Here is a 113,083-nt window from a genome sequence, read left to right as displayed (position 1 = left end):
GACTCCGGCGTCCTCGGTGGCCACTCCGCTGGTCGCGAGGCTCATGGCCGGGGCCATGATCAGGCCGATGCCGAGGCCGGAGACCAGGAGCGGCGGCAGGACGTTGGCGGCGTACGAGCTGTCCAGGCCCAGGGCCGTCAGCCAGAACATGCCGCCGGCCGCGAGCGCCATGCCCACGGGGACGACGATCTTCGGTCCGACGAACGACAGGATGAAGGTGGTGGACAGCGTCGCCGACAGCATCAGCGTCGCCACCATGGGCAGGAACGCCAGTCCGGTCTGGATCGCGGAGAAGCCCAGGGTGAGCTGGAGGTAGTAGGTGAGGAACAGGAACACGCCGAACATTCCGGCGCTGGCGACCAGCATGGACACGAAGGACGCGCCGCGGTCGCGGTCCAGGAGCACGCGCAGCGGCAGCAGCGGGTGCGCGGCCCTGGTCTGCCACCAGGCGAACACGGCCAGCAGTACGGCACCGGCGGCCAGGAAGCCCCAGGACAGCGGCGAGCTCCAGTCGTGCGACTCGGCGTTGGAGAACCCGTAGACGATGCCGAACAGGCCCGCGGTGACCAGCACGGTGCCGGGGACGTCGAGCTTGGCGCCGCGCTCGCGCTCGGTGTTCTGGAGCAGCAGCCAGCCGCCGACGATCGCGGCCGCCGCGATGAAGAGGTTGACGTACAGGGTCCAGCGCCAGTTCAGGTACTCGGTGAGCACGCCGCCCAGCAGCAGGCCGACGGCCGCGCCGGAGCCCGCGATGGCACCGAAGATGCCGAAGGCCTTCGCCCGTTCCCTGGCGTCCGTGAACGTGGTGGTGAGGAGGGAGAGCGCGGCCGGGGCCAGCAGGGCGCCGAACAGGCCTTGCAGCGCGCGGCCGGTGACGAGCACCTCGAAGTTCGTGGCGGCGCCGGCTATCGCGGAGGCCACCGCGAATCCGGCGACGCCCACCAGGAAGGCCGGCTTGCGGCCGAACAGGTCGGCGATCCGGCCGCCCAGCAGCAGGAGGCTGCCGAAGGCCAGGGAGTAGGCGGTGACGATCCAGGTGCGGTTGCCGTCGGAGAAGCCGAGGTCGGCCTGGGCGGACGGCAGGGCGATGTTCACGATGGTCGCGTCCAGTACGACCATGAGCTGGGCGAGCCCGATCATGGCGAGGATCCACCAGCGGCGCCCTGACGAGGCTCCGTCTGCCGGGGCGCCGGGCTTGCGGGCCGGGGGCGCGGCCGACTCTGCTGTCACTTGGGACATGGGGACGTACTCCAGTCCTTGGTTCGGGAGACGTTCAAGTCGAAACGAAACCGTTTCGTATCGCTATCCAGCTTACGCCCGCCGTAACGGAACGGCAGCGTTTCGATGGCCCATTTCGGTGTGAGAGGGACCACACGGGAGCGATCCGAGCAGAAGCGGTGAGATGTCCTCGCGTCGCCGTCGCGTCCGGCGCCCGCGGGCCGGCCGCCGATGTGTTCCGCTCCGTCCGCGGAGTGTTTCCCCGCCGCACCCCTGCTGTTCGCCGTGCCTGGCTACCTTCGCGTGGCCCGGTCCGGCCGCAGGAGAGGTATGTCCATGAGCGCCCCTGTCCACCGCACCTCCGAACGGTCCTCCGCAGCCGCCCTCGCATCGGCCCGGGAGCGTCGGGAGGAAGGCCGGACGGGACGTTCTTCCGGGTCCCGGACCTCGGCGGAGCAGGCCTTCCTCGGCCTCCAGTCCAGCGCCGGCAACCAGGCGGCGGCCGCCACGGTGCAGCGCGCCCGGGGCAGGAGCCTGGAACGGGCCCCTGGAGCCGACGCGGCCCGCCCCGGTTCGGCGCCCGGCGACCGGCGCGACCCCGCCGGCCGCACCCGGCGCGGCTCCGACTCCGGCACCCAGGGCATGGAGGTCGACCCGGCCCTGCGGGAGCAGGCCACCACCGCGCGGCGCACCGCCCTCGCGGCCCGGTTCCCTCCCTCGGGCCGCACCCGGCGCGGCTCCGACACCGACACCCGGCCCGGCCCCGCCGGTCCCGCCCGGCGCGGCTCCGAGGCCGGCACCCGGGGCATGGAGGCCGACCCCGCCCTGCGGGAGCAGGCCGCCGCCGCGCGGCGCGCCGCCGAGGAGAAGGCGGCAGCCGAGGAAGCGGCGGAGACCCGGCGGCGCGTGCGCGCGGGGGCGGAAGCGACCGCGGCGACCGCGCGGAACCGCACCACGGCGAAGAAGGTGGCAGGGGAAGCCGCGGCCAAAGCGGCGCGGCTGCGTGAAGAGGCGGAAGCAGTCGCGGCGGAAGCGGCGGAGATCGAGCGACGCCGGCGCGCGGGAGCGGAAGCGGCGGCGGCCAAGGCCCGGGAGCGTATCGCGGCGGCCGAAGCGGCAGCGGCCGAGGAAGACCGGCTGCGCCGCGCGGCGGAAGCGGCAGCCGCCGAAGAGGAGCGGCGCCGCCGTCTCGAGGAAGAAGCCGCGGCGGCGCACACCGCCGTCGAAGAGGAGGAAGAGGCACACTCCGCCGTCGAGGCGGTGACGCTCACCCCCGAGGAACGCGCGGCCAGGGACGCACGCCTCGCCGAACTCGCGGCCCGCTTCGCCCCGTCGGGCCGCACGCGTCGCGGCTCGGACCTCGACATCCGGCCCGAGCCCGCCGACCTCACCCGACGCGGCTCCGAATCCGGCCTCCGACACGTGGAGGTCGGCACCGGTCCCTGGGAACGCATCGGCACGACCGCCACCGAGGAAGCGGCACCGCCCGCCGAGACGGGTGCGCCTCCCTCCGAGACGGTGGCTCCTCCCTCCGAGACGGTGGCGCCTCCCGCCGAGGAGGAGGAAGCACGCCGCTCCGAGGAACGCGCCGCCGCCGACACCAGAGCGGAGGTCAGGAGTGATCGCCTGAAGGCGGTCGCCGAGAACGCGGACCAGGGGAAGCGGCTCCTCGATCCCACGGACGCCCTGGCCAAGGGTGTCCAGGCCCCGACCGCCGCGGGCCTCGGCCAGGAGGCCACCGAGATGACCGCCAACGCCCCGAAGCCGGACACCGGCGGCGGGACGGGCGCCGAAGCCCTGAAGCACGACGCCTCCGCGACGGGGGTCTCCGGCGCATCGCTGAGCGCTGTCACGGAACTCCTGTCCTTCGGAGCCAGCGTCGCGGATTCGTTCAGGAACCTGAGGACGGCCCTGAGCAAGGGCAGCGGGGCCGGCTACCACAACGCGCACAAGAAGGGGAAGACCAAGGCGACCGACGCGGGCATGAGCGTCGCCAGTACGGGCGCCAACGCCGGCACCATCGCCAAGGAAGCGGTCAAGTTGCAGGGGGTGGCAAGCACCGCGGCCTCCGCCGAGGCGAGCGGTGTGCTCAGCGGCGTCGCCGGTGTGGCCAAGAGCGTCCGGGCCGCTTTCAAGTCCAAGGGTGCGCTCGAGAAGATCCACGGTCTGAGCCGGCTCAAGAAGGCCAACGCAGCCCACTCCCAGCGGCTGCTCCGACTGGAGGCCGAGGCCAACACCGCCGAGCTCAACGCCCGTTTCGCCCGCGAGGCCGTGGAGCGGGCGAGGAACGACCGCGAGGGCCGTACGGAGGATCAGTGGGCGGCGGGCATCAGGGCCGCCGGGGCCGCGTACGAGCAGGTGGCCCTGGTCGAGGCCCGGGCCAAGGCCGACTTCCTCAGTCACGCGCGGGACCTGGAGGACCTGAACTTCGCCACGAATCTCGCGAAGAGCAGGAAGGTCAGCCAGGCGGTCAAGGAAATGGGGGGCGGCGTCATGGGCGAGGGCCTCAAGGGCGCGGGCGGCATCGCCACCGTGGCCATCGTCGCCACCGGGGCCCTGGCGTCCAACCCCGCGGGCTGGATCACTGCCGCGGTAGGGGCGGGCCTCGTCCTCACCACCGCCGCCTACAAGGGAGGCAGTGCGGCCTACGGACGCTTCCAGGAGGCCCACCACCCCGAGCTGTACACGCCGGAGGGCGAGCCGATACCGACGGCCAAGGACGCCGGGGACTCGCTGCTGCACGCCATGAAGTTCTGGAAGAAGATCACGAGGTACAAGCGCCAGCTGGCGGCGCACAAGATCTACAACATGGTCTCGCGTGAGAACACCGATCCCGCCCTGCGCGCCTCCGCCCTGCAATTGCTGACCCTGATCAAGGCCGGTCACACGGACCACAAGATGGAACGGGACGAGTGGGAGGAAAGCCTCAGGCAACCGGCGAAGAAAGCCGACTGGATCAAGGAGATCACGGACCAGCTCGCCTCCAGTTGAGGACGCGGCGGGGCGGGAGCAGGGGGAAAGCAGGCGATGCGGGCCCCCTGCCCCCGGCCCGCTCGGCCGCCCCGCTCGGCCGCCCCGCTCGGCTGCCCCGGTCAGCCGGGCCAGTCAGCCGGGCAGCCCGGTCAGCCGCCCCGGTCAGCCGGGTCGCCGGCCCGCTCAGCCGTCGGACGGCTGCTCGCCCGGCGCCTCCCGCAGCGCCTCGCCCAGCACCTCCCGCATGCCGGCCGGCTCCCGGCCCAGCAGCGCGGCGAGCGCCGGGTCGGCCGTGGCGAACTCGCCGGCGCGGGCGGCGGCGAAGATGCCCAGGAACTGGTCGGCGTAGGGCGCGGGAACGCCCTGGGCCACCAACCGGTCGCGGAAGGCGGCCTCGGGGGCGGTGCTCCTCGTGAACCGCCGGCCCGTCACCTCGGACGCCAGGGCCGCGATGTCGTCGAAGGTCAGGGCCCGCGAGGCGGTGAGGGGCGGGGTGGGACCCTCGAAGCGGCCCTCGTCGGCCAGGACGGCGGCGGCCGCCTCGGCGAGGTCGGCGTGCGTGGTCCAGGCGACCGGGCCGTCCGCGGGGAGCAGGATCTCGCCGGTCTCCCGGGCGTGGTCGAGGAAGCGCGTCGCGCTGGCGGCGTAGAAGCCGTTGCGCAGCGACGTGAAGGGGACTCCGCAGCCGCGCAGGATCTCCTCGGTGGCGGCGTGGTCGCGGCAGGCCTGGAAGTGGGAGGCCGCACCGGCGCCCATCTGGCTGGTGTAGAGGACGCGGCGGGCACCCGCCGTGACGGCCGCCTCGATCGCGGTGCGGTGCTGCTTGACGCACTCCTCGCCGAGTTTGTCCACGGAGACGACGAGGACCTGGGAGGCGCCCTCGAAGGCGTGGGCGAGGCTCTCGGCGTCCGCGAAGTCGCCCCCGCGCACCCGCACCCCCTGGCCGGCGAAGGTCCGCGCCCGCGGACTGCCGGGGTCGCGGACGCTGACGCCGACCTGTTCCGCGGGCACGCGGGTGAGCAGGTGTCCGACGATCCGACGGCCCAGCTGTCCGGTGGCTCCGGTCACGATGATCATGGCTCGCTCCAGTGCTCGGGCGCTTGCGCACACGGGTGCTCATGGGTGTGTTTCCGTTGCTCCGCCGGAAGTGTTTCCAGTGGAAGCACTTTCACGGTAACACCGATAATTCCGATGAGTACACGGCTGCGATATCGTTGATACATGTCCTCTCGTTCCGACCGGACCCGGCAGCGGGTCATCGAGGCCGCCATCGGTCTGCTGACGCGCGGCGGCCGCGACGCCGTCACCACCCGCGCGGTCGCCGAGGCGGCGGGACTGCAACCGCCGGCCATCTACCGGCTGTTCGGCGACAAGGACGGGCTGCTCGACGCGGTCGCCGAGCACGGCTTCGCGAGCTTCCTCGCCGCCAAGCACGTCGATCCCGACCCGCGGGACCCCATCGAGGACCTGCGGGACGGCTGGGACCTGGCGGTCGAGTTCGGTCTGGCCAATCCCGCGCTGTACACGCTGATGTACACCGAACCCGCGCGGACGGGTTCGGCCGCCTTCAAGACCGGCATGGAGATCCTGATGGGCCGCATGCGGCGGCTCGCGGCCGGCGGATGGCTCCGCGTGGATGAGGAGCTGGCGGCCCAGATCATCCACGCCACGGCCCGCGGCGCGGTGCTCACCTGGCTGTCCCTGCCCGAGGACCGGCGCGACCCGGCCCTGTTCACCACCCTGCGCGAGTCCATGGTCGCCGCCGTCACCCACGAGCGCCCGGCCGTGCGGGACGCCGGTCCTGCGGGCGCCGCCCGCGCGCTGCGCGCCACCCTCCCCGAGCAGACGGCGCTCAGCGAGGCGGAGCAGCGGCTGCTGGGCGAGTGGCTGAAGCGCCTCGCCGACGGCGGCTGAGTCCCCGCCGGAGCCCGTGACCGGCCTCTACCAGTGCGCCGCCCGGCAGACCAACTACCTTTTCGGCCAAAGGAGTTCGGGCGTCATCGGCGCATTTTTCGCGTCAAACCCCCGACGCTTCCCGGTCGTCGTCACGAGACCGACACAACGCGTGAGCACGACCTGAGCACAAGCGGTAGGGTCCCTTCCCGAACGTCGAACGCCGGTCGTGGATACGGGAGTTCGAGGCGCCTCGGGATACGCGGTCCCGTGCCGTTTCGAGTCCGCGTCACCGGCGCGCCCCCTGCTTCGTACCGGCCCTCGCGTGTTCCCGGGAGATCCATGTCGTGCGCCTTCGCCGTCCTCCGCAGCGCTGCTGACTCCGCAGCACGGGGTGGCCGCGGAAGACACCGGTCCGCTCCGGCCCGCTGAGAGCCCGATCGACGGCTTCCGATCCGTGAGGACCAGATGACTGAACTGATAGTGACCGCCACCGCCGTGCTGGCGGTGGCCGCAGTCGGGGCCGCGTGGTACTTCCGGCGCAAGGGGGAGCAGGCCCGGCGCCGGGCCGAGCAGCTGCGCGAGCACGCCGACCGGCTCACCCTGCAACTCGTCGCGGCCGAGCAGTGCGTGGGACACCTCGCGGCCACCGTGATCCCGGCGGCGGCGAAGAGCGGGCAGGACGACGCGGGCCCCGCGGGCGGGCTGCCCGTACCGGCGCAGCTCGACGGGACGCCGCTCGCCGAGCGGCTGCGTGCCGTACCCGGCGCGGTGGCCGCGGCGGTGGGGGACGCGAGGGCGCAGGAGCGGGCGGCCGCCGAGCGGGCCACGGCGCACGCCGCCGACCTGGTGCGGCAGGACACGGAGCGGCAGATCGCCCAGGTGCGGCGCGAGTCCGTCGGCGTGGCCCGGGCCGCCGTGCGCGGCTTCGCCAACAACGTCGTGGCCCGGTCGGCGCGGCTGGGCCGGGCCGTCAGCCAGGGCGTACGGCGGCACATCTCGGACGAGGCGTACGCCACGCTCGTGGAGATCGACCACCTCGCGCAGCAGATGCTGCTCACCGCGTCGGGGTACTCCGTACTCGCCGGGGACAAGCTGTCCCGGCGCTGGCCCGCCACCACGTTGACCGACATCGTGCGGGCGGCCATGGGCCGGATCGAGGGGTACGAGCGGATCAAGCACCCCGAGATGGGGTCGGTGGTGGTCGAGGGCCGCGCCGTGGAGGCCGTCGTGCACGCGCTCGCCGTGCTGCTGGACAACGCGCTGCGCTACTCGCCGCCCGCCGCCAGTGTCCACGTCTCGCTGGAGCAGGGGCACCACGCCTGCTTCCTGATCGTGGACGACGCCGGACTGCGCATGGACGACGAGCGGCTGCTGTGGGCCAGCGACGTGATGTCCGGCGAACAGCGCGACGACATCACGCGGCTGGGCGCCCACCCCCAGACCGGGTTGCGCGTGGCGTCCCTGCTGGCGGAGAGCTACGGCTTCCGCGTCGAACTGACCGCGCCCAACATCTACCAGGGGACCCGGGCCATGGTCGTCCTGCCGAAGAACCTGATCGTCGACCCGGGGTCGGCCCAGCCGGTGCCGCAGGCGGTGTCCCGGGCGGCGGCGCCGACGACCGCCGCGCAGGGGACGGACCGGATCATGGAACGGGCCGAAGGGCGGGGCGAGGAGCGGGCCGACGAGCAGGGCGCGTCCACGCCCTCCCCGGCGCCCGCGACGCCCGCGATGCCCGCGATGCCCGCGACGCCAACGGCGCCCCCCGCGCCCGCCGCGTCCCTCACGCCCGCCGTCGAGCCGGTGCCCGAGCCCCTCGCCCCGCCCGCCGCGGCCGCCCCCTCGGCCACCACCGCCAGCGGCCTGACCGTCCGCCGGCGCTCCACCGCGCCCGCCCCCGCGCGCCGTCCCGCCGCCCCCGACGACACCGAGCCCGGCCGTCCCGCCGTCGCCGCCGCCTGGGCGGCCGGCACCCGCCGCGGCCGGGAAGGGGAGCAGCCCTCGCCGGCCGCCGCCGACGCCACCCGTACCGCCGGCCACAGCGCCGCCCGCACCACCCCCCACGACGCCGCTGACGACGAAGGACTCTGATCGTGCAAGACACACACACCAACAGCCTGGGCTGGCTGCTGGACCAGGAACTCGGCAGCGTCGAGGGCGTCCGGTACGCCGTGCTGATGAGCAGCGACGGGCTGCTGAAGGCCCGTACGCAGACGATCGGCCAGGACGACGGGGAGAAGTTCGCCGCGCTGACGGCGGCGCTGCGCGCGGCGGGCAAGGCCTGGGACGAGTTCACCGGCGGCGCGGGGATGCGGCAGCTGCTGATCGAGTCGGTCGGCTGCATCGGCCTGACGACGACCGCCGCGAAGAACACCATGCTGTCGGTGTGCACGACCGGCCCCGACGCCGACGTCGGGCTGATCTCGCACCACATGGTGCGGCTCGCCACCCGGGTGGGGCACGAGCTGGCCACGGAGGAGCGCGTGCCCGTAGCGGACGGCGGCTCACCGGTATGAGCGGGCCGCGGCGCGATCCCGACATGGTCCGGCCCTACGTCCGCACCCAGGGCCGGATCCGCGCGCGCGAGGACGTGCGCCTGGAGAGCGTGGTCATCGCCGCGACCGGTCCCACCGACACCCTCGGCCCGGACGCCCGCCGGGTGATGCGGCTGTTCGCCGGCGCGGACGGCGGCCTGGCCGTCGCCGACATCGCCGCCGCGCTGGAGCTGCCGCCCTCCACGGTGCGCATCCTCGTCTCCTCGCTGATGGACTCCGGCCACCTCTCCAGCCCGGTCGCCGCGATCGACGACCAGCCCGACTTCGACCTGCTGCAGGAGGTACTCCGTGGACTTCGCTCCCTCGTCTGACCGGGCCGTCACCTACGTCCCCGCCACGGTGACCCGGTCGGCCAAGATCGTGGTCGCGGGCGGCTTCGGCGTCGGCAAGACGACGCTGATCGGCAGCGTCTCGGAGGTGCGGCCGCTGCGGATGGAGGAGCCGATCACGCAGGCCAGCGCCGGCGTGGACGACCTGCGCGGCACCCCGCACAAGACGACGACCACCGTGGCGATGGACTTCGGCCGCATCCACATGGCGGGCGGGCGGATCGCGCTGTACCTGTTCGGGCTGCCCGGGCAGTCCCGCTTCCAGCCGCTGTGGGAGGACCTGGCCGAGGGCGCCCTCGGCTGCCTGGTCCTGGCCGACACCCGCGACCTCGACGCCTCCCACGACGCCCTCGGTCTGCTGGACGGCGCGGGCATCCCGTACGCCGTCGCCATCAACACCTTCCCCGGCGCGCCCGCCTACCCGGAGGCCGAGCTGCGCGAGGCGCTGGCCCTGGACCCGGCCACCCCGCTGACGCACTGCGACGCCCGCGACCGCACCTCCTCCCTGCACGCCCTGATCACGCTCACGGAGTACCTCTCCGAGCACCGTTCAGCCGCCCTCCTGGAGACCCGCCGATGACGCTGCCCTCCGCCGAGACCGCACCGGCCGGTCCGTCGGGCCGGATCGCCCTGTACGCCCCGGAGTTCGCCGCCGACCCGCACGCCGCCTACCGGCGCATGCGCCGCACCCACGGTCCGCTGGTCCCGGTGGACCTGGCGCCCGGCGTGCCCGCGACCCTGGTGATCGGCTACTACCAGGCCCGCCGCATCCTGAACGACCCGCTGCACTTCCCGGCCGACCCGCGGGCCTGGGAGAAGCTGATCCCGGCGACCTGCCCGGTGCGGCCGATGATGGAGTGGCGGCCCAACGCGCTGCGCTCGGGCGGCGCCGAGCACGCCCGCTACCGGGCGGCGAACACCCACGCCATCGACCAGGTCGACCAGCACGGGCTGCGCGCCCTGGTCGAGCAGGTCGCCGACGGCGCCATCGACGGGTTCCGCGCCACCGGCTCGGCGGACCTGCTCACCCAGTACTCCTTCCCCATCGCCTTCCGGGTGCTGAGCGCGCTGCTGGGCTGCCCGGACGAGATCGGGCAGCGCATCGCCGACGGCATGGCGAAGATCTTCGACACCACCAACGCCGATCAGGGCAACGTGATCCTCGCGCAGGCCGTGTCCGACCTCGTGACCCTGCGCCGGACCCACCCGGGCGACGACATCACCTCCCGGCTGGCCCTGCACCCCGTCGAGCTGAGCGACGAGGAGATGAGCCATCAGCTCGTCACGCTCTACGGCGCCGGGATCGAACCCATGACCAACCTGATCAGCAACACGATCCTGAAGATCCTCACCGACGAGGAGTTCTCCGCGGACCTGCACGCCGGTCTGTCCACGGTGCGCGACGCGCTCGACGCCGTCCTCTACACCGACCCGCCGATGGCCAACTACTGCATCTCCTATCCCCCGTACCCCGTCGACGTGGAGGGCGTGCTGCTGCCGGCCGACCAGCCGGTGGTGATCTCGATGGCGGCCGCGAACAACGACCCGGCCCTCACCGAGGGCGTGCCCCAGGGACAGAGCGCCGGCAACCGCGCCCACCTGGCCTGGAGCATCGGCCCGCACACCTGCCCCGCCCGCTCGCACGCCTACCTCATCGCCGAGACCGCGGTCACCCACCTGCTGGACGCGCTGCCGGAGACGGACCTGGCCCGCCCCCTCGACGAACTGACCTGGCGCCCGGGCCCGTTCCACCGCGCCCTCGAATCCCTGCCCGTCACCTTCCCCGCCGCGCAACCCGCCGCACACTAAGGAGCCAGGTCATGGCGACCCAGCAGCCCGTCCTCGTCCTCGACCCCACCGGCGCCGATCACCACGCCGAGCACCGCGCCCTGCGGGAGGGCGGCCCGGCCACCCGGGTGGACGTCCTCGGGGTCCAGGCCTGGTCGGTCAGCGACCCCGTCCTCCTGAAACAGCTCCTGACCAGCCCCGCCGTCTCCAAGGACGCCCGGGCGCACTGGCCCGCCTTCGGCGAGGTGGTCGGCACCTGGCCGCTGGCCCTGTGGGTGGCGGTGGAGAACATGTTCACCGCGTACGGGCCGGACCACCGCAAGCTGCGCCGGCTGGTGGCGCCCGCCTTCAGCGCCCGCCGTGTCGACGCGATGCGGCCGGCCGTCGAGGGCATGGTGACCGGGCTCGTCGACCGGCTCGCGCAGCTGCCCGCCGGCGAGCCGGTGGATCTGCGCCAGGAGCTGGCCTATCCGCTGCCCATCGCGGTGATCGGTCATCTGATGGGCGTGCCCGAGGACCGGCGCGACGGCTTCCGCGCCCTGGTGGACGGCGTCTTCGACACCACCCTGGACCAGGCCGAGGCGCAGGCCAACACCGCGCGCCTGTACGAGGTCCTCGACCAGCTCATCGCGGCCAAGCGCGCCACCCCGGGCGACGACATGACGTCCCTGCTCATCGCCGCGCGGGACGACGAGGGGGACGGCGACCGCCTCTCCCCCGAGGAGCTGCGCGACACCCTGCTGCTGATGATCAGCGCCGGGTACGAGACCACCGTCAACGTCATCGACCAGGCCGTGCACACCCTGCTGACCCGCCCCGACCAGCTCGCGCTGGTCCGCAAGGGCGAAGTCACCTGGGGGGACGTGGTGGAGGAGACGCTGCGCCACGAACCGGCGGTCAAGCACCTGCCGCTGCGGTACGCGGTCACGGACGTCGCCCTGCCGGACGGGCGGACCATCGCCCGCGGGGAGGCGATCCTCGCCTCGTACGCCGCCGCCAACCGCCACCCCGGCTGGCACGAGGACGCCGACACCTTCGACGCGACCCGCACGCTCAAGGAGCACCTCGCCTTCGGTCACGGCGTCCACTTCTGCCTGGGCGCACCGCTGGCCCGCATGGAGGTGACCCTCGCGCTGGAGAGCCTCTTCGGCCGCTTCCCGGACATCCGCCTCGCCGATCCGGCCGAGGAGCTGCCGCCGGTGCCCTCGCTGATCAGCAACGGCCACCAGCGGCTCCCGGTCCTGCTGCACGCCGGCTGAGCGGCGGGCGACGGGACCGGGCGGCCGGGCACGACGGCGCGGGGGGGGGCCGGCGCGGGGGTGCAGGCGTCAGCCGAACATCCCCGGCCGGTAGTCCCCGGCCGGCTGCTGGGTGATCACGTTCAGGCGGTTGTAGGTGTTGATGACGGCGATCAGTCCGACGAGGGCGATGAGCTGCTCCTCGTCGTAGTGCTTCGCCGCGTTCGCCCAGGCCTCGTCGGTGACGCCGCCGGAGGCGTCCGCGATGCGGGTGCCCTGCTCGGTGAGTTCCAGGGCGGCGCGCTCGGCGTCGGTGAACACCTTGGCCTCCCGCCAGGCGGCGATCAGGTTCAGGCGCAGCGAGGTCTCCCCGGCCTCCGCGGCGTCCTTGGTGTGCATGTCGAGGCAGAAGCCGCAGCCGTTGATCTGGCTGGCGCGGATCTTGACCAGTTCCTGGGTCGCGGCCGGCAGCGCCGAGTCGCCGACGGCCTTGCCGGCGGAGTTGATGTGCCGCAGCAGCTTGCCGGCGAGCGGGTTGCTGAAGAGGTTGAGACGCGCTTCCATGGTGGGTCCTCCGTCGTCGCTTGTCCGGCCCCTTGGCCGTACACCGCTACGACGGATGCCGGCGGCGCGATGTGACAGGCCGGTGCGCGACCCGCTTGTGACCTGCGTCTCACCCGCCGGCGGTCGTGCGTTCCAGCAGCCGGCCCAGTGCCCGGGTCACGGCGTCGGGGCGTTCGTCCATCACCCAGTGGCCGGCGTCGTCCAGCATCGTCAGCTCGGCGCGGGGCACGGTCCCGGCCAGCTCGGTGGCGATCGCCGGGCTCAGGTAGGGGTCCGCGCGGCCCCAGACGACCGCCGTCGGGCAGGTGATGTCGCGCAGGCGGCGGCGCAGTCCGGGGCGGGCCGGGGTGCGGTACTGGCCGAAGTAGTGGAGCAGCCAGCGGCGGCCCTCGGGCGTGGCCATCCAGTCGACGTAGCCGTCCAGGAGGTGCGGGTCGAGGTGCCCGGCGCGCACCAGCGGCGCGAAGGACCGGCGGTGCAGGGCGGCGTACGGCAGGTGCAGCGCCGGGCGGCGGAGCAGGGGCCTGCTTCCGAGGAGGCCGAGCAGGCTGAAGACGGCGTACCAGCGGGGGGTGAAGGTGGCGTGCGCGCGGCTGTTGAGGAGCGCCAGCCTGCGGACCCGGCCGGGGTGGTCCTCGGTGAAGCCGACGGCGAGGAAGCCGCCGTAGTCGTGGCCGGCCAGGTTCACCGAGTCCAGCTCCAGCGCGTCGAGGAGCCGGCCGAGCCGGGCGACCTCCGTGTCGTAGTCGAAGGACAGGTGCAGGGGGCGGTCGGAGGCGCCCCAGCCGAGGAGGTCCGGCGTGATGACCCGGTACCGGACCGACAGCGGCGGCACCTGGTGGCGCCAGCTGCGGTGGTCGGCGGGGTAGCCGTGCAGGAGCAGTACGGGCTCGGCGTCCGGTGGTCCCGACTCCCAGCAGGCGAGGCGGGCGCCGTCCACCGTGACCGTCCGGGGGCGGGCCGGGCCGTAGGTGCCGGGGCGCTGGGTGGTCATCGGTCTCCTCCGGGGGTGGCTCGTCTCCCTGCTCGTCTCCCCAACGGAGCGCATACCCGCAAGTGTCACGATCAGGGCTCGGTGTTCGGCCGAAAGAGGCGGGGATTAGCCTCGGTCCCGACAAGTCGGTACGGCCGGAGCCGGTCCGGCCGGGCGCGGAGCAGGAGGCACAGATGGCGAAGGTTCCCAGCGCGGTGGTCGCCGCGAGCGGTCTCGTCGGCGGGTACGGAGTGGCCCGCTGGACGAAGAAGCGGCAGCTCGGCGGGGCCGTGCTGGCCGTCGCCGGGGCCGCCGCGGCACAGCAGTGGCGGGCCCGGGCCGGCGGGCGGGCCGCGGGCGCGCTGACGGCGGCGTACGTCGCCGGGTTCGCCGGGTCGCACCCGCTGGCCAAGAAGGTGGGCGCCTGGCCCGCCGTGTTCGGTACGGCGGGCGCGGTGGCCCTGGTCTCGTGGGCGGTCGCCGACCGGCGCGCCTGACCGCCGGCGGTGCGGGTCAGGAGTGGTGGGTGAGCACGTTGATCACCCGGCCGTTCGGGTCGCGCACGAAGAAGCGCCGTACGCCCCAGTCCTCGTCCCGCGGCTCCCGTACGATCTCGGCGCCCGAGGCGACCACCTGGTCGTAGACCGCGTCGACGTCCTCGACCTCGACGCTCAGGTCGGGGACGACGGGCGCGGTGCGCTCCTCGGTGAAGAGGCTGATCTGGGCGGTGGGGTTGGACGGGGAGGCCAGGGTCGTCACCCAGCCCATGTCCATCACCTCCTCGAAGCCGAGCAGGCCGTAGAACTCGCGGCTGGTGTTCCACTGCTCCTCGGCCTCGACGTGGATGTTGGGGACGATCCTGCGGATGCTCATCGGGGCTCCTCGACGTCTGGCGCCCGTACCGGTCGGGTCGGGTCGACGTGTGCGACGCTACGCGGTCCCGGCGCCCGGACCCGCCGTTCCGGGCGCATCGGGTGCCGCCGTCGACAGCGGTTCCGCGATGTCCTCCAGCGAGCGGCGTTCCGCCTTCACCGCGAGGAACGCGGCGACCAGACCGGCCGCGCACATCAGCCCGGCGCCGATCTGGAAGGCCAGGACCGTGTCGCCGACCACGCCGGACTCGGTCAGGTCGGCGAAGAGCAGCGGGCCGCTGATACCGCCGGCGGCGGTGCCGAGGGCGTAGAAGAAGGCGATGGCCATGGCGCGGGTCTCCATCGGGAAGATCTCGGAGACGGTCAGGTACGCGCTGGAGGCGCCCGCCGAGGCGAAGAACAGCACCACGCACCAGCAGGCCGTCATGGTCGTCGCCGTGAGCGAGCCCCGGTCGAAGAGCCAGGCCGTGCCGAAGAGCAGGATGCCGGAGATCAGATAGGTGCTGGAGATCATGATCCGGCGGCCGACGGTGTCGAAGAGGTGGCCGAGGAGCAGCGGGCCGCAGAAGTTGCCCGCGGCGATCACGGCGAAGTAGTAGCCGGTGCTGCCGGTCGGCACGTCGAAGAAGGTGATGAGGATGGTGCCGAAGCCGAAGGTGATCGCGTTGTAGAGGAAGGCCTGGCCGATGAAGAGGGACAGGCCGAGGACCGCGCGGCGCGGGTAGCGGCGGAAGACGGTCTTGGCGATCAGGCCGAAGCCGATGGACTTGCGCTGGTGGATGGTGATCTCGCCGGCCGGCGGCGGCAGCTTCTCGCCCTTCTCCTGCTCGATCTCCCGTTCGACGGAGGAGACGAGGGCGTCCGCCTTCTCGCCCTGGCCGTGGATGAACTGCCAGCGTGGGCTCTCCGGCACGTGCCGCCGCACCAGCAGCACCACCAGGCCCAGGACCACACCCAGGGCGAAGCTGAGCCGCCAGCCGAGGTCCTTGGCGAAGATGTCGGTGTCCAGCATCACGATCGACAGCAGGGCGCCGCCGATCGCGCCCAGCCAGTAGCTGCCGTTGATGATGAGGTCGACCCGGCCCCGGTAGGTGGAGGGGATCAGCTCGTCGATCGCCGAGTTGATCGCCGCGTACTCGCCGCCGATGCCGAAACCGGTGAGGAAGCGGAAGAGGAAGAACCACCAGGACTCGAAGGAGACCGCGGTCAGCGCGGTCGCCGCCAGATAGACCACCAGCGTGATCATGAACAGCTTCTTGCGGCCGTGCCGGTCGGTCAGCCAGCCGAAGAACAGCGCCCCGGAGCAGGCACCCGCCACGTACAGGGCGGCGGCCAGGCCGGTGATCTGGGCGGAGCTGATGTCCAGGCCGCTGCCGTCCTCGGCGATGCGCCCGGCGACGTTGCCGACGATCGTCACTTCCAGGCCGTCCAGGATCCAGACGGTGCCCAGTCCGATCACGATCATCCAGTGCCAGCGCGACCACGGCAGCCGGTCCAGGCGGGCGGGGACGGCCGTGGTGACCGTCCCGGTGGAGGCGGGCACCGAGCCCGACGACGACGCTTCTGCTGTCATGGCACCCCTCCGGCGGCTCTCCGTCGAGCGAACGCCTCACGTGTGCCCGACGCCGGAGAGAACACGCCCGCCGCGCCGGGAGGCTACGCCCCCAGGATGCGGGAGATCGTGTAGATCAGCAGCCCGGCCAGCGAGCCGACCACCGTGCCGTTGATGCGGATGAACTGGAGGTCGCGGCCGATGTTCGCCTCGATCTTCTTCGTGGTGTGCTCGGCGTCCCAGCCCGCCACCGTGTCGGTGATCAGGGAGGTGATCTCCTTGCGGTAGGTGGTCACCACGTACACCGCGGCGCCCTCCACCCAGCCGTCGACCTTGGCCTGAAGCTTGGCGTCGGAGGCCATCCGGGAACCCAGGGACAGCAGCGAGGCGCGGACCCTGAGGCGCAGTTCGCTGCGCTCGTCCTCCGCCGCCGAGACGATCATGGACCGTACGGCCGTCCAGGCGGACGCGATCAGGTCCTGGACCTCGCCGCGCCCCAGCACCTCGGTCTTCAGCCGCTCCACCCGCGCCCGGGTCTCCGTGTCGGACTGGAGGTCGGCGGCGAAGTCGGTGAGGAAGCGGTCCAGGGCGCCGCGCGCCGGGTGGGCGGGCATGTCGCGCATCTCGGTGACGAAGCGCAGCAGCTCCTTGTAGACCCGGTCGCCGATCTTCCGGTCCACGAACCGGGGGGTCCAGCCGGGCGCCCCGCCCTGGACGGCGTCCATCACGGAGTCGCCGTGCAGGATCAGCCAGTCGTGGGCGCGGGAGACGATCAGGTCCACGGCGCGCTTGTGACCGCCGTCGGAGACGACCCGGTCCAGCATCTTGCCGATGCCGGGCGCGATCTCCTGGGCGTCGGCCCGGCGCGTGATCGCCTCGCCGACCACCGCCTGGACGTCGGAGTCCCGCAGCACGGTGAGGGCCCCGCGCAGCGCGGCGGACAGCTCGGCCGTCACCCGGTCGGCGTGTTCGGGCACGGCGAGCCAGGCACCGAGGCGGCTGCCGATGCCGACGGCGCGCAGCCGCTGGCGCACGACGGCCTCGGAGAGGAAGTTCTCCCCGACGAACTCGCCCAGCGAGACGCCGAGCTGGTCCTTCTTCTTCGGGATGATCGCGGTGTGCGGGATGGGGATGCCGAGCGGGTGGCGGAAGAGCGCGGTGACCGCGAACCAGTCCGCGAGCGCGCCGACCATACCGGCCTCGGCGGCGGCCGACACATAGCCCGCCCAGGCGCCCGCGCCCCGGTGCGAGGCCCACTCGGCCAGGACGTAGACCACGGCGACGAAGAGCAGCAGACCGGTGGCGGTCAGCTTCATCCGGCGCACGCCGCGGCGCTTCTCCTCGTCGGCGGGGCTGAAGGACGTCATCGCGCGGTCGCGGACCGCACCCGCGGCCCCGCCACCGGCAGCCGCCGCCGCGCCCTCCCCGGCACCCCCGGAACCACCCGTACCCCCCGCACCTTCAGGAAGTTCCGCCTTCGTGCGTTCCATCCACTCCACCGTTCGCTGATACGTCCCTCACACATTGTCCCTTCCTGACCGACTCCCGGAACGGAACACAAGTTCCCGGCGTCTGTCCCCGGAGGGGGAACGCCCGGGGCTTCTGCGGCCTTTCCTCCGCCCATGACGCATCATGGGGTCATCGGACCGGAGCCTCGGGGCTCCCCTCGCCCGAGGAGAACAGAACAGCATGACCCGGGGTCGTGACGGAGGTGCGGGGGCGCCTCCCACCAAGCACCGTGCCCTGCTCGCGGCGATCGTCACCCTGATAGTGGCGATCTCCGCGGCCATATACGCCGGAGCGTCCGCGGACGACGGCATCAGGGGGCACACTCTTCAGGCCGGAGGCCGTCTCCCGCGCGGTGACGCCGCCCCCGCCTCCACGGGCGCCTGGGTGGGCGCCTGGGCCACCGCACCGGCCGCGGCCGAACCGGGCACCGAGACGACCGGCATGGCGGGCCGCTCCGTGCGCAACGTCGTGCACACCTCGGTCGGCGGCACCAGCGCGCGGATCACCCTGTCCAACCTGTACGGGCAGTCGCCGCTGACCGTCACGCACGCCTCGATCGCCCTGGCCGCCGGGCCCGACACGGCCGCCGCGATCGCCGACACCATGCGCCGGCTGACCTTCGGCGGCAGCACCCGGGTGATCATCCCGGCGGGCGGCCAGGTGATGAGCGACATCGCCCGCATCGCCATCCCGTACGGGGCGAACGTCCTGGTCACCACGTACTCCCCGGTCCCCTCCGGGCCGGTGACCTACCACCCGCAGGCCCGGCAGACCAGCTACCTCGCCGACGGCGACCGCACGGCCGACGTCACCGCCGTCGCGTACACCACCCCCACGCCGTACTGGCGCTACCTGACCGCGCTGGACGTGCTGAGCCACGAGGCCGACGGCACCCTGGTGGCGTTCGGCGACTCGATCACCGACGGCCTCGGTTCCGAGACCGACGCCAACCACCGCTGGACCGACATCCTCGCCGCCCGCCTGCACGGGGCGGCCGGCACCGACCGGGACGCGCCCCGCTACAGCGTCGTGAACGAGGGCATCAGCGGCAACCGGATCCTGACCAGCAGGTCGGGCCGCCCGGCCGACAACCCGAGCGGACTGAGCCGCTTCGAACGCGACGTGCTGGAGCGCACCAACGTCAAGGCCGTCGTCATCGTCCTCGGCGTCAACGACATCCTGAACAGCCCGGAACTGGCCGACCGCGACGGCATCCTCACCGGCCTGCGCACCCTCGTCGACCGGGCGCACGCCCGGGGGCTGCGGGTCGTGGGCGCGACGATCATGCCGTTCGGCGGCCACCGCGGTCACACCAAGGCCCGCGAGACGATGCGGCAGGAGATCAACGAGGAGATCCGCTCCGGCCGGGTCTTCGACGCGGTCGTCGACTTCGACAAGGCGCTGCGCGACCCCTACGACCCGCGCAGCCTGCGCTCCGACTACGACAGCGGCGACCACCTGCACCCCAGCGACAAGGGGTACGCGCGCATGGGCCAGGTCCTCGACCTGGACCTGCTGAAGGGCGCGGCGCCGGTGGCGGCGTAGCCGGACCACCCGGGAAGCCGGGGGCGCCGACCGGGAAGCCACGGGTCACCGCCCGGGACGCCGGGAGGCGCTGCCCGCACCCCGTTCAGTCCTCGCGCCGCCCGCGCTCCGTTCAGTCCTCGCCCCGCCTGCGGCGGTCGCGGTCCTCGCGGCGCAGCTCGCGGTCCTCGCGGCGGGCGTCGCGGTGCTCGCGCACCATGTCCCGGTGGTCGTCCAGCATCCTGCGGTGCGCGGCCGCCGCGTCGTCCCGGTCCGAGGAGCTCAGCTCCCGCTGCGCGGCCCTGCGCTCCAGCTTCTCCTGCCGGCGCTCCTCCTTCAGCCGCTGCCGCTCCGCCCGCGTCACCTTGCGCTCGACGCCGACGCCGCCCCAGAAGGCGAAGCCCGTCACGATCACGCGCGGGGCGCCCGGGTCACCGGGGACGCCCTCCTCGCGGTGGTCGAAGCCGCCCATGATGCCGATGCCGCGGACGATCACCTCGACACCCGGCGGCACGATCACGTTCATCCCGCCCATGATCGCGACGCAGTTGATCACGACCTCGCCGGCCGCGAAGTCGGCCTCGCGCAGGTCGATGTCGCCGCCGCCCCAGAACGCGAAGGAGTTGAACCGCCTCGGCACCGTCCAGCGCCCCTTGCGCTGGAAGCCGGACATCACGGCGACCGCCCAGGTCGACGAGCCCTCGCCGCCGGTGATCCGGCCCGCCCAGCCGCCGCTGCGCTCGGGCTCCTTGGTCATCGACACCCGCGGCGCCGCGGCCACCTCGCCGACCGGCAGGTCCCGGGTGATCGGCGCCAGCTCCCCGTAGGTGCGGGCCTTGTAGGTGGCGTCCAGCCGCTCCTCGAACTCGGTCATGTCCAGCCGGCCCTCGGCGAGGGCGTCGCGCAGGACCTCGGCGACTCGTTCACGGTCGGCGTCGGAGGCGCGGAGTTCCGGGGCGTCGTCGGTCATGTACAGCAGCCTACGAGGTCGCCGCGCCCGGCACTACGCGCCCGCGCGTTCCGCGTACATCTTCGCGATCACCGACTCGATGTCCGGCTCCCGCACCGACAGGTCCACCAGCGGGTACTCCGCCGCGATCCGCGCCACCAGCCCGGCCGCCGACGCCGACGCGGGGAACGCCAGCCACTGCCGCGGCCCCTCCACCCGCACCACCCGCGCCGGCTCCGGCGCCCGGATCGGCGGCAACTCCCGTTCCAGGTCCACCACCAGGGTGCGTTCGCTCTCCCCCGCCTCGTGCAGACCGTCCAGGGGGCCGTCGTACATCAGCCGTCCGTGGTCGATGACCATCACGCGCGAGCACAGCTGCTCGATGTCCTGGAGGTCGTGCGTGGTCAGCAGCACCGTCGTGCCGCGCTCGGCGTTCAAGTCCCGCAAAAATCCCCGCACCTTGGCCTTGGAGACCACGTCCAGGCCGATCGTCGGCTCGTCCAGGTACAGCACCTCCGGATCGTGCAGCAGCGCCGCCGCGATGTCGCCGCGCATCCGCTGGCCGAGCGAGAGTTGCCGCACCGGCACGTCCAGCAGCTCCTGAAGCCGCAGGAGTTCCACGCAGCGGTCCAGGTTCTCGCGGTAACGGGCGTCCGGGATGCGGTACATGCGGTGCATCAGCCGGTAGGAGTCGATCAGCGGCAGGTCCCACCACAGCGTCGTCCGCTGCCCGAAGACCACCCCGATGCGGTGCGCCAGCCGGGTCCGCTCCCGGGACGGGTCGATGCCGGCCACCCGCAGCCGGCCGCCGCTGGGCGTCAGGATGCCGGTGAGCATCTTGATCGTCGTCGACTTCCCGGCGCCGTTCGGGCCGATGTAGCCGACCATCTCGCCGCGCGCCACCGTGAACGACAGCCCGTCCACGGCGCGCACCTGCCGCCGCTCCCGCTTCAGGAAGCCGGTCTTCTTGCGCACGTCGAAGACCTTCTCGACGCCGTCCAGCTCGATGAAGGGCGAGGTCCGAGCCCCGGCCGCGCTGTCCGACCGCGTCGTCTCCGCCGTCTCCGCCATCTCCGCCCTCTCCGTCAGCTCCGTCGGTTCCGCCATCTCCGTCGGCTCCGCCATCTCCGTCAGCTCCCCGTACTCCGGTACGAACGCAGGCCCGCCCGCCAGGCCAGCCCCGCCAGCGCGCAGCAGGCCGCGGCCACCAGCGGCGGCGTGAACGCCACCCACCCGGGCAGGTCCAGCGGGTACGGCCGCTCCAGCACGAAGCTCGCCGGCAGCCAGTTCACGAACGCCAGCGGCACCACGAACGTCGCCCCGCGCACCAGGTCGAGCGCGAACACCGCAGGCGGGTACTGAAGCATCGTCGTACCGCCGTAGGTGAAGGCGTTGGACACCTCCGAGGCGTCCTGCGCCACGAACTGGAACGCCGCCGCCGCCACGAACACCGCGCAGAAGATCCCCGCCCCGCTGACCAGCGCCACCGGCACCAGCAGCAGCTTCGCCGCCGTCCAGTCGACGTCGACGACCGTCAGCGCGTACCCGAGCACCAGCAGCCCCTGCACCACCCGGCCGAGACGGCGCAGCCCGAACCGGTCCGCCGCCACCTGCGCCAGCACCGGCACCGGACGCACCAGCAGCGTGTCCAGCGTGCCGTCCCGCACCCGGCGGCCCAGCCGCTCCATCGAGCCGATCGCCAGGTCGGCCAGCCCGAAGGACACCGCCGACAGCCCGTACAGGAACGCCACCTCGGGCAGCGGCCAGCCGCCCAGCGCGTCGACCCGGGAGAACATCAGCAGGATCGCCACGAAGTCCAGCGCGGTCATCGCGAAGTTCCCGAACGTCGTCAGCGCGAACGACGTCCGGTACGCCATCGTCGACCTGATCCACATCCCGGCGATCAGCCCGTACGCGCGCACCCCCTCGACGACCCGCCCGCGCCGCACCCCCGCCCCAGCCATCCCGGCCGCCTCGGTCGCCTCGGTCACCTCGGACGCTTCGGTCGTCTCAGCCACCCTGGACCACCACCCGCCGCGTCGCCGCCGACTGCACCAGCCGGCCCAGCGCCAGCAGCGCCACCGCCCAGGACGCCTGGAAGAGATACGTCCCCAGCGGATCCGCCTCGCCGAGCAGCACGTCCGCCGGCGCCTGGAGCAGCGACGACCACGGCAGCGCCCGCACCACCTCGCCGAGCGCCCCCGGGAAGACGTTCAGCGGCAGCAGCATCCCCGAGCAGAACAGCCCCGCCAGCCACGCCATCTGCGTCACCCCCGTGCCGTCGAGCAGCCAGAACGCCGAGAGCGCCACCAGATAGCGCAGCGCGAAACCCACCAGCATCGCCAGCAGCAGCGTCACCAGGAACGCCGCCCACACGGACACCTCCCGCGGCAGCGCCACCGGGAAGAACAGCGCCCCGAACACGAACGGCACCACGCCCCGGCCCAGCAACTGGAACAGCGCCCGGCCCACGTCCGCCGCCAGCCACCACAGCTGGAGATCGGCCGGGCGGTACAGGTCGACGGCGACATCACCCGAACGGATGCGCTCCATCAACTCGTCCTCGAACCCGCCGCCGCCGATCGCCAGCGCCGCCAGCAGCGCCTGCCCCAGCCACACGAAGGTCACGGCCTGCGCCTGGTCGTACCCGCCGAGCTGCGGTTTCTCGTCCCACAGGGCCAGATAGGTGTACACCAGGATCAGCCCGAAGACCGTGTTGGTGAACACCCCGGCGGCGGTCGCCGCCCGATACGTCGCGTACCGTCGGAATCCACCCGCCGCGACGGCCACGTACAACCGCCCCGAGCCCACACGCACTGCCCTCCCCGTCCGACCGGCACCAAAGCGCAGGAGCCTAGTGCGACCGCGGGGACCCGTGCCACGGAATTTCACCGGTGTGCCGTCGAGTGGGAACGGAACGCCCGGTGCGAGAGTCTTGTTCAGAAGAAACTCAGACGTTCTGAAAACCGTACGAAGCGAAGCAGAAGCGAAACAGGAGTCCGTGCACGAGATGAGCGACGAGCCGCAGCCGCAGCAGCCGCACCCGGGCTGGGCCAAGAGGGAGCCACAGGCGGCCGGCGACGGGCAGACCGGACAGCCGGGAGCACCCGGCACACCCGGCACGTCCGGGAAGGCGAAGAAGCCCAAGCGGCCCAAGCGCACCGGATGGCGCCGCCTGATCCCGACCTGGCGCATCGCGCTGAGCACCGTCGTCGTCGGCCTCCTGCTGATCGTCGGCGGCTTCTTCCTCGGCTACCACCTCGTGCAGATCCCCGCCGCCAACGCGCTCGCCACCAAGCAGTCCAACGTCTACCTGTACGCCGACGGCAGCGTCCTCGCCCGCGACGGCGAGGTCAACCGCGAGAGCGTCTCACTCGCCCGCATCTCCAAGGACGCCCAGCACGCCGTCCTCGCCGCCGAGGACCGCGACTTCTACACCGAGTCCGCCATCGACCCCGGGGCGATGGTCCGGGCCGGCTGGAACACCGCCACCGGCAAGGGCAAGCAGTCCGGCTCCACGATCACCCAGCAGTACGTCAAGAACTACTACCTGGCCCAGGAGCAGACCGTCACCCGCAAGGTGAAGGAGTTCTTCATCTCGATCAAGCTCGACCGGGAGAAGAGCAAGAACGAGATCCTCGAGGGCTACCTCAACACCAGCTTCTTCGGCCGCGGCGCCTACGGCATCCAGGCCGCCGCCCAGGCCTACTTCGGCGTCGACGCCAAGGACCTCACCGCCGCCCAGGGCGCCTACCTCGCCTCCCTGCTCAACGCCCCCAGCCAGTACGACGTCGTCGCCCACCCCGAGAACCGGCCCGCCGCCGAGGCCCGCTGGAACTACGTCATGAACGGCATGGTCGACAAGGGCTGGCTCAGCGCCTCCGACCGGGCCGCCGCGAAGTTCCCCAAGCCCAAGCAGTCCACCGTCTCCACCGGCATGTCCGGACAGCGCGGCTACGTCGTCAACATCGTCAAGAAGTACCTGATCGAGAACGGCATCGTCGACGAGGAGGAACTGGGCCGCGGCGGCTACCGCATCACCACCACCCTCCAGAAGGACAAGCAGGACGCCTTCGTCAAGGCCGTCGACGACAAGCTGATGTCCCAGCTGGACAAGAAGGAACGCAAGGTCGACACCTACGTCCGCGCGGGCGGCGCCTCCGTCGAACCGAAGACCGGCAAGGTCGTCGCGATGTACAACGGCATCGACTACGTCAAGCAGTACACACCCAACGCCGTCCGCCGCGACTTCCAGGTCGGCTCCACCTTCAAGCCCTTCGTGTTCACCTCCGCCGTCGAGAACCACTCCGAGACGCAGAGCGGCCAGACGATCAACCCGAACACGCGCTACGACGGCACCAGCGAACGCCCCGTCCAGGGCTGGAGCGGCGGCCGCTACGCCCCCGAGAACGAGGACCACCGCGACTACGGCCACGTCACCGTCCGCGAGGCCACCGACAAGTCCATCAACGCCGTCTACGCCCAGATGGCCGTCGACGTCGGCTCGGACAAGGTCCAGCAGACCGCGATCGACCTCGGCCTCTCCAAGAACACCCCCGAGCTGACCCCCTCCCCCTCCATCGCCCTCGGCGTCGCCACCGCCAGCCCCCTCGACATGGCGGAGGCCTACGCCACCCTCGCCAACCACGGCAGGCACGGCACGTACACCTTCGTCGAGAAGGTCGTGAAGGACGGCAAGCAGGAGGTCGAGCTGCCCGAACGGCGCGAGCACCAGGCCGTCAGCCGGGAGGCCGCCGACACCACCACGTCCGTCCTGCGCAGCGTCGTCCAGAACGGCACCGCCACCGCCGCCCAGGCCGCCGGCCGCCCCGCCGCCGGCAAGACCGGCACCGCCGAGGAGGACACGGCCGCCTGGTTCGCCGGCTACACCCCCGACCTGGCCACCGTCGTCGCGGTCATGGGCCAGGACCCGAAGACCGCCGCCCACAAGCCCCTGTACGGCGCCATGGGCCTGGCCCGTATCAACGGCGGCGGCGCCCCCGCCGAGATCTGGAGCCAGTACACCCGCAACGCCCTGGAGGGCGAACCGGTCAGCGACTTCGACCTCCGGCTCCAGGACGGCGCCGACGTCACCGCGCCCCCGTCCAGCGACGCCTCGGACGTACCGGGCGACGGCGAGGAGAGCGGCAGCGGCGAGGCGGACGAGGACTCCACCGGCGACGAGGACGGCTCCGGCTCCGCGACCCCCGGCGACTCCGGCGGCAGCAGCACGGCGCCCGGCGACGGCGGCGGCACCGAGTCCGACCCCCCGTCGACCGGCGGCGGCACCCCGTCCACCGGCGGCCCCAGCACCGAGCCCGGCCCCACGGGCGGCGGCGACTCGGGCGGCGACGACTCCTCGAACGGCGGCACGGGGCCGGGCGGCGGGGACACCGACGGCGCGAGCGGCGGGGACTCGAACACCGGCTTCCCCGGCATCCCCGTCACCCCCGGGCGTCAGTGACCGGAGGTCGCCTTAAGACCCACGACGGCGACCAGCAGCAGACAGATGAAGAAGATCCGGGCGGCGGTCGCCGGCTCGCCCAGCACCACCATGCCGAGCACCGCCGCCCCGGCCGCGCCGATCCCCACCCACACGCCGTAGGCGGTACCGATGGGCAGCGTCCGCGCGGCGTACGACAGCAGCATCATGCTCGCGACGATCCCGGCACCGGTGAACACGCTCGGCCACAGCCGCGTGAAACCGTCGGTGTACTTCATCCCGATCGACCAGCCGACCTCGAGCAGACCGGCGACGAACAACAGAACCCACGCCATGACAGGCACCTCCGTGAACGAACTGAACGGTGGTGCGTCGTCTTTGCCTTCAGCCCGGTACGGCGCGTCTCGTCGGGGTGCTTCCCAAGGTAGCAAAGACAGGGGAAAGGGGCTGGTGACCTTGATCACCAGCCCCTGAAGTCCGACCCTGACCCGCGATTCAGAGGTACAGCCCGGTGGAGTCCTCCGACCCCTCGAACCGGTCCGCCGCCACGGCGTGCAGATCGCGCTCGCGCATGAGCACGTAGCCCACACCCCGCACCTCGACCTCGGCACGGTCCTCCGGGTCGTACAGCACCCGGTCGCCCGGCTCCACGGTCCGTACGTTCTGCCCGACCGCGACCACCTCGGCCCAGGCCAGCCGCTTGCCGACGGCCGCCGTCGCGGGGATCAGGATGCCGCCCCCGGAACGCCGCTCGCCCTCACCGGTGTCCTGCCGCACGAGCACACGGTCGTGCAGCATCCGGATGGGCAGCTTGTCGTCCTGGGGGCCCTGCTCGTTTCTCTTGGCGCTCACGCCCTGAACCTACCTGCCCCCGCTCAGCGCTTCCGCCGCCGGGTGCCGCCCAGGGCGAGCAGCCCCACGACCCCGACCGCCACCAGCGCGACCGGCACCACCCGCTCCAGCCGCGGGGCGCCCGTCTCGTCCACGAACCGCGCCTTCACGTCGCTCACCACCCGATTGACCTGGACGTACGCCCGGCCGAGGGTGTGATCGACGCTGGAGGCGACCTTGGCCTTCGCATCGTCGACGATCGTCTTCGGGTGCACCCGCATCCCGAGCTCGTCGAGCGTCTCGGCCAGCACCTCGCGACGGCGCTTGATGTCCGCCTCGATCTGCGCCGGGGTCCTGATGTCCGACGTGTCCGCCACCGTACGCCTCCGAAGTCCGCTCTGAGCTGTCCCGGACAGTCTGTCAGCTACTTGCTTCTCCGCACTGTCAGGACCCCCGTTACGCTGGATCGATGAGCGAGCGACTCCAGCCCGGGGACACGGCCCCCGCCTTCACCCTCCCGGACGCCGACGGCAACGAGGTGTCCCTGTCCGACCACCAGGGCCGCAAGGTCATCGTCTACTTCTACCCTGCCGCGCTTACCCCCGGCTGCACGAAGCAGGCCTGCGACTTCACGGACAACCTGGAGCTGCTGACCGGCGCCGGGTACGACGTCATCGGCATCTCCCCCGACAAGCCGGAGAAGCTGGCCAAGTTCCGCGAGGCCGAGTCCCTGAAGGTCACCCTCCTCGCCGACCCGGACAAGAAGGTCCTCGACGCGTACGGCGCCTTCGGCGAGAAGAAGAACTACGGCAAGACCTACATGGGCGTCATCCGCTCCACGATCGTCGTCGACGAACAGGGCAAGGTCGAACGCGCCCTGTACAACGTCCGCGCGACGGGCCACGTGGCCAAGATCATCAAGGACCTGGGCATCTGAGTCCCTTCCGGCGGGGCCCGTGCCGACATCGACGAGATCCGGTACGGGCCCTTCCGCATGCCGTACGTGACTGTCCGATAACCGGTTCGTTACTCCGTACGAGGCTGCGAACGCGCGGCCGGAAACGGAGGGGATCCGATGGTGGCAAGCGCGTACAGCCGGGAGCGGCTGGAGGAGGCCGTTGGCGCGGCCCGGAACTGGACAGATCTGATGCGGCGACTCGGCCTCAAGGTGAGCGGCGGTCAGCGAAGGGTGCTCCAGGAAAAGGTCAACGGATACGGGCTGGACACGAGCCACTTCGTCAAACGCAGCCCTTCGTACCGCGGCGGCAACGGCGACCAGCGTGCGGGCCGTCGCACGTGAGCTGGGCGTACCGGATGACAGTCGCTCGCGAGCCGCACTGCGTCGCATGATGAGCGCCCAGGGCATCGACACGAGTCACTTCTCTCACCAGCGGCTACATGTTCCCGAAGATCAGCTCCGGGAGCTCGTTCCGCGTTGCACGAGCTACGCCGAGGTCATGCGCAGCCTCGGTCTGGAGGTCAGTGACGTCAACCATCGCCGAGTCCGACGGGCGGTCGGGCGCCTGAGTATCGACACCAGTCATTTCGAGCGCAGGTCCTGGGGACGAGCAGAGCCACCCGCCCCAGCTCCTGTCGCTGACCGAGTGCTGATCGTTCTCCCGTCTCATGCCGGCCGAACCAACAGGGCCCAACTGCACAGAGCCCTGGGCGAGATCGGCATTCCGCACTCCTGCGAGACCTGCGGCAACACCGGCGAATGGCTCGATCGACCGATCACCCTTCAGATCGACCACGTCAATGGCAACTGGCGGGACAACCGTCGGGAGAACCTGCGGTACCTCTGCCCCAACTGCCACGCCCTGACAGAGACCTGGTGTCGCCGGAAAGACAGGGCGCCCCTCGCAGGGTGACCCGTTCTCCCCGTACACTGAATGCCGCTCGTCGAGCATGATGACCGTTTTTGAGCGGCCGTGATGGAATTGGCAGTCATGCTGGGTTTAGGTCCCAGTGGGTTCACACCCGTGTGGGTTCGAGTCCCACCGGCCGCACACATGAGGAGGGGGCCGCCCCACAGGCGGTCCCCTCCGTGGCTCTCAGCCCAGCAGCTCCCGCACCACCGGCACCAGCGCCCGGAACGCCTTGCCGCGGTGGCTGATCGCGTTCTTTTCCGCCGCCGTCAGTTCCGCGCACGTTCGCGTCTCGCCGTCCGGCTGGAGGATCGGGTCGTAGCCGAAGCCGCCCGTGCCGGCGGGGGCGTGGCGGAGGGTGCCGCGCAGCTGGCCCTCGACCACTCGCTCCGTGCCGTCGGGCAGGGCCAGGGCCGCTGCGCAGGCGAAGTACGCGCCCCGGTGTTCGTCGGCGATGTCGCCGATCTGGGCGAGGAGGAGGTCGAGGTTGGCCTTGTCGTCGCCGTGGCGGCCGGCCCAGCGGGCGGAGAAGATGCCGGGGGCGCCGTTCAGGACGTCGACGCAGAGGCCGGAGTCGTCGGCGACGGCGGGCAGGCCGGTGGCCTGTGCGAGGGAGTGGGCCTTGAGGAGGGCGTTCTCGGCGAAGGTGACGCCGGTTTCCTTGACGTCGGGGATGTGCGGGTAGGCGTCCGCGCCGACGAGGTCGTGGGGCAGGCCCGCGTCGGCGAGGATGGCCCTCAGTTCGGTGATCTTCCCGGCGTTGCGGGTGGCGAGGATGAGGCGGGTCATGGGGTCAGTATTCCGGACCTCCGTGTCCTTCCCCGCCCTTCCCCCTACGGCGTGCAGACCTTCGTCAGTTCGCCCGCCGCGTCGGTGACGGGGCTGAGGTCGGGGGTCTCGTCGCCGTTCTCGACCGAGGTGCGGACGTTGTCGACGGCCTTGCCGAGGTCGTCGACGGCCTTGTTGACGTCGGTATTGTCGGTCTGGTCGCCGATCTTGTCGAGGTTCTTGTCGATGGAGTTCAGGGACTCCTCCCACTGGGTGGGGTCGTCCGCGTTCTCCACGGCCTGCTGGAGTTCGGTGACGCTGTCGGCTATCGCGTCGGCCGTGCGTACGCAGTCGAGGGCCTTGTCGACGGCGTCGCAGCCGGTGGTGAGGCCGGCCGTCAGGGCGATGGTCGCCGCGGTGGCGACGGCGGTGGCGGTGCGGCGAAGGCTGCGGTGGCGGCTCGCGGCCATGGGTCTCGGTCCTCCCCTTGGGACAGGGCCGGGCGGCCCGTGTGCGGTGCGGCGTCGGGCGTACGGCAAGGACTGCTGCCGTACGCCCGTGGTGCTGTACTGCTAGGGACGCGCCGTCGAGCGGCCGAGTTGCGTGTGCGGCCGCCTTTCCTTGAGGCGTTTTTGGTTCTCCCTTTGCCTTGCGCGGGTCTTCAGCGTTCGAGGACCGTCTCGAGTGCCTTGCGCTGGAGTTCGGCCAGTTCCGTGCAGCCGGCGGCGGCGAGGTCGAGCAGGGTGTTGAGTTCGTCGCGGGCGAAGGGCTCGGCCTCGGCGGTGCCCTGGACCTCGACGAAGCGGCCGTCGCCGGTGCAGACGACGTTCATGTCGGTGTCGGCGCGGACGTCCTCCTCGTAGCGGAGGTCGAGGAGCGGGGTGCCGCCGACGATGCCGACGGAGACGGCGGAGACGGTGCCGGTGAGCGGCTTGCGGTTGGCCTTGATCAGCTTGCGGCCCTGGGCCCAGCCGATGGCGTCGGCGAGGGCGACGTAGGCGCCGGTGATGGCGGCGGTGCGGGTGCCGCCGTCGGCCTGGAGGACGTCGCAGTCCAGGACGACGGTGTTCTCGCCGAGCGCCTTGTAGTCGATGACGGCGCGCAGGGACCGGCCGATGAGGCGGCTGATCTCGTGGGTGCGGCCGCCGATGCGGCCCTTGACGGACTCGCGGTCGCCGCGGGTGTTGGTGGCGCGGGGGAGCATGGCGTACTCGGCGGTGACCCAGCCTTCGCCGCTGCCCTTGCGCCAGCGCGGGACGCCTTCGGTGACCGAGGCGTTGCAGAGGACCTTGGTGTCGCCGAAGGAGACGAGGACGGAGCCTTCGGCGTGCTTGCTCCAGCCGCGTTCGATGGTGACGGGGCGGAGCTGCTGGGGGGTGCGGCCGTCGATTCGTGACATGCGGGTGAGCCTAGCGGCCCATGGGGAAGGGGCCTGTCCCGGAGTGGGAAAGGCCCCTTGCCGGTGAGCCGGTGGCTCACATCATGTCTTCGATCTCCGCCGCGATCGGGTCGGCGTCGGTGCCGATGACGACCTGGATGGCGGTGCCCATCTTGACGACGCCGTGGGCGCCGGCGGCCTTGAGGGCGGCTTCGTTGACCAGCGCGGGGTCGTTGACCTCGGTGCGGAGTCGGGTGATGCAGCCTTCGATCTCGTCGATGTTCTCGATGCCGCCGAGGCCGGCGACGATCTTCTCAGCCTTGCTGGCCATGTTCGTTCTCCCTGATCCGGACCGCTTTGTCGCAGTAACCCACAGTTGGCCCAGCTTCGCGAGCGGTCATGCGGTGTGTACCGAATGATGGCGTCACGACGGCGGTGCCGTCTGTCAACTGGTCTACACCAGTGTACCGGCGACCGGATGGAGACCGGATGAGTGCCGACAACGCGGTCAGTCCCGCTCGCGCCCGCTGGAACACGGCGTTCCAAGGGTTGCAGAAGATGGGTCGCTCTCTTCAGTTGCCCATCGCGGTCCTGCCCGCCGCCGGCATTCTCAACCGGCTGGGGCAGCCGGACGTGTTCGGGGACGACGGTCTCGGCTGGACGAACGTCTCGAAGGTGATGACGGGCGCGGGCGGCGCGCTGCTCGACGGGTCGTTGGGGCTGCCGCTGCTGTTCTGTGTGGGCGTGGCCATCGGGATGGCGAAGAAGGCGGACGGTTCGACGGCGCTCGCCGCGGTGGCGGGGTTCCTCGTCTACTACAACGTGCTGCGGCAGTTTCCGGAGGACTGTCCGGAGGGGTCGAAGGTGGTCCCGCAGATCGGTTGCCAGGTGACCGACGGGTCGGGCGAGGTGACGGCGTTCGTCTTCCAGAACCCCGGTGTCTTCGGCGGCATCGTGATGGGGTTGCTGACGGCGTACTTCTGGCGGCGCTTCCACCGTACGAAGCTGGTGGACTGGCTGGGCTTCTTCAACGGCCGCCGGCTGGTGCCGATCATCATGGCGTTCGTGGCGATCGTGTTCGCGGCGCTGTGCCTGTGGGTGTGGCCGCCGATCGGTGACGCGCTGGAGAGCTTCAGCGACTGGATGACCGGGATCGGCGCGTGGGGCGCGGGTGTGTTCGGTCTGGCGAACCGGGCGTTGCTGGTGATCGGTCTGCATCAGTTCCTGAACGTGCCGATGTGGTTCCAGTTCGGCTCGTACACGAAGCCGGACGGCACGGTGGTGCACGGTGACATCAACATGTTCCTGGCGGGCGATCCGGACGCGGGTCAGTTCACGACCGGCTTCTTCCCGATCATGATGTTCGCGCTGCCGGCGGCGGCGCTGGCGATCACGCACTGCGCCAAGCCGCACCGGCGCAAGGAGGTCGGCGGCCTGATGCTGTCGGTGGGGCTGACCTCGTTCGTGACGGGGATCACCGAGCCGCTGGAGTACTCGTTCCTGTTCATCGCTCCGCTGCTGTACGCGGCGCACGCGGTGCTGACGGGGGTGTCGATGGCGGTGACGTGGGCGCTGGGGGTGAAGGACGGGTTCAGCTTCTCGGCGGGGCTGATCGACTACGTCATCAACTGGAACCTGGCGACGAAGCCGTGGCTGATCATTCCGATCGGGCTGTGCTTCGCGGTGGTGTACTACGCGGTCTTCCGGTTCGCGATCACGAAGTTCGATCTGAAGACGCCGGGCCGGGAGCCCGAGGAAGACGTGGAGGACGTCACCAAGGTGTAGGACCGCACGCGTCCTCACGTACCCTTTGAGGGTGGTCTCGCGAAGGCCCCCGGACCCTTGGTCCGGGGGCCTTTCGCTGCGCCCTCTCGCGTGTGTGAGCAGGGGACTTGACCCGGTACTGCGCGTAGCGGTCCGGTCGCGGAATCACGGGTTCCTTACGCCGCCTTCATCGTGCTACAACAGGTCTACACCACTGAGTGGTGTAGACCACCACCCGATGGAGGAAGCATGAGCACCGCCACCGACACGGCGGCCCCCGCAAAGAAGCGGGGATCCGGTCTTTTCCAGGGGCTGCAAAAGGTAGGACGCAGCCTCCAGCTCCCGATCGCCGTTCTTCCGGCGGCGGGCATCATGGTCCGTCTCGGTCAGCCGGACATCTTCGGCGCGGACGGCCTCGGCTGGGACAAGGTCGCCGCCGTCTTCAACAACGCGGGCGGTGCCCTCACCGGCTCGCTGCCGATCCTGTTCTGCATAGGCGTGGCCATCGGCTTCGCCAAGAAGGCCGACGGCTCGACCGCGCTGGCCGCGGTGGTCGGCTTCCTCGTCTACAGCAAGGTGCTCGAGGCCTTCCCGGTCACCGAGGCGGTGGTCAAGGACGGCGCGGACGTCGCCGCGACCTACAACGACCCGGGGGTGCTCGGCGGCATCATCATGGGTCTGCTCGCCGCCGTGCTGTGGCAGCGGTACCACCGCAAGAAGCTGGTGGACTGGCTCGGCTTCTTCAACGGCCGTCGCCTGGTGCCGATCATCATGGCCTTCGTCGGCATCGTCGTGGGTGTCTTCTTCGGTCTGGTCTGGGAGCCCATCGGCGACGGCATCTCGAACTTCGGCGAGTGGATGACCGGCCTCGGCTCCGGCGGCGCGGCCCTCTTCGGTGGTGTGAACCGCGCGCTGATCCCGGTCGGCATGCACCAGTTCGTGAACACGGTGGCCTGGTTCCAGCTCGGTGACTTCACCAACTCCGCCGGCGACGTCGTGCACGGTGACATCACCCGCTTCCTGGCCGGTGACCCCTCCGCCGGCATCTTCCAGGCGGGCTTCTTCCCGATCATGATGTTCGGTCTGCCGGCCGCCGCCCTGGCCATGGCGCACACCGCCCGCCCGGAGCGCCGCAAGGCCGTCCTCGGCATGATGGTCTCCCTGGCCGCGACCTCGTTCGTGACCGGTGTGACCGAGCCGATCGAGTTCTCGTTCATGTTCATCGCGCCGGTCCTGTACGTGCTGCACGCGGTGCTCACCGCGATCTCGATGGCGATCACGTGGGGCCTGGGTGTGCACGCCGGGTTCAACTTCTCGGCCGGTTTCATCGACTACGCGCTGAACTGGCACCTCGCCACCAAGCCATGGCTGATCATCCCGATCGGTCTGGTGTTCGCGGCGATCTACTACGTGACGTTCCGCTTCGCGATCGTCAAGTTCAACCTGAAGACCCCGGGCCGCGAGCCCGAGGAGGAGGTCGAGGACCTCACCAAGGCGTGAGCCCCGGCCGTACGGCGTGACGAAGGCCCCGGAACCGCGAAGGTTCCGGGGCCTTCCTGCCGTGTCGGGGCTCTCGCGGCTGTCGTGGCTGTCGTGGCTGCCGGGGCTGCCGCGGGCTCAGATCTCGTACACCGCGCCCGCCGTGGCGACCCCCACCGCCCCGTCGTACGCCTCGCGGGCGTCGGCCAGGTTGACCGCGGGGTCGGTCCACGGGGGGATGTGGGTGAGCACCAGGCGCCGGGCACCGGCCCGCGCCGCGCTCTCGCCCGCCTCGCGTCCGTTGAGGTGGAGGTCGGGGATGTCCTCCTTGCCGTGCGTGAAGGCGGCCTCGCACAGGAACAGGTCGGTGTCGCGGGCGAGTTCGTCCAGCACCGGGGTGACGCCCGTGTCGCCGGAGTACGTCAGTGAGCGGCCGCCGTGCTCGACGCGGATGGCGTAGGCCTCCACGGGGTGGGCGACGCGCTCGGTGTGCACGGTGAACGGGCCGACCTCGAAGGTGGACGGCTTGACCGTGTGGAAGTCGAACACCTCGCTCATGGAGGAGGCCGAGGGGGTGTCGGCGTAGGCGGTGGTCAGCCGGTGCTCGGTGCCCTCGGGTCCGTAGACCGGGAGCGGGGCGCAGCGGCCGCCGTCGTGCCGGTAGTAGCGCGCCACGAAATAGGCGCACATGTCGATGCAGTGGTCGGCGTGCAGATGGCTGAGGAAGATCGCGTCGAGGTCGTAGAGACCGCAGTGGCGCTGCAACTCGCCGAGGGCACCGTTGCCCATGTCGAGAAGCAGCCGGAAGCCGTCGGCCTCGACGAGGTAGCTCGAGCAGGCCGATTCCGCGGACGGGAACGACCCCGAGCAGCCGACGACGGTGAGCTTCATGAAGCAGAAACCTCCGCTGGCGCGTGTGGAGAGACGGGGGTCGTGCGGTCCGTCGAGCGTAAGGCGCAAAACCTGCGGTCGCTCCTCCGCCAGGGGCCGTTGTGGGCGAACTCACCTGCGGGATCACCGGTTCGGCTGGAAGCGGGGCGTGCGGGGACCTGGAAGGGGCGCGCGGTCGCGGCGCGCGCCGGTACCGTCGTCGGTATGGACACGTCCTGGTGGCTCGTCTTCGCGGCGGTGGTGCTGCTCGCGCTCGTCGCCACGGTCGTCGACGGCTGGGGCCGGGGCCGGCGGCCTCGTCGCCGCGGGCGGCGTCCCCCGGACGGGCCGGACCGGCCGGACGGGCGGGACGGGCCGGGCGGACGAGGTCCCGAGAACTGAAGCGCCCCGCGACGCGTACGTCGCGGGGCGGTTCGCCGGGTGGGGCCGTCAGGCCCAGAGCTGGCCGTGGAGGGTCTCGATGGCCGCCTCGGTCGTCTCGGCGGTGTAGACGCCGGTGGACAGGTACTTCCAGCCGCCGTCGGCGACGACGAACACGATGTCGGCGCTCTCCCCCGCCGTGACCGCCTTCTTCCCGACGCCGATCGCGGCGTGCAGGGCGGCGCCGGTGGAGACGCCCGCGAAGATGCCCTCCTGCTGGAGCAGCTCGCGGGTGCGGGTGACGGCGTCGGCGGAGCCCACCGAGAAGCGGGTGGTGAGGACGGAGGCGTCGTACAGCTCGGGCACGAAGCCCTCGTCGAGGTTGCGCAGGCCGTAGACCAGGTCGTCGTAGCGCGGCTCGGCGGCGACGATCCTCACGTCCGGCTTGTGCTCGCGCAGGTAGCGGCCGACGCCCATCAGGGTGCCGGTGGTGCCGAGTCCGGCCACGAAGTGGGTGATGGAGGGCAGGTCGGCGAGGATCTCCGGGCCGGTGCCGGCGTAGTGGGCGCCCGCGTTGTCGGGGTTGCCGTACTGGTAGAGCATCACCCAGTCCGGGTGCTCGGCGGAGAGCTCCTTGGCGACCCGTACGGCGGTGTTCGAGCCGCCGGCGGCCGGGGAGGAGATGATCTCCGCGCCCCACATGGTGAGCAGGTCCCGGCGCTCCTGGGAGGTGTTCTCGGGCATCACGCAGACGATGCGGTAGCCCTTGAGCCGGGCGGCCATGGCCAAGGAGATGCCGGTGTTGCCGCTGGTCGGCTCCAGGATGGTGCAGCCCTTGGTGAGGCGGCCGTCCTTCTCCGCCTGCTCGATCATGTGGAGCGCGGGGCGGTCCTTGATCGAGCCGGTCGGGTTGCGGTCCTCCAGCTTGGCCCAGATGCGGACGTCGTCGGACGGCGACAGCCGCGGCAGGCGCACCAGGGGGGTGTTGCCCACCGCGGCCAGCGGGGAGTCGTAGCGCATCGGCGATCAGGCCATGCCGCCGGCCACGGCCGGCAGGATCGTGATGCTGTCGCCGTCGGACAGCTTGGTGTCGATGCCGTCGAGGAAGCGGACATCCTCGTCGTTCAGGTAGACGTTGACGAAGCGGCGCAGCTGCTCACCCTCGACGATGCGGGCCTGGATGCCCGTGTGCCGGGTCTCGAGGTCGGAGAAGAGCTCGGCGAGGGTGTTCCCGGCGCCCTCCACCGCCTTCTGGCCGTCGGTGTACTGGCGGAGGATGGTCGGGATGCGGACCTCGATGGCCATGGCTGAGTGCTCCTGTCGGAAGTTTGTCGTGGGTTCGTGGGGCGCGCGGCGGCACACGTCAGCACGCCGCGGCTCACGGCCGTACGGCGGCAAGGAAGATCAACAGATGGCGCTTTTCAGCCTGCACAGGTCGACGTGCAGCCGCGCCACGAGCAGCGTGCCCGGCGCCTTGTCGCTCACGTCGAGAAGAACCATGGGCTCATCGTATCGATTCCCGGTCCGGCTTCCGGAGTGTGATCTCACCTGATGGACCCTTTTCGTCCGAGGTGCGAGATCAGTACGCCTCTACGACCTTGACCTCCTCCTCCGTGACCTCGCCTTCCACGATGCGGAACGACCGGAACTGGAACTCGCCGGCGCCGTCGGTGTCCGCGGTGGAGACGAGAACGTAGTGGGCCCCGGGCTCGTTGGCGTAGCTGATGTCGGTGCGGGAGGGGTGGGCCTCGGTGGCGGTGTGGGAGTGGTAGATGACCACCGGCTCCTCGTCGCGGTCGTCCATCTCGCGGTACAGCTTGAGGAGGTCCTGCGAGTCGAACTCGTAGAAGGTGGGCGAGCGGGCGGCGTTGAGCATGGGGACGAACCGCTCGGGGCGGCCCTCGCCGACGGGACCGGCCACCACGCCGCACGCCTCGTCGGGGTGGTCCTCGCGTGCGTGGGCGACGATCTGGTCGTACAGGGCCTGGGTGATGGTCAGCATGCGGCCAGGATAAGCAGACGGGCTCCCCCGTACCGGTGGGTGGTACGGAGGAGCCCACATGCCGGACATCCTGAGCGGTGGCCATAGGGGAGGCCACGAGCGTCCCCGTTGGCCGGATGTCCTGGGGTGCGCCCGAAGGCGCTGGTCAGCGGCGTTCGGTGGGGCCGTCAGCCGATCTTCTCGAACTCCGGCTCGCCGGGCCGCTCGGTGATCTGTGGGTTGCGGCTCTTGAGCACCGCCCAGCCGATGCCGAGGGCGGCGGCCCAGCCGGCCATCACGTACAGGCAGACGCGGGCGTCGGCGTCGTAGGCGATGAGGCAGGTCACGAAGAGCAGGAAGGCGATGGCGATGTAGGAGCAGACCGAGCCGCCCGGCGCCGGGAAGGAGGAGGCGGGCAGGCGGCCCGCGACGACCTTGCGGCGGTACAGCACGTGGCTGATCAGGATCATCAGCCAGGTCCAGATGCCGGCGGCGGTGGCGACGGAGGTGACGTAGCCGAAGGCCTTCTCCGGGACGAGGTAGTTCAGGACGACGCCGATGGCCATGAAGACGACGGAGACGGCGATGCCGATGGCCGGGGTCTTCGTCGAGGACAGCTTGTTGAAGATCCTGGGCGCCTCGCCGTTGTCCGCGAGGGTGCGCAGCATCCGGCCCGTGGAATACATGCCGGAGTTGCAGGAGGACAGGGCGGCGGTGAGCACGACGAAGTTGACGATGCCGGCGCCGGCCGGGATGCCGATGACCGCGAAGGCCTCCACGAAGGGGCTGACGCCCTCGGCGAACTCGGTCCACTTGACCACCGCCAGGATGACGGTGAGGGCGCCGACGTAGAAGAGGGCGATGCGCCAGGGCAGGGTGTTGATCGCCTTGGGGAGGGTCTTCTCCGGGTTCTCGGACTCACCGGCGGTGACGCCGACCAGCTCGACGGCGAGGTAGGCGAACATGACGCCCTGGAGGGTCATCAGGGACGAGCCGATGCCCTTGGGGAAGAAGCCGTCGAACTCCCACAGGTTGGAGACGGCGGCGGTGTCGCCGGCCTGGCTGAAGCCGAGGGTGAGCACACCGATGCCGATCACGATCATGCCGATGATGGCGGTGACCTTGACCATCGAGAACCAGAACTCGATCTCGCCGAACAGCTTCACCGAGATCAGGTTGGCCACGAACAGCAGCACCAGGAAGACCAGGGCCGAGACCCATTGCGGGATGTCCGGGAACCAGTAGTGGATGTAGATGGCGGCGGCGGTGAGTTCCGCCATGCCGGTGACCACCCACATCAGCCAGTACGTCCAGCCGGTGAAGTAACCGAAGAAGGGACCGAGGAACTCGCGCGAGTACTCGGCGAAGGAGCCGGAGACGGGTCGGTAGAGGAGCAGCTCGCCGAGCGCCCGCATGATGAAGAAGATGATCACGCCCGCGAGGGCGTACATGAGGATGATGCTGGGGCCGGCCTTGGCGATGTTGGCCCCGGCGCCCAGGAAGAGACCGACGCCGATGGCGCCGCCGATCGCGATCATCTGGACCTGGCGGCTGTTGAGACCGCGCTCGTAGCCCTCTTCGGGGGCCTTGTCCGTGTCGACCTGCGCAGAGGTCATGTGTGGTGCGCCTTTCTCCATGCCGATCCGGACCTTCTGTCGGCCTCGGATCGGGTCTCGATCCCCCCGGATGATGGAGCTGAGCGGGCCTCACATCCCGCTCGGTGCCTGGCCGGCGGTCTGCCGGCTCGGTGGCGCACCCGGCCGAACATTCGGGTGGTGTTCGCCGGGCGGTCGTGAAGATTTACCACGGCGGCGGCGCTGATCACAGGGGCGGCCTGTGACGTGTCACACAGGGAGAAGCGGACGAAAGCCGCACCTCCGGGACAAAGGAGGCGCGGCTTTGACGGGATCGTTATCCGGATTTGAGGTCCCGCTGAGCGGACACGGAGAGTGACCAAACGGTATCGGTCAGGGCATAAGGGTCGCGACGAGCGACTCCTGGAGCCCGCCGAGCCACAGGTAGGCCATCACCATCGGCTTGCGCGGGTCCTCGTCCGGGAGCCGGTAGAGCAGGTCGGTGTCGTCCTCGTCGGCGATCTCCAGGCGGGAGCCGATCGCCAGGCGCAGGTCGTTCAGGGCGCGCAGCCACTGCTGGGACTCCTCGGGCGACAGCTTCAGCACCGCGCCCTCCTCGCCCGCCGACGCGGAGGAGAGGGCGTCCAGGGTGCGCACCACGGCCAGCGCGTTGTCCCGCTTGCCGGCCCGCAGGTCGTTCTCGGTGTAGCGGCGGAACTCCGCGGAGTGCGCCCGCTGCTCCTCGGCCTCCTGGGCCTGCGGGGCGCCCTCGGGGTCGCCGTAGGCGTCCGGGAACAGGCGGCGCAGCACCGGGTCGGAGGGCGGCTCGCTCGGGCCCTCGGCGAACAGCTCGGCGAGCGGGTCGTCGGAGGCGTCCTCGGCGGGCCCCGGGCCGATCAGCTCCAGGAGCTGCACGGCCAGCGAGCGGATGATGGAGATCTCGACGTCGTCGAGCGCGACGGCCGCGCCGCCGCCGGGGAGCGGTTCGAATTGTCCGGGCATGAAGGCGATTCAGCTGCTTCCGTCCTGCGGGCGGGCATGGGTCGTTTCCGGGCTCATTTCCGGTCCTGCTGGAGGGTGGCCCACAGGCCGTAGCCGTGCATGGCCTGTACGTCCCGTTCCATCTCCTCCCGGCTGCCGCTGGAGACGACCGCCCGGCCCTTGTGGTGGACATCCATCATGAGCTTGGTGGCCTTGTCCTTGGAGTAGCCGAAGTACGACTGGAAGACGTACGTCACGTAGCTCATGAGGTTGACGGGATCGTTGTGGACGATCGTCACCCAGGGCACGTCGGGCTCGGGTACGGCGAAGACCTCCTCCGTCGGCTCGGTCTTCTCGATCTCCATGGGTGCGGCTGCCGTCACACAGCCCATGCTGCCACCACAGGGGGGCACCCGCACAAACGGGCCTGTGGCGGGTGTCACCAGGGCCGGACGGACATCGAAATCGTCAGAGTGACGAAATGGGGGTACGATCCAGCCTATGAACACAGCGGACCTTGGGCTGCCGGTGGACGTCCCCTCGACGGCGCTCTTCACGGACCAGTACGAGCTGACCATGCTGCGGGCCGCCCTGAAGGCCGGTACGGCCGGGCGGCGCAGCGTGTTCGAGGTCTTCACCCGGCGGCTGCCGGACGGCCGCCGCTACGGCGTGGTGGCGGGCACCGGGCGAGTGCTGGACGCGGTGGAAAACTTCCGCTTCGACGCGGACGTGCTGCGCTTCCTGCGCGAGCAGGACATCGTCGACGAGGAGACCCTGGACTGGCTAGCCCAGTACCGGTTCAGCGGCGACATCTGGGGCTACCCCGAGGGCGAGGTGTACTTCCCCGGCTCGCCGATCATGCGGGTCGAGGGCACCTTCGGCGAGTGCGTGCTGCTGGAGACGGTGATCCTCTCCATCCTCAACCACGACTCGGCGATCGCCGCCGCCGCCTCCCGCATGTCCTCCGCCGCCGGGGACCGGCCGCTGATCGAGATGGGCGCCCGCCGCACCCACGAGCTGGCCGCCGTGGCCGCCGCCCGCTCGGCCTACGTCGGCGGTTTCGCCACCACCTCGGACCTGGCCGCGGGCTTCCGCTACCACATCCCCACCGTCGGCACCTCCGCCCACGCCTTCACCCTGCTGCACGACAACGAGCGGGACGCCTTCCGCGCCCAGGTCGACGCGCTGGGCCGGGACACCACGCTCCTGGTGGACACCTACGACGTCGCCGAGGCCGTCCGCACGGCCGTGGAGGTCGCCGGGCCCGAGCTGGGCGCGGTACGCATCGACTCCGGCGACCTGCTGCTCGTCGCCCACCGGGTGCGCCAGCAGCTCGACGAGCTGGGCGCGACGGACACGAAGATCGTGGTGACCTCGGACCTGGACGAGTACGCCATCGCCTCGCTGGCGGCGGCGCCCGTGGACGCCTACGGCGTCGGCACCCAGCTGGTCACCGGCTCCGGGCACCCGACGGCCTCGATGGTCTACAAGCTGGTCGCCCGCGCCGAGTCCGGCGCGCAGGGGGCGCCGCTGGTGCCGGTGGCCAAGAAGTCCAGCGGCGGCAAGACCTCCGTCGGCGGCCGCAAGTGGGCCGCGCGGCGCCTGGACGCGGACGGGCACGCCGAGGCCGAGGTGGTGGGCACCGGGCCGGTGCCCGACGCGCTGGCCGACCGGCAGCTCCTGGTCGAGCTGGTCAAGGGCGGCGAGGTCGTCGCCCGCGAGCCGCTGGACGCCGCCCGGGACCGGCACGCCGCCGCCCGCGCCAACCTCCCGCTGTCCGCCACCCAGCTCTCCCGTGGGGAACCCGTCATTCCGACGGAGTACGCACAGTGAGGCTCGGGTAGCTAAAGCTGGTGCGGCCCCACAAGGGCCGAATCAGCCCCGTCCGTCCGGCCACACCCGCTCCCGCCGACCCTCCCGACCCACAGCCGACCAAGCCGAAGGACACCGACCATGCGCCGCGCCTTGATCGTCGTAGACGTGCAGAACGACTTCTGCGAAGGGGGCAGCCTCGCCGTGTCCGGCGGTGCCGACGTGGCCGCCGCCATCACCGAGCTGATCGGGCAGGCGCCCGCCGGCTACCGCCACGTGGTGGCCACCCGGGACCACCACGTCGCACCGGGCGGCCACTTCGCCGACAACCCGGACTACGTCCACTCCTGGCCGGCGCACTGCGTCGCCGGTACCGAGGGGGTCGGCTTCCACCCGAACTTCGCCCCCGCCGTCGCCTCCGGCGCGATAGACGCCGTCTTCGACAAGGGGGCGTACGCGGCCGCCTACAGCGGCTTCGAGGGCGCCGACGAGAACGGCACGGGCCTCGCCGAGTGGCTGCGCACCCGCGAGATCGACGAGGTCGACGTGGTGGGCATCGCCACCGACCACTGCGTGCGGGCCACCGCCCTGGACGCCGCCCGCGAGGGCTTCCGTACGCAGGTGCTGCTCGACCTGACCGCCGGCGTGGCCGTGGAGACCACGGAGCGGGCGCTGGAGGAGCTGCGGGAGGCGGGCGTGGAGCTGTCCGGGAAGCCGGTCGTGCAGTAGCCCCCGGGGGCTCCTACGTCTGAGCGGTCGGGCGTCTGAGCAGGGCGCGGATCGGGTGCCACAGCTCCTGGACCAGGTCGGGGCCGCCGACCGTGCCCGCCACCGGTGCCGTGCGCCATATCAGCCCGTCCGGGTGGTGCAGGACCGCGGTGACCTCGTCCGGCGTCGGCGGGGCCGCGTTGCCCCGCAGGTAGACGCTGCGCAGCCCCAGGTTGCGCAGCCTGGTCAGGGCGCGCGCCCGGTTCTGGGCGTGGACGAGAAAACGCACGCTGCCGCCGCTCGACGGGGCGGGGCTGGGCAGGTTCAGTGCCACCACCACCGTGCCGTTCGGCAGCTTGCAGAAGCCTCCTGCGGCCATGCGGTCATACCCCCGAGTCAGCCTGGGTCGGTCCGGGTACCGGGCCCGGTGTCAATAAGAGAACCACAGGACGCACCTAAACACGGATCGGCGGCGACCCGCCAGGGGGTCACCGCCGATCATGCTCTGACCTGGGCAGATGCTATTTACCTGCCTGCGGGGCCAACCTCGAGCTCGATCGTCGAGCCGTTCTTGGCCTCCTCCAGGATCTTGATCTTCGTGTTGGTGTCAGTGATCTTGACACCGCCGGTCGGGTTCGCCGGGTCGTAGTAGTCGTTCGTGCGGTCGTTGAAGACCGAGACGCCCTTCGAGCCCGGGACGTACTTCGCGACGTCCGCCTTGTGCAGTGTCATGCCGTCCGTGCGGTAGAGGCTGAACGGCGAGTCGTACGCCTGGAAGCGGTTGCGCATGACCGTGCCGTCCTTCCACTTCAGCGCGGTCGGGTGCGAGTCGATCGGCAGGACCAGGCCCTTGCCCGGGTGCTGGCTGGTGTTGTTGTCAGCCTGGGAGGTGTCCCACTTCCAGATCAGCAGGCCGTTCTGGTACGCGTAGTGCTCGACCCAGTTCGGGCGCTCCGAGAAGCCGAAGTTGTACGGGCCGGTCTTCAGCGTCTTGTCGTACGACACGTACTGCCGGTTCTCGGCGATGTAGTACTGCGCGTACTCCTTGGTGAAGGACGCGCCCTTGCGGGTGAAGCCGTTCGCCGTCCACGCGGCGTCCTCGGTCTCCGCGTTGTCGGAGAAGAGGGTCTCGCCGTCGGCCGTCACCGCGATCTCGTCGGCGGTGAAGCCCTTCATGGCCAGGCCGCCGTCGGTCTGGTAGCGGAAGCGCAGGTCGATCTTCTTGCCGGCGTAGGCGTCCAGCGGGTAGACCAGCTTGCCGTAGGCGTCCACGGTGGCGCTCAGGGCGGGCTTGTCACTGCCGTCGCGCTGGATCGGCTGCCCGTCGAAGGTGCCGTCGATCGCGGTCCAGTTGGCGCCGCCGTCGGTGGACACCTCGGTGTAGAGGAAGTCGTAGTCGGCCTCGATGTCGTACCAGCCGTCCAGGGTGAGGGAGGCTGCCGACTTGCCGGTGAGGTCGACGCTGCGGCTCAGGGTGTTCTTGAGGTCGTTGCCGCTGCCGCTCCACCACTGGGTCTCGCCCTCGGCGGGGGTCACGATCTCGGTGGTGACCTTCTCCTTCGGCAGCTCGACGACCAGGCCCTGCTTGTGCTTGGTGTTGTACTCGGCCAGGCCCAGCTTGTGCCAGGAGTTGACGCCCGCCTTGGCGGTGTCGTAGTTCAGCCAGCCCAGCTGGAGCTTGTCCCAGGCGTTCATGTCGCCGGGCAGGTCGCCGATCTCGTTGCGGCCGGTGCCCAGCCAGGAGCCGGACGACATCAGCGTCCAGAAGCCGGTGGAGTTGTCGCCGCCGGCCGTGTCGTAGTGGTCCGGCAGGCCGAGGTCGTGGCCGTACTCGTGCGCGTAGACGCCGAGTCCGCCGTTCTCCGGCTGGATGGTGTAGTCGCCGACCCAGATGCCGGAGTCGCCGATCTGGGTGCCGCCGAGCTTGTTGTCGGCGGGGCCGGTGGCGCCGGCGTCGGTGCCGAAGGCGTACCAGCGGTGGGCCCAGATCGCGTCCTCGCCCTGCGCGCCGCCGCCCGCGGACTCGTCCTCGCCGGCGTGCACGATCTGGAAGTGGTCGATGTAGCCGTCGGGCTCGTTGAAGTCGCCGTCGCCGTCGAAGTCGTAGCGGTCCCACTGGTCGTACTGGGTCAGCTGGGACTTGATCTGGGCGTCGGTGCGGCCGGCCGCCTTCTGGTCGGCGACCCAGGCGGTGACGCCGTCCTGCACCGCGTACCAGGCGCAGTTGTCGGGGTCGCACTTGTTGGAGCCGTAGCGGGCCTCGTTGTAGGGGACCTTGACCCAGTCGGAGACCTCGCCGTCGACCGAGTAGCGGCCGGAGGACTGCTTCTCGTAGTAGGTCTTGACCGAGTTGACGCCCTTGCCGGAACCGAAGTACAGGTCCTGGAAGTGCTCCTGGTCGTAGTCCTCCTGCCAGGCCGTGGAGTTGTCCGTCTTGCGGTTCGGCTTGGCTATCTGGTTGTGCAGCGGACCGGGGGTGCCGCCGTAGCGGCTGTCGACCTTGTCGCCGAACTCGACCAGGATGGTGAAGATCTTGTCGGTCTTCTCCCGGCCCAGCTCGACGTACTTGGCGTCGCCCTTCTTGCTCTTCAGCTGGACGACGTTGGAGCCGTCCTTCTTCTTCACCGACGCGTTGCCGGATATGACCTGCTTGAGCGCCTCCTCCCGCTGGGCGGCCTGAGTGTCGCTCAGGGGGCCCTTGAGGTCGTGGGAGCGCGCGGTCTTGTCCGGGCTGGGGTCGTGGCGGTTCACGGCCTCGGGCCGGGACGGCGAGTCCGCCTGCGCCACACCGGCCGCCGAGAGCGTGGCGGTCGCGGCGGCGAGTGCGACGGTGGTCGCCGCCGTTCTGAACGTCCAGGATCTTCTGGTCACTTGAGTTCCTCCCCCGCGTGCACGCGCGCGGATGGGGGACCTAGGACAGTGCATAGTCCGCGCACACGTGATCAACGCGTGTAGTCAAGTGACGACATTTGACTAGAGGTTCGACGGAAAAGACAGACCTTGACTTGAGCAGAACAAGTGCACTATGCGGAGTCGCCGTTCGCTTTGCGGACACCGGATCGTGACCTTCGCCCGGTACGGCGGGCTCCGCACGGCCCGACGGGCGCGCGGGACCGTCCACTTCCCGGACGTCATGAATCCGTGCGCCCCCCGTGCATCGGCCGTGCCGGTTAGGTCGGGCTTAGTACTGGTTCCGCTCGGGCACACAGCGGGTTAGAGTCGCTTGGCGGAACGCCCGGAGACCGGCGGAAAGCCAGGCCGACAGCCTGTCTAGCCCCCATGATTGCCTTCCGAGGACACGATGGCCATGCCCCGTCCGACTGCCGCACAGTTCGCCTACGGTACGTGCACCGTGATCTTCTCGACACTCGCCATGCTGCTGCTGTCGCAGACGAGTTCGGGCCCCGGAGTCGCCCTCATCGCCGTCGCGGCCCTCGCCCTCGGGCTGCTGGTCGCCATGACGGTCCCCCAGCCCAGGACGCGCGCGGTGACCGCCGTGCCGGCCCAGCGCCTCACCGCGCACCGGGAGCCGGTGCGGGTGCCCACGGGGGCCCGGGTCTCCGCGGGTGCGGGCGAGGCGACGCGCGGGAGGGCCGCCTGAGCGCCCGCGTCCGTCAACGGGTGCTGACCACGACCGTCTTGGCCGCCTTGTCGTGCAGGCCCTGCTTGTAGGGCTTGTCGAAGAAGCTCCAGCCACCCGCGATGATCGTCCACACGCAGGCACAGCAGAACGCGAACGGGATCCACAGCACCAGGGCACGGATCAGCGACGTCTGCACCGCGGGCGTCGCCCCGTTGTCCAGGTTGGCCACCCGCATCCCGAGCCACTTCTTGCCCAGGGTCTGGCCCGTCCTCGTGATCATGTAGGTGTCGTACGCGATGTAGAGCACGGCGGCGATCACGGACTGCCCGAAGGACTTGCCGACGGAGACGTCGTCGCCGTCCACCGTGTACTCCTGGACGTTGAAGGCCCAGCTGAGCAACCAGACCACGATGCCCACCAGGATCATGTCGATGATCCGCGCGAGCGTGCGGCGTCCGCTGTCGGCGAGCGGGGGCATCCCGGCCAGCGGGTCGCCGGGGCGGCCGCCACCGCCGTACGGGTCACCGCCGTAGGGACCGCCGCCGGGAGGAGGCCCACCGTAGGGACCTCCGCCGCCGGGGGGCGGGGGGCTGCCGTGAGGGCCACCTCCGCCGGGGGGCGGGGGCGGAGGCGGGTTGTCGTAGGGGTTCTTCCTCAGCGGGTCGTCGTCCGGCGGCTGCTGCCCGCCGGAGCCGGGGGGCGGTTCGCTGCTCATGTCCCGAGTCGAACCCGGAGTCCATCTCCTCGCATCCGGCGAGCGGCCGTCCGGAGTAGTGCGGGTGCGTGGTCCGACGCCGTCCGGGCGGGGTATGACGGTGCGTCGGCGAGTGCGGATGCGTGGGGGCTGGTCGCGCAGTTCCCCGCGCCCCTTGAGGTACGTGCACTGAACGCCCCTGAAAGGGGGCGCGGGGAACTGCGCGAGCAACCACAACGCACCCGCAGCCGAAAACGAACCCCCCGCTCCCCGCCCCCTGCCCAGCTAGCCCGCGACAAACGTGCCGGCGGCCTTGTCGTGCCAGCACTGGTGCCACGGGCGGTCGAACAGGCACCAGGCGACGCCGACCACGCCGACGGCCAGGAGGCCCGGGACGCTGTAGACCAGCCAGCGGCGCAGGGCCGCGCCGAAGGACGGCGGCTCGTGCGCCTCGATGTCCCGTACCTCCAGGCCGAGCAGCTTCTTGCCCAGCGTGCGGCCCCACTTGGCGGTGGGCAGCGCCTCGTAGGCCACGCCGAAGAGCAGCAGGACGGCGAGCACGATGCCCAGGTACGTGGACGTCGTGCCGTCCAGCAGCCAGACCGTGACGGTCTCGCCGGAGAGCTTGGCCTCGTCGATCTTGTCGTTGACGTGGTCGACCGCCTTGAGGCCGAGCGGTACGGCGGCGACGGCGGTGACGCCCGCGAGGACGACCGTGTCGATCAGCCGGGCGGCCAGCCGCCTGCCGAGACCGGCGGGCCGGGCCGCCGCCTGGCGCCGGGCGGCGGCCTGGAACACGTCCTCGACCGGCGGCTTCCACGGTGCGACGGGCTGCTCGTCCCCGCCCGCCCCGGCCAGCCGGTGCACCTGCTGCGCCCAGGAGGTCTGGCCGCCGCCGGGACCGCCCGCCGCGACCGGCGCGGAGGCGGAGGGCTGCGGCGGGGGTGCCTGGTGGGGCACCGCCGGGGCGGCGGGCGTCGGGGGAGCCTGCGCGGCGGCGGCCCGGGCGGCGGCGGCCTTGCCGGCACCGAAACCGGGTCCGGAACCGGCACCGGAACCGGCACCGGGGCCGGCGCCATGACCAGAGCCGGGAGCAGGACCGGAGCCCGAACCCGAGCCGGGAACAGGACCGGACCCGGAACCCGAGCCGGGAAGAGGACCGGGACCGGACGAACCGGCACCGGAAGCACCAGGACCCCCGGGGCGCGTGCCCGTGCGAGGGGTGACCGCGCGGAAGGTCATCGTGCCCTCGTCCTCCGCGGCGGCGGGGGCGTCCGGCCGGCCCGCCGCGGGCCGGCGGAAGACGAAGGTGTTGCCTGCCTGGGCCTCCGCCTCGCCGGACGCGGCGCCCGCCGAGGCGTCCTGCCGCGCCGCACCGGACGCGGCCGCGGCGTCCGGCGCGGGCCCGTCACCGCCCGCCGGCCCCGCCTGTCCCGCCGGCCCCGCTGAGCCCGCCCCCGTGCCCGGCGCCGCGGTGGACCCCGCTGCCGTGCCGGAGCCCGCGGCCCCGTCGGCCGGGGGCGCCGCCTGCCGGGCGTGCGGGACGCGCGGGTCCGCGCCCCGCGCCGGGCCGGGCCAGGCGACGCGCTGCTCCGGGGCGTCGGCGGGACCGCCGGGCCGGCCGGCCCGGTCGGCGCCCCAGGCGGTGGCGGACTCGGGGCGGCTGCCGTGCTGGGACGCGGCGGCGGGCGGCGGGTCTTCCTCGACCGGGTCCTCGTCGAAGAAGTGCGGCCCGGTCTCCTCGACGGAGGGCCGTGCGCCGGGCGGAGGTGCGAGCGGCTCGCCGTCCTTGGGGGCGGGGCGGCTGGTGCCCGCCACCCAGGAGGCGCCGTTCCAGTACCGGACGTATCCGGGAATGGACGGGTCCGGGTAATACCCTTCGCGGGGCCTGTCGTCGCCGGGGGCCGGGGTTGGGGCGCTCATGTCCGTCGTCCCGTATCTGCTCGGGGGTTGATAGGGGGGCCTCAACATCTATCAGACGGGCGCAATCCGCACCGCCGGTCCCGCCGTACCCACCCCTTTCCGGGCAACCTCGTGCCGGGACCTTCACATCCGGGCCGCGCCCCGGCCCGGCGCGCGCGAAAAATATTTCCCCGAACGCGCGTAATGCTCCGGCCCCCGGCCGGTCTCCCCGGGAAAGGACCGCACGAGATCCGGGAGAGGAACCCGCCATGTACACCAACCCCGCCGGCCCCACCGTCGTGGAACGCGAACTGGAGCTGCGGCTCATCCTGTCGCCCGAGCACGGCATCCCGGTGCCGGCCCGGCTCGTCTACCACACCGACGACCCCTACGCCGTGCACATCACCTTCCACATCGACTCCGGCCACCCGGTGCACTGGACGTTCGCCCGCGACCTCCTGGTGGAGGGCGTCTTCCGGCCGTCCGGGCACGGGGACGTGCGGGTGTGGCCGTCGAAGGCGGAGGGCCGCAGCGTCGTGCTGATCGCGCTGAGCAGCCCGGACGGCGACGCCCTCCTGGAGGCGCCCACGCCGCAGGTGTCGGCCTGGCTGGAGCGGACCCTGCGGACGGTGCCGCCCGGGACCGAGGGCGCGCAGCTCGGGATCGACGACGGGCTGGCCGAGCTGCTCGCCCGGTGAGGAGCGGCGGCGGTCAGAAGAGCTTGCCCGGGTTGAGGATGCCCAGCGGGTCGAAGACCTGTTTGACGGCCCGCTGCATCTCCAGGCCCACCGGGCCGATCTCCCGCGCCAGCCACTCCTTCTTCAGGACGCCCACACCGTGCTCGCCGGTGATGGTGCCGCCGAGCTCCAGTCCGAGCGCCATGATCTCGTCGAAGGACTCGCGGGCCCGCCGGGACTCGTCGGGGTCCTGGGCGTCGAAGCAGACGGTGGGGTGGGTGTTGCCGTCGCCCGCGTGGGCGCAGACCCCGATGGTGAGGCCGTACTTCGCGGCGACGCGATCGATGCCCTCCAGCATCTCGCCGAGCCGGGAGCGGGGCACGCACACGTCGTCGATCATCGTGGTGCCCTTGACGGCTTCGAGGGCGGTGAGGGCCAGGCGCCTGGCCTGGAGGAGGAGTTCGGACTCGGCCGCGTCCTCGGCCGGGACCACCTGGGTGGCGCCCGCGGCCTCGCACAGCGCGCCGACGGCGGCGAGGTCGGCGGCCGGGTCGGTGGTGTCGAAGGCGGCGAGCAGGAGTGCCTCGGTGGTCTCCGGCAGGCCCATGTGGGCGAGGTCGTTGACCGCCTTGACGGTCGTACGGTCCATCAGTTCGAGGAGGGAGGGGACGTGGCCCCCTTCCATGATCCGGCAGATCGCGTCGCAGGCGGCGGACGCGGAGGCGAACTCGGCGGCCAGCACCAGCTGCTCGGGCGGCTGGGGACGCAGTCCGAGGACCGCCTTCACGACGATGCCGAGGGAGCCCTCGGAGCCCACGAAGAGCCGGGTGAGGTCGTACCCGGCGACGCCCTTGGCGGTGCGGCGCCCGGTGGACATCAGGCGGCCGTCGGCGAGGACGACGTCCAGGCCGAGGACGTACTCGGCGGTCACCCCGTACTTGACGCAGCACAGGCCGCCCGAGGCGGTGCCGATGTTGCCGCCGATGGTGCACATCTCCCAGCTGGAGGGGTCCGGCGGGTAGTAGAGGCCGTGTTCGTTCACCGCGCGGGAAAGCACGGCGTTGACGACGCCCGGTTCGACGACGGCGACGCGGTCGACCGGGTTGATCTCCAGGATGCGGTCCATCTTCGTCAGGGAGAGGACCACGCAGCCGTCGGTGGCGTTGGCCGCGCCGGACAGGCCGGTGCGGGCGCCCTGCGGGACCACCGGGACGCGCAGCTCGGTGGCGGTGCGCATGACGTGCTGGACGTCCTCCACGGTGCGCGGCAGGACGACCGCGGCGGGGGCGCCGGCCGGGCAGAAGCTCGCCATGTCGTTGGCGTAGGAGGCCGTGACGTCGGGGTCGGTGAGGACGGACCCGGCGGGCAGACCGGCCAGCAGCCGGTCGACGAGAGTGCTCCGATCGCCGGCGGGGCTGCCTGGAGTGCTGCCGGGGGTGCTGTCGACCGCCGCGGCTGCGTCGTCTTCGTCGCGAGGCGCTTCGATACGGCTCATGATCACAGGCTCGCATCCACGGCCATCGGTGTGAACCCCGCGGGCGGCACCCGTCACCTGCCCGGTGTGATCGTCGTATGGGCGCACAGTGAGCGCCATGGAGGTCATGGAGAGGCTCACCCGGCGGGGACAGGGCGAGGCACCGGCACCCGGGCGGCGGCCGCGCCGCGGGCGCCGGGTGCTGATCGCGTCCGTCGCCGGGGCCGCCGTGCTCGGCGGGGTCCTGGTGCTGCTCCCCTGGGAGGCCGGTGACGCTCCCCCGCCCGCGCCGGGTCCGGCGGCGCTGGCGCGCGGGGCGGTCACCAGCGGTGTGCCCGCGGCGCTGCCGGACCTGGCCGCGCTGATCGGCGACCGGGAGACCCATCTGCGGGCGCACCCGCTGGACGGGGCGTCGTGGGCGGTGCTCGGCGCGGCCTACGTCGAGCAGGGCCGCCGTACGGCGGACGGCGCGAACTGGCCGAAGGCCGAGAAGGCGCTGCGCACCTCGCTGAGGACGGGACCGGAGCGCAACCCGCAGGCCCTGGAGGGGCTCGCGGCGCTGGCGGTGGCCCGCCGGGACTTCCCCACGGCGAAGAAGTGGGGCGAGAGCGCGGTGCGGGCGGCGCCGAAGCGGTGGACCGCGCACGCGGTGCTGATCGGCGCGTACTCCGGGCTCGGCGACGACAAGGGCGTCGGCCGGGCCCTGGACAAGGTGATGGAGCTGCGCCCGGACGCTGCGGCGGCGGGGGCGCTGGCGGCGGGCGTCTACCGGGACCGGGGCTGGCGGGAGGACGCGGCGGCCCGGATCTCGGACGCCGCGGCGGCGGCCGAGGCACCGGCGGAGCGGGCGGCGTACCTGGAGCAGGCCGGGCGGCTGGCGTTCGAGCGCGGGGAGCGGGCGGAGGCGCTGCGCTTCTTCCAGGAGGCGCTGCGCACCGATCCCGACCAGCGGGCCGCGCAGGCCGGGCAGGGCCGGGCGCTGGCGGCGCTGGGCCGGACGACGGAGGCGCTGTCCGCGTACCAGGCGGCGCTGGCCAAGCGGCCCAGCCCCGAGTACGCGCTGGAGCTGGGCGAGCTGTACGAGTCGCTGGGCCTCGGGCAGGCGGCGCGGGTGGAGTACGACCTGCTGCGGGAGCGGGCGCGGGAGGCCGAGGCGGCCGGGGCCGACGAGCAGCTGGTGCTGGGGCGGCTCGACGCCGACCACGGGGATCCGGCGGCGGCGGTGGAGCGGCTGCGGGCGGAGTGGGGCCGGCAGCCGGGGACGGCGGTCGCCGACGCGCTGGGCTGGGCGCTGCACCGCACCGGTGCGGACGAGGAGGCGCTGGAGTTCGCGACGCTCGCGACCGACGGCGACAAGGGCGGCGGGGTGCGCAGCGCGCTGTACGTGTTCCACCGGGGGGTGATCGAGAAGGAGCTGGGGCGGCACGGGCCCGCGCGGCGGCACCTCGGGGAGGCGCTGACGATCAACCCGTACTTCTCGCCGCTGCGGGTGCCGGAGGCGAAGCGGGCGCTGGCGGAGCTGGGCGAGCCCCCGGTGGAGGGCCCGCCCGCCTAGGGGGTGGGTCAGAGGTTGCCGCGCTTCTCCTGCTCGCGCTCGATCGCCTCGAACAGGGCCTTGAAGTTGCCCTTGCCGAAGCCCATGGAGCCGTGGCGCTCGATCATCTCGAAGAAGACGGTCGGCCGGTCCTGGACCGGCTTGGTGAAGATTTGCAGCAGGTAGCCGTCCTCGTCGCGGTCGACGAGGATCTTCAGCTCGCGCAGGATGTCGACCGGCACCCGGGTCTCGCCGGCCCACTCGCCGAGCGTGTCGTAGTACGAGTCGGGGGTGTCCAGGAACTCGACGCCGGCCGCCTTCATCGCGCGGACGGTCGCCACGATGTCGTTGGTGTTCAGCGCGATGTGCTGGACGCCGGCGCCGCCGTAGAACTCCAGGTACTCGTCGATCTGGGACTTCTTCTTGGCGACGGCGGGCTCGTTGATCGGGAACTTGACCTTGAGGGTGCCGTCGGCCACGACCTTCGACATCAGCGCGCTGTACTCGGTGGCGATGTCGTCGCCCACGAACTCCTTCATGTTCGTGAAGCCCATGACCTTGTTGTAGAAGCCGACCCACTCGTTCATGCGGCCGAGTTCGACGTTGCCGACGCAGTGGTCCACGGCCTGGAAGACGCGCTGCTCGGGCGGGGCGACCATCGGCTTGGCGGCGACGTACCCGGGCAGGTACGGGCCGTCGTAGCCGGTGCGCTCGACGAGGGTGTGCCGGGTCTCGCCGTAGGTGGCGATGGCGGCGAGGACGACGGTGCCGTGCTCGTCCTTGACCTCGTGCGGCTCGGCGAGCGAGCGGGCGCCGTGCTCGACGGCGTAGGCGTGGGCGGCGCGCGCGTCCGGCACCTCGATGGCGAGGTCGACGACGCCGTCGCCGTGCTCGGCGACGTGCTGGGCGAGGAAGGTGCCCCAGTCGGTCGAGGGCTTGATCACCGAGGTGAACACGAAGCGGGCGGAGCCGCTCTCCAGGACGTAGCTCGCGGTCTCCCGGCTGCCGTTCTCCGGTCCGGAGTAGGCGACCAGCTTCATGCCGAAGGCGGTGGAGTAGTAGTGCGCGGCCTGCTTGGCGTTGCCCACGGCGAAGACGACCGCGTCCATTCCCTTGACCGGGAAGGGGTCGGCCTGCCGGGCGGTGTCGGGAGTGTGGTGTGTGGTCTGCGTCATAGCCGCAGGTTCTCCCCTGTCCGCAAGGTGCGCAATAGTTTGCGTCTTCACTGGGCAACCTGCCCAGTGATACGCCGGTCGGTGCAGGCGATCTGTACAGGATGACCAGCGGGGAGGGTGTGGCTGTGGCGGGCAAGGGGATCGACCGGCTGGACGGGCGGATCATCGGGCTGCTGGCGCGGGAGCCGCGGATCGGGGTGCTGGAGATGTCCCGGCGGCTCGGCGTGGCGCGCGGCACGGCGCAGGCGCGGCTCGACCGGCTTCAGTCGAACGGAGTCATCCGCGGATTCGGTCCGGAGGTGGACCCGGCGGCCCTCGGCTACCCGGTCACCGCGTTCGCCACGCTGGAGATCCGGCAGGGCCAAGGAGCCGATGTACGGGCGCACTTGGCGACCGTGCCGGAGGTGCTGGAGCTGCACACCACGACCGGTACCGGGGACATGCTGTGCCGTCTGGTGGCCCGCTCGAACGCCGATCTCCAGCGGGTGATCGACCGGGTTGTCGGTTTTGATGGCATCGTCCGGGCCGCCACGGCGATCGTCATGGAGAACCCCGTTCCGCTGCGGATCATCCCGCTGGTGGAGCAGGCGGCCGAGGACAGCGGCGGACACGACTGAGGCGGGCCCGATCCCGGAGGTGAGCGGACGTGAACTTCTGGGACTTCCTGGGCAGTCGCCACCAGCAGCTGCTCGCCGACGCCTACCAGCACGCCAGCGCGGTCTTCCAGTGCATGGTCGTGGCGACCCTGATCGGGGTGCTGATCGGCGTCCTCACCTACCGCAGCGACTGGGCGGGGAACCTGGCGACCCTGACCACGTCGACCATCCTCACCATCCCGTCGCTGGCCATGATCGGTCTGCTGATCCCGATCGTCGGTCTCGGCGTGCCGCCGACGGTGACCGCGCTGACCCTGTACGGGCTGCTGCCGATCGTGCGGAACTCGATCGTGGGCCTGCGCGGCGTCGACCCGGCGCTGGTGGACGCCGCCAAGGGCATCGGGATGTCGCGGCCGGCCCGGCTGCTGCGGGTGGAGCTGCCGCTGGCGTGGCCGCCGATCCTGACCGGCATCCGGGTCTCCACGCAGATGCTGATGGGCATCGCGGCGATCGCCGCCTACGCCTCGGGGCCGGGCCTGGGCAACGAGATCTTCCGCGGGATCGCCTCGCTGGGCAGCAAGAACGCGCTCAACCAGGTCCTCGCGGGCACGCTCGGGATCATCGTCCTGGCCCTGCTGTTCGACGCGGCGTACGTGCTGCTGGGACGGCTGACCATTCCGAGGGGGATCCGTGTCTGAGACTTCCGTGTCCGGTTCCGTCGCCGACGACGGCCGCGGCGAGGCGTCCGGCGGCGCCACCGGCGCGACCATCGAGCTGGAGGCCCTCACCAAGCGCTACCCGGGCAATGCGCAGCCCGCCGTCGAGAACGTGTCGATGGAGATCAAGGCCGGGGAGACGGTCATCTTCGTGGGCCCCTCGGGCTGCGGGAAGTCCACCACCCTGAAGATGATCAACCGGCTGATCGAGCCCAGCGGCGGCCGCATCCGCATCAACGGCGAGGACGTCACCGACATCGACCCGGTGAAGCTGCGCCGCAAGGTCGGCTACGCGATCCAGTCCTCCGGTCTCTTCCCGCACATGACCGTCGCCCAGAACATCGCGCTGGTACCGAAGATGATCGGCTGGTCGAAGGCCCGGATCAGGTCGCGGGTGGAGGAGATGCTGGACCTGGTCGGCCTGGACGCCGGGGAGTTCCACGGCCGCTATCCGCGCCAGCTCTCCGGCGGCCAGCAGCAGCGGGTGGGCGTGGCGCGGGCGCTGGCGGCCGACCCGCCGGTGCTGCTGATGGACGAGCCGTTCGGCGCGGTCGACCCGATCACCCGGGACCACCTCCAGGACGAGCTGATCCGCCTCCAGCACGAACTGCACAAGACGATCGTCTTCGTCACCCACGACTTCGACGAGGCGATCAAGCTGGGCGACCGGATCGCGGTGCTGCGCGAACGCTCCCACATCGCGCAGTTCGACACCCCGGAGGCCATCCTCACCAACCCGGCGGACGACTTCGTCTCCGGCTTCGTCGGCGCGGGCGCGGCCCTCAAGCGCCTGAACCTGACCCGGGTGCGGGACGTGGGCATCACGGACTACCCGACGGTGACCGTGGAGGACCCGCTCCAGCACATCTTCGACCGGCTGCGGGAGTCGGGCACCAACGAGATCCTGCTCCTGGACCGGCGCGGGCGCCCCTACAAGTGGCTGCGGCGCGGCGACCTGATGCGGGCCAGGGGCTCGCTGGCGCGGGCCGGGACGCTGGTCCACGACACGGTGACCCGGGACGCGACGCTGCGGGACGCGCTGGAGGCGGTGCTCACCGACAACGCGGGGCGGGTCGCGGTCACCGGGCGGCGCGGCGCGTACGAGGGCGTCGTGGACATGGAGACGCTGATGAACTCCGTGCACGAACTGCTGGAGGCCGACCGGCTGGACGCGCTGGAGCACCAGCACGACCTGGAGGAGACCCGGGCCACCCAGACGCACACCGAGCAGGAGGGCTTCGGCGAGGTCGGAGGCCGCGCGTGAGCGGCTCCTCCCGGCCCCTGCCCGGCCGCCGCCCCGCGGGCGAGCACGAGGTCAAGGGGCTCGCCTTCCGGGACGACCGGGACGAGCGGGACGAGGAGGAGGGCGGGGCTCCCCCGCCGCCCCCGGTGGCGGCGGGCCCCCGGGTCGGCTGGCGCAAGCTGACCTTCCTGCCCGTCGTCCTGATCGCCGTACTGCTGGCGACCTGGCTGTGGTACCGGCAGGCGGACCTGGACGCGCTCAGCCGCAACGCCCTCGGCAACGGCCAGGTCACCAAGGCCCTGTGGCAGCACGTCCAGCTCACGGTGATCTCCACCTTCTTCGTGCTGATCATCGCGATCCCGCTGGGCATCCTGCTCACCCGCAAGGCGTTCCGCAAGGCCACTCCGGTCGCGATGGCCTTCGCCAACATGGGCCAGGCGACGCCGGCGATCGGCCTGCTGGCGCTGCTGGTGATCTGGCTGGGCATCGGCCGCCGGGCCGCCCTGATCGGCATCATCATCTACGCCGTCCTGCCCGTGCTCTCCAACACCATCGCCGGTCTGAAGGCCAACGACCCGACGCTCCTGGAGGCGGCCCGCGGCATCGGCATGTCCCCGCTGGGCGTCCTCGCCCGGGTGGAACTCCCCCTGGCCGTCCCGCTCATCCTGGCCGGTGTGCGCACGGCCCTGGTCCTGAACGTCGGTACGGCGACGCTGGCGACCTTCGGCGGCGGCGGTGGCCTGGGCGTGCTGATCACCACCGGCATCACCAGTCAGCGGATGCCGGTGCTGGTGCTGGGCTCGATCCTCACCGTCGCCCTCGCCCTGCTGGTGGACTGGCTGGCCTCGCTGGCGGAGCTGCTGCTGCGGCCGCGGGGCCTGGAGGTGGGCACATGAGACGGCGCACGTGCTGGGTGCTGGCCGCCGCACTCCTTTCCGCCTCCGCCGGCTGCGGTCTGACCAGCGGCTCCCCGATGGTCGACGACGTGGAGCCGGGCACCATCGGCAGGGGGAAGCCGCTGGAGGGGGCCGATCTCACGGTCACCTCGAAGGAGTTCACCGAGCAACTGGTCCTCGGCGCGATCATGGGCATCGCCTTCGAGGCGGCCGGGGCGGAGGTACTCGACCGCACCGGCATCCAGGGCTCGGTCGGCACCCGCGCGGCGGTCGAGAACGGCGACGCCGACGCCACCTACGAGTACACGGGCACCGCCTGGATCACGTACCTGGGCAACAGCAAGCCGATCCCCGACCCGGAGCAGCAGTGGAAGGCGGTGAAGGAGGCCGACGCGAAGAAGGGCCTGACGTGGCTGGAGCCGGCCCGCCTGAACAACACGTACGCGCTGGCGATGAACCAGGCGAACTACAAGAAGTACCGGACGAAGACCCTCTCGGAGGTCACCGCCCTGTCGAAGTCGGACCCGGGTGCGGTGACGCTGTGCGTGGAGGGCGAGTTCGCCAACCGCGCGGACGGCCTGCCGGGCCTGGAGAAGGCGTACGGCATGTCGCCGCCCGCCGGGAACATCACCCAGATGGACACCGGCATCATCTACACCCAGACCGCGAAGGGCGCCTGCACCTACGGCGAGGTGTACACCACCGACGGGCGGATCAAGTCCATGAACCTGGTGGTGATGGAGGACGACAAGAAGTTCTTCCCGAACTACAACGCGGCGCCCATGGTCCGCACGGCCACCCTGAAGAAGTGGCCGGCGATCGCGTCGGTCCTGGACCCGGTCACGAAGGCGCTGACCAACGACGTGGCGCAGACCCTGAACGCGAAGGTCGACGTGGACGGCGAGGACCCGCACCAGGTGGCGCTGGACTGGATGAAGGAGAAGGGCTTCGTGAAGGAGGGGTAGGGGCCGGTCCGCTCAGCAGGCGGGGACGCTGCCCTTGCCGCTCTCCAGCGCCTTCAGCGAGTCGACCGCGCCCTCGAGCGTCGTCACCGGGATCAGCCGCAGCCCCTTCGGCAGCTCGGCCTGCGCGTCCGAGCACTCCGCCTTCGGCACCAGGAAGACGGTGGCCCCGTCCCGCCGGGCGGCCTGTGTCTTGAGCGGCACCCCGCCGACGGCGCCGACCTTGCCGCCGTCGGTGATGGTCCCGGTACCCGCGACGACCTTGCCCCCGGTGAGGTCGCCGGCGCCGAGCTTGTCGACGATGCCGAGCGAGAACAGCAGCCCGGCGCTGGGCCCGCCGACGTCCTCCAGGCGGAGCTCGACGTCCACGTCGTCCTGGTCCATCCGCAGGTACCGCAGCGCGGCCGCGGTGGCGGAGTCCTGGGACTCCTTCATCTGCTCCTGGTTGTACTGCTCGATCTCGCTCACGTCGTCGCCGCTCGGGTAGACGGCGTCACGCGGCATCACGGCCCGGTCGGTGTCGAACCAGCTGCCGAGCACGTCCCCCAGGTGGATGCTCGCGTCCGGCCCGGTCGCCTCGATCGTCGTCATCCGCAGCTGCCCGCTGGTCTCGTGCGTCGGCGCGCCGCTGATCGTGATCACCTCGGCCCCCTGGTTCTCCCCCAGCACGTCGGCCGTCAGCCCCGGCTGCGCCACGGAGAACGGCAACGGCGCGAACACGGCGGCCGCGAGCAGCGCCACGACGGGCAGACCGCAGACGGCGAGGAACTGGGGACGCGTGAGACGAGAGAGCACGAAGTCAATCTAACGTGAGCCCGTCGGCTCCCATGCTGCGGGCAGGCCCGCCCACCCGTGCGGGTCGGCGCCGTTCAATGCCATTCCTCGGGGTCGAGGGAGGCCGCCACGAAGCCGTCCCCCTCGGTGACGATCAGATCCCTTTGCTCCACCCGGCGCCGCACCTTGCCGGGGTCGAAGTCGCGGAACTCGAAAACGAAGTGCTCGGAAATGGCGGGGCGGTCCAGCGGAAACCCGTCGAGGTCGACGGATGAGTTCGCCCGGTCGGCGCCCTGGCAGAGGACGGACACGAAGAGGGGGAAATGATCCGCCTCCAGGAGCCGGTCCGCCTCCTGGATCACGCCTGCCACGCCAACGCCTCCCGTGACCTCTCCGCACAGGTCGTCCAGGCAGTCCACCAAGGCGTCCCAGTTGTGTCCGTAATAACCGGGGAAACGAAAGGTCTCCGCGAAGGACTGGTGGATTCCCTGCTCGCTCAGAAGCCGATGGGCGTCGAAGGAGTAGCAGCGCCCGCCGTTTCCCTCCAGTCGGGAAAGTTGCTCCTGAACGACGGCCGACCCGTGGGGTGCGAAAACAACCCAGGGCTCCGAGGTGCTCGTGATGTCGAAGGAAGCCATGTGTCGCATCACCCTGTGAACTCACCGACGTAGTAGAAGGTCCCGTAGTGGTCTGGCGTGTAGTAGGCGGGTCCGGGCCCGTCCTTCGGAGTCAGCAGACGCTCAGGACCTCTGATCTCCTTTCCACAGCCCGGCGCACTGCACTGTGGGAGGTCGACCTTGGCGTTGACGTCCCATTCCTTGTACTTTCCGCCGGGCAGGGCGGACTTGTTGTTACCCCAGTTCGCGTTGCCATGGTAGCCGTCGACCTTCCCGATGCCTCCGGGTCTGGCGTTGACCTTGTCCAGCATGTCCGCCGCGTGCCGGGGCGCCGGCCCGGGGAGGAGACCCAGGCCGTCGGGACTGCCCGTGTCGCCGCCGTGCTGATGGCACAGCGGGGCGAGCCCCAGCGGGTCCGACCAGGTGTGCGGGTTGTGGACGTAGGTCACCGGGTTGGGCGCGGGCAGCAGACCGAGCGGGTCAGGGCTGGTGTAACGGCCGCTCTCGGGGTCGTAGTGCCGGTGATGGTTGTAATGGAGGCCGGTCTCCGCATCGTGGTACTGGCCGGGAAAACGCAGGGGGGTGTACGCGGTCGCGTCGCGGTTCCAAGCCGTTGTTCCCCAGAGCGTCGACCGGGTGTACCAGGCGATCTCTCCGTCCGGCGAGATCAGCTCCGTCGGAGTGCCGACCAGGTCGGTGACGATGGCGAAGAAGCGCTCGTCGACACTGTCCTGAGGTGCGTCGGCACTCCAGAGGCGCTCGGTCTGACTCACCGGAGAGAGCCCGTCGTGGTCCCAGGTGAGCGTGGCCCTGCTGCCCGTATCACCTTGCTCGGTGCTCTGTTCGCAGAGAGTGTTGCCGTCCCAGGTGAAAAGCGTCCGTTCGACGACGGTGTCCCCGTCGGCTCCCAGCCGGAGTTTCGCGGTGCGTCTGCCCAGGGGGTCGTAGGTGTAGCGCCAGCGGCTGCCGTCCGGTGCGACTACTGCCGCAAGACGGTCCTCGGCGTCCCATTCGTACCGCCAGACATCGGGCTTCCGGGAGAGGCGCGTCTTACGGCGCACGACGACGCGGCCCAGGGCGTCGTACTCGTAATGAACCCCTCCGGCCCGCGTCAGCCTCGTGCCGGTGTACGTGCGCGGCCCGACGGCCTCCTGGGCGGGAACCGGCACCGGCCATTCGGCCTCGGTCTGGTTGCCGGCGGAGTCGTAGACATAGCGCTCGCTCCAGCCGGTCGCGCGCACGGCCGTGACTCGGCCGTGGACGTCCAGGTCGAAGCCGCGGTCGCCGCCGCGGGCATCCTGTACGGCGGTGAGATGGCCGTCGGACCGGTAGGTGTAGGAGCGCTCCGCCACCAGGCGGTCGCCTGGGGCCGTGCAGCCCAGCGCGGTCAGCCGGTCGAGACTGTCGTAGCCGCGGGTGAGGGCGAGCGTGCCGTCGACGCGGCGGACGACTTCCCGGTCCGCCGCGTCGTGGGAGAAGTCGACGGTGTGCCCTGCCGTCGTCAGCTGGGCGGGACGGCCCGCGATGTCGTACTCCCATCCGCTGCGGACGCCCGTGGGGGTGACGCGCAGGGTGCGGTTTCCGGCGGAGTCGTAGGAGAAGGTGATGGTTCGGCCGTCGACGGTCTCCCTGATCCGCCGGCCCATCGCGTCGTGCTCGACGTACAGACTGCTGTCCGCGTTGACGGCGCTGGTCAGCGAGCCGTTCGACGTATACGTGTACGCGGTGGTCACGCCCTGCACGTGCTTGGCGCTGATCTGTCCGAGGTCGTCCCGGTCGTAGCGGGTGTGCTGCCCCAGCGCGTTGGTCCGCCCGGCGAGGCGGCCCGCCGCGTCGTACGTGTAGCGGGTGACGCGGCCGTCGAAGTCGGATTCCGCGAGGAGCCGACCGGCGGCATCGTAGGCGTACTCCCAGGTCAGTCCCTGCGGGTTGGTCACGCCGGTCAGCCGGAGCTCGGCGTCGTGCGTGAAGGCGTACCGCTCGCCCCCCGGGCCGGTGCGGGCGCTGAGCCGGTCGAAGTGGGTGTACTCGAACGTGCTCACCTGACCGAGGGCGTCGATGTGACGGACACAGTTGCCTTCGCCGTCGTACTCCCAGTGCTCCCGCGTCCCGTCCGGATAGGTCCGCCTGGCGAGTCGCCCCTCAACGGTCCAGTCCAGGCGCGTTTCGTGGCCCAGTGCGTTGGTCACCGAGCTGGTCCGGCCGAAGGCGCTGTACGCGTACCGAGTCGTGTGGCCGAGGCCGTCGGTCACCGACAGCGGCAGGCCGGCCGCGTTGTTCTCGAAACGGGATTCCCGCCCCGCCGAGTCCCGGGCTTCGACGATGGCGCCGTCCCGCCGGCGTACGAAGTGGGCCGTCGCACCGAGCGGGTCGGTGACGGCTGTGACGTTGCCGCGTTCGTCCTGGGTGTACCGCCAGGAGGAACCGTCCGGCAGGTTGATCTCGGTGGGAGAGCCGCCGCCCTCGTAGGTGATGTGAACGACGGAACCGTCCGGTCGCGTCACCACGACCGGCCGGCCCGACTCGTCGTTCACGAAGGTCGTGGTGCAGCCGAGTTGGTCCGTGGTCGAGGTGACGTGCTGGTGCGGGTCATAGCTGGTGGTGACCGTGCCACCCATCGGGTCGACCTCGGCCACCACCAGGCAGCCGTCATCCACGACGAACCGGGAGACGGACCCGTCGGCCGTGCGCAGAGTGGTCACGCGGCAGTCGGGCCAGGCGGGGTCGGCACCGTCGTAGTCGAGGCTGATCGCGATGTGTCCGGCCTCGCCGCCCTCCATGACGCAGCGATCCCGGTCGTCGTACTCGTACAGATAGCGGCGTTCGTTGGTGTCGGTCCACGACGTGACGCGCGCCCGCTCGTCGTAGGTGAACCGGAGCGGCATGCCGGAGGAGTTGGTCACCGCGGCGAGGTTGTCATCGGCGTAGTCGTAGCGCTTGACGACGATGTCCGTGCCGTCCTCCGCCACGAGGCTGAGGGCCGTGACACGTCCTTCCTCGGTGGTGAGCTTGAGGTGATAGCCGCCGGAGTGGCGTATCGCGAGAGGCGTGCCGTATGCGTCGTGGTCGAAGCTGATCGTGTGCTGGTTGCGGTCGGTGATCCGGGCGACGAGCGCGATGCCGTCGGCGGTGGGACGTGCGAAGTGGTGGGTGCGACCCGTGAGCGGGTCGTCGATGCGGTAGCCGCCGTCGTCCTTGCGGGTCAGCGGCCGACGGGGCCCGGAGTCGGGCATCACGGCCACGTCCGGCCCCTGCGGGTGGGGATAGGTGAGGAGCAGACCGTCCTCGGTGACGAGGACGACGCCCTCTTCGTCGACTTCCAGGCGCTGGTCGACGGTGGAGGCCCAGGTCGGTCCGAACCACCAGCCGCAGCGGTAGTCGGAGGCGACCCGCCGGGTGAACGCCAGGGGCAGCAGCCCGGGCAGCTCCACATCCGTCTGCGGCAGATACATGGCGCCGGTGGCCATGTCGACGGGGTCACTGCCCTTCGAACGCACCAGGGTCCTGGCGCGGTCGTACGCGCCCTTGACTCCGTCGGTGACCATGCCGCGGGCGTTCTTGCCCAGGCCACGCAGGGCCAGGCCCATGCCCTTGAGGCCGCCCTTGATCCCCTTCACGGCCGCCATGCCGCCCTTGAGTCCCTTGGCTAGTCCGCCGAGGGTGGTCAGGCCCTTCATGCCGGGTATGCATTCCAGAGCCGCGAACCCTACGTCCCACAAGGACGCTTGGCCCTTGCTGTATTTGTAGAGCGTGTCGGCGAGGACGACGAGGGCGGCGACCAGGACGATCGCGCCCAGGATCGGACCGCCGATGATCATCGCGATGACGCCGACGACCGCGACGACGACCTTGCAGACCGCGACGATGCTGTCCCAGTTGTCGGAGACCCAGTCCCCGACCTCCTCCCACCACGACCGGTTCTGGATCCCGGCGTCGGACGCCTCGTCGATCTTGCCCTTGGCCTCCCGCGCCGCGTCCTCACGCATCCTGCGCGCGTCCTCGGCCATCTTCTTCGCCGCGTCCAGCGCACTCTGCGCGTCGTTCACGGCCGACTGGGCGTTGGCATGCGCGGTCCTGGCGTGCTGGACGTCCCGGGTGGCGGCCCGGACCTTCGCCTCGTCCGGCTTGTCCGCGTCCGACTTGCTGCCCGTCGGATCGTCCTTGTACTTGTCCGCCTCCTTCGACGCCCGCGTCACCCACGAATCCGCCGAGGACAGCTTCGACTGCGCCGAGGACAGATCCTGGCGGGCCTCGCGCGCCTTGACGAGCGCCCGGTCCGCCAGCGCCTGCGCCCGCTCCAGCTTCGGCCAGAAGTCCGCGAGCGCGTCAGCGCACAACCCGTACGACTTCTCCAGCTTCCTCAGGTTCTTGGGAACCCCGTCGAACTCCTCCTTGAAGACCGCCGCCGACTTCCCCGCCCACTGCGCGAGCGTCGACTCCCCCGCCATCCCCTTCACCAGACGCAACGCCTCCGACACGTCGTCGGCGAAGTCGTGCAACGTCTTCGCGAGCGTCCGCACCCGCTGCGGATCCCCCGGAGTCGGGTCCTTGTCCAGGTCCAGGACATGCCAGTCACTCGGCCTGTGGCCCACCATCCCCGCAACCCCCGTCAACTCACGCGCCGCACCAGCAACCACCCGTACGCACACGTGAACTTACAAGGCACGGGTGCCCGGCCGAAAGGCGGCGGGCGGCGGGCGGCTCCGTGGCTCGCACCGGGCTCACTGACGGCGGCGTGCGCGGCGGGGCGTCACCGAAGCGCCTCCGCCACCTCGCGGGCCGCGTGCATCACGCGTTCGCCGACCCGTTCGGGGACGACGTCCGCCAGCATCACCACGCCGACGCTGCCCTCCACCCCCGTCACGCCGAGCAGGGGCGCCGCCGCGCCGCAGGCGCCGGCCTCCAGTTCGCCGTGGGTCAGGGTGTAGCCGGGGGCGTCCGTGTCCTCGTCGGGGGGCTGGGGCGGCCGGCGGGCGGCCAGGATGGCCTTGCCGGCGGCGCCCCGTTCCAGGGGGTGGCGGAAGCCCGCGCGGTAGGCGACGTGGTAGTCGGTCCAGGTCGGTTCCACGACCGCGACGGCCAGCGCCTCGGCGCCGTCCACCAGGGTCAGGTGGGCCGTCGCCCCTATGTCCTCGGCCAGCGCGCGCAGGGCCGGCATCGCGGCCTCGCGGACCAGGGGGTGCACCTGGCGGCCCAGGCCCAGTACGCCGAGGCCGACGCGGGCCCGGCCGCCCAGGTCGCGGCGTACGAGTGCGTGCTGCTCCAGCGTGGCGAGCAACCGGTACACGACCGTCCGGTTGACGCCCAGTTTGTGGGACAGCTCGGTGACGGTCAGGCCGTGGTCCGTGTCGGCCAGCAGTTTGAGGACCCGCAGGCCCCTGTCGAGCGTCTGAGAGGTCTCCGCGGTCACGACGCCCACTCCTTAGTGGTGAGGTCGGCGGCCCTCCTCGCGGGTGTGCGTCACCGAGTCCCGTCAGTGACGCGCTTCAGAGGCCGCCGATCGGCTGACGGCCCGGCCTTGTCCCGGGCCCAGTCGCTTCACGGCTGCGCTCCGCGGCGGCGCTGCCACGGGGCGTGTGCGTAGCGGGACAGTAACGACCAGGTCCGCTCAGCGGAAGGCTCCGTCCAGAATCCGGGCGCCAACCGTTATCGACTGCCGGTGTTTGTCCCGGTACGTACTGCGCGCGCCCCCGGTTGCGCACCGCGGGCGCGCGCCCCCGGTGCCGCACCGCAGACGGCGCGCGCCTCCGGTGCCGCACCGCACCCCACCGCGTCACTTCATCCGCGTCGCCCACTCCTGCACCTTGGCGATGCGCTGGCGCAGCTGGCCGCCGGTCGCCTCGGCGCTGGGCGGGCCGCCGCACACGCGGCGCAGTTCGGTGTGGATCACGCCGTGCGGCTTGCCGCTCTGGTGGACGTAGGCGCCGACCATGGTGTTGAGCTGCTTGCGCAGCTCCATCAGTTCCTTGTGGGAGACCACCGGGCGCCGCTCGGCGGGCAGTTCGAGCAGGTCGGCCTCCTCGTCGGGCTTCCTGCGGCTGTGCGCGATCTGCCGGGCCTGCCGCTTCTGGAGGAGCATCTGCACCTGGTCGGGCTCCAGCAGGCCCGGGATGCCGAGGTAGTCCTGCTCCTCCTCGCTGCCGGGGTGGGCCTGCATCCCGAACTCGGCGCCGTTGTACATGACCCGGTCGAAGGTGGCCTCCGACTCCAGCGCCTCGAAGGCGAACTGCTCCTGCTCGCCGGTGTCCTCGTCCTGTTCCCGGTTGGCCTCGTCCATCTCCTTCTCGGACTCGGCGTAGGGGTCCTCCTCGCCCTCCTTCTTGGGCTTGTCGAGGACGTGGTCCCGCTCGCGCTCCATCTCGTTGGCGAAGGTGAGCAGGTCGGGCACGGTGGGGAGGAAGACGGAGGCGGTCTCGCCGCGGCGGCGGGACCGCACGAAGCGGCCCACCGCCTGGGCGAAGAACAGGGGGGTGGAGATCGTCGTGGCGTAGACGCCGACCGCGAGGCGGGGCACGTCGACGCCCTCGGACACCATGCGGACGGCGACCATCCAGCGGTCGGTGCCCTGGCTGAAGGTGTCGATGTTCTTCGAGGCCCCGGCGTCGTCGGACAGCACGACCGTGGCCTTGTCGCCGGTGATCTCCCGGATCAGCTTGGCGTAGGCGCGGGCGGAGTCCTGGTCGGCGGCGATGACGAGCGCACCGGCGTCCGGGATGGCCTTCCTGACCTCGGTGAGCCGCTGGTCGGCGGCGCGCAGCACGGCGGGCATCCAGTCGCCGCGCGGGTCGAGCGCGGTGCGCCAGGCCTGGCTGACCGCGTCCTTGGTCATGGGCTCGCCCAGCCGTGCGGCGATCTCGTCGCCCGCCTTCGTCCGCCAGCGCATGTTGCCGCTGTAGCTCATGAAGATGACGGGGCGCACGACACCGTCGGCGAGCGCGGAGCCGTACCCGTAGGTGTAGTCGGCGGCGGAGCGGCGGATGCCGTCGTTGCCCTCCTCGTACGCCACGAAGGGGATGGGGTTGGTGTCGGAGCGGAAGGGCGTGCCGGTGAGCGCGAGGCGCCGGGTGGCGGGCTCGAAGGCCTCCAGGCACGCCTCGCCCCAGGACTTGGAGTCGCCGGCGTGGTGGATCTCGTCGAGGATGACGAGGGTCTTGCGCTGCTCGACGCGGTTGCGGTGCAGCATGGGGCGTACGCCGACGCCCGCGTAGGTGATGGCGATGCCCTGGTACTCGCGGCTGAGCGGGCCCGCGCTGTACTCGGGGTCGAGCTTGATCCCTATCCGCGCCGCGGCCTCGGCCCACTGCTTCTTCAGGTGCTCGGTCGGCGCGACGACGGTCACCTGCTGCACGACGTGGTGGTGCAGCAGCCAGGACGCCAGCGTCAGCGCGAAGGTCGTCTTTCCGGCGCCGGGGGTGGCGACGGCCAGGAAGTCCCGGGGCTGGTCCTGGAGGTACTTCTCCATCGCCCCCTGCTGCCAGGCCCGCAGCTTGCCGGCGGTGCCCCAGGGGGCACGGCCGGGGAAGGCCGGGGACAGGTGGTGCGAGGTGCTGGAGCTGGCGGTGGTAGTCACGGTCTCCGAAGGGGGGTAGAGCGGCTCGGCCACGTATGACAACCGGGCCACCCTACCGGCGGTCCGCGGCGATCACCGTGCGCACGGGGGCGGGTCACCCCCGGGTGGGACGGACGTCACAGCGGCCCCGGTGTCCCCGCGGACGCGGGCGGGCCTCACCGCTCCCGTATCCGGGTCGCCACCCATGCCCCCGCCAGGGCCACCGCCGCCATGGGCAGGAACACCGCCGCGAAGGCCGCCGGGTGGGAGCCGGTCGCCTCGGTGGCCGTGTGGCTGACCGTGCCGCCGCCGAGCGCCGCGAAGGCCGCGCCGCCGGCCGACAGCAGGACGACGTTGGAGAGGCCGTCGGAGATCTGGAGCGCGGCGGAGTTGGTGCCGGCCTCCTCGGGGGCGGAGAGCTTGAGCAGGAGCACGCTGGTGGAGGAGATCACCAGGCCCATGCCGAAGCAGCCGAAGGCCCAGGCGACGGCCACCGTCCAGGCGGGGACGGCGTCGATCAGCACGCTGGGGGCCGTGGTGATGGCCGCCGCGACCAGGAGCATGCCGAGGGCCATCAGACGCTCCCGGTACGGTTCCAGGCGCGGCCGGGACTGGAGCCACGAGCCCCCGGCCCAGGTCGCTCCGCCGGCCGCCAGGGAGAGTCCGGCCAGCGTCGGGCTGAGCCCCCGCTGCGTGACCAGCATCAGCGGGACGAAGGACTCGGCGGCGATGAAGGCCCCCGCGGCCACCCCGCGCAGCAGGACCACGGAGGGCAGGCCGCGCACCGCCCGGTAGGTGCCGCGCGGCAGCAGGCCGAGGACGGCGGGGACGAGCAACGCGACGCCCACGGCTCCCGGGAGCAGGGCGATCGGGCGCAGGTCCTGGGCGGCGTACTGGAGCAGGCCCGCGCCCAGCGAGATGGCGAGGGCGAGGCGGATCCGGCGGCGGTCGAAGGAGGCGGGGGCGTTCCCTCCCCCGACGGGGCCGGACGCCCGGCTGCGTATCTGCGGCAGCGCGAGGGCCAGCGGGACGACGACCAGCACCGGGATGCCGACGAACACCCAGCGCCAGCCGAGGTGCTCGGTCACGGCGCCGGAGGCCAGCGGACCGACGACGGACGGGACCACCCAGCCCGCCGCGAACGCCGCCATGATCGCGGGCCGCAGCCGCTCCGGGTAGGCCCGCCCCACGACGACGTACAGCGCGACGATCACGAGGCCGCCGCCGAGCCCCTGTACGGCCCGCCCGAGGATGAACAGCCACATCGTGCCCGCCGTCCCGGACAGCGCGAGCCCGGCCGCGAAGGAGGCGATGCCGGTCGTCAGCGGGGCCAGCGGCCCGCGCCGGTCCGACCACTGCCCGGAGAGCACCATCCCGAACAGGCTGGTCGTGAAGTACCCCGAGAACGCGAACGCGTACAGCGACACCCCGTCCAGCTCCCGCGCCGCCACCGGCATCGCCGTGCCGACCGCCGTCGCCTCGAAGGCGATCAGCACGATGACGGAGACGATGCCGATGCTCAGCGCCCGGTAGGCGCGGCTCAGCACGGTCTCGACGGGCGCGGCGGGGGCGAGGGCGGGTTTGGCGGGGACGGCGACATCGGTGTCGCGGGGCTCAGGGACGGTCATGGTCGCCAGAGTAAGGGCCACAGCCCACTGTGACCCCTGTCGGGAGACGGGCCGGGACCGGGACCTTGGTCGTACGACCCGTCGGTCACGGCACGGAGGCCGGCGAGCCGCCGAGGGCGTCCCGACCGGGAGGAGGAGCCGGGAGTCGCGTGCGTACCCGCCCGTCGCGGCGGTCCGTCAGATGACCTCTTTCTCCTCGGTGACCATCACGGCCACGGAGCCCATGTCGATGAAGCGCGCTTCGTCCGGGTTGACCAGCGTCCGGTAGTTCTCGGAGGCGAAGAAGGCGTGTCCAGCGGGACCTCGCCGAGATGGTGCCCTGCATGGCCGAGCCGAGCGAGGTCAGGGCGCGGCAGGCACTGGAGATCATGGAATGCGAGCGAGCCCGGCTGTCCGAGGACATCGACGGCCCCGTCGCCGCCAGAGACGCGCTGGACCACCTCATCGAGGACAACCGCGCGTACCTGCCACGGTCGGCGGACGGCGAGGTGTGAACCGGGCGGCGTGCGGGTCGGCGAGCGGACCAGGGCAGGACGCCTGCGGCCGGAGGTGATCCCGGCTTCCGCTCCCGGGTGCCGCCGATGGCCCGCACGCGCGGCCCGTTGGGCTCGGTGGGCGTTCATGAACGGCGTATGGCAGTCGTGTTGCGGCCCGCCCGGTTCCCTTGAGCACCGCGCGCTCCCCGGCCTACCGTCGAGGCACCGAGTCACCGACCCGGCCGTGTGCCCGAGTGGCCCAGGGGCTCGCCTGCAAAGCGAGTTACGCGGGTTCGAATCCCGCCACGGCCTCCACCGGCCCGACCAGTACGCACGGGCCCACATCGACCCGCACCGGATCCGCCGCTGGGCCCACGACGCCCGCGACGGGGACCGGGCGGCGGCCGAGCGCGTCCGCGCGATCGCGGGCTACCGCCGGTCCGCGGCCTCCAGCCGGCCCGCCCTGCGCAGTGCCCAGAGGGTGAGGGCGAGGGCGGAGACGTCCGCCACCAGGGGGTGGAGGGTGCCGTCGGGGGTCCTCCAGGTCAGGACGGTGCCCGTCGTGCCGTCGACGACCACGTGTGCGCCGTCCGTCAGCCGGCCCAGCCGCACCAGACGGTCCGCGCCGGGCGGGGCCGGGAGGTCCGGGTGCTCCTCGCGGTACTCCGCGAGCGTCGGCAGCGGCAGGTCGTCCGCGTCCAGCCGGAAGGGACGGGCGTCCTCGGGCAGGCCCGTGTCGCGCAGGAAGCGGCGGGTGGGCCGGTGGACGAGGGCCCTCGGGAAGTCGATGTCCTCGAAGCGCGTCACCCGGTGACGGCCGAACTCCCGGTCCAGGAAGCGGGGCGGCAGGTCCCGAGAGGACCCCGGCTCCGCGCGGTGGGTTACGGCCAGGAGCAGGCAGCTCATCAGGGTGGACGTGTTCCACAGCGACGGGCGCTCGGCGGTCCCCTGGGGCCGCCGGGAGGCGCCGCGGGTCCACGACGGGTCCTCCACGGACGTCGCGAGGCGGACCCGGGAGACCAGTGAGGGGGGCGGCGTGCGGACGTCCGTCGCCGCGTCCCGCATCGTCGTCGTACCGCCGGTGATCGCGTGCATGTCTCCCCCGAGTTGTCGGGCCGTCCGTGTGCCGACGGCCGCCGTTCGCACTCCTTCGGAGACTACGCGCCACCACTGACAACGCCCCTGCGCACGGACCCCGTTCGCCCCGTAGGACGCGCCCGGCGCCTCCCGCGTTGCCTCAGGCGCGCGAGCGGCGCGACGTCCGCTCAGTGACCGGTGGCCACCGCCGCCTGCGGGCGGATCGGGAGGCGGTTCACCGGGCGTCCCGTGGCCGCGCGCACCGCGGAGGCGACGGCCGCCGGGGAGGCCACCACCGGGGCCGCGCTGACGGCCTTGGCGCCGAAGGGGGCGACCACGTCCCGCTCCTCCACGAGCTTCACGATGCGGATGTCCGGGGCGTCCAGCGCGGTCGGCAGGGCGTAGCCGGTGAGGTCGGGGTGGCGGATCAGGCCGCGCGGGGTGCGGAGGTTCTCCGTGAGCGCGATGCCGACGCCCTGGGTGACGCCCGCCTCGATCCGGGCGGTGAGCTGGGCCGGGTTCAGGACCCGCCCGACGTCCTGGGCGACGGCCAGCTCCACGACCCGTACCGAGCCGATCTCGATGTCCACGTCCACGACCGCGCGGATCGCGCAGAAGGCCATGCCGACGAACGCGTCGCCCTGCCCGGCCTCGTCCAGCGGCTCGGTCGGGTGCGGGCGGCACTGGGCGGTGGCCCACAGTTCCTTGCCGTCCAGCGCTTCGGCGACCGTCGTCGACAGGACGCCGTCGTACGAGGTGATCTTGCCGTCGGCGATCTGGAGCAGCTCCGTGGACATGCCGAACTGGTGCGCCAGCGGCTGGAGGAGCTGGGTGCGGACCATCTTGGCCGCCCGCTCCACCGCGCCGCCCGACACCCAGGTGTGCCGGCCGCGGCAGCCCGGGCCGGCCGGGGGCTGGTCGGTGTCGACGGGCGCCACCTGCACCTCGTCGACGCCGAGGGTGTCCTGCACGATCTGCCGGGCCAGCGTGCTGAAGCCCTGGCCGGTCTCGACGGCCGCGCACAGAACGGTCGCCACGCCGTTCTGGACCTTCACGGTGGCCGTGGAGACCTCGTCCGCGCCCTCGGCGCCCAGCATGTGCACCATGCCGATGCCGTAGCCCACGCCCCGGCGCACCGCGCCCGGTTCGCCCGCGCCCTCGGGACCGCCGGGCAGCAGCCACTCGTCCTCGGGCGTGTCCTTGGGCAGCGCGGGGAGCGGGAAGTCGCGGACCGCCTGGAGGAGTTCGGCCACCGGCGCCGGGCAGGTGACGGTCTGGCCGGTGGGCAGCACGTCGCCGGTGGCCAGGACGTTGCGCAGCCGCACCTCGGCCGGGTCCAGGCCGAGCTTCTTGGCGACCTTGTCCATCTGCGCCTCGTACGCGGCGCACACCTGCATGGCGCCCTCGCCGCGCACATGGCCGGAGGGCGGGTTGTTGGTGCGCACCGCCCAGCCCTCGATGAAGGCGTTCGGGACGACGTAGGGGCCGCAGGCGAAGGCGACCGCGGCGGCCAGGGCGTCGGAGGAGGTGTCCGCGTAGGCGCCCGCGTCGAGCAGGATCTGCGCCTCGACCTTGACGACCCGGCCCTCGGCGTCCGCGTGGTGGCGGTAGCGCAGGAGGGTGGGGTGGCGGTGGGTGTGGCCGAGGAAGGACTCCTCGCGCGTGGCGGTCAGCTTCACCGGGCAGCCGGTCTTCAGCGCCAGCAGGCCGAGCGGCAGCTGGAAGCCCTGGTCCTCGCGGTCGGCGGTGGCGCCCGGCACCCCGGTGACCACGATCTTCACCTGTTCGGGCGGCAGGCCGTAGCAGGCGGCGGCGGTGTCGCGGTCGCCGTGCGGGTCGGTGGAGGCCAGGTACAGCTCCACGCCGCCGTCGGGACGCGGTACCGCCAGACCCGCCTCGGCCCCTATGGGCGCCGGGTCCTGACGGCCGATGCGGTACAGACCCTCGACGACGATCTCGCCGGCCGCCTCCGGGTCGCCGTGGCGCAGCGGGATGTGCCGGATCAGGTTGCCGTCGGGGTGCAGCGGCTCGGCCTCGAAGGCCTGCTCCGGGTCGGTGACCGGGTCGAGCACCTCGTACTCGACGATGACCGCGGCGGCGGCCATCCGCGCGGTGTCCGGGTGGTCGGCGGCGACGGCGGCGAGCGGCTCGCCGTGGTGGCGTACGACCTCGGAGGCGAAGACCGGCCGGTCGGCGTGGCCGCCGCGGCCGTGCAGCGGGGTGCCGGGGACGTCCTCGTGCGTGACGACGGCCCGGACGCCGGGCATCTCGCGCGCGTGGGTGGTGTCGATGGACACGATGCGCGCGTGCGGGTGCGGTGAGCGCAGCACGGCCGCCCACAGCAGGCCCTCGGCCCACAGGTCGGCGGCGTAGGGGAAGGTGCCCTCGGTCTTGGCGCGGGCGTCGGCCGGCGGCAGGGAGGCGCCGAGGCCGTGCGGGATCGGCTCGGGGACCGGGGTCGCCGCCTCGGCGGTTCCCTCGGCCTCCGCAGTAGCGGCGTCGTTGCTCACGCGTGGCCTCCGTCCCGGCCGTGGGTGCCGTGGTCGCCGTGGTCGCCGTACGGCGGCTGGTCGTGCGGTCCCGGCGCGGCCTGCGCGCCGGGCGGTGGCGGGGAGTCGAACGCCGCCGGGTTGACGCCGCCCGCGCCGGGCCCGGCCTGGTGCGGGATGCGGGGTTCCTCGGCGTCGGCGCCCGCCTGCGCCTCGGCGTCGGCGTGCGCCTCGCGTTCGGCCACGACCTCCTGGACGGCCTCCAGGACGCCCCGGTAGCCGGAGCAGCGGCACAGGTTGCCGCACAGCGCCTGGCGGGCCTCCAGCTCGGTCGGGGCCGGGTTGCCCTCCAGGAGGTTGTGCACGGTCATCGCCATGCCCGGCACGCAGAAGCCGCACTGCACCGCGCCGCGCCGGGCGAGCGCCCGCTGCACGTCCGAGGGCTGCCCGTCGGCGGCCAGGCCCTCGACGGTGCGCACCTCGCTGCCCGCCGCGGTCACGGACGGGACCAGGCAGGAGGCGACGAGACGCCCGTCGACCTGCACGTTGCAGGCGCCGCACTCGCCCTGCGAGCAGCCGTCCTTGGCACCGGCGAGGCCGAGCCGTTCACGCAGCACGTACAGCAGCGACTCGCCGATCCAGGCGTCGGTGACGGGCCGGTCGGCGCCGTTGACGCGCAGCACGTAGGAGGCGAGGGGATGCTCCTCCCGCGGGCCGGCGGGGGCGGACGGATCCCGGGCGCCGTCGTGACCGGCCTCGGTGGCGCCCGCGTCGGTCTCGGCCCCGTCGGCGACGGTACGGGTGTCGGCCGCGTCGTCCGGCCCGGTGCCGTGACCGGCCGGACCGGACTCCTCGGCCGCGCCGCTTGGGGGGCCGGTCGGAGACTCCGGCCGCGGTTCTGCCGCGGGTGCCTGTCCGTGCTCCTGGACGGGATCGGACGCGCGCTCCCGGCCGGTGCCCGGTGCCGCGCCCGCCACGGGCGCTTCAGCGCCCTCCGGGTGGGACCCGGCGCTCGCCTCCCCGGCGGGACCCGCCGAGCGCCCTGCCGGGCCCTCAGCGGCCTCCTCGGCCCCACGGGGCCCGTCGGTCACCGGTACGGCGGGACCGGCGGCGGCTGCGGGCGCGGGCCCGTGTGCGTACGGGCCGTCGGCGGGGCGGGAGCCGTCCGGGCTCGCGCCGGCACCGGCGTCGTGGCCCGACGCGTCCGCGGACGCGGTCGGGTTCAGTCCGTGCGCGTCGGCGGCGGAGTCCGATCCGCGGTCCGCACCGGCACCAACGACACCGGAGACGGGCCCGTGCCCGCGCTCGTGTCCGCCGGCGGACGGGCCGTGTCCGGGCCCGTCCACGCCGGGACCGGGCCCGTGCGCGGGGGCGGTCGGGTGCTCGCCGTGCGGGCCGACAGCGGCGTCGGGGCCGTGCTCGCCGACGGCGGAGCCGGAGCCGTGGTCGGTGGCGGGCCCGCTCACGCCGGGACCGGGGCCGTGCGCAGGGGCGGTCGGGTGCGGGTCGTGCGGACCGGCAGGGGCGTCGGGGCCGTGCTCGCCGAGGGCGGGAGCGGGCCCGTGCTCGTGTCCGGTCCCGGTCGAGCCGTGTCCGGGCCCGTGCGCGTCTGCCGCGGGCCGTTCCTCGTCGGCGGGTGCGGTGGGTACGGCGCCTTCGCCCCACGGCCGGCCGGCGGGCCGTGCCGACGGGGTGCCCGGGTCTTCGGCGGGCCGGGGCTGGGCCGTGTCCTCGCCCCACGGCTGGCCCGCCGGCTGCGTCGCCCAGGGTGCGGGGGCGCCGCCGGGAAGGGTGGCCGGAGCGCCAGTGCCCCACTGCTCGGCCAGGGACGAGGTGGTGAACTCGCCCGACTCGTCCGGCAGGTCGCCGTCGGCCACGGGGATGGACCACTGCCCGGTCACGTCGTGGCCCGGCGCGGACCCGGCCGCCGCGGCCTCCGTCTCGGCCTGCGACGCCTGCGGCGTCTGCGACATCTGCGAGCCCTGCGTCGCCTGCGAGAAGTCCCACTGCGCGGTGGCGCCCGGCCGGTAGCCGAACCGGTCGTCCTGACCGGCGTTCACGTCGTAGGGCGCCGCCCCGCCGTACGGGTCCTGCTGGGCCGCGTAGTCGCCGTACCCCTGGTGGGCGGCGGGGTCCTGACCGGCGTCCGGGGCCTGCCACTGGGTGCCGTCCACGGGCGCGGACGGGGCCGACGGCACCGCCCAGGAGCCGGTGGCGGCCGGATCGGTGCCCGCGGTGGTGGCGGGCGTGACCGTGATCTGGGGCGGCACGTAGCCGTGTCCGGGCGCGGCGAGCGGGCTCTCGGCGGAGGCGAGGAGCGCGTCCACGCCGCCCTCGGGGAGCTTCACGAAGGCGGTGGCGCCGTCGTCGTAGTCGCCCTGGGGCAGTGGGTCCCAGCGTCCGCCGCCCGAGGGGGCGCTCCCCGTGTGCCCCTCGCCGTGCTGATCGCCGTACTCGTCGCCGTACTGGTCGCCGTACTGGTCGTCGGTCACGACAGTGCCCTCCCCAGTGCTCGTCGGGCCAGCGCGGCGACGGTGCGCCGCAGGTGCAGTACGGCGGGCGGAAGCTGCGCCACGGAACCGTCCTCGTCCGGGGCCGCGTCGGGGATGCAGGCCGCGGCGACGTACTCGCCGAACCCTTGCAGCGCCTCCGGGACGACGGCGCGGCCGTTGTCCCAGTCGATGAGCGAGGCCACCCACTGCTCGGCCTCCAGGGGCCGCAGCGGCATCGGCGCGATGGCGCCCACCGCGCAGCGCACGCCGCGCCGGGCGGGGTCGAGGACCAGTGCCACGGAGGCCGTCGCGCGGCCGGGTCCGGTGCGGCCGGTCGCCTTCAGGAAGACCTGCGGCGCGTGCAGCAGCGGCACGCGCACGTAGCCGATGAGTTCTCCCGCGCGGAGCATCTCCATGCCCGCCAGCAGGTGCGAGACCGGCATCTCCCGGCGGGCGCCGTCCGGGCCCGCGATGATCAGCGTCGCCTCCAGGGCGGCCAGCACCGGCAGCGCGTCCCCGGTGGGGGCGGCCGAGGCGATGTTGCCGCCGAGGGTGCCGGCGTTGCGGATCTGCGGCGGTCCGGCGGCCCGCGCGGCGGCGGCGAGCGCCGGGATGAGCGCGGCGAAGTCGGGGCGGCCCATGCGGGCGTGGGTGAGGCCCGCGCCGAGCAGCGCGTGCCCGTCCTGGTACTGCCAGCCGCGGATCTCGCTGATCCGGCCGAGGCCCACCAGCGCGGCGGGCCTGAGCTGGCCGGAGTTGACGGCCGCCATCAGGTCGGTGCCGCCCGCCACCGGAACGGCCGCGGGCATCGCGGTGAGCGCCGCCACGGCCTCGTCCAGTGTCGTGGGCAGCGTGACGGCCTGCGCCGCCTGCGGTGCGTGCGTGGTCAAACCGACTGCCCCTTCCCGCTGTCCCACCTGGTCCCGCCCATGTGGCCGTACGGTACGACCTGACAGGGCGGACGTGGCAACTCTGGCACATCTTTGCAGGGCCCGAACGCAGGGGTCCGCCAGGAGGCGTTCACCCACCCGGTCGGGGAGACGGTCCGTTTTCGCACGGGATCTCCGACGATCGGAGTTACGCGCGATGCGCACGAGTTGCCACTCTTCGGTGACGTTTAGGGGCGTTTCCCTTGCTTGCTCACTTGTTGGGCGGCGGCCCGTCCATCGGCCGGCCGAGCACTCCGGGCCGCCGCTGCCAGGGGTGCGGACCGGCGGGCGGGCGATAGCCGACGCCCAGGGCGTCGAGTCGCCGGTAGTGGGTGGCCATCCGCCGCTCGAAGGCGGCGTAGTCCCGGTCGGCGGGGGCGGGCAGGGCGCTCCAGGCGACCTCGGCGAAGGCGGCGAGCCGCGGGAAGAGCTGGTAGTCCACCCGCTCCTGGTTCTCCGTCACCTCGGTCCACAGGTTCGCCTGGGTGCCGATCACGTGGCCGGACTCCTGAGGGGTCAGCTCGGCCGGAACCGGTTCGAACCGGTAGACGTCCTCCAGGGTGCGCACGAAGGCGATCGGCACGGGTTCGTCCTCGCCGCCGTCCTCCCGGAAGTTCAGGTACACCTGCTGCTCGGGGCACATCACGACGTCGTGCCCCGCGCGCGCGGCGGCGATCCCGCCCGCGTAACCGCGCCAGGAGGACACGGCCGCGCCCTTGGCGAGTCCGCCCTCCAGGATCTCGTCCCAGCCGATGAGCCGGCGTCCGCGTGCGGTGAGCCAGGTGTCGAAGTGCTGGATGAACCAGGACTGGAGTTCGTCCTCGCCGGCGAGGCCGAGTTCGGCGATCCGCGCCTGGGCGGTGGCGGAGGCCCGCCACTGGTCCTTGGGGCATTCGTCGCCGCCGATGTGGACGAACTCCGAGGGGAACAGCTCCAGGAGTTCCTCGAACACGCCCTCGTAGAAGCGCAGGGTGTTCTCGGTGGGGTTGAGCACGTTCGGGCAGACGCCCCAGGTGTCCCAGACGGACAGGGCGGTGGTGTCGATCACATCGGTGTTGCCGAGTTCCGGATAGGCGGCGATGGCGGCCTGCGAGTGCCCGGGTACGTCGATTTCGGGGACGACGGTGATGTGCCGTGCGGCGGCGTAGGCGACGATCTCCCGGATGTCCTCCTGGGTGTAGTAACCGCCGTGGGGCTTGTCCTCCCACAGCGGCGAGGCCCGGTGGCCGAATTTGGTGCGCGACCGCCAGGAGCCGGTCTCGGTGAGCTTCGGATGGCGTTTGATCTCGATGCGCCAGCCCTGGTCGTCGGTCAGGTGGAAGTGCAGGACGTTGAGTTTGTGGGCGGCCATCAGGTCCAGATAGCGCAGGACGCCGTCCTTCGGCATGAAGTGCCGGGAGACGTCCAGCATCAGCCCGCGCCAGCCGAAGCGGGGCGCGTCCTCGATGCGGCCCAGCGGCAGCCGCCACCGGCGGTCGGGCAGCGGGGCGCGCCGGAAGGCGTCCGGGCCGAGCAGCTGGCGCAGCGTCTGGGCGCCCCAGAAGAGGCCGGCCGGACCGCCGCCGGTGAGGTGCACGCCCTCCGGTGCGACGTCGAGGCGGTAGCCCTCGTCGGCCAGTTCGCCGTCGAGGGCCAGCCGGACGACGCCGCCGCTCCCCGCCCCGGGCGCCAGCGGCAGGCCGGTGGCGGCGCCCAGTGTGGCGCGCAGCCAGCGTTCGGTGGGCCCGGCGCCTTCGCCGGCCACCAGCCGGGTGTCCGGGCCGAGGTCGAAGAAGGCGTCCTGGGTCGCCACTTGACGCGGCTGGGGAATCACGTCGGTCGAGTGCGTCGGGTCGGTCACGTCGTCAGTCCTTCACCGCTCCGCCGAGGCCGGAGACGAGTCGTCGTTGTACGAGTACGAAGAAGACCAGCACCGGAATCGTCATCACCGTGGACGCGGCCATGACGCCGCCCCAGTCGGGATCGTCCGGCTTGTAGAAGACCAGCAGCGCCATCGGCAGCGTCGACTGGGAGGTGTCACTGATGATGAACGACTTGGCGAACAGGAAGTCGTTCCAGGTCGAGATGAAGGAGAAGACGCTGGTGGCCACGAGACCCGGCAGGACCAGCGGGAAAAGGATCTGCCACAGAAAGCGCGTCCGGCTCGCGCCGTCGATGTAGGCGGCCTCCTCCAGGGCCTCCGGCACGGCTTTCACGAAGCCCCGCAGCATCCAGATCGCGAAGGGCAGCGAGAAGGCGATGTGGGGCAGGATCAGCGAGCCCAGCGTGTTCAGCTGGCCGAAGTCCCGCATGAGGAAGAACAGCGGGATCGTGAGCGCTTCCACGGGCACCATCTGGGCCACCAGGAACATGATCAGCAGGGTGGTCCGGAATCGGAACCGGAAACGCGTCACCGCGGTCGCCGCGAGGAACGCGATCAGCGCCGAGGCGATCACCACACAACCCGCCACGATCAGGCTGTTGAGAAAGTACCGGCCGAATTCCTGCTGTTCGAACACCCGCCGGAAGGAATCCAGCGAGGGGGTCAGCGTCCAGGGCCGGGGCTCGCTCGACTCGATCTCCCCGGCCGGTTTGAAGGCGCTCAGCACCATCCAGTACAGCGGGAAGGCGACCACCACCGCGATGAGCAGCGCGGACACCTCGGCCGCGAGCCGCCACGGACGGCGCACCTGCGCGCGCAGAAGATTCACAGCTCCTCCCCCTGGCGGCGCAGCAGCCGCAGGTAGACCAGCGTCACCGCGAGCAGGATCAGCAGCATGACCACGCCGATGGCGGAGCCGAGGCTGTACTGCGAGGACGCGAAGGCCTTCTGGTAGGCGTAGACGTTCAGGACCATGTTCTGGCCGGCGATGCCACCGCCGTTGGTCATGACGTAGATCTGGGTGAAGACCTTGAAGTCCCAGATGACCGACTGGATGGTGACGACGACCAGGATCGGCCGGAGCATCGGCGCGAGCACCGAGCGCCAGATCCGCCACTGCGAGGCCCCGTCGAGCGAGGCGGCCTCCAGCACCTCGGCCGGTACGGCCCGGATCCCGGCGTAGACGGTCACCATGACGAACGGGAAGGAGCACCAGACGACTTCGAGCAGGACGAGCAGGAAGGCGCTGTAGCGCCCGTACGTCCAGGAGTGGTCGCCGATCCCCAGCATCCGGTTGACGGGCCCGAAGTCCGGGTCGAACAGCAGCAGCCAGACCGTGGACCCGGTCACCGCCGGAGTCGCCCAAGCGCCCAGCCCCGCCAGCATCAACGCCAGCCTGGGCACGGCCCGCACCCGCGTGAGCAGCACGGCGAGCGCACACCCGACGGCCAGCGTGGACACCACACAGGCGGCGGCGAACAGCACGGTGGCGAGCAGCACCCGCCAGAACTCACTGTCCCCGAACAACTCGGCGTAGTTCCCGAACCCCTGGAAGGTCGCCGGCTCCCCACCACTGACCTGGGCCTGCGTGTACTCCAGAAAGGAGATCAGCCCGAGCTGATAAACGGGGTAGACCAGCAACCCACCGAGGACGACAAGAGCGGGGGCGAGATAGATCCAGGGGGTGGCGGACGAGCGCCCGAAGGGGCGCGGGGAACGGCGCGACAAGCCACGACGAACGCGCACCCGCCCACGAACAACGCCCCCCGAGCTCACAGGCGAACCCGTCATCCGGCGGAGCCAAACGCGTCGTCCATCTTCCGCGCCGCGTCCCCAGCGGCAGCGTCCACGTCCTTCTTGCCGCTGACCACCTCCTGGAACATCGTCGGCAGCACCTGCGAGGAGTCGATCGTCGCCCACGCGGGCGAGGCCGGGACGAACTTCGTGCCCGCGGCGAGCGTGTCGACGAACGGCTTCACGAACGGCTCCTTGGCCGCCACCTGCTGCCGCACGTCCGTGAAGGTCGGCAGGAAGCCCATCGCGTCGAAGAGGTCGGCCTGCGCCTTCTTCGACGCGAGCCGCTTCATCAGGTCGACGGCGAGGGTGCGGTGCGAGGTGCTCTTCAGGACGCCGACGTTGTTGCCGCCCGCGAAGGCCGGGGCGATGGAGCCGGATTCGACGCCCGGCAGCGGCACGACCGCGTACTTGCCCTTCGCCGCGCCGGCCTCCACGGCCTGGTGGCTGAAGTCGCCGCCGATGGCCATGGCCGCCTTGCCGGCGGCGAAGGCGGTGACGGTGTCGTTGCCGCCCATGCCGGCGCACTTGGCGGCGGGGCAGTTGCCGTCCCCGAACAGGGACGTGTACGCCTCGATGCCCTTGCGGGCCGCGGCGCTGTCGATCGCGGAGGCGTACGAGCCGCCCTTGCCGGTGGCGAGTTCGCCGCCGTTGGCCCAGATGAACGGCATCGCGCCGTAGGTGTAGGCGCCGCCGACCGCGATGCCGTAGAGGCCGGGCTTCGCGGCGTGCACCTTCTTGGCGGTGGACGCCAGCTCCGCCAGCGACTTGGGGGGTTCGAGACCGAGCTCGTCGAAGACGTCGGTGCGGTAGTAGAGGGCGCGGACGCCGACGAAGTAGGGGGCGCCGTAGACCTTTCCGTCCACGGTGACCGACTGGCGGGCGGTGGGGTCGGCGTCCTTGGCCTCGTCCCAGGCCGCGAACTCCTTCGTGAGGTCGGCGAGTCCGCCGTCCTTGACGTAGCCGGCGGTGTCGGTGTTGCCGAACTCGATGACGTCGGGGGCGCTCTTCGGGTCGTTGAAGGCGGCCTTGATGCGCTGGGCACGGGTCTCGACCGGGATGTACTCCACGGTGACCTTCGTGTCCTCGTGCGCCTTGCGGAAGTCGGCGAGGACCGCGTCGACGACCTTTTCCTTCGGCTTGTTGTTGACCTCCTGGAACAGCCAGACGCGCAGCGTGCCGCTCTTCTCGTCCTTGCCGGAGGAGGAGTTGTCGGACGTCTGGGGTGCGCAGGCGGTCGCGGCGACGACGGCCGCGGCCAGCAGTACGGCCAGGCGGGGGGCGAGCTTCATGGAGTCTTTCCTCCGGGCGTGCGTTGCAACATATGCAATGACGGTTTCGCTCTGCACAACACCCAGGAGCGTAGGGAGACATGAACCTGTCCACAAGAGGTCTGAACCAATTCGTAAACCTCTTTGTTAATCAGCCCGACGCACGAAGGCCCCCGGAGTGCGCGCGGGCACACTCCGGGGGCCTTCGGGACTGCCTATGAGGTCCGTACGGACCGGGGCGCTACTTCTTGTCGCCGCCCTTGCCCTCGTCCCCGCCGCCGCTCATGGACTCGTAGATCTCCTTGCACATGGGGCAGACGGGGTACTTCTTGGGGTCGCGGCCCGGTACCCAGACCTTGCCGCACAGCGCCACGACGGGGGTGCCGTCGAGGGCGCTCGCCATGATCTTGTCCTTCTGGACGTAATGCGCGAAGCGCTCGTGATCGCCGTCGCCGTGGGACGTCTGCGGCGTCGGTTCGACGAGGGTTCCCGTACCTGTCCCGCGCTCGGGCTCGAGAGTGCTCATAACCGCCAAGGGTACTGAAGCTCACACGCTTCAGTTGAGCGACGGGTCGTCCGGATACGTCGCCACCATCGCCAGGTCGCCCCGCTGGCGGCGCAGCACCTCGCGCCAGAGTCTCTCCGGAAACGGCGAGGAGACGTCGCCGGGCTCGGACTCGACCACGTACCAGGCGCCCTCGGTCAGCTCGTCCTCCAGCTGGCCGGGTCCCCAGCCCGCGTACCCGGCGAAGATCCGCAGGGCGCCCACGGCGGACGCCAGCAGCTCCGGCGGTGCCTCCAGGTCCACCAGGCCGATCGCGCCGTGCACCCGCCGCCAGCCCAGCGGCGCCCGCTCGCCGGACGCCCCGCCGGGGACGACGGCGACGCCGAGGGCCGAGTCGAGGGACACCGGGCCGCCCTGGAAGACGACGCCGGGCTCGCCGGTCAGGTCCGCCCAGTCCTCCAGGATGTCGCCCACGTCGACCGGCGTGGGGCGGTTGAGGACGACGCCGAGGGAGCCCTCCTCGTCGTGGTCGAGGAGGAGCACCACCGCACGCTCGAAGTTCGGGTCCGCCAGGGCAGGCGTTGCCACGAGCAGCCGCCCCGTGAGCGAGGACACCTCGGTCATGCCAGACATGATCCCGCATGTTCCCCTCCCGTGGGGAGGCAATCGGGGGCACGGGGGTGAACACGCACCCGCGCACGCCCCTCGGTCGTGACCCCCCGTACGCGCCGGGGAACACCGCGTGTTGTGACAAATCCATGACGTTGCCGGACCGTGCACAGGCGCATGGAAGGGGGGTACAAGACGATTACCCTTTCCCTTCTGGCCCCTGCCCAACCCCACGGAACGCGAGATTCATGACCGTCAACGGCGCTGATGACGTACTGCTTGTCCACGGCGGGACCCCGCTGGAGGGCGAGATCCGGGTCCGCGGTGCGAAGAACCTCGTGCCGAAGGCGATGGTGGCCGCCCTGCTGGGCAGTGCGCCGAGCCGGCTGCGCAACGTGCCGGACATCCGCGACGTGCGGGTCGTACGCGGACTGCTTCAACTGCACGGGGTGACCGTCCGCCCGGGTGAGGAGCCCGGCGAGCTGGTCCTCGACCCCTCCCACGTGGAGAGCGCGAACGTCGCCGACATCGATGCCCACGCGGGTTCGTCGCGCATCCCCATCCTGTTCTGCGGCCCGCTGCTGCACCGCCTCGGGCACGCCTTCATCCCGGGCCTGGGCGGCTGCGACATCGGCGGCCGGCCCATCGACTTCCACTTCGAGGTGCTGCGCCAGTTCGGCGCGAAGATCGAGAAGCGGGCGGACGGCCAGTACCTGGAGGCTCCGCAGCGGCTGCGCGGCACCAAGATCCGGCTGCCGTACCCGTCCGTCGGCGCGACCGAGCAGGTGCTGCTGACCGCCGTCCTCGCCGAGGGCGTCACGGAGCTGTCCAACGCGGCCGTGGAGCCGGAGATCGAGGACCTGATCTGCGTCCTGCAGAAAATGGGCGCGATCATCGCCATGGACACCGACCGCACCATCCGCATCACCGGTGTGGACGAGCTGGGCGGCTACACCCACCGTGCCCTCTCGGACCGCCTGGAGGCGGCCTCCTGGGCCTCCGCGGCGCTGGCCACCGAGGGCAACGTCTACGTCCGCGGGGCCCAGCAGCGCTCGATGATGACGTTCCTGAACACCTTCCGGAAGGTGGGCGGCGCGTTCGAGATCGACGACGAGGGCATCCGCTTCTGGCACCCGGGCGGGCGGCTGAAGTCCATCGCCCTGGAGACGGACGTGCACCCCGGCTTCCAGACGGACTGGCAGCAGCCCCTGGTGGTCGCCCTGACGCAGGCCACGGGCCTGTCCATCGTCCACGAGACGGTCTACGAGTCCCGGCTGGGATTCACCTCCGCGCTCAACCAGATGGGTGCCCACATCCAGCTCTACCGCGAGTGCCTCGGCGGCTCCGACTGCCGCTTCGGCCAGCGCAACTTCCTGCACTCGGCCGTGGTCTCCGGACCGACCAAGCTGGAGGGCGCCGACCTGGTCATCCCCGACCTGCGCGGCGGCTTCTCGTACCTGATCGCCGCCCTCGCGGCCCAGGGCACCTCCCGGGTCCACGGCATCGACCTGATCAACCGCGGCTACGAGAACTTCATGGACAAGCTCGTGGAGCTGGGCGCGAAGGTGGAACTCCCGGGCAAGGCCCTCGGCTAGACACCTCGCGGAAACGCCGATGGGGCGGGCACCCGATCTCGGGTGACCGCCCCATCGGCGTTACGTCGAACGCCCCAAAGGGGCGCGGGGAACTGCGCGACCAGCCACAACGGGCCCGCAGCCGCGAAACGACCGCACCCCGAACGAACGATCCGCACAGTCCCCGGCACTCCAAGCGGAGCGCTTACTTACCCTTGGCGGCTTCCTTGAGCTTGGAACCCGCGGAGACCTTGACGCTGTAGCCGGCCGGGATCTGGATCGGCTCGCCGGTCTGCGGGTTGCGGGCGGTGCGAGCGGCACGGTGGGTGCGCTCGAAGGTCAGGAAGCCGGGGACGGTGACCTTCTCGTCGCCCTTGGAGACGATGTCGCCGACAACCTCGGCGAACGCGGCCAGCACGGCGTCGGCGTCCTTGCGGGTCACCTCGGCGCGGTCGGCCAGCGCGGCCACCAGCTCACTGCGGTTCATGTTGTTACTCCCGTGTTCTTCTTGCCGTTGAGGCGTGCCACGCGGCGGAGCCGCATGTTGGGCACAGCGATGCCGATGCTGCCAGGGCCCTCTGACATTCCCCGGACCCGGGTCGGTCGTCAGACCCTCGCGCCCAGGGAGGCATCCTGCCTCCACCTGCGGCGGTAAAGCCAATCCGGCACCCCCAGGAGTCGTGAGAACACCCTTGGGAGTCACACGCCGAGAGGGCCTGAGCCTTGCGCAACCCTAGAGGGCGATGCGAGGCCCGACATCCCGCGACGCGCCGGAGCGGCGGCCCGCCGTGGTGATCCTCACCACCACGCCACAGGTCGCCTTCCCCGGGCGGGGGAACCTACGCCACCACTCCGGCGGCCTTCGCCGCCTCCCGCACGGCGCCCGCGACGGCTCCGGCGACCTTGTCGTTGAAGACGCTGGGGATGATGTAGTTCGGGTTGATCTCGTCCTCGGTCACCACGTCCGCGAGGGCGTGTGCGGCCGCGAGCATCATCTCGGTGTTGACGGTGCGGGACTGGGCGTCCAGCAGGCCGCGGAAGACACCGGGGAAGACCAGCACGTTGTTGATCTGGTTCGGGAAGTCGCTGCGGCCGGTGGCGACGACCGCGGCCGTCTCGCGGGCGATCGCCGGGTCCACCTCGGGATCGGGGTTCGCGAGCGCGAACACGATCGCGCCGTCCGCCATGGCGGCCACGTCGTCCCCGTCGAGGACGTTGGGGGCGGAGACGCCGATGAAGACGTCCGCGCCGTGCACGGCCTCCTTGAGGGTGCCGGTGAGGCCCTCGGGGTTGGTGTTGTCGGCGATCCAGCGCAGGGCGGACTCGGGCGCGGCGTCCACCAGGTCGGCGCGGCCCGTGTGCACGACGCCGTGGATGTCGGCGACGACGGCGTTCTTGACCCCGGCGGCGAGCAGCAGCTTGAGGATGGCCGTACCGGCCGCGCCGGCGCCGGACATGACGACCCGTACGTTCTCGATGGGCTTGTCGACCACGCGCAGGGCGTTGGTCAGCGCGGCGAGCACGACGATGGCGGTGCCGTGCTGGTCGTCGTGGAAGACCGGGATGTCCAGCGCCTCGCGCAGCCGGGCCTCGATCTCGAAGCAGCGGGGCGCGGAGATGTCCTCCAGGTTGATGCCGGCGAAGCCGGGGGCGATGGCCTTGACGATCTCGACGATCGCGTCGGTGTCCTGGGTGTCCAGGCAGATCGGCCAGGCATCGATGCCGGCGAACCGCTTGAACAGGGCCGCCTTGCCCTCCATCACCGGCAGCGCGGCCTTCGGGCCGATGTTGCCGAGGCCGAGCACGGCGGAGCCGTCCGTCACGACCGCAACCGAGTTGCGCTTGATGGTCAGGCGCCGGGCGTCCTCGGGGTTCTCGGCGATCGCCATGCAGACGCGCGCCACGCCCGGCGTGTAGATCATGGACAGGTCGTCGCGGTTGCGGATGGGGTGCTTCGACGCCATCTCGATCTTGCCGCCGAGGTGCATGAGGAAGGTACGGTCGGAGACCTTGCCGAGGCTGACGCCCTCGATGCCGCGCAGCTGCTCCACGATCTCGTCGGCGTGGGAGGTCGAGCCGGCCGCGATGGTGACGTCGATCCGGAGCTTGTCGTGGCCGGAGGCCGTGACGTCGAGGCCGGTGACCGAACCGCCGGCGGACTCCACCGCTGTGGTGAGCTGCGAGACGGCGGTTCCGCCCGCGGGCACCTCCAGTCGGACCGTCATCGAGTAGGAGACGCTGGGCGCCGTTGCCATGGCCGACTTCCTCTGCTTTCACCGTGTAACTGGGTTGTGCCGTCCGATCGTCGCACCTACCGCTGGGTACGCGGTAGCCGCCCCGGATTGCGAACTTTTTGTTCACCCGGATTTCGGAAAACGACTTCCACCATACGAGAAGTAGCCCGTCGGGGGAAGGGGCCGGCGGAAGACGCGCGGCGGACGCGACCCGGTCGCCGAAGGAACCCGCGGGACGGGAATTGTCTTGCGGGGATCGTTTGTTACCTTGGACGTGGCACCGGCTCGATCCAAGCCCCCGGGCCCAACCTTCGTCGCTACGAGCGACCACTTGCCGCGAGGCGAGCATGGCGGGTCGGTGCCACTTGAACGAGAGCGAAGGGCCCGCGCCGACGGCGCGGGCCCTTCGCTCGTTCCGGGGCCGCTCCCCCGGCCCGGCGCTCAGTCGCGCAGCAGGTCCGGCACCCCCGAGGCGTCCGGCTCGTCCCGCTCGGACGAGACGACCGTCAGCTGCTGGGTGGCCCGGGTCAGGGCGACGTACAGCACCCGCAGTCCGGCGGGCGACTCGTCGGCGATCTCGGCCGGGGAGACGACCACCGTGGCGTCGTACTCCAGGCCCTTGGCCTCCAGGCTGCCCAGCGCCACCACCCGGTCGCCGAGCCCCGCCAGCCAGCGCCGGGCCTCCTCGCGCCGGTTCATGGCGACCACGACGCCGACGGTGCCGTCGACCAGGCCGAGCAGCCGGGCCGCCTCCGCGCGGGCCGTCCGGGCGAGGGATTCCGCCACCACCGCGAAGCGCGGCCGCACGCCGGTCGAGCGCACGGCCGACGGGGACTGCGAACCGGGCATGGCCAGGGCGAGGACCTTCGCGGCCAGCTCGGCGATCTCGGCCGGGTTGCGGTAGTTCACGGTCAGCTCGAAGCGGCGGCGCGGGCGGCTGCCCAGGGCCTCGTCACGGGCGGCGGCCGCCTCGTCGGGGTCGGACCAGGAGGACTGGGCGGGGTCGCCGACGACGGTCCAGGTGGCGTGCCGGCCGCGGCGGCCGACCATCCGCCACTGCATGGGGGTGAGGTCCTGCGCCTCGTCGACGATGACGTGGGCGTACTCGGTGCGTTCCTGGGCGAGGCGCTCGGCGCGCTCCCACTGGGTCTCCTCGCGCTGCGGCATCAGCTCCTCCAGGCCGGTGAGCTGGTCCAGCGGGTCCTGCTCGCGCCGCTTGCGGGGGCGGGCCGGGGTGCCGACGATCGCCTGGAGCTCGTCGAGCAGGGCGATGTCGTGCACGGAGTGGCCCTCGCGCCGCAGCGAGCGGGCCACCTTGCGGACCTCGCCCGGGTTGAGCACGCGCCGCGCCCAGCGGCCCAGGCGGCGCTCGTCCGCCATGGCCGCCAGCACGGCGCCCGGGGTCAGCTCGGGCCACCAGGCGTCGAGGAAGGCGGTGAAGGAGTCCTCGGAGCTGACGTCCTCGTCGAAGGAGGAGCGCAGCTCGGCGGCCAGCTCGGGGTCGCTGTGCCGGGCGCCGGCGCCGGACCGCTCCCACAGGGCGTCCAGGAGCAGCCGGCGGGCACGGGGGCGCAGCAGGTTGACGGGCGCGGTGCCGCCGAGGACGGTGCGGCGGATGCCGGCCAGCTCCTCGGCCTCCAGTTCGAGGCGGCGGCCGAAGGCGACGACCCTGAGCCGGGTCGGCGAGTCGGCCGGTTCCAGCGCGCCGCGCGCGGCCTTGCGCAGCACCCTCAGCATGCGCGAGGAGCCCTTGGCGCGGGCGGTGGCCGGGGAGTCGTACAGCGTGGCCTCCGCGCCGTCGACCAGGGAGCCGATCGCGCGGATGGCGACCTGGCCCTCCTCGCCGAGGGAGGGCAGCACGCCCTCGGTGTACGCCACGAGCAGCGGTGTCGGCGAGACGATGAGGATGCCGCCCGCGTACCGGCGCCGGTCCTGGTAGAGCAGGTAGGCGGCGCGGTGCAGGGCGACGGCGGTCTTGCCGGTGCCGGGGCCGCCCTCGACGTAGGTCACGGAGGCGGCGGGGGCGCGGATCACCCGGTCCTGCTCGGCCTGGATGGAGGCCACGATGTCCCGCATGGAGTGGGTGCGGGCCTGTCCGAGGGCGGCCATCAGGGCGCCGTCGCCGACGACGGCCAGCTCCTCGCCGTCCAGCCGGGCGGTGACCTCGGGGCGCATCAGGTCGTCCTCGACGCCGAGGACGCGCCGCCCCTTGGAGCGGATCACCCGGCGGCGCACGACCCGGCCCGGGTCCACCGGCGTGGACCGGTAGAAGGGGGCGGCGGCGGGCGCCCGCCAGTCGATGACCAGCGGCGCGTAGTCCTCGTCCAGGACGCCGATCCGGCCGATGTGCAGGGTCTCGGCGATGTCGGCGGTGTTGTCGGGTCCGAGGGCGCCCTCGGCGGGTTCGACCGCCGTGTACGCGCCGTCCGGGCCCTTCTTGCCGTCCTTGCCGAGGAGCAGGTCGATGCGGCCGAACAGGAAGTCCTCGAACTCGTTGTTCAGGCGGTTGAGGTGGATGCCGGCCCGGAAGACCTGCGCGTCGCGCTCGGCCAGGGCGCCGGGCGTGCCGACGTGGCCGCGCTGGGCGGCGTCGTGCATGAGGAACTCCGCCTCGTGGATCTTCTCCTCGAGGCGCCGGTACACCCGGTCGAGGTGTGCCTGTTCCACGTCGATCTCTCGGTCCCGTACGGAGTCCTCCCGCGCGGAGTCCCTTCGTGCCGGGTCGTGCTCCGAGTCGACCGCCGAATCCTGCTGAGCCTGTGCGGCCACCGGGCCCCCTTCTGACGTGCTGGGCAGCCGTCAAAAATACGCGAAGGGGGCCCGGGAAGCTACGCCGCGCCTGGCGCCGGCGCTACGCGTCGACCTCCACCAGTCGCTTCCCGTCGAAGGTCGTGACCTCGAAGTGGGAGATCTGGTTGGGTTCGAAGGCGGCTCCGCCGTGCACGTAGAGCGGCTTCTTGCCCTTGTCGGTGGTGGCGCCCGGTATGCCGTAACCCCAGTCGGGGACCGTCCAGGAGGTGAGCGTCTCCCGCTCGCCGTTCTTGCCGACGGCGATCAGGGAGCACTTCTGGGGGCCCTTGAGGTTCTTCAGCTCCAGCACCGTCTCGGTGCCCCAGGCCTTCTTCTCCAGCGCCACGGTGGCGCTGACCTGCGTGGCCGGGTCGGTGGCGGTGACCCGGTCCGGCATGGCGGCGAAGGCGGCCTCGGCCGGGCTCGCGGCCTGCCGCGTCGCCTCGGTCTTGCGGCCGCCGCCTCCGTCGTCGCCACCGCCGCCGCCCGTGGTCGCCACGGCGGCGAACGGGCCGCCGATGATCAGCGCGGCCGCGGTGCCCACCAGGTAGAAGTTGCGGCGGCGCTTGCTCGCGCGGCGTTCGGCGACCTCGTCGACGAGCTTCTCCGAGAGCCGCGGGCTGGGCTTCGCGGTGAGCGACTCGGCGATCGCGGGCGTACCGGTGCCCGGCAGGTCCGCGAGCGCCGCCATCATCGGCTCCATGCCGGCCAGCTCGTCGAGCTGCTGGGCGCACCACTCGCAGGTGGCGAGGTGGGCCTCGAAGGCCGTCGCCTCGGCGTCGTCGAGGATCCCGAGGGCGTAGGCACCGACGGTCTCGTGCTCGTTCGGCGCCGGTGATCCCTGCATGGGGACAGAACTACCCGTGTCCCCCGGGCCGAATCCCCCGCCGAATCCCTGAACTCCCCCGTAGCCGCTCATCACGCCGTCACCCCCCGCTCCTCCAGAGCCAGCTTCATCGAACGCAGGGCGTAGAACACCCGGGAGCGAACGGTGCCGCTGGGTATGCCCAGTGTCTGCGCCGCCTCATTGACGGTACGCCCCTTGAAGTACGTCTCGACGAGGACCTCCCGGTGGGCCGGGGTCAGGTCGTCGAGCGCGTCCGACAGCGTCATCAGCCACAGCGCCTTGTCGATCTCGTCCTCCGCGGGGATGACCTCCAGCGGCGACGGATCGACCTCCTGCGGCCGGGCCTGCCGGCTGCGGTGGCCGTCGATGACGATGCGACGCGCGACCGTCACCAGCCAGGGGCGTACCGATCCGGTCGCACGGTTGAGCTGACCGGCGTTCTTCCAGGCACGGATGAGCGTCTCCTGGACGACGTCCTCGGCGCGCTGGCGGTCCCCCGCGACCAGCCGCAGCACGTAGGCCAGCAAGGGGCCGGCGTGCTCGCGGTACAGCGCGCGCATCAGCTCCTCGTCGGGCTCCGAGGACGACTGCGACATGCGATGTCGGGCCCTCGCACCACGTTCGTTGGCCACGACGGAATCCTTGCGCACGCCCACCTCCGGTGTCCGGGGGATCCCCCAGTCGGTCGCTCGCCCATCCGGTACGGACGCGAAGTGCGGCGTGTTCAAACCGAGATGAAAGATTTCCCGGAGGCGGTGTGACGAACGGGGCGCGAGGGACGCTACGGGTACTTACCGGGCGAGGGCGGCGCGGCGGCGGTGCCGTGCGACGCGTTCGCGGTTGCCGCAGACCTCGCTGGAGCACCAGCGCCGGCGGCGGCCGCGGGAGGTGTCCACGTACACGATGGGGCAGTTGTCGCCCGCGCACTGCCTCAGGCCCGCCCGTGCGACGGGGTCGGTGAGCAGTTCCACGGCGTCCCGGGCGAGGGCGCCGAGCAGCGCGGCGCACCGCGGCGGGCCGGTCAGCTCCCGCACCAGTGCGCCGTCCTCGCCGGGCACCGCGCGGGGGGCGGGCGGTGCGGCGAGGGCGAGTTCGTTGACGCGGGCGAGGGCGAGGGCGTGGCGGGGGTTGCGGGACACCGGCCGGCTCCGCACCAGCCTGGCGGTCTCGGCGCGCAGTTCGTGGAAGCCGCTCAGCCAGGAGGGATCGGCGTGCCCCAGCGGGGTGCCGGGCGGGACGATTCCGGAGCCGCAGATCCAGGCGCGCAGGGCGTCGACGGAGCCGAGGCGTTCCACGGGGTGGGTGGTGGCGATGAGGTCCAGACAGATCCGCCCGGTGTCGAACCGCAGCTCGTACGGGTCGATGGCCGTACCCAGTGCCATGTTCCTGTCACCGCCTAGGGCTTGCCCGCTCAGGCACGGGCCCGGAAAGGGGAGCAGGGAGACCGCGCGGGCCGCGCGCGGACCGCTCCCCTCTACAGTGCCTGCCCGCACCCGCGCCCGGAACCCCCCGTACCGCTCCCGCGTGGACGCTTGCGCATGCGCCCGCGCGCCCGGGCCATGTCCGGCGCACGGCCGGGCCCGTTGACTGGACGCATGACGAACACCAACGGGGAACGGCGGTCCCGCACCGCCGGTGGAGTACTGGTCGCGGCCACGGTCGCCGCGGGACTGATGGCAGGCACCTTCTACGTCTTCGCCTGCGCGGTGATGCCGGCGCTGGCGCGCAGCGACGACCGGGTGTACGTCGACGTGATGCGCGACGTCAACGAGGTGATCCAGAACCCGGTGTTCCTGTCGGCCTTCATGGGCGCGCTCGTCCTCGCGGGTGTCGCGGGGTGGCAATCGCGCCGGACGCCGGGCAGCTGGTGGGTCTGGGCGGGCGCGACGGCGTACGCGCTCGCCTTCCTGGTCACCGTGGTCGGCAACATCCCCCTCAACGACGCCCTGGCCCGCCCCGGCGACCCGGCGGCGCTGCGCGAGCGGTTCGAGGACCCGTGGGTGGCCTGGAACGTCGTACGCGCCGTGCTCTCGACGCTGGCGACGGCGTGCCTGGCCACGGGCTTGGCAGCCCACGGCGCCCCACACCACACCCCACCCGACCGGCCACTGAGCACCGGGCACCGACGGACACCCGTGGCCTCCCGGGACCGGCGCACGTGCCGTCGCACCGCATCGGACCTGGAGGGGGCCGTGCCGTGCGGGGGTCAGTCGGTCGTGTACTTGGCGTCCGTGGGCGGGTCCAGGGCGAGGCGGTAGCCGCGTTTCACCACCGTCTGGATCAGCTTCGGGGTGCCGAGGGACGTGCGGAGGCGGGCCATGGCCGTCTCGACGGCGTGCTCGTCGCGGCCGGTGCCCGGCAGCGCGCGCAGCAGCTCCGCGCGGGGCACGACCCAGCCGGGCCGCCGGGCGAGGGCGCGCAGCAGGGACATGCCGGCGGGCGGCACGGTCCGCAGCTCCCCGTCGACGAGCACCGCGTGTCCACGGATCTCCAGGCGGTGCCCGGCGGCCGGCAGGGCACGCGCCCGGGCCGGGAGTTCCTGGCACAGCAGCTGGACGAGGGGGCCGAGCCGGAAGCGCTCGGGCTGGACCGTGTCGACGCCGTGCGCCTGGAGCGGCACCGCGGTGACCGGGCCGACGCAGGCGGGCAGCACGTCGTGGCCGAACGCGGCGAGCAGCTCCGGCAGCTGGCCCCGCTCCTCGGCCCGGCCCAGCAGCGAGACCGCGGCGGGCGCGCTGGTGAAGGTCACGGCGTCCACGCCCCGCGAGACCGCGGCGTCCAGCAGCCGGTCCACCGGGCCGAGGTCCTCCGGCGGCAGCCACCGGTACACGGGCACGCCCACCACCTCGGCGCCGCCCTCCCGCAGCGCCTCCACGAACCCCGGCAGCGGTTCACCGTGCAGTTGTACGGCGATCCGGCGGCCCTCCACGCCCTGCTCCAGGAGCCGGTCCAGGACCTCGGCCATGGACTCCGAGGCGGGTGACCACCGCTCCGTCAGGCCCGCGGCCCGTACCGCGCCCTTGACCTTGGGCCCGCGCGCCAGCAGCTCCACCGTGCGCAGCCGCTCCAGCAGGGTCTCGCCGAGCCCCCAGCCGTCGGCGGCCTCCACCCAGCCCCGGAACCCGATGGCGGTGGTGGCGACGACGACGTCCGGTGCCTGGTCGACGATGCGCTTGGTCGCGGCCATCAGCTCGCCGTCGTCGGCCAGCGGCACGATCCGCAGCGCGGGTGCGTGCAGGACGGCGGCGCCGCGCCGCTGGAGCAGCGCGCCCAGTTCGTCGGCCCGGCGGGCGGCGGTCACGCCCACGGTGAACCCGGCCAGCGGGCCGTGGTCGGATCGCCGCGGTCCGTCGTCCACCTCGCCCACGCCGCCCACCTCGCTTACGTCGTCCATCGCTCGCCGCGCTCCGATCCGTTCCCACCCACGTGCCCAGTCACGCGGACGACCGAGCCTGTCAACCGTGCGTGACGGGCTCGGTTCCGCTTCATGTCACCAGTGTTACGTCACACCTCGGCATAGCCGAGCCGTGCCTCCGCCTTCGCCGCCGACGCCCCGGTCTCGCCGCGCACGGCGGGCCGGCGGAGGTATACCGCCCAGGTGACCACGATGCACACGGCGTAGCAGGCCAGGAAGGCGACGAAGGCACCGGTTCCCGATCCGGAGGACAGGAAGGACTGGCGGAAGGCGAGGTTGATCCCGACGCCCCCGAGGCCGCCCACCGCACCGATCAGCCCCATCGACGCACCCGACAGGCGCCGTCCGTGCCGTACGGCCTCCTCCCCCGTCAGTCCGCGGGCCAGCGCCTTGGAGTGGAAGATGCCCGGGATCATCTTGAACGTCGAGCCGTTGCCGAGCCCGCTGAGCGCGAACAGCGCCACGAACACGGTCACGAACAGCGCCAGCGACTTCTCCATACTGGCCAGGACGAGCACCCCCGTGGCCGCGGCCATGGCGACGAAGTTCCACAGGGTGATCCTCGAACCGCCGTACCGGTCGGCGAGCCTGCCGCCCAGCGGACGGACGAGGGAACCGAGCAGGGGGCCGATGAACGTGAGGTACGCGGCCTGGAGCGGCGTCCGCCCGAACTGGGTCGTCAGCACCTGTCCGAAGGCGAAGCTGTAGCCGATGAACGAGCCGAAGGTGCCGACGTACAGCACCGACATGATCCAGGTGTGGGCGTCCCGGGCCGCGTCCTTGGCGGCTCCGGTGTCGTTCTTCACGGTGGTGAGGTTGTCCATGAAGCGCGCGGCGAGGACGCCGGCGACGATGATCAGCGGGATGTAGATGCCGAGCAGCACCCGGGGCCCGCCGCTCGCCCCGATGATCGCGAGCGCGACGAGCTGGATGACCGGCACACCGATGTTCCCGCCGCCGGCGTTGAGGCCCAGTGCCCACCCCTTCTCCCTGAGCGGGAAGAAGGCGTTGATGTTGGTCATGGACGAGGCGAAGTTGCCGCCTCCGATCCCGGCCAGCAGCCCGACCAGCAGGAAGGTCGAGAAGGACGTCCCGGGCTCCATCACCACGAAGGCCGCGAGCGTCGGGACCAGGAGCAGGCTCGCCGAGACGATCGTCCAGTTGCGGCCGCCGAAGACCGCGACGGCGAAGGTGTAGGGCACCCGCACGACGGCGCCGACCAGGGTCACCACGGACGTCAGCAGGAACTTGTCGGCCGGTGACAGCCCGTACTCCGGGCCCATGAAGAGCACCAGCACGGACCACAGCGTCCAGACGGAGAACCCGATGTGCTCGGAGAGCACGGAGAAGAACAGGTTCCGCCGGGCCGTTCGCCGCCCCGTCTCCTTCCAGAAGGTCTCGTTCTCCGGATCCCAGTGCTCGATCCAGCGTCCGCCACGGGCTTTCATAGCGCCTCCACGGTGCTCCACAGCTCGGTGGCGCCGACGCTAGGCAGCACGCGTTTCGCGCCGGTGGGGCTGTGGATGACCGGGAGGGAACGTTGCTCTCACCCGGCGCGGGGACGGCGTGAGAGATCGCGGTCAGCGGTCAGCGGTCAGCCCTGCGGGGGCTGGGGCTGCCAGTGCGGGTTCTGCTGCGGGTACCCCTGCGGCGGGTACGGCTGCTGGCCCTGCGGCGCGTACGGCTGCTGCGGCGGGGCGTACGGCTGCGGTGCCTGCTGCGGCTGGGCGTACGGCTGCGGTGCCTGCTGCGGCTGGGCGTACGGCTGCGGTGGCGCGTAGGGCTGATGGGCCTGCGGGCCGGGCTGCGGGGCGTACGGCTGCGGGGCCTGCGGCATCCCGCCGTACGGCTGCTGCTGCGGCGGCTGGGCGCCGTACGGGCCGGGGGCCGGCTGTCCGTAGCCGCCGGGCGCTGCACCGAACGGGTTCCCGTGGCCCGGCAGCTGCCCGCCGGGCGGCAGGTAGCGCACCCGCCCGGTCTCGTCGGCCACCGGCATGAACCCGGCCGCCTGCAACCGGGCCGCGAACTTGGCGTTGCGCTTGCGGGTGACGAGGAAGCCGAGGCCCAGGGCCGCCATGAGGACCAGCCAGATGATGCCGGAGAGGACGAAGTCGTCGGACGAGCCGCCCTCGCGGAAGGCGATGACCACGCACGCGACGGTGCCGCCGAGCGCGCCGTAGCCCATGTTCTTCTGGGCGTTCTTGCCGGTGAGGTCGAAGTTGATCCGGGCCTTGAGGAGTTCGAAGGCGTCCGGCACGAGCGGCGGCAGCGACACGCCGTCGCCGGCGTTCGGGTACTGCGCCCAGTTCTGCGCGGCCCGGGTGCGGGCCTGCGGGCTCGGGTCGGGGACGAGCAGCATGGTGAGCGCGGCGTTGTTCCCGCCGCTCTGGCGCACGTCCGCGTACTCGTAGCCGAACTGCTGGGCGACGAAGGCGAGCTTGGCGAGTTTCTTCACGGACGACATCCGGCTGGTGAGCTGGACCGGCTCCCCGCTCGCCATCAGCTGCAACATCTTCTGCGTCTGCCGCTTGCTCATCCCGCTGCTCCCCCTGACCGGCTCACGCCACCCTGTTCACTTCCGCAACCGGGGCAGTCTCGCACGGAGGGCCGACAGCCGTCAGCCCCGGTGCGGGGTCCGCCCCGGTCGCGGGGTCAGCCCCGGTGCGCGGCGCGGGCCCTCGGCTGCTTCGCCGGCGTGCGTTTGCCGCCGTCCGGCCAGAGCTGGGGCCTGCGCTTGGCGGCCACGTCCTCCATCCAGCCGAACCAGACGATGCAGCTCCCGATGAGCAGCCAGGCGATGGCCAGGACCGGCCACGGGCTCTCCAGCAGCCACGGGACGTTCTCGTTCATGACGTCGAAGCCCCACAACTGGTCCCACAGCGTGGCCGCGATCAGGATGCAGACGTTGTGCCACAGGTAGATCGTCACCGCGCGGGAGTTGAGCAGCGTGATCAGCCGGTCCCAGCGGCGCAGCCGGCGCGGCCACTCGGTCCACGACGGGCTGACGTGCAGGAGCAGCAGGACCGTGGCGAAGGACCAGACGGCCTGCGCGAAGGGGATGGAGTCCAGGTCGTACCCGGTCTTGAAGCCCTCTCTGAAGGCGTACCAGAGTCCCAGTGCGGCGATCACGGGAGCGACCGAGGGCACGACGTAGCGCGGCAGCCGTTTCAGGATGCCTTCCTGGTGGGCCATGCCGAGGATCCAGCAGGCCCCGAAGGTGCTGAAGTCCGTGAGCGCGGACGGGAAGCGCTCGCCCGGCAGGTTCAGGTAGCCGAACTGGAAGGCGGCCGACAGGACGAGGGGCGCGAGGATCGTCAGCCACGGCAGGGCGCGCAGGGCGCGCAGCAGGACCGGGGAGAGCAGGACGTACCAGAGGTAGGCGCGGATGTACCACAGCGGCCCGCCGAGTTCCGCGGCCCAGTCCGCGCCCAGGATGCCGTGGATGCCCGGCACGCTCTCGGCGAAGGGCGGGTCGCTCAGCGGCAGGATCCAGTAGAGCAGGTGGAACCACCACCAGCCCGGGTGCCCGTCCTCGTTCGGTCCCCAGCCTTGCAGCACCATGCCGGTCACGCCCACGACGCCCAGCAGCCAGAGCGGCGGCAGCAGGCGGCGCATACGGCTGCGGACGACCTGGACGGCCGGCCGCTTGAGGCTGCGGGCCATCAGGTTGCCCGCGAGGGCGAACATGACGCCCATGGACGGGAACACCACCGGCAGCCAGGCCCAGCCCATCAGGTGGTAGAGGACCACCCGGAAGAGGGCCACCGCCCGCAGCAGGTCGAAGTACCGGTCGCGCACGGGAGCACGCCGCGCCTGCTTCTGCTGGGGCGCCGCCGGTACGGCGGTGTCCGCGCCGACGGGCGGCTGGAGGGGTGGTGCGGTCATGTGCGGGGCGCTCCGGGTCGGACCAGGCAGGGATGGATCGAGTAGGGACGTCTCGGGCAGGGACGGGTCGGGCAGGGCGGCCGCGGGGGCCGGCCGCGCCGGGTCGTACGGCGGGGTGGTCAACGCACCGGCCTCCCGTCCATGGCGCCGGACCGCCGCTGGGGCGGCACGCCGTCGGCGCCGGGCGGCGGCGCGGAGACCCCGCCGCTGCGCCGCAGCTTCTGCCAGCGCAGCCGGCCGCCGGTGAGCGCCGTGATCCAGGACTGGAGGAGCACCACGTACATGATCTGGCGGTACAGGATCTGCTGGAGGGGCAGCGAGATGAGCGGCGTCAGCTTCTCCCGGTCCAGCCGGAAGGCGTAGGCCGCGCACACCGCCTGGATGGCCAGGACGCCGAGCCACGCCACGATCGTCTTCTCGGTGGGTCCGAAGACGAGGCCGTAGATCAGGAAGACGTCGATCAGCGGGGCCAGCAGCGGGGCCAGCACCATGAACAGGGAGACGAAGGGCAGGCCCACGCGGCCGAAGCGGCCCGAGGGACCCTTCTCGATCACCGCGCGGCGGTGCTTCCAGATCGCCTGCATGGTGCCGTACGACCAGCGGTAGCGCTGGGACCACAACTGGCCGACGGACTCCGGGGCCTCGGTCCAGGCGCGGGCGTTCTCGGCGTAGACGACCCGCCAGCCGGCCCGGTGCAGCGCCATCGTGACGTCGGTGTCCTCGGCGAGCGTGTCGTCGCTCATGCCGCCGATGGGCTCCAGGGCGGAGCGGCGGAAGGCGCCGACCGCGCCCGGGATGGTCGGCATGCAGCCCAGGACGTCGTACATCCGGCGGTCCAGGTTGAAGCCCATCACGTACTCGATGTGCTGCCAGGCGCCGATGAGGCTGTCCTTGTTGCCGACCTTGGCGTTGCCCGCCACCGCGCCCACCTTGGGGTCGCCGAAGGGCTGGACGAGTTCGCGGACGGTGGAGGGTTCGAAGACGGTGTCGCCGTCCATCATCACGACGATGTCGTACCGGGCGTTGGCCAGGCCCCGGTTGAGCGCGGCCGGCTTGCCCGCGTTGAGCTGCCGGATCACCCGGACGCCGGGCAGGCCGAGCCCCTCCACGATGCGTGCGGTGCCGTCGCTGGAGCCGTCGTCGACGACGATGACCTCGACCGGGTGGTCGCTGGCCACCAGGGAACGGACCGTGTTCTCGATGCACTTGGCCTCGTTGTACGCCGGGACCAGCACCGTGACCGGTTCGGTGACCGCCGGACCCCAGCGGAAGCGTCTGCGGCGCACCCGGCGGGCGTGGACGCCGGACAGCAGCAGCATCAGGACGAAGCGTCCGATGACCAGGGTGCCGATGATCGCCAGGCCCACCACCAGGACGTCGGTGAGCTTCTCCGAGGCCTGGACGAGGAAGACCCAGGCCCGGCCCTTCCACAGGTCGGCGCCGGTCACCGGGGTCATGGCGCTGGGGGCGTCCAGGGCCTCGGTGAGGTTGGCGAACTCGTAGCCCTTCTTCTTCAGGTCGGGCAGGAACCGGTCCAGGGCCTGCACGGTCTGGTGGCGGTCGCCGCCGGAGTCGTGCATCAGGACGATGGCGCCCTTGCCGCCGTGCGGAGTGGCGCGGCGGATGATCTCGTCGACGCCGGGCTTCTTCCAGTCCTCGCTGTCCGTGTTGTTGACGACGGTGATGTAGCCGCGGCTGCCGATGTACTCGGTGACCGGCCAGGACTTGTTGTCCATGGCGTCGGCGAAGGAGGAGTACGGCGGCCGGAACAGCGAGGTGCGGACCCCGGCCGCGCCGGTGAGCGCCAGCTGGTTCTGCGACAGCTCCCAGTCGATGCGCTTCTTGGACTGGAAGGAGAGGTCGGGGTGGTTGAAGGTGTGCAGGCCCACCTCGTGGCCCTCGTCGACCATGCGCTGGACCAGGTCCGGGTAGCGGGAGGCCATGGTGCCGGTGACGAAGAAGACCGCGTGCGCGTCGTGCTTCTTCAGCACGTCCAGCACCCGCGGCGTCCAGGTCGGGTCCGGGCCGTCGTCGAAGGTGAGGACGAGGCGGTGGTCGGGCACGCTCAGGCTCTCGGTGCGGCCGCCGCGCACGTCGATGACCGGGCCGCCCTCGAGGATCTTCTGCGGCACCTTGTCGGTGGCGGCGGGCGGCTGGACGCGGTGGTCGGCGAGGATCTCGCTGTGCACGTATCCGCGGAGCATGAGCATCGCCACCAGGGCGACCAGGACGAGCAGCGGGAGCAGCAGGCGCAAGGGCACACGACGGCGGGAGCCCTCACGGGCGCTGCGTGCGGCCCCGTGACGGCGGGTGCGGGATGCCATCAGAGGGTGTTCTCCGGGGACAGGTGAGGGGACGTGGAGGTGTCGGCCGGGCCGGCGACCACGACGGGTGTGCCGTTCTGACCCGCGAGGGGGTCCGGGTCGCCCGCGCCGTTGGCGTTGGTGCCGTCCGCGCCCGGGTCGGTGCCGGTGGTGGAGCCGCCGGTGGGCTCGGTCGGGTCGACGCCGGTGTCGCCGCCGCCCGTCGGGGAGGACGGGTCCGTGGTGTCGGAGGGCGGAACCTGTGTCGACTGGGTCGGATTCGGACCGGTCGCGCCGCCACCGCCCGGGTTCTGGTCGGTCCCGGGCGCCGAGGACTGGGGGCCGACGCTCGTGCCGGGCTGCCCCGTGGCGCCGCCCGTCACGCCGGACGTGCCGGACGCGGGTGCGTCGACGCCCGGTTCGGTCGTCGCGCCGACACCGGCCGAGGGGGTGGCCTGCGGGGCGGCGGGGCCGGTGTCCGAGGGCTGCGCGGACTGCGAGGGCGCCGGGGTGGTGTCGACCTGACCGGCCGGTGCGCCCTCCTCCTGACCGGGTGCGGGCATCCACGGCGCGTCGGAGTTGCCGGAGAGCAGCGTGGAGACGATGACGACGGCGTAGACCGCGCAGGCGACGGCGACCAGGATGCCGAGGCGGCGGTACAGGCGGCTGCGGCGGCCGGACGCGTCGACGAAGACGGGCCCGTCGGAGGGCTCCGGGCCGCTCTTGCGGTGCCCGCCGTCGGCCCGCAGCAGCACGCCGTCACCGAGGTGGACGGCATCGAGCTGCACGGTGACCTCGTGCGGGTCGTGCGTGTGCCCGGCGGCGGCTCCGGCGTCGCCGTCCGTGTCCGGCGTCTCCTGCCAGGGATCGCGGAGCGCGGCGGTGGCGGGCCCGGACGGGAGCACGGGCGCGGGACCGGAACCGGCACCGGCACCGGCACCGGCACCGGACGCGGGGAAGGCGCGGGTGGCCCCCATCGGGGCACCGGCACCGGTCGGCGGGAGAACGGCGGTCCGGTCGAAGTCAGGGACGACACCACCGCCGGGGCCGGTCGGCGGGAGAACAGCCGTCCGGTCGAAGTCGGGGACGACACCGCCGCCGGGGCCCGTCGGCGGAAGAACAGCCGTCCGGTCGAAGTCGGGGACGACACCACTGCCGGGGCCCGTCGGCGGAAGAACAGCCGTCCGGTCGAAGTCAGGGACGACACCACCGCCGGGGCCGGTACCGATGCCGGGGCCCGAGGCGCCGGGGTGGCCGTTTTCGGGCATGCGGGGGGTCTGGGGAGGTGTGCCGGAGGGGTTGGGCCTCGCGGCGGGGTTGCCGGGGTTCGCCCCGGCCGACGCGTGGGTCGTGCCCCAGGTTATGCGCCCCCGGACCAGCGGGTTCGGGCCCTGCTGGCGGGGGGCGCCGCCGCCTATTCGGGAGTCCGGGGCCTCCGTCCGGCCGGCGTCGGAGCTCTCGCGGCCGCGCGGGGCCGCACCGGAGTCGCCGAACCACCCCGAACCCGGCGCGCTCATCGGGGGCTCCCCGGCCGACGGGAGGGAGCGGGTGGGGGACAGCACCGCGGTGGCATCAGCATCTCGTCCGGCCTCCGAGTTTTCACGAACCCCGGACTCGACCTCGGGCCACTCCGGTTGGGCGTCTTTTTGCCAATTCTTCACGCGCGCGCACTTCCCCCCACGGAACACTTCCGGGTGCGCATACGACTCCGAGCACTCGTCGGCCGAACCGGCCCCCACCAGGTTCGAGCGCCCCCTGTATCACACCGTGCTCAGGCAAAGAATGTAGCGCACGCGGAGGATGTGTGGTTGCCGCGTGTCACTTGTGGACGGACATCACAGCGGCGTCGGCGGCCGGAATCCACCCCCCGCCGAGACCCTCCAGCCAACCCTTTTCGGTCGCGACCTGCGACGCCGCCCGGCGCAGCGCGTCGAGCGCGGGATGCACCAGTCCCTTTCGCCAGACGAGCGAGACCGGCGACAGCGGCACGGGGTCGACGAGAGGGCGCACCACGGTCGAAGCCATGGCCGGAAAACTCTCCACGGCCAGGATCGGATTGCGCGTCTTGTCCATGATGCGCTGGAACTCCTCCTCGCCGACCGCCAGCGGCGCCGGGGACGCCACGTCGATGCCGCGGCCCTCGAACAGACGGTGCGCGAGCTCGGTCCACTCCGGCGTACGCGGGTTGCCGGCCCCGGCGTACACGGCCTCTCCGGCGAGCGCGGAGAGCGGCACCTCGGGCAGCCGGGCCAGCGGATGGTCCTCGGGCAGGACGACCGCCATCGGCTCCAGGCGCACCGGCTGGTGGGCGAGCCCGGCCCGCAGGGCGGCGGGCAGTCCCGCGAACCGGCCGAAGGAGGCGTCGAGGCGGCCCGCGACCAGTTCACCGGCGGCGTACGTCAGTCCGCTCTCGTAACGCGCCATCAGCTCCTGCTCCGGCGCGAGCGCACGGGCCCGTTCCAGGACCAGGCGGCCGGTGACCAGGCCCGGGGAGTTCAGGTCGACCAGCAGCGGGCGCGCCTGCCCGAAGGCGGCCAGCAGGTCGTCCTGCGCCTGGAGGACCCGGCGGGCGTACGGCAGCAGCCGCTCGCCGTCGGCCGTCGGCGTCACCTGCCGGGTGGTCCGGACGAACAGCTCGGCACCCAACTCCCTTTCCAGGCGCCGCACATCCCTGCTGAGGGCCTGCTGGGCGACGTAGAGCCGGGCGGCGGCCCGGGTGAAGTGCAGCTCCTCGGCGACGGCGACGAAGGCGCGCAGGAGACGGGGATCGAGGTGGGCGGGTCCGGGCATCCGGCGAATTTACAACGCCGATGCGTGAATGGCCACGGAGAAGGTGTTGGACCTCCTGATCACCCCCGGGCGACGGTGGACGCATGCCGCAACCGACTCCAGCGCGCCCGTCCCGTCCCCCGCACCCCGCTCCCTTCCTGGCCGTCACCGCCGACACCCTGGTCGCGGCCGACTTCCGCCCCCGCACCGGCCGCCGGCCGCCCGGCCCGTACCAGCGCCTCCTGGCCACTCCGGGCGCACGCGCCTTCACGACCGGGAATCTCATCGCCCGGCTGCCCATGGGCATGTTCAGCGTCAGCGCCGTCGTGATGATCGCCGGCACCCGTGGTTCGTACGCCCTGGCCGGCGCCGTCACCGCGACCGGGCTGGCGGCGACGGCGCTGGTCGCCCCGTGGACCGCGCGGCTCGTGGACCGGTACGGCCAGGCCAGGGTCGCCGTACCCGCCACGCTGTTCGCCGCGCTGGGCTCGGTCGCGCTGCTGCTGTGCGTGCGGCACGGGGCGCCCGCCTGGACGCTGTTCGCCGCCTACGCCGCGACCGCGACCACGCCCAACACCGGCGGCATGGCCCGGGCCCGCTGGGCCCACCTGCTCAAGGGAGACGCCGACGCGCTGCACACCGCGAACTCCTTCGAACAGGCCACGGACGAACTGTGCTTCATGCTCGGGCCGGTCCTCGCGGCGTTCCTGTGCACGGCGCTGTTCCCGGAGGCGGGCACGCTGGTGGGCGTGGTGCTGCTGGTGACCGGCATGCTGCTGTTCACCGCCCGGCGTTCGACCGAGCCCCCGGCCCTCCCGCGCCCGACGGCGAAGGCACCCCTCCGGGCTCCGGGCATCCCGCCGCTGCTGGTGGTGTGCCTGGCGATGGGCGGTGTGTTCGGCGCCATGGAGGTCGTCACCATCGCCTTCGCGGACGCACAGGGACACCGCGCGGCGGCCGGCGTGGTCCTCGCCCTCCAGGCGGCCGGTTCCTGCGCGGCGGGTCTGCTCTACGGCGTGATCAAGCCCGCCGGACCGGCCGAGCACCGCCTGCCGTGGTGCGTGGCCGCGATGACCGCCCTGCTGACGCTGCCGCTCCTGGCGGCCTCGCTCAGCGGCTCCCTGCCGCTGCTGGCGCTGACGCTGCTGGTCGGCGGGATGGCGACGGCGCCGACGATGGTGACCACGATGACGCTGGTCCAGCACCGCACCCCGGAGGGCCGCCTGAACGAGGGCATGACCCTCGCGGTGACCGGCCTGCTCGGCGGCATCGCCTGCGGCAGCGCGGCGGGCGGCTGGACGGTGGAGCACGTCTCCCCCACCGCGGCCTACGGCGTACCGGTCACCGCGGCGGCAGCGGCCCTCCTCCTGACCCTGCTGCCGGCCCGGAGATCGCTGTGAACGCAGGAACCCCCCGGGTCCCCGGCACGTGGCCGGTGACCCAGGGGGTTCCCTGGGAATGTGGAGATGGCGGGAATCGAACCCGCGTCCAACGGTGCGGAATCAGGGCTTCTCCGTGTGCAGTCCGCTTCGATTTTCTCAGCCCCGGAGATCACGCGGACAAGTCTCCGACGGGCTCAGTCACTGTTTGGTTTCCCTCTTCACCCCGTGACCGGGATCAAGGTTTAGTCCCCTAGCTGATGCCAGGATCCGGGTCGGGAACAGCCCCGGGCTGACACTCCCTTAGTAGGAGGCTCGCTTCGCTACCTGAGATCAGGCAGCGAGGGCGAAGGCCTGCTGGGAGGAATCGCGCTTGGTGTTGGCGATTATTTTTTCGGCCTGTGGTTTACGAGATCATGGCCGCTTCCTCGACACGCTTCCCCTGCTTCGACAGCCGCTGTCGAAACCGATCATCCCCATGTTGATTTTTCAAGTCCTCCGAAGAGGGGCGCGCACCCTCTGTGGGGTGCAGGCACCATCGTACGTGACCAACGCGTACAGGTGCCAGCCTATTCCGGCGGGCTCAGGCCCGCTGCTTGCGCCGGATCGCAGAGATCGTCCGCTCCGCCTCGCGGCGGTCCTGCTTCTCGCGGAGGGTCTGCCGCTTGTCGTACTCCTTCTTGCCGCGCGCCAGCGCGATCTCGACCTTGGCCCGCCCGTCCTTGAAGTAGAGCGCCAGGGGCACGATCGTGTGACCGGTCTCCTGCGACTTCGACTCCAGCTTGTCGATCTCCACCCGGTGCAGCAGCAGCTTCCGCTTGCGGCGCGCACTGTGGTTGGTCCAGGTGCCCTGGCTGTACTCCGGCACGTGCACGTTGTGCAGCCACGCCTCGTGACCGTCCAGCTGCACGAAGCCGTCGGCCAGCGAGGCCCGTCCCTGGCGCAGCGACTTCACCTCGGTACCGGACAGCACGAGGCCGGCCTCGTAGGTGTCGAGGATCTGGTAGTCGTGCCGCGCCTTCTTGTTCTGCGCGATCAGCTTGCGCCCTTTTTCCTTAGCCATAGTGCGGTCCATTTTGGCACTACGCAGGGGCCTGGCGGAAAGCGGATTACGCGGTCGGCCCGAGCCCGCTCAATACCGTCCGGGCCCGCGCGAGGGCGGCCGGGTCCGTCGGGTCCACCTCCAGGTCGGGCGTGATGCCGGTGCCGTCGACGCCGCGTCCGGAGGGGGTGCGGTAGTGCCCGACGGTCAGCTCGGCCACCGAGCCGCCGGGCAGCCGGCTCGGCATCTGCACCGAGCCCTTGCCGAAGGTGCGGGAGCCCAGGACGACCGCCCGGCCGCGGTCCTGGAGGGCCCCGGTGAGCAGCTCGGCCGCGCTCATCGTGCCGCCGTCGACGAGCGCGACCAGGGGTCTGGTGGTGTCGGCGCCGGGTTCGGCGTGCAGGGCCCGCTGGTCGCCGTCGACGTCGTAGGTGGCGACCAGGCCGCCGTCGAGGAAGGCGGCGGCGGCGGTGACGGCCTCGGTGACCAGGCCGCCGGAGTTGCCGCGCAGGTCGAGGACGACCCCGGCGCCGGACGGCACCCGCGCCACGGCCTCGCGCACCTGCTCGCCGACGCCCTTGGTGAAGGAGGCGACCTTGACGACGGTGAGGCCGTCGGCGAGCGTGCGGACGGTCACGGGGTCCGTGGAGAGCCGGGCGCGGCGTACGGTCTCGGTCCACGCGCGCGTGCCGCGCTCCAGGCCCAGCCGGACGGCGGTGCCGGCGGGCTCCGGTTCGGCGTCGCCGCGGAGTATGGCGACGACCTCGGTGACGGGCCGCCCGTCGACCCGCTCGCCGTCGACGCTGCGCAGGCGGTCGCCCTCGCGGATCCCGGCGTCGGCGGCGGGCGAGCCGGAGCGCACCTTGGTCACCTGGATACGGCCGTCCCGTTCGCGGCGCGCGGAGAGCCCGACGCCGGTGTACCGGCCGTCGAGGGCGTTCTCCAACTCCTCGTACTCGCCCTGGGAGTAGACGGCGCCCCAGCGGTCGCCGCTGCGGGAGACCGCGCGTTCGGCGGCCTCCACGGGGGACTTGCCGTCGGCCATGGCCTCGGCCGCCGCGCGGGCGACGTCGTCGTGCGGGGCCTGCCGGCCGGCCGGGGTGGCCGAACGGGCGGTGCCGGGCTCGGACTTCCGGTCCGTCCCGGGCAGCGAGCCCGAGGCCGCGCCCGCGACGAGCACGCTGGCGAACACCAAGGTCAGGGCGGCCCCGTGGCGTACGCGGCGGGGCTGACAGAACGGGTCACGGCCTGACATGCCGGTGAGTCTAGGACAACGCGTAAGGGCCGCACGGTCCCTTGACCGCGCGGCCCCCTTGGTATGTGTCACACCTTCAGGTACTTGCGCAACGCGAAGAACGCGGCCAACGCGGGCATCAGCAGGCTCGTGGCCAGGATGAGCGGCAGCTTCGTCAGGACGGCGTCCCAGCCGATGAAGTTGATCAGATTCAGCTTCTCGGACAGGGCGAGTCCGTGGTCGATGATGAAGTACCTGGCGATCACCAGGAAGCCGCAGGCGACACCACCGCCGATCAGACCGGCGACCGCCGCCTCCATGATGAACGGCGCCTGGATGTAGAAGCCCGAGGCGCCGACCAGGCGCATGATGCCGGTCTCGCGGCGCCGGCTGAACGCCGAGACGCGCACGGTGTTGACGATCAGCATCAGGGCGACCACGAGCATCAGGGCCATCACCGCGCGGGCGGCCCAGTTCATGCCGTTGAGCAGGCCGAAGAGGTTGTCCAGGATGCCCTTCTGGTCCTGCACGGACTGCACGCCGTCCCGGCCGTCGAAGGCGGTCGCGATGACCTGGTACTTCTCCGGGTCCTTCAGCTTGATCCGGTACGACTCCTGCATCTGGTCCGGCGTGAGGGAGCTGGCCAGCGGCGAGTCGCCGAACTGCTCCTTGTAGTGCTTGTACGCCTCGTCCTGCGACTCGTAGGTCACCTTCTCGACGACGGCCATCTCGTCGAGGTCGGACATGATCTGCTTCTTCTGGTCCTCGGTCACCGCGCCCTTGGCGCAGTTGGGGTCGGACTCGGCGTCGCTCTTGTTGCAGAGGAAGACCGAGACGTTGACCTTGTCGTACCAGTAGCCCTTCATGTTGTTGACCTGGTCGCTCATCAGCAGCGAACCGCCGAACAGGGCCAGGGACAGGGCGACCGAGACGATGACCGCGAAGGTCATCGTCAGATTGCGGCGAAGACCGACTCCGATCTCCGAGACTACGAACTGGGCGCGCATGGCGTCTCGTTAAGCCTTTCCGTTCCTCGTCGTCCGTGGCTCGTCAGTGCTGGTAGCCGTAGACACCGCGTGCCTGGTCACGGACGAGGCGGCCCTTCTCCAGCTCGATGACGCGCTTGCGCATCTGGTCCACGATGTTCTGGTCGTGCGTGGCCATCACCACGGTGGTGCCCGTCCGGTTGATCCGGTCGAGCAGCTTCATGATGCCGACCGAGGTCTGCGGGTCGAGGTTGCCCGTGGGCTCGTCGGCGATCAGCAGCTTGGGCCGGTTGACGAAGGCCCGCGCGATGGCGACGCGCTGCTGCTCACCGCCGGACAGCTCGCCGGGCCTGCGGTCCTCCTTGCCGCCGAGTCCGACGAGGTCGAGGACCTGCGGCACGGACTTGCGGATCTCGCCGCGGGACTTGCCGATGACCTCCTGGGCGAAGGCGACGTTCTCGCCGACCGTCTTGTTCGGCAGCAGGCGGAAGTCCTGGAACACCGTCCCCAGCTGGCGCCGCATCTGCGGCACCTTCCAGTTGGACAGGCGGGCGAGGTCCTTCCCGAGGACGTGCACCTGTCCGTGGCTGCACCGCTCCTCGCGGAGGATCAGCCGCAGGAAGGTGGACTTTCCGGAGCCGGAGGACCCCACGAGGAAGACGAACTCGCCCTTCTCGACCTCCAGGGAGACGTCCCTGAGGGCTGGGTGGCTCTGTTTGGGGTAGACCTTGGAGACGTTGTCGAATCGGATCACGGATGCACCACGGGTCGCCGGGGGTAGATGTGCGTGACCATACGCGAACCGGGGAGCCGACCGCAGTCACCGGTCGGGGTTGCGCATCACTTGCGTGTTTTGTCCCCGCAGGAGGGCGCGCGGGGCCCCACGGAACCTGGCACAGTGGAAGGGGAACGTTCGTGTCCTTGCGGGCGTTCTTCCGAACAGAGCCGGTGGCAAGGAGGGCGAGCGCATGACGTACGACCGGTTGGTGTGCGCGAACTGCGCGGCGCCCGTGAGTGAGGGCAGGTGCCCGGTGTGCCGGGCCAACCGCGAGCGGCTTCAGCAGGAGCAGGGGGGCAACTTCCTCGCGGGGCTGAACCCGACGACGCTGATCGCGCTGCTGGCGGTGCTGATCGCGGCGGTGGCCCTGCTGGCCCACCAGACCGCCTGACGGCCCTGGAGGGGCCCTGGGGGCCGCCAGGACACGGACGGGCACGTACGAGGGCACGGAGAGTGGCGGAAGACGTGGGAGGGGCCCGGAGCGAAGTCGCTCCGGGCCCCTCCTTCCGCGTGCGCGGTACGTGCGCGGACGGCTACCGTCAGGCAGCTGCGCCGCGGCCGTTCATCAGGCGCGGCAGGAAGCGGAAGCCGATGCCTCCGGCGATCATCGTCGCGGCGCCGACCAGCAGGAACGTGGTCTCCGCGGCGCCGGTCTCGGCGAGCTCCTCACCGTTGCCCTGGGCGGCGGTGTCGGAGGCCGGGGCCTCCTCGCCGGTGTCGGTCAGCGCGGAGGAACCCTCCTCCTGAGCGACGTTGTCGTTGCCGCCGCCGTCGGGGGTGGTGTTGTCGCCGCCGCCGGTGCCACCGGAGTTACCGCCGCCACCGTTGTTGCCGGAACCGCCACCGTTGCCGGAACCGCCGTTGTTGCCGGAACCGCCGTTGTCACCGTTGCCGCCGTTGTCACCGGCGCCGCCGTTGTCCCCGGTGCCGCCGTTGTCGCCGTTGCCACCGTTGTCGCCGTTGCCACCGTTGTCGCCGTTGCCACCGTTGTCGCCGGTGCCGCCGTTGTCGCCGCCCTCGGACGTGCCGGTGGAGGTGCCCTCGGAGGTGCCCTCAGAAGTACCCACCGAGGTGCCCTCGGAGGTGCCCTCAGAAGTGCCCTCGGACGTGCCCACCGACGTCCCCTCGGAGGTGCCCTCGGACGTCCCTTCCGAGGTGCCCTCAGAAGTGCCCTCGGACGTGCCCTCCGAGGTGCCCTCGGACGTGCCCTGCGAGGTGCCCTCGGTCACGCCGACGATGGAGCCCTCGGTCGTGCCGCCGTCCTCCTCGCCGCCCTGAACGCTGACGCCGAGGCCGACACCGTCGCTGCCCGCGCCGGCGCTCACGCCGATGTCGAGCGCCGAGGCGGCACCCGCGGCGGTCAGGGAGGCACCGGCCGCGATCACGGCGCCGGCCGCTATGCGCGCGACACGGATGCGCGTCTTCTTCGTCATGTAGTTGCTACCCCCAGTAGCCGTTTTAGTCGTTGAGGCCGCACTCGGGGGCCGTGATCGACGGGGGTGGCTGCATGTGTGCTCGAGCCCCCCGGTTCACATGCGCCCCAGAAATACGCATGCCGCGCCTCACCATTCCGAATGTTCAAAGCAACGTCAAGGCCATTGCGTACGCGATGTCCGGGTACGGGACGTATGCCGGACACAATGGGTGTGACTGTGATGCAAAACCCAGACATCACCGGCGAACAGGGGGCAGACAAAAGGCAACCGCCGCCGGAACGGCGGCAGTTGCCTTGTCGACAAAGCGGTGACTCCGCTTCGCGTTACTTCTCCCGCTGCTTGCGCCAGCGAATGCCGGCCTCCAGGAAACCGTCGATCTCGCCGTTGAACACGGCCTCGGGGTTGCCCACTTCGTGCTCCGTGCGCAGGTCCTTGACCATCTGGTACGGGTGCAGCACGTACGAACGCATCTGGTTGCCCCAGGAGTTGCCCCCGTCGCCCTTGAGGGCGTCCATCTTGGCCTGCTCCTCCTGGCGGCGCCGCTCCAGGAGCTTGGCCTGGAGGACGTTCATGGCGGTGGCCTTGTTCTGGATCTGGGAGCGCTCGTTCTGGCAGGAGACGACGATGCCGGTGGGGATGTGGGTGAGGCGCACCGCCGAGTCGGTGGTGTTGACGCCCTGGCCGCCGGGGCCGGAGGACCGGTACACGTCCACCCGCAGCTCGGACTCGTCGATCTCGATGTGGTCGGTCTGCTCGACCACGGGGAGGATCTCGACGCCCGCGAAGGAGGTCTGGCGGCGCCCCTGGTTGTCGAAGGGCGAGATCCGCACCAGCCGGTGCGTGCCCTGCTCGACGGAGAGGGTGCCGTAGGCGTAGGGCGACTGCACGGCGAAGGTGGTCGACTTGATGCCGGCCTCCTCCGCGTACGACGTCTCGTAGACCTCGGTCTTGTAGCCGTGCTGCTCGGCCCAGCGCAGGTACATGCGCTGGAGCTTCTCGGCGAAGTCGGCGGCGTCCACGCCACCCGCCTCGGCGCGGATGTTGACGAGCGCCTCGCGCGCGTCGTACTCGCCGGAGAGCAGGGTGCGGACCTCCATCTCGTCCAGCGCCTTGCGGACGGCCGCGAGCTCGGACTCGGCCTCGGCACGGGTGTCCGGGTCGTCCTCCTCCTCGGCCATCTCGAAGAGCACGCCGAGATCGTCGATCCGGCCGCGCAGGGCCTCGGCCTTGCGCACCTCGGCCTGGAGGTGCGAGAGCTTGCTGGTGATCTTCTGCGCCGCCTCCGGGTCGTCCCACAGGGAGGGAGCGGCCGCCTGCTCCTCGAGCACGGCGATGTCTGCCCTCAGCCTGTCGAGGTCCAGGACGGCCTCGATCGACTCCATGGTCGAGGAGAGGGACTTCAGCTCTTCGGATACATCGACGACTGCCACGCATCCAGCGTAACGGCTCCGTCCACCGGTCCACGCCGGACGGGTGCGGGTGCGGGCGCGGGCGCCCGCGGGGGCCCGCGCCTCAGGGAGCGGCCGGGGCCGAGTTCCGCGTGTCCTGGGGGCCGCCGCCGTCCTCGTCGCCGCCCGTGGCCAGCCACGTGCCGACGCCGATCGCCGCCACCAGGGCGAGGGCGCCCGCGCCCACCGCGATCCTGCGCCGCCGCGCGGTGGCGCGGTTGCGGGCCGAGCCGGGGCGCGGGGCGCCCGCGGCGCGCGGGGCGCGGGCGGTGCCGCGGGCGCCGCCGGCCAGCTCGTCCGGGGCGGGCACCCGCATCGACGTGTGGGTGTCGCGGTTGGAGTCGGCCGGCTTGGCCCCCGGCACCAGCGGCACCGCTCCCCGGCGCCGTACGGGCTGCCCGGCCGACGCCGGGGCCGCCGGGGAGGCCGGGGACTCGTCGGGGTCGTCCTCCTGCTGCTCGGCGTCGGGCTCGTCCACGTCCAGCGGGGCCATTCCGGCGAGCATCGGCAGCAGCTCGCGCAGCCGGGCGCTCAGCTCGGAGGCGCGCAGCCGGGAGGCCGGGGCCTTGGCGAGGCACTGGACGAGGAGCTGCCACAGCTCGTCGGGGATGCCGGGGAGCGGGACGACGGTCTCGGTCACGTGGCGGCGCAGCACCGCGCCGGGGTGGCCGCCGCCGAACGGCGTGAAGCCGGCGAGCAGCTCGTAGAGCACGGTGGCCAGGGCGTAGATGTCGACCGCCGCGCGCGGCGGCAGGCCCTCGACGATCTCCGGGGCCAGGTAGTCGGGCGTGCCGATGATCTTCGTGGCGCGGGTGCGCCGCGGGGTGTCGATGAGCTTGGCCACCCCGAAGTCCGTCAGCAGCGCCGGGTGCGAGCCGCCGGGGCCGAGCGGGCCCTGCATGTCGAGCAGTACGTTCTCGGGCTTGACGTCGCGGTGCACGACTCCGGAGGCGTGTGCGGCGGCCAGTCCGTCGGCCACGTCGGCCACGACGGCGACCGCGGCCTCGGGCGCCAGGCGCCGCTCCCGGTCGAGGCGGGTGCGCAGGTCGGTGCCGCGGACCAGGTCCATGACCAGCGCGAGGTCGTTGCCGTCGACGACCAGGTCGCGCACGGAGACGATGTGCGGGTGCTCCAGGCCGAGCAGGGCGGTGCGCTCCTGGACGAAGCGCGAGACGAGTTCCTGGTCGGACGCCAGGTCCTCGCGCAGCAGCTTGATCGCGACGGGTCCGTCGGGACCCTCGCCCAGCCACACCGTGCCGGCGCTGCCCCGTCCGAGGATCTGGTGGGCGGTGTACCGGCTGCCGATCTTCCGTGCCAAGACTGCTCCTACCGACGCGTGTTGCGCCTAAAAGTACGCGTCCGAGGAGCCGGCCTTCACCGCGGAGGCGGAAATCACCCTCCGGATGTCGACAAGTCTCCAGACTCAGCCTCCGCCGGAGCCGCCCAGGTCCCCGATCCAGTCGGTGACGGTGGTGAACCAGTCGGTGAGCTGGTCCCAGTAGCCCTTGCCGGTGCCGATCCAGTCCTGCAACGGGCTCAGCTCCCACACGAGCCAGCCGGCCACGAACAGGACGACGATCGTGACCAGGCACCCCTTGAGGCAGCCCAGGCCCGGGATGCGCATGGGGTTGGCGCTGCGCTGCCGCGGCGGCCTGGGCTCGCGCCGGGGCGGCTGCGGCTCGGGCGCGGGCGGCGGGGCGTACCGCTGCGGCTGCTGGGGCTGGGGGGTGGCGTACCGCTGCGGCTGCTGCTGCTGCTGCTGCGGATAGCCGTAGCCGGGCTGCTGGGGCGGCGGGCCCTGCGGGGCCTGGCGGGGCTGCTGCGGCGGGCGGGAGACCTGCCGCTGGGGGCGGCGGCGCAGCGGGTCCTGGTTCGGGTCGAGGTACTGGACCTGCGTCTGCTCGTTGCGGTCGCGGGCGGCGCGCAGCTGGTTCTGCCAGGGGTGCGGGTCCTCGGGACCGCCCTGTCCCGGGGCGCCCGGCTGTCCCGGGGGCACCGGCGGCATGACGGCGGTCGGGTCGGGGGCGCCGGTGTTCGGCAGGACGGCGGTGGGGTCGGCGGCGCCCGCCGGGCCCCCGGTGTGCGGCAGCACACTGGTCGCGCCGTTCGGGTCGTAGGCCGCGTCGGGAGTGCCGGGGACCTGGGCGGGAGCCGGGTCGGGGGCCAGGAGCGCGCCCACGTTCTCCGCGGCGCCGATCTGCGCGCTGTTCGCGTGCACGCCGATGCCCTCGGCGACGACGCGCAGGCCGCGGGCGAGGTTCTCGGCGCTGGGGCGGTCGTCGGGGTTCTTGCGCAGGCAGCGCTCGATGACCGTCCACAGCGGGTCGGGCACGGTGGAGGGGCGGCGCGGTTCGGCGCTCAGGTGCTGGTGCAGCACCTCGAGGGCGGAGCCCCCGCCGAACGGGGGGCGGCCGGTGACCAGCTCGTACAGCAGGATGCCGGCGCCGTACACGTCGACGGCGGAGGTCTGCGGGCGGCCCTCGGCGGACTCCGGCGCGATGTACGCGGGCGTGCCGACGAACTCGTGGGTGCGGGTGAGGCCGGGCGAGTCGGCGAGGCGGGCGATGCCGAAGTCGGTGAGCATCGGGTGCATCTCGCCGCCGGTCTGCTTCAGCAGGACGTTGGCCGGCTTCAGGTCGCGGTGGACGACGCCGTCGGCGTGGCTGGCGGCGAGCGCGTCGGCGATCTGCGCGGTGAGCAGAGCCGCGGCAACCGGGGTGAGCGGCCCGTTTTCGCGCAGATAGCGGTGCAGGTCGGGGCCGTCGATGAGGTCCATGACGAGGGCCAGCAGCTCGCCCTCGACGACCAGGTCGCGGACCCGGACGATGTTGGGGTGGGTGAGCCGGAGCAGGACGGAGCGCTCGCGCAGGAAGCGCATCACGATGTCGGCGTCGCTCGCGAGCTCTTCCTTGAGGACCTTGATCGCGACGGTCTCGCCGGGCTGTCCGGCCACGGCCGCCTCGGCGCCCGCGGTCTCGCGCTGGCGCGCACGCCAGACGGTGCCCGTGGCACCGCGGCCGAGGGGCTCCTCGAGGAGGTACTTGCTGCCTACCGGCCGCACGTCATGCGCTCCTAGTTGCTTGCTGGCTGTTCGGACCCACTGTTACAGACCCAGTCGCTGTCCCAGACCCAGTCGGTCCCAGTCGGACCCAACTCTAGTGCCGCCCCCCGGGCCACGTTCGAAGGAAAGACGCTCGACCCGGTCCCTTGGTTGCCGCTGCCCGCACGTGACCGATCTCAAGCGGACGGCATTCGATCATCCGCAGGGCACCCGTCAGGCATTTTTGGGGGCAGAGCCGACCAATCAAGATCATTTGACGGAGGAGGACGGGCGCGTTGTCAGTGGCAGGTGCGAGGATGCGTGCAGTACTGGCCGACGTGCTCGTGTGACGGTGGGGGAAGTCCGCGGTGGGGGACCGCGGTGACGGCTTCTGTCCCGGCGTGCGGGCGCCCGCGCGAAGGGACCGCTTACGGCGATGCAGATCCGGCTGACCGTCGTAGACCCGCTGGGCCCGCATGCTTCGGCTGCTCCGGAGGCGGTGGGGGCCCGTGCCGCGCGGTGTGACGTACTCGTCACCGCACCGGCGGGCACCGCCCTGGCCGCGGTCGCCTCCGCGCTGGCCGCCGCGCTCCCCGGCGAGGGCCCTGGCTCCGGCCAGGTGGTG

The 113,083-nt window shown here is 71.9% G+C and carries 101 protein-coding genes, 2 tRNA genes, 1 other RNA gene and 1 riboswitch (2 of these 105 only partly in view); of the genes, 34 read left to right on the top strand and 70 right to left on the bottom strand.

What is annotated here, in order from left to right; translation table 11 throughout:
* Positions 1-1,239, bottom strand: the 5' portion of a protein-coding gene (locus B9W62_RS24190; RefSeq protein ID WP_087809123.1) for an MFS transporter. Its footprint begins 276 nt before the window's first position; the window shows 1,239 of its 1,515 coding nt (coding positions 1-1,239); its start codon is at positions 1,237-1,239; its stop codon lies off the left edge, out of view.
* A gap of 315 nt (positions 1,240-1,554) precedes the next feature.
* On the opposite strand from B9W62_RS24190, the gene B9W62_RS24185 reads away from it, so the two are divergent.
* Positions 1,555-4,209: a hypothetical protein gene (locus tag B9W62_RS24185; protein WP_256976563.1), complete on the top strand. Its 2,655-nt coding sequence runs from the start codon at positions 1,555-1,557 to the stop codon at positions 4,207-4,209.
* 165 nt (positions 4,210-4,374) lie between these two features.
* On the opposite strand, the gene B9W62_RS24180 is transcribed toward B9W62_RS24185, so the two are convergent.
* On the bottom strand, positions 4,375-5,268 hold the full coding sequence (locus B9W62_RS24180) for an NmrA family NAD(P)-binding protein (RefSeq protein WP_087809121.1): 894 nt from the start codon (positions 5,266-5,268) through the stop codon (positions 4,375-4,377).
* Between the two features lie 144 nt (positions 5,269-5,412).
* Here B9W62_RS24180 and B9W62_RS24175 point away from each other — a divergent pair, with 144 nt between their 5' ends.
* From B9W62_RS24175 to B9W62_RS24145, 7 genes are all read left to right on the top strand, one after another.
* Positions 5,413-6,105: a TetR/AcrR family transcriptional regulator gene (locus B9W62_RS24175; RefSeq protein ID WP_087809120.1), complete on the top strand. Its 693-nt coding sequence runs from the start codon at positions 5,413-5,415 to the stop codon at positions 6,103-6,105.
* A gap of 447 nt (positions 6,106-6,552) precedes the next feature.
* Positions 6,553-8,175, top strand: coding sequence for an ATP-binding protein (locus tag B9W62_RS24170; RefSeq protein WP_087809119.1), 1,623 nt, complete (start codon positions 6,553-6,555; stop codon positions 8,173-8,175).
* Between the two features lie 2 nt (positions 8,176-8,177).
* Entirely contained in the window at positions 8,178-8,600 is a 423-nt protein-coding gene (locus B9W62_RS24165; protein WP_087809118.1) for a roadblock/LC7 domain-containing protein, read from the top strand.
* Positions 8,597-8,950 carry a DUF742 domain-containing protein gene (locus B9W62_RS24160; protein WP_087809117.1) on the top strand — a complete coding sequence of 118 codons (354 nt, stop codon included), beginning with the start codon at positions 8,597-8,599 and terminating at the stop codon, positions 8,948-8,950. Before B9W62_RS24165 ends, B9W62_RS24160 begins: the two co-directional genes overlap by 4 nt.
* Positions 8,928-9,548 carry a GTP-binding protein gene (locus tag B9W62_RS24155; protein WP_179235638.1) on the top strand — a complete coding sequence of 207 codons (621 nt, stop codon included), beginning with the start codon at positions 8,928-8,930 and terminating at the stop codon, positions 9,546-9,548. Before B9W62_RS24160 ends, B9W62_RS24155 begins: the two co-directional genes overlap by 23 nt.
* Entirely contained in the window at positions 9,545-10,777 is a 1,233-nt protein-coding gene (locus tag B9W62_RS24150; protein ID WP_087809116.1) for a cytochrome P450, read from the top strand. The genes B9W62_RS24155 and B9W62_RS24150 overlap by 4 nt, the downstream gene beginning before the upstream one ends.
* Positions 10,778-10,788: 11 nt before the next feature.
* A complete protein-coding gene (locus B9W62_RS24145; RefSeq protein WP_087809115.1) occupies positions 10,789-12,015 on the top strand; it encodes a cytochrome P450 family protein in 1,227 nt (408 codons plus the stop codon).
* A gap of 69 nt (positions 12,016-12,084) precedes the next feature.
* On the opposite strand, the gene B9W62_RS24140 is transcribed toward B9W62_RS24145, so the two are convergent.
* Positions 12,085-12,558, bottom strand: coding sequence for a carboxymuconolactone decarboxylase family protein (locus B9W62_RS24140; protein WP_087809114.1), 474 nt, complete (start codon positions 12,556-12,558; stop codon positions 12,085-12,087).
* Positions 12,559-12,667: 109 nt separating this feature from the next.
* Positions 12,668-13,552, bottom strand: a complete 885-nt coding sequence (locus B9W62_RS24135; RefSeq protein ID WP_087809113.1) for an alpha/beta fold hydrolase — start codon at positions 13,550-13,552, stop codon at positions 12,668-12,670.
* 173 nt (positions 13,553-13,725) lie between these two features.
* Here B9W62_RS24135 and B9W62_RS24130 point away from each other — a divergent pair, with 173 nt between their 5' ends.
* Positions 13,726-14,028: a hypothetical protein gene (locus B9W62_RS24130; RefSeq protein ID WP_087809112.1), complete on the top strand. Its 303-nt coding sequence runs from the start codon at positions 13,726-13,728 to the stop codon at positions 14,026-14,028.
* A gap of 16 nt (positions 14,029-14,044) precedes the next feature.
* Here B9W62_RS24130 and B9W62_RS24125 read toward each other — a convergent pair whose 3' ends face one another.
* The 3 genes from B9W62_RS24125 to B9W62_RS24115 form a co-directional block, all read right to left on the bottom strand.
* Positions 14,045-14,404 carry a VOC family protein gene (locus B9W62_RS24125; RefSeq protein ID WP_087809111.1) on the bottom strand — a complete coding sequence of 120 codons (360 nt, stop codon included), beginning with the start codon at positions 14,402-14,404 and terminating at the stop codon, positions 14,045-14,047.
* A gap of 57 nt (positions 14,405-14,461) precedes the next feature.
* Positions 14,462-15,976: an MFS transporter gene (locus B9W62_RS24120; protein ID WP_087809110.1), complete on the bottom strand. Its 1,515-nt coding sequence runs from the start codon at positions 15,974-15,976 to the stop codon at positions 14,462-14,464.
* Between the two features lie 83 nt (positions 15,977-16,059).
* Positions 16,060-17,445, bottom strand: coding sequence for a DUF445 domain-containing protein (locus tag B9W62_RS24115; RefSeq protein WP_087812067.1), 1,386 nt, complete (start codon positions 17,443-17,445; stop codon positions 16,060-16,062).
* Positions 17,446-17,644: 199 nt separating this feature from the next.
* Here B9W62_RS24115 and B9W62_RS24110 point away from each other — a divergent pair, with 199 nt between their 5' ends.
* A complete protein-coding gene (locus B9W62_RS24110) occupies positions 17,645-19,009 on the top strand; it encodes an SGNH/GDSL hydrolase family protein (protein ID WP_087809109.1) in 1,365 nt (454 codons plus the stop codon).
* A 112-nt stretch (positions 19,010-19,121) separates the two neighbouring features.
* Here B9W62_RS24110 and B9W62_RS24105 read toward each other — a convergent pair whose 3' ends face one another.
* From B9W62_RS24105 to B9W62_RS24090, 4 genes are read right to left on the bottom strand one after another with little or no spacing between them, the layout of a single operon-like run.
* The gene (locus B9W62_RS24105) at positions 19,122-19,958 is read right to left on the bottom strand and encodes a DUF1707 SHOCT-like domain-containing protein (RefSeq protein WP_087809108.1); all 837 of its coding nucleotides are present in this window, start codon (positions 19,956-19,958) and stop codon (positions 19,122-19,124) included.
* 33 nt (positions 19,959-19,991) lie between these two features.
* Positions 19,992-21,008: an ABC transporter ATP-binding protein gene (locus tag B9W62_RS24100; protein WP_087812066.1), complete on the bottom strand. Its 1,017-nt coding sequence runs from the start codon at positions 21,006-21,008 to the stop codon at positions 19,992-19,994.
* A 59-nt stretch (positions 21,009-21,067) separates the two neighbouring features.
* Positions 21,068-21,901 (bottom strand): ABC transporter permease, encoded by an 834-nt coding sequence (locus tag B9W62_RS24095; protein WP_179236096.1) that lies wholly within the window; start codon positions 21,899-21,901, stop codon positions 21,068-21,070.
* Positions 21,902-21,947: 46 nt separating this feature from the next.
* The gene (locus B9W62_RS24090) at positions 21,948-22,754 is read right to left on the bottom strand and encodes an ABC transporter permease (RefSeq protein WP_087809106.1); all 807 of its coding nucleotides are present in this window, start codon (positions 22,752-22,754) and stop codon (positions 21,948-21,950) included.
* 193 nt (positions 22,755-22,947) lie between these two features.
* Between B9W62_RS24090 and B9W62_RS24085 the strand changes: the two genes are divergently transcribed.
* Positions 22,948-25,401 carry a transglycosylase domain-containing protein gene (locus tag B9W62_RS24085; protein ID WP_179235637.1) on the top strand — a complete coding sequence of 818 codons (2,454 nt, stop codon included), beginning with the start codon at positions 22,948-22,950 and terminating at the stop codon, positions 25,399-25,401.
* On the opposite strand, the gene B9W62_RS24080 is transcribed toward B9W62_RS24085, so the two are convergent.
* The 3 genes from B9W62_RS24080 to B9W62_RS24070 all read right to left on the bottom strand — a co-directional run bounded on the left by B9W62_RS24080 (position 25,395) and on the right by B9W62_RS24070 (position 26,588).
* Positions 25,395-25,715, bottom strand: coding sequence for a DMT family transporter (locus B9W62_RS24080; RefSeq protein WP_003975912.1), 321 nt, complete (start codon positions 25,713-25,715; stop codon positions 25,395-25,397). The two genes, B9W62_RS24085 and B9W62_RS24080, sit on opposite strands and share 7 nt — an antisense overlap.
* A 31-nt stretch (positions 25,716-25,746) precedes the next feature.
* A riboswitch (guanidine-III (ykkC-III) riboswitch) is annotated at positions 25,747-25,814 on the bottom strand.
* 61 nt (positions 25,815-25,875) lie between these two features.
* The gene (locus B9W62_RS24075; RefSeq protein ID WP_087809105.1) at positions 25,876-26,232 is read right to left on the bottom strand and encodes a GroES family chaperonin; all 357 of its coding nucleotides are present in this window, start codon (positions 26,230-26,232) and stop codon (positions 25,876-25,878) included.
* 23 nt (positions 26,233-26,255) lie between these two features.
* A complete protein-coding gene (locus B9W62_RS24070; protein WP_087809104.1) occupies positions 26,256-26,588 on the bottom strand; it encodes a DUF3618 domain-containing protein in 333 nt (110 codons plus the stop codon).
* Between the two features lie 92 nt (positions 26,589-26,680).
* Between B9W62_RS24070 and bcp the strand changes: the two genes are divergently transcribed.
* From bcp to B9W62_RS24055, 3 genes are all read left to right on the top strand, one after another.
* Entirely contained in the window at positions 26,681-27,148 is a 468-nt protein-coding gene (gene bcp / locus B9W62_RS24065; RefSeq protein ID WP_087809103.1) for a thioredoxin-dependent thiol peroxidase, read from the top strand.
* 138 nt (positions 27,149-27,286) lie between these two features.
* Entirely contained in the window at positions 27,287-27,511 is a 225-nt protein-coding gene (locus tag B9W62_RS40825) for a hypothetical protein (RefSeq protein WP_107424214.1), read from the top strand.
* A 625-nt stretch (positions 27,512-28,136) separates the two neighbouring features.
* A tRNA-Leu gene (locus B9W62_RS24055) sits at positions 28,137-28,220 on the top strand.
* 45 nt (positions 28,221-28,265) lie between these two features.
* Here the strand turns inward: B9W62_RS24055 and rdgB are convergent.
* The 4 genes from rdgB to B9W62_RS24035 all read right to left on the bottom strand — a co-directional run bounded on the left by rdgB (position 28,266) and on the right by B9W62_RS24035 (position 30,556).
* Positions 28,266-28,868 (bottom strand): RdgB/HAM1 family non-canonical purine NTP pyrophosphatase, encoded by a 603-nt coding sequence (gene rdgB, locus B9W62_RS24050; RefSeq protein ID WP_087809102.1) that lies wholly within the window; start codon positions 28,866-28,868, stop codon positions 28,266-28,268.
* Positions 28,869-28,912: 44 nt separating this feature from the next.
* A complete protein-coding gene (locus tag B9W62_RS24045; RefSeq protein ID WP_087809101.1) occupies positions 28,913-29,317 on the bottom strand; it encodes a hypothetical protein in 405 nt (134 codons plus the stop codon).
* 191 nt (positions 29,318-29,508) lie between these two features.
* The gene (gene rph, locus B9W62_RS24040; RefSeq protein WP_087809100.1) at positions 29,509-30,246 is read right to left on the bottom strand and encodes a ribonuclease PH; all 738 of its coding nucleotides are present in this window, start codon (positions 30,244-30,246) and stop codon (positions 29,509-29,511) included.
* Positions 30,247-30,322: 76 nt separating this feature from the next.
* Complete coding sequence (locus B9W62_RS24035; RefSeq protein WP_064728108.1) at positions 30,323-30,556, bottom strand: PTS sugar transporter subunit IIB; 234 nt, start codon at positions 30,554-30,556, stop codon at positions 30,323-30,325.
* A 158-nt stretch (positions 30,557-30,714) separates the two neighbouring features.
* Between B9W62_RS24035 and B9W62_RS24030 the strand changes: the two genes are divergently transcribed.
* A complete protein-coding gene (locus B9W62_RS24030; protein ID WP_087809099.1) occupies positions 30,715-32,010 on the top strand; it encodes a PTS transporter subunit EIIC in 1,296 nt (431 codons plus the stop codon).
* Between the two features lie 228 nt (positions 32,011-32,238).
* On the top strand, positions 32,239-33,489 hold the full coding sequence (locus B9W62_RS24025) for a PTS transporter subunit EIIC (protein WP_087809098.1): 1,251 nt from the start codon (positions 32,239-32,241) through the stop codon (positions 33,487-33,489).
* 117 nt (positions 33,490-33,606) lie between these two features.
* Here the strand turns inward: B9W62_RS24025 and B9W62_RS24020 are convergent, their stop codons facing one another.
* Entirely contained in the window at positions 33,607-34,359 is a 753-nt protein-coding gene (locus B9W62_RS24020; protein WP_087809097.1) for an MBL fold metallo-hydrolase, read from the bottom strand.
* Between the two features lie 204 nt (positions 34,360-34,563).
* Between B9W62_RS24020 and B9W62_RS24015 the strand changes: the two genes are divergently transcribed.
* On the top strand, positions 34,564-34,740 hold the full coding sequence (locus B9W62_RS24015) for a hypothetical protein (protein WP_087809096.1): 177 nt from the start codon (positions 34,564-34,566) through the stop codon (positions 34,738-34,740).
* Positions 34,741-34,788: 48 nt separating this feature from the next.
* Here the strand turns inward: B9W62_RS24015 and B9W62_RS24010 are convergent, their stop codons facing one another.
* From B9W62_RS24010 to clpS, 7 genes are all read right to left on the bottom strand, one after another.
* The gene (locus B9W62_RS24010) at positions 34,789-35,739 is read right to left on the bottom strand and encodes a PLP-dependent cysteine synthase family protein (protein WP_087809095.1); all 951 of its coding nucleotides are present in this window, start codon (positions 35,737-35,739) and stop codon (positions 34,789-34,791) included.
* Positions 35,740-35,745: 6 nt separating this feature from the next.
* Positions 35,746-36,024 carry a MoaD/ThiS family protein gene (locus B9W62_RS24005; RefSeq protein WP_087809094.1) on the bottom strand — a complete coding sequence of 93 codons (279 nt, stop codon included), beginning with the start codon at positions 36,022-36,024 and terminating at the stop codon, positions 35,746-35,748.
* A 99-nt stretch (positions 36,025-36,123) separates the two neighbouring features.
* The gene (locus B9W62_RS41235) at positions 36,124-36,219 is read right to left on the bottom strand and encodes a putative leader peptide (protein WP_328657635.1); all 96 of its coding nucleotides are present in this window, start codon (positions 36,217-36,219) and stop codon (positions 36,124-36,126) included.
* Positions 36,220-36,298: 79 nt separating this feature from the next.
* Entirely contained in the window at positions 36,299-36,721 is a 423-nt protein-coding gene (locus B9W62_RS23995; protein ID WP_087809092.1) for a M67 family metallopeptidase, read from the bottom strand.
* A gap of 167 nt (positions 36,722-36,888) precedes the next feature.
* Positions 36,889-38,316, bottom strand: a complete 1,428-nt coding sequence (locus B9W62_RS23990) for an amino acid permease (RefSeq protein WP_087809091.1) — start codon at positions 38,314-38,316, stop codon at positions 36,889-36,891.
* Positions 38,317-38,667: 351 nt separating this feature from the next.
* Positions 38,668-39,276, bottom strand: coding sequence for a DUF2017 domain-containing protein (locus B9W62_RS23980; RefSeq protein ID WP_087809090.1), 609 nt, complete (start codon positions 39,274-39,276; stop codon positions 38,668-38,670).
* Between the two features lie 53 nt (positions 39,277-39,329).
* Positions 39,330-39,647 (bottom strand): ATP-dependent Clp protease adapter ClpS, encoded by a 318-nt coding sequence (clpS, locus tag B9W62_RS23975; protein ID WP_087809089.1) that lies wholly within the window; start codon positions 39,645-39,647, stop codon positions 39,330-39,332.
* Positions 39,648-39,756: 109 nt separating this feature from the next.
* On the opposite strand from clpS, the gene B9W62_RS23970 reads away from it, so the two are divergent.
* Positions 39,757-41,088, top strand: a complete 1,332-nt coding sequence (locus B9W62_RS23970) for a nicotinate phosphoribosyltransferase (RefSeq protein ID WP_087809088.1) — start codon at positions 39,757-39,759, stop codon at positions 41,086-41,088.
* Positions 41,089-41,208: 120 nt separating this feature from the next.
* A complete protein-coding gene (locus B9W62_RS23965) occupies positions 41,209-41,796 on the top strand; it encodes a nicotinamidase (protein ID WP_087809087.1) in 588 nt (195 codons plus the stop codon).
* Between the two features lie 13 nt (positions 41,797-41,809).
* Here the strand turns inward: B9W62_RS23965 and B9W62_RS23960 are convergent, their stop codons facing one another.
* Together B9W62_RS23960 and B9W62_RS23955 are read right to left on the bottom strand one after the other, a co-directional pair.
* Positions 41,810-42,154: a hypothetical protein gene (locus B9W62_RS23960; RefSeq protein WP_087809086.1), complete on the bottom strand. Its 345-nt coding sequence runs from the start codon at positions 42,152-42,154 to the stop codon at positions 41,810-41,812.
* Between the two features lie 146 nt (positions 42,155-42,300).
* Entirely contained in the window at positions 42,301-44,646 is a 2,346-nt protein-coding gene (locus B9W62_RS23955; RefSeq protein ID WP_087809085.1) for an immune inhibitor A domain-containing protein, read from the bottom strand.
* Positions 44,647-45,082: 436 nt separating this feature from the next.
* Here B9W62_RS23955 and B9W62_RS23950 point away from each other — a divergent pair, with 436 nt between their 5' ends.
* The gene (locus tag B9W62_RS23950; protein ID WP_179235636.1) at positions 45,083-45,376 is read left to right on the top strand and encodes a hypothetical protein; all 294 of its coding nucleotides are present in this window, start codon (positions 45,083-45,085) and stop codon (positions 45,374-45,376) included.
* 13 nt (positions 45,377-45,389) lie between these two features.
* On the opposite strand, the gene B9W62_RS23945 is transcribed toward B9W62_RS23950, so the two are convergent.
* Both B9W62_RS23945 and B9W62_RS23940 read right to left on the bottom strand, forming a co-directional pair.
* Entirely contained in the window at positions 45,390-46,073 is a 684-nt protein-coding gene (locus B9W62_RS23945; protein WP_179235635.1) for an RDD family protein, read from the bottom strand.
* A gap of 264 nt (positions 46,074-46,337) precedes the next feature.
* A complete protein-coding gene (locus tag B9W62_RS23940; RefSeq protein WP_087809083.1) occupies positions 46,338-47,975 on the bottom strand; it encodes an RDD family protein in 1,638 nt (545 codons plus the stop codon).
* 248 nt (positions 47,976-48,223) lie between these two features.
* On the opposite strand from B9W62_RS23940, the gene B9W62_RS23935 reads away from it, so the two are divergent.
* Positions 48,224-48,652 (top strand): SsgA family sporulation/cell division regulator, encoded by a 429-nt coding sequence (locus B9W62_RS23935; RefSeq protein ID WP_087809082.1) that lies wholly within the window; start codon positions 48,224-48,226, stop codon positions 48,650-48,652.
* 13 nt (positions 48,653-48,665) lie between these two features.
* Here the strand turns inward: B9W62_RS23935 and B9W62_RS23930 are convergent, their stop codons facing one another.
* On the bottom strand, positions 48,666-50,132 hold the full coding sequence (locus tag B9W62_RS23930) for an FAD-binding oxidoreductase (RefSeq protein ID WP_087809081.1): 1,467 nt from the start codon (positions 50,130-50,132) through the stop codon (positions 48,666-48,668).
* A gap of 91 nt (positions 50,133-50,223) precedes the next feature.
* Between B9W62_RS23930 and B9W62_RS23925 the strand changes: the two genes are divergently transcribed.
* Positions 50,224-51,660, top strand: coding sequence for a tetratricopeptide repeat protein (locus B9W62_RS23925; RefSeq protein ID WP_179235633.1), 1,437 nt, complete (start codon positions 50,224-50,226; stop codon positions 51,658-51,660).
* 8 nt (positions 51,661-51,668) lie between these two features.
* Here B9W62_RS23925 and hppD read toward each other — a convergent pair whose 3' ends face one another.
* Positions 51,669-52,814: a 4-hydroxyphenylpyruvate dioxygenase gene (hppD, locus tag B9W62_RS23920; protein ID WP_052841708.1), complete on the bottom strand. Its 1,146-nt coding sequence runs from the start codon at positions 52,812-52,814 to the stop codon at positions 51,669-51,671.
* Positions 52,815-52,915: 101 nt separating this feature from the next.
* Between hppD and B9W62_RS23915 the strand changes: the two genes are divergently transcribed.
* The 5 genes from B9W62_RS23915 to B9W62_RS23895 are packed head-to-tail and all read left to right on the top strand — an operon-like array spanning position 52,916 to position 57,230.
* On the top strand, positions 52,916-53,431 hold the full coding sequence (locus B9W62_RS23915) for an Lrp/AsnC family transcriptional regulator (protein ID WP_179235632.1): 516 nt from the start codon (positions 52,916-52,918) through the stop codon (positions 53,429-53,431).
* Positions 53,432-53,460: 29 nt separating this feature from the next.
* Complete coding sequence (locus B9W62_RS23910; protein ID WP_007450107.1) at positions 53,461-54,108, top strand: ABC transporter permease; 648 nt, start codon at positions 53,461-53,463, stop codon at positions 54,106-54,108.
* Positions 54,109-54,115: 7 nt separating this feature from the next.
* On the top strand, positions 54,116-55,390 hold the full coding sequence (locus B9W62_RS23905; RefSeq protein WP_087809079.1) for a betaine/proline/choline family ABC transporter ATP-binding protein: 1,275 nt from the start codon (positions 54,116-54,118) through the stop codon (positions 55,388-55,390).
* The gene (locus B9W62_RS23900) at positions 55,387-56,265 is read left to right on the top strand and encodes an ABC transporter permease (protein WP_087809078.1); all 879 of its coding nucleotides are present in this window, start codon (positions 55,387-55,389) and stop codon (positions 56,263-56,265) included. Before B9W62_RS23905 ends, B9W62_RS23900 begins: the two co-directional genes overlap by 4 nt.
* Positions 56,262-57,230 carry a glycine betaine ABC transporter substrate-binding protein gene (locus tag B9W62_RS23895; protein WP_087809077.1) on the top strand — a complete coding sequence of 323 codons (969 nt, stop codon included), beginning with the start codon at positions 56,262-56,264 and terminating at the stop codon, positions 57,228-57,230. Before B9W62_RS23900 ends, B9W62_RS23895 begins: the two co-directional genes overlap by 4 nt.
* 12 nt (positions 57,231-57,242) lie before the next feature.
* Here the strand turns inward: B9W62_RS23895 and B9W62_RS23890 are convergent, their stop codons facing one another.
* The 6 genes from B9W62_RS23890 to B9W62_RS23865 all read right to left on the bottom strand — a co-directional run bounded on the left by B9W62_RS23890 (position 57,243) and on the right by B9W62_RS23865 (position 67,795).
* A complete protein-coding gene (locus B9W62_RS23890; protein WP_087809076.1) occupies positions 57,243-58,022 on the bottom strand; it encodes a S16 family serine protease in 780 nt (259 codons plus the stop codon).
* 74 nt (positions 58,023-58,096) lie between these two features.
* Complete coding sequence (locus tag B9W62_RS23885; protein ID WP_087809075.1) at positions 58,097-58,639, bottom strand: barstar family protein; 543 nt, start codon at positions 58,637-58,639, stop codon at positions 58,097-58,099.
* Between the two features lie 8 nt (positions 58,640-58,647).
* Complete coding sequence (locus B9W62_RS23880; protein ID WP_087809074.1) at positions 58,648-63,213, bottom strand: RHS repeat-associated core domain-containing protein; 4,566 nt, start codon at positions 63,211-63,213, stop codon at positions 58,648-58,650.
* A 155-nt stretch (positions 63,214-63,368) separates the two neighbouring features.
* Positions 63,369-64,028: an IclR family transcriptional regulator gene (locus B9W62_RS23875; protein WP_087812062.1), complete on the bottom strand. Its 660-nt coding sequence runs from the start codon at positions 64,026-64,028 to the stop codon at positions 63,369-63,371.
* Between the two features lie 363 nt (positions 64,029-64,391).
* A complete protein-coding gene (locus B9W62_RS23870) occupies positions 64,392-66,188 on the bottom strand; it encodes a DEAD/DEAH box helicase (RefSeq protein WP_087812061.1) in 1,797 nt (598 codons plus the stop codon).
* Positions 66,189-66,343: 155 nt separating this feature from the next.
* Positions 66,344-67,795 carry an MFS transporter gene (locus B9W62_RS23865; RefSeq protein WP_087809073.1) on the bottom strand — a complete coding sequence of 484 codons (1,452 nt, stop codon included), beginning with the start codon at positions 67,793-67,795 and terminating at the stop codon, positions 66,344-66,346.
* 323 nt (positions 67,796-68,118) lie between these two features.
* Here B9W62_RS23865 and B9W62_RS23855 point away from each other — a divergent pair, with 323 nt between their 5' ends.
* Positions 68,119-68,289, top strand: a complete 171-nt coding sequence (locus B9W62_RS23855; protein ID WP_256976561.1) for a hypothetical protein — start codon at positions 68,119-68,121, stop codon at positions 68,287-68,289.
* A gap of 222 nt (positions 68,290-68,511) precedes the next feature.
* Positions 68,512-68,586, top strand: a tRNA-Cys gene (locus tag B9W62_RS23850).
* A gap of 114 nt (positions 68,587-68,700) precedes the next feature.
* Here the strand turns inward: B9W62_RS23850 and B9W62_RS23845 are convergent.
* The 10 genes from B9W62_RS23845 to B9W62_RS23800 all read right to left on the bottom strand — a co-directional run bounded on the left by B9W62_RS23845 (position 68,701) and on the right by B9W62_RS23800 (position 81,313).
* Positions 68,701-69,366: an SUKH-4 family immunity protein gene (locus B9W62_RS23845; RefSeq protein WP_087809072.1), complete on the bottom strand. Its 666-nt coding sequence runs from the start codon at positions 69,364-69,366 to the stop codon at positions 68,701-68,703.
* A 170-nt stretch (positions 69,367-69,536) separates the two neighbouring features.
* Positions 69,537-71,858 (bottom strand): xanthine dehydrogenase family protein molybdopterin-binding subunit, encoded by a 2,322-nt coding sequence (locus B9W62_RS23840; protein ID WP_087809071.1) that lies wholly within the window; start codon positions 71,856-71,858, stop codon positions 69,537-69,539.
* Positions 71,855-74,329 (bottom strand): 2Fe-2S iron-sulfur cluster-binding protein, encoded by a 2,475-nt coding sequence (locus B9W62_RS40820; RefSeq protein WP_087809070.1) that lies wholly within the window; start codon positions 74,327-74,329, stop codon positions 71,855-71,857. Before B9W62_RS40820 ends, B9W62_RS23840 begins: the two co-directional genes overlap by 4 nt.
* On the bottom strand, positions 74,326-75,219 hold the full coding sequence (locus B9W62_RS23830) for an FAD binding domain-containing protein (protein ID WP_087809069.1): 894 nt from the start codon (positions 75,217-75,219) through the stop codon (positions 74,326-74,328). Before B9W62_RS23830 ends, B9W62_RS40820 begins: the two co-directional genes overlap by 4 nt.
* Before the next feature lie 250 nt (positions 75,220-75,469).
* Positions 75,470-77,098: a beta-N-acetylhexosaminidase gene (locus B9W62_RS23825; RefSeq protein WP_087809068.1), complete on the bottom strand. Its 1,629-nt coding sequence runs from the start codon at positions 77,096-77,098 to the stop codon at positions 75,470-75,472.
* A 4-nt stretch (positions 77,099-77,102) separates the two neighbouring features.
* Positions 77,103-77,948, bottom strand: coding sequence for a carbohydrate ABC transporter permease (locus B9W62_RS23820; protein WP_052841721.1), 846 nt, complete (start codon positions 77,946-77,948; stop codon positions 77,103-77,105).
* On the bottom strand, positions 77,945-78,910 hold the full coding sequence (locus tag B9W62_RS23815) for a carbohydrate ABC transporter permease (RefSeq protein ID WP_179235631.1): 966 nt from the start codon (positions 78,908-78,910) through the stop codon (positions 77,945-77,947). The genes B9W62_RS23820 and B9W62_RS23815 overlap by 4 nt, the downstream gene beginning before the upstream one ends.
* Positions 78,907-80,205, bottom strand: coding sequence for an extracellular solute-binding protein (locus B9W62_RS23810; protein ID WP_087809066.1), 1,299 nt, complete (start codon positions 80,203-80,205; stop codon positions 78,907-78,909). The genes B9W62_RS23815 and B9W62_RS23810 overlap by 4 nt, the downstream gene beginning before the upstream one ends.
* A gap of 220 nt (positions 80,206-80,425) precedes the next feature.
* Positions 80,426-80,710 carry a DUF3039 domain-containing protein gene (locus B9W62_RS23805; RefSeq protein WP_030402030.1) on the bottom strand — a complete coding sequence of 95 codons (285 nt, stop codon included), beginning with the start codon at positions 80,708-80,710 and terminating at the stop codon, positions 80,426-80,428.
* Between the two features lie 30 nt (positions 80,711-80,740).
* Positions 80,741-81,313, bottom strand: coding sequence for a YqgE/AlgH family protein (locus B9W62_RS23800; RefSeq protein WP_179235630.1), 573 nt, complete (start codon positions 81,311-81,313; stop codon positions 80,741-80,743).
* Positions 81,314-81,546: 233 nt separating this feature from the next.
* On the opposite strand from B9W62_RS23800, the gene murA reads away from it, so the two are divergent.
* Complete coding sequence (murA, locus tag B9W62_RS23795) at positions 81,547-82,893, top strand: UDP-N-acetylglucosamine 1-carboxyvinyltransferase (protein WP_030180233.1); 1,347 nt, start codon at positions 81,547-81,549, stop codon at positions 82,891-82,893.
* A gap of 184 nt (positions 82,894-83,077) precedes the next feature.
* On the opposite strand, the gene B9W62_RS23790 is transcribed toward murA, so the two are convergent.
* From B9W62_RS23790 to B9W62_RS23765, 6 genes are all read right to left on the bottom strand, one after another.
* The gene (locus B9W62_RS23790; protein WP_004987462.1) at positions 83,078-83,359 is read right to left on the bottom strand and encodes an HU family DNA-binding protein; all 282 of its coding nucleotides are present in this window, start codon (positions 83,357-83,359) and stop codon (positions 83,078-83,080) included.
* A 352-nt stretch (positions 83,360-83,711) separates the two neighbouring features.
* Positions 83,712-85,127: an NAD-dependent malic enzyme gene (locus B9W62_RS23785; protein WP_087809064.1), complete on the bottom strand. Its 1,416-nt coding sequence runs from the start codon at positions 85,125-85,127 to the stop codon at positions 83,712-83,714.
* A 420-nt stretch (positions 85,128-85,547) separates the two neighbouring features.
* Positions 85,548-87,875 carry a HelD family protein gene (locus tag B9W62_RS23780; RefSeq protein ID WP_179235629.1) on the bottom strand — a complete coding sequence of 776 codons (2,328 nt, stop codon included), beginning with the start codon at positions 87,873-87,875 and terminating at the stop codon, positions 85,548-85,550.
* Positions 87,876-87,957: 82 nt separating this feature from the next.
* Entirely contained in the window at positions 87,958-88,743 is a 786-nt protein-coding gene (locus B9W62_RS23775) for a zf-HC2 domain-containing protein (protein ID WP_087809063.1), read from the bottom strand.
* Positions 88,744-88,814: 71 nt separating this feature from the next.
* A complete protein-coding gene (locus B9W62_RS23770; protein ID WP_007450155.1) occupies positions 88,815-89,339 on the bottom strand; it encodes a sigma-70 family RNA polymerase sigma factor in 525 nt (174 codons plus the stop codon).
* A gap of 195 nt (positions 89,340-89,534) precedes the next feature.
* Positions 89,535-90,125, bottom strand: coding sequence for a CGNR zinc finger domain-containing protein (locus B9W62_RS23765; RefSeq protein ID WP_087809062.1), 591 nt, complete (start codon positions 90,123-90,125; stop codon positions 89,535-89,537).
* Between the two features lie 213 nt (positions 90,126-90,338).
* Between B9W62_RS23765 and B9W62_RS23760 the strand changes: the two genes are divergently transcribed.
* Positions 90,339-91,001: an anthrone oxygenase family protein gene (locus B9W62_RS23760; RefSeq protein WP_373433700.1), complete on the top strand. Its 663-nt coding sequence runs from the start codon at positions 90,339-90,341 to the stop codon at positions 90,999-91,001.
* On the opposite strand, the gene B9W62_RS23755 is transcribed toward B9W62_RS23760, so the two are convergent.
* The 7 genes from B9W62_RS23755 to stgR all read right to left on the bottom strand — a co-directional run bounded on the left by B9W62_RS23755 (position 90,950) and on the right by stgR (position 101,136).
* Entirely contained in the window at positions 90,950-92,137 is a 1,188-nt protein-coding gene (locus B9W62_RS23755) for a uroporphyrinogen-III synthase (protein WP_087809061.1), read from the bottom strand. The genes B9W62_RS23760 and B9W62_RS23755 overlap by 52 nt on opposite strands.
* A gap of 110 nt (positions 92,138-92,247) precedes the next feature.
* Entirely contained in the window at positions 92,248-93,606 is a 1,359-nt protein-coding gene (locus B9W62_RS23750) for an MFS transporter (protein ID WP_087809060.1), read from the bottom strand.
* A 146-nt stretch (positions 93,607-93,752) separates the two neighbouring features.
* On the bottom strand, positions 93,753-94,694 hold the full coding sequence (locus tag B9W62_RS23745; RefSeq protein WP_087809059.1) for a hypothetical protein: 942 nt from the start codon (positions 94,692-94,694) through the stop codon (positions 93,753-93,755).
* A gap of 116 nt (positions 94,695-94,810) precedes the next feature.
* The gene (locus tag B9W62_RS23740; protein ID WP_087809058.1) at positions 94,811-96,043 is read right to left on the bottom strand and encodes an acyltransferase family protein; all 1,233 of its coding nucleotides are present in this window, start codon (positions 96,041-96,043) and stop codon (positions 94,811-94,813) included.
* A 119-nt stretch (positions 96,044-96,162) separates the two neighbouring features.
* Positions 96,163-98,367: a bifunctional polysaccharide deacetylase/glycosyltransferase family 2 protein gene (locus B9W62_RS23735; RefSeq protein ID WP_087809057.1), complete on the bottom strand. Its 2,205-nt coding sequence runs from the start codon at positions 98,365-98,367 to the stop codon at positions 96,163-96,165.
* Positions 98,367-99,863 (bottom strand): hypothetical protein, encoded by a 1,497-nt coding sequence (locus tag B9W62_RS23730; protein WP_179235628.1) that lies wholly within the window; start codon positions 99,861-99,863, stop codon positions 98,367-98,369. Before B9W62_RS23730 ends, B9W62_RS23735 begins: the two co-directional genes overlap by 1 nt.
* Before the next feature lie 301 nt (positions 99,864-100,164).
* Positions 100,165-101,136, bottom strand: coding sequence for a LysR family transcriptional regulator StgR (stgR, locus tag B9W62_RS23725; RefSeq protein WP_087809056.1), 972 nt, complete (start codon positions 101,134-101,136; stop codon positions 100,165-100,167).
* Positions 101,137-101,219: 83 nt separating this feature from the next.
* Here stgR and B9W62_RS23720 point away from each other — a divergent pair, with 83 nt between their 5' ends.
* A complete protein-coding gene (locus tag B9W62_RS23720; protein ID WP_107424212.1) occupies positions 101,220-102,515 on the top strand; it encodes an MFS transporter in 1,296 nt (431 codons plus the stop codon).
* Positions 102,516-102,573: 58 nt separating this feature from the next.
* On the opposite strand, the gene ssrA is transcribed toward B9W62_RS23720, so the two are convergent.
* The 5 genes from ssrA to ftsE all read right to left on the bottom strand — a co-directional run bounded on the left by ssrA (position 102,574) and on the right by ftsE (position 106,510).
* Positions 102,574-102,972, bottom strand: a transfer-messenger RNA (tmRNA) gene (ssrA, locus tag B9W62_RS23715).
* 105 nt (positions 102,973-103,077) lie between these two features.
* Entirely contained in the window at positions 103,078-103,557 is a 480-nt protein-coding gene (gene smpB, locus B9W62_RS23710) for an SsrA-binding protein SmpB (RefSeq protein WP_052841735.1), read from the bottom strand.
* Positions 103,558-103,603: 46 nt separating this feature from the next.
* Positions 103,604-104,791: a S41 family peptidase gene (locus tag B9W62_RS23705; protein ID WP_179235627.1), complete on the bottom strand. Its 1,188-nt coding sequence runs from the start codon at positions 104,789-104,791 to the stop codon at positions 103,604-103,606.
* 68 nt (positions 104,792-104,859) lie between these two features.
* The gene (gene ftsX / locus B9W62_RS23700) at positions 104,860-105,777 is read right to left on the bottom strand and encodes a permease-like cell division protein FtsX (RefSeq protein WP_052841736.1); all 918 of its coding nucleotides are present in this window, start codon (positions 105,775-105,777) and stop codon (positions 104,860-104,862) included.
* Between the two features lie 43 nt (positions 105,778-105,820).
* Positions 105,821-106,510, bottom strand: coding sequence for a cell division ATP-binding protein FtsE (gene ftsE, locus B9W62_RS23695; RefSeq protein WP_003975843.1), 690 nt, complete (start codon positions 106,508-106,510; stop codon positions 105,821-105,823).
* A gap of 214 nt (positions 106,511-106,724) precedes the next feature.
* On the opposite strand from ftsE, the gene B9W62_RS23690 reads away from it, so the two are divergent.
* Positions 106,725-106,925: a hypothetical protein gene (locus B9W62_RS23690; protein WP_087809054.1), complete on the top strand. Its 201-nt coding sequence runs from the start codon at positions 106,725-106,727 to the stop codon at positions 106,923-106,925.
* A gap of 148 nt (positions 106,926-107,073) precedes the next feature.
* Here B9W62_RS23690 and B9W62_RS23685 read toward each other — a convergent pair whose 3' ends face one another.
* From B9W62_RS23685 to B9W62_RS23670, 4 genes are all read right to left on the bottom strand, one after another.
* Entirely contained in the window at positions 107,074-107,967 is an 894-nt protein-coding gene (locus tag B9W62_RS23685; protein ID WP_087809053.1) for a hypothetical protein, read from the bottom strand.
* Between the two features lie 326 nt (positions 107,968-108,293).
* The gene (gene prfB, locus B9W62_RS23680) at positions 108,294-109,400 is read right to left on the bottom strand and encodes a peptide chain release factor 2 (protein WP_003975840.1); all 1,107 of its coding nucleotides are present in this window, start codon (positions 109,398-109,400) and stop codon (positions 108,294-108,296) included.
* A gap of 82 nt (positions 109,401-109,482) precedes the next feature.
* Positions 109,483-110,736 carry a serine/threonine-protein kinase gene (locus B9W62_RS23675; RefSeq protein WP_087809052.1) on the bottom strand — a complete coding sequence of 418 codons (1,254 nt, stop codon included), beginning with the start codon at positions 110,734-110,736 and terminating at the stop codon, positions 109,483-109,485.
* A 105-nt stretch (positions 110,737-110,841) separates the two neighbouring features.
* A complete protein-coding gene (locus B9W62_RS23670) occupies positions 110,842-112,479 on the bottom strand; it encodes a serine/threonine-protein kinase (protein ID WP_087809051.1) in 1,638 nt (545 codons plus the stop codon).
* Positions 112,480-112,894: 415 nt separating this feature from the next.
* On the opposite strand from B9W62_RS23670, the gene B9W62_RS23665 reads away from it, so the two are divergent.
* Positions 112,895-113,083, top strand: the 5' end (the start) of a protein-coding gene (locus B9W62_RS23665; RefSeq protein ID WP_087809050.1) for an FHA domain-containing protein. Its footprint extends 4,005 nt past the window's final position; 189 of the gene's 4,194 nt are visible here — the first part of the coding sequence; its start codon is at positions 112,895-112,897; its stop codon lies off the right edge, out of view.

This window comes from Streptomyces sp. CS113 (assembly GCF_002188365.1).
GTDB lineage: Bacteria > Actinomycetota > Actinomycetes > Streptomycetales > Streptomycetaceae > Streptomyces > Streptomyces tendae.
The sequence above is the reverse complement of the archived record's forward strand: the minus strand, read 5'-3'. Positions and strand labels throughout refer to the sequence as shown.

Bases quoted from the DNA above. Each gene is read 5' to 3' on its own strand.
- rdgB (WP_087809102.1), bottom strand. From the start codon at position 28,868: ATGACCCGCCTCATCCTCGCCACCCGCAACGCCGGGAAGATCACCGAA.
- B9W62_RS23915 (WP_179235632.1), top strand. From the start codon at position 52,916: ATGACCAGCGGGGAGGGTGTGGCTGTGGCGGGCAAGGGGATCGACCGG.
- B9W62_RS23690 (WP_087809054.1), top strand. From the start codon at position 106,725: ATGACGTACGACCGGTTGGTGTGCGCGAACTGCGCGGCGCCCGTGAGT.
- B9W62_RS23785 (WP_087809064.1), bottom strand. From the start codon at position 85,127: ATGGCAACGGCGCCCAGCGTCTCCTACTCGATGACGGTCCGACTGGAG.
- B9W62_RS23945 (WP_179235635.1), bottom strand. From the start codon at position 46,073: ATGAGCAGCGAACCGCCCCCCGGCTCCGGCGGGCAGCAGCCGCCGGAC.
- stgR (WP_087809056.1), bottom strand. From the start codon at position 101,136: ATGCCCGGACCCGCCCACCTCGATCCCCGTCTCCTGCGCGCCTTCGTC.
- B9W62_RS24135 (WP_087809113.1), bottom strand. From the start codon at position 13,552: ATGACCACCCAGCGCCCCGGCACCTACGGCCCGGCCCGCCCCCGGACG.
- B9W62_RS23730 (WP_179235628.1), bottom strand. From the start codon at position 99,863: ATGAGCGCGCCGGGTTCGGGGTGGTTCGGCGACTCCGGTGCGGCCCCG.
- B9W62_RS24080 (WP_003975912.1), bottom strand. From the start codon at position 25,715: ATGGCGTGGGTTCTGTTGTTCGTCGCCGGTCTGCTCGAGGTCGGCTGG.
- B9W62_RS24175 (WP_087809120.1), top strand. From the start codon at position 5,413: ATGTCCTCTCGTTCCGACCGGACCCGGCAGCGGGTCATCGAGGCCGCC.
- B9W62_RS23895 (WP_087809077.1), top strand. From the start codon at position 56,262: ATGAGACGGCGCACGTGCTGGGTGCTGGCCGCCGCACTCCTTTCCGCC.
- B9W62_RS23705 (WP_179235627.1), bottom strand. From the start codon at position 104,791: ATGTCAGGCCGTGACCCGTTCTGTCAGCCCCGCCGCGTACGCCACGGG.
- B9W62_RS23880 (WP_087809074.1), bottom strand. From the start codon at position 63,213: ATGGTGGGCCACAGGCCGAGTGACTGGCATGTCCTGGACCTGGACAAG.
- B9W62_RS23885 (WP_087809075.1), bottom strand. From the start codon at position 58,639: ATGGCTTCCTTCGACATCACGAGCACCTCGGAGCCCTGGGTTGTTTTC.
- clpS (WP_087809089.1), bottom strand. From the start codon at position 39,647: ATGGGCTGTGTGACGGCAGCCGCACCCATGGAGATCGAGAAGACCGAG.
- B9W62_RS23805 (WP_030402030.1), bottom strand. From the start codon at position 80,710: ATGAGCACTCTCGAGCCCGAGCGCGGGACAGGTACGGGAACCCTCGTC.
- B9W62_RS24030 (WP_087809099.1), top strand. From the start codon at position 30,715: ATGAGTGCCGACAACGCGGTCAGTCCCGCTCGCGCCCGCTGGAACACG.
- B9W62_RS24010 (WP_087809095.1), bottom strand. From the start codon at position 35,739: ATGCGCTACGACTCCCCGCTGGCCGCGGTGGGCAACACCCCCCTGGTG.
- B9W62_RS24085 (WP_179235637.1), top strand. From the start codon at position 22,948: ATGAGCGACGAGCCGCAGCCGCAGCAGCCGCACCCGGGCTGGGCCAAG.
- rph (WP_087809100.1), bottom strand. From the start codon at position 30,246: ATGTCACGAATCGACGGCCGCACCCCCCAGCAGCTCCGCCCCGTCACC.
- B9W62_RS24025 (WP_087809098.1), top strand. From the start codon at position 32,239: ATGAGCACCGCCACCGACACGGCGGCCCCCGCAAAGAAGCGGGGATCC.
- B9W62_RS24130 (WP_087809112.1), top strand. From the start codon at position 13,726: ATGGCGAAGGTTCCCAGCGCGGTGGTCGCCGCGAGCGGTCTCGTCGGC.
- B9W62_RS24125 (WP_087809111.1), bottom strand. From the start codon at position 14,404: ATGAGCATCCGCAGGATCGTCCCCAACATCCACGTCGAGGCCGAGGAG.
- B9W62_RS23980 (WP_087809090.1), bottom strand. From the start codon at position 39,276: ATGCCCGGACAATTCGAACCGCTCCCCGGCGGCGGCGCGGCCGTCGCG.
- B9W62_RS24120 (WP_087809110.1), bottom strand. From the start codon at position 15,976: ATGACAGCAGAAGCGTCGTCGTCGGGCTCGGTGCCCGCCTCCACCGGG.
- B9W62_RS23815 (WP_179235631.1), bottom strand. From the start codon at position 78,910: ATGACGGGTTCGCCTGTGAGCTCGGGGGGCGTTGTTCGTGGGCGGGTG.
- B9W62_RS23740 (WP_087809058.1), bottom strand. From the start codon at position 96,043: ATGACCGCACCACCCCTCCAGCCGCCCGTCGGCGCGGACACCGCCGTA.
- B9W62_RS23940 (WP_087809083.1), bottom strand. From the start codon at position 47,975: ATGAGCGCCCCAACCCCGGCCCCCGGCGACGACAGGCCCCGCGAAGGG.
- ftsX (WP_052841736.1), bottom strand. From the start codon at position 105,777: ATGCGCGCCCAGTTCGTAGTCTCGGAGATCGGAGTCGGTCTTCGCCGC.
- B9W62_RS24100 (WP_087812066.1), bottom strand. From the start codon at position 21,008: ATGGCGGAGACGGCGGAGACGACGCGGTCGGACAGCGCGGCCGGGGCT.
- smpB (WP_052841735.1), bottom strand. From the start codon at position 103,557: ATGGCTAAGGAAAAAGGGCGCAAGCTGATCGCGCAGAACAAGAAGGCG.
- B9W62_RS23855 (WP_256976561.1), top strand. From the start codon at position 68,119: ATGGCCGAGCCGAGCGAGGTCAGGGCGCGGCAGGCACTGGAGATCATG.
- B9W62_RS23965 (WP_087809087.1), top strand. From the start codon at position 41,209: ATGCGCCGCGCCTTGATCGTCGTAGACGTGCAGAACGACTTCTGCGAA.
- B9W62_RS23750 (WP_087809060.1), bottom strand. From the start codon at position 93,606: ATGAAAGCCCGTGGCGGACGCTGGATCGAGCACTGGGATCCGGAGAAC.
- B9W62_RS24185 (WP_256976563.1), top strand. From the start codon at position 1,555: ATGAGCGCCCCTGTCCACCGCACCTCCGAACGGTCCTCCGCAGCCGCC.
- bcp (WP_087809103.1), top strand. From the start codon at position 26,681: ATGAGCGAGCGACTCCAGCCCGGGGACACGGCCCCCGCCTTCACCCTC.
- B9W62_RS23810 (WP_087809066.1), bottom strand. From the start codon at position 80,205: ATGAAGCTCGCCCCCCGCCTGGCCGTACTGCTGGCCGCGGCCGTCGTC.
- murA (WP_030180233.1), top strand. From the start codon at position 81,547: ATGACCGTCAACGGCGCTGATGACGTACTGCTTGTCCACGGCGGGACC.
- B9W62_RS23760 (WP_373433700.1), top strand. From the start codon at position 90,339: ATGACGAACACCAACGGGGAACGGCGGTCCCGCACCGCCGGTGGAGTA.
- B9W62_RS23685 (WP_087809053.1), bottom strand. From the start codon at position 107,967: ATGACGAAGAAGACGCGCATCCGTGTCGCGCGCATAGCGGCCGGCGCC.
- B9W62_RS24140 (WP_087809114.1), bottom strand. From the start codon at position 12,558: ATGGAAGCGCGTCTCAACCTCTTCAGCAACCCGCTCGCCGGCAAGCTG.
- B9W62_RS24160 (WP_087809117.1), top strand. From the start codon at position 8,597: ATGAGCGGGCCGCGGCGCGATCCCGACATGGTCCGGCCCTACGTCCGC.
- B9W62_RS24105 (WP_087809108.1), bottom strand. From the start codon at position 19,958: ATGACCGACGACGCCCCGGAACTCCGCGCCTCCGACGCCGACCGTGAA.
- B9W62_RS23790 (WP_004987462.1), bottom strand. From the start codon at position 83,359: ATGAACCGCAGTGAGCTGGTGGCCGCGCTGGCCGACCGCGCCGAGGTG.
- B9W62_RS23935 (WP_087809082.1), top strand. From the start codon at position 48,224: ATGTACACCAACCCCGCCGGCCCCACCGTCGTGGAACGCGAACTGGAG.
- B9W62_RS23755 (WP_087809061.1), bottom strand. From the start codon at position 92,137: ATGGACGACGTAAGCGAGGTGGGCGGCGTGGGCGAGGTGGACGACGGA.
- B9W62_RS24015 (WP_087809096.1), top strand. From the start codon at position 34,564: ATGGACACGTCCTGGTGGCTCGTCTTCGCGGCGGTGGTGCTGCTCGCG.
- B9W62_RS23775 (WP_087809063.1), bottom strand. From the start codon at position 88,743: ATGCAGGGATCACCGGCGCCGAACGAGCACGAGACCGTCGGTGCCTAC.
- B9W62_RS23845 (WP_087809072.1), bottom strand. From the start codon at position 69,366: ATGCACGCGATCACCGGCGGTACGACGACGATGCGGGACGCGGCGACG.
- B9W62_RS23950 (WP_179235636.1), top strand. From the start codon at position 45,083: ATGCCCCGTCCGACTGCCGCACAGTTCGCCTACGGTACGTGCACCGTG.
- B9W62_RS24020 (WP_087809097.1), bottom strand. From the start codon at position 34,359: ATGAAGCTCACCGTCGTCGGCTGCTCGGGGTCGTTCCCGTCCGCGGAA.
- hppD (WP_052841708.1), bottom strand. From the start codon at position 52,814: ATGACGCAGACCACACACCACACTCCCGACACCGCCCGGCAGGCCGAC.
- B9W62_RS23770 (WP_007450155.1), bottom strand. From the start codon at position 89,339: ATGTCGCAGTCGTCCTCGGAGCCCGACGAGGAGCTGATGCGCGCGCTG.
- B9W62_RS23765 (WP_087809062.1), bottom strand. From the start codon at position 90,125: ATGGCACTGGGTACGGCCATCGACCCGTACGAGCTGCGGTTCGACACC.
- B9W62_RS23960 (WP_087809086.1), bottom strand. From the start codon at position 42,154: ATGGCCGCAGGAGGCTTCTGCAAGCTGCCGAACGGCACGGTGGTGGTG.
- B9W62_RS23745 (WP_087809059.1), bottom strand. From the start codon at position 94,694: ATGAGCAAGCGGCAGACGCAGAAGATGTTGCAGCTGATGGCGAGCGGG.
- B9W62_RS24110 (WP_087809109.1), top strand. From the start codon at position 17,645: ATGACCCGGGGTCGTGACGGAGGTGCGGGGGCGCCTCCCACCAAGCAC.
- B9W62_RS24045 (WP_087809101.1), bottom strand. From the start codon at position 29,317: ATGGCCGCGAGCCGCCACCGCAGCCTTCGCCGCACCGCCACCGCCGTC.
- B9W62_RS23970 (WP_087809088.1), top strand. From the start codon at position 39,757: ATGAACACAGCGGACCTTGGGCTGCCGGTGGACGTCCCCTCGACGGCG.
- B9W62_RS24180 (WP_087809121.1), bottom strand. From the start codon at position 5,268: ATGATCATCGTGACCGGAGCCACCGGACAGCTGGGCCGTCGGATCGTC.
- B9W62_RS24095 (WP_179236096.1), bottom strand. From the start codon at position 21,901: ATGGCTGGGGCGGGGGTGCGGCGCGGGCGGGTCGTCGAGGGGGTGCGC.
- B9W62_RS24115 (WP_087812067.1), bottom strand. From the start codon at position 17,445: ATGGAACGCACGAAGGCGGAACTTCCTGAAGGTGCGGGGGGTACGGGT.
- B9W62_RS23990 (WP_087809091.1), bottom strand. From the start codon at position 38,316: ATGACCTCTGCGCAGGTCGACACGGACAAGGCCCCCGAAGAGGGCTAC.
- B9W62_RS23995 (WP_087809092.1), bottom strand. From the start codon at position 36,721: ATGCTGACCATCACCCAGGCCCTGTACGACCAGATCGTCGCCCACGCA.
- B9W62_RS23865 (WP_087809073.1), bottom strand. From the start codon at position 67,795: ATGACCGTCCCTGAGCCCCGCGACACCGATGTCGCCGTCCCCGCCAAA.
- B9W62_RS24035 (WP_064728108.1), bottom strand. From the start codon at position 30,556: ATGGCCAGCAAGGCTGAGAAGATCGTCGCCGGCCTCGGCGGCATCGAG.
- B9W62_RS24145 (WP_087809115.1), top strand. From the start codon at position 10,789: ATGGCGACCCAGCAGCCCGTCCTCGTCCTCGACCCCACCGGCGCCGAT.
- B9W62_RS24170 (WP_087809119.1), top strand. From the start codon at position 6,553: ATGACTGAACTGATAGTGACCGCCACCGCCGTGCTGGCGGTGGCCGCA.
- B9W62_RS23800 (WP_179235630.1), bottom strand. From the start codon at position 81,313: ATGACCGAGGTGTCCTCGCTCACGGGGCGGCTGCTCGTGGCAACGCCT.
- B9W62_RS23720 (WP_107424212.1), top strand. From the start codon at position 101,220: ATGCCGCAACCGACTCCAGCGCGCCCGTCCCGTCCCCCGCACCCCGCT.
- B9W62_RS24005 (WP_087809094.1), bottom strand. From the start codon at position 36,024: ATGGCCATCGAGGTCCGCATCCCGACCATCCTCCGCCAGTACACCGAC.
- B9W62_RS24150 (WP_087809116.1), top strand. From the start codon at position 9,545: ATGACGCTGCCCTCCGCCGAGACCGCACCGGCCGGTCCGTCGGGCCGG.
- B9W62_RS41235 (WP_328657635.1), bottom strand. From the start codon at position 36,219: ATGGTTCTTCTCGACGTGAGCGACAAGGCGCCGGGCACGCTGCTCGTG.
- B9W62_RS40825 (WP_107424214.1), top strand. From the start codon at position 27,287: ATGGTGGCAAGCGCGTACAGCCGGGAGCGGCTGGAGGAGGCCGTTGGC.
- B9W62_RS23925 (WP_179235633.1), top strand. From the start codon at position 50,224: ATGGAGGTCATGGAGAGGCTCACCCGGCGGGGACAGGGCGAGGCACCG.
- B9W62_RS23735 (WP_087809057.1), bottom strand. From the start codon at position 98,367: ATGGCATCCCGCACCCGCCGTCACGGGGCCGCACGCAGCGCCCGTGAG.